The sequence below is a fragment of the Sandaracinaceae bacterium genome (assembly GCA_020633055.1).
Taxonomy (GTDB): Bacteria; Myxococcota_A; Polyangia; order Polyangiales; family Houyiibacteriaceae; genus JADJJE01.
Window position 1 is genome coordinate 1 of record JACKEJ010000016.1, and the last position, 115343, is coordinate 115343.

The 115343-nt window shown below is 70.1% G+C and carries 97 protein-coding genes (1 of these 97 running past the window's edge); 52 read left to right on the top strand and 45 right to left on the bottom strand.

Translation table 11 applies throughout. The features are described 5' to 3' along the window. Positions 1-1661 (bottom strand): hypothetical protein (locus H6726_30780; protein ID MCB9662066.1); only part of this gene is annotated, 1661 nt, incomplete at its 3' end. A gap of 160 nt (positions 1662-1821) precedes the next feature. Between H6726_30780 and H6726_30785 the strand changes: the two genes are divergently transcribed. From H6726_30785 to H6726_30795, 3 genes are all read left to right on the top strand, one after another. Then, positions 1822-3954, top strand: a complete 2133-nt coding sequence (locus H6726_30785; protein ID MCB9662067.1) for a CRTAC1 family protein — start codon at positions 1822-1824, stop codon at positions 3952-3954. Positions 3955-4009: 55 nt separating this feature from the next. Then, on the top strand, positions 4010-4444 hold the full coding sequence (locus H6726_30790) for a hypothetical protein (protein ID MCB9662068.1): 435 nt from the start codon (positions 4010-4012) through the stop codon (positions 4442-4444). 426 nt (positions 4445-4870) lie between these two features. Continuing rightward, positions 4871-7729, top strand: a complete 2859-nt coding sequence (locus H6726_30795) for a hypothetical protein (protein MCB9662069.1) — start codon at positions 4871-4873, stop codon at positions 7727-7729. Between the two features lie 165 nt (positions 7730-7894). Here H6726_30795 and H6726_30800 read toward each other — a convergent pair whose 3' ends face one another. Both H6726_30800 and H6726_30805 read right to left on the bottom strand, forming a co-directional pair. Further along, positions 7895-9181, bottom strand: a complete 1287-nt coding sequence (locus H6726_30800) for a HipA domain-containing protein (protein MCB9662070.1) — start codon at positions 9179-9181, stop codon at positions 7895-7897. After that, entirely contained in the window at positions 9174-9395 is a 222-nt protein-coding gene (locus H6726_30805; protein ID MCB9662071.1) for a helix-turn-helix domain-containing protein, read from the bottom strand. The genes H6726_30800 and H6726_30805 overlap by 8 nt, the downstream gene beginning before the upstream one ends. 301 nt (positions 9396-9696) lie before the next feature. Between H6726_30805 and H6726_30810 the strand changes: the two genes are divergently transcribed. The 4 genes from H6726_30810 to H6726_30825 all read left to right on the top strand — a co-directional run bounded on the left by H6726_30810 (position 9697) and on the right by H6726_30825 (position 12237). Then, positions 9697-10704, top strand: a complete 1008-nt coding sequence (locus H6726_30810; protein MCB9662072.1) for an Rpn family recombination-promoting nuclease/putative transposase — start codon at positions 9697-9699, stop codon at positions 10702-10704. Between the two features lie 141 nt (positions 10705-10845). After that, positions 10846-11841, top strand: coding sequence for an Rpn family recombination-promoting nuclease/putative transposase (locus tag H6726_30815; GenBank protein ID MCB9662073.1), 996 nt, complete (start codon positions 10846-10848; stop codon positions 11839-11841). Between the two features lie 4 nt (positions 11842-11845). Beyond that, positions 11846-12106 (top strand): Rpn family recombination-promoting nuclease/putative transposase, encoded by a 261-nt coding sequence (locus H6726_30820; GenBank protein MCB9662074.1) that lies wholly within the window; start codon positions 11846-11848, stop codon positions 12104-12106. Continuing rightward, on the top strand, positions 12091-12237 hold the full coding sequence (locus H6726_30825) for a hypothetical protein (protein ID MCB9662075.1): 147 nt from the start codon (positions 12091-12093) through the stop codon (positions 12235-12237). The genes H6726_30820 and H6726_30825 overlap by 16 nt, the downstream gene beginning before the upstream one ends. A 62-nt stretch (positions 12238-12299) precedes the next feature. On the opposite strand, the gene H6726_30830 is transcribed toward H6726_30825, so the two are convergent. The 4 genes from H6726_30830 to H6726_30845 all read right to left on the bottom strand — a co-directional run bounded on the left by H6726_30830 (position 12300) and on the right by H6726_30845 (position 16076). Next, the gene (locus H6726_30830; protein MCB9662076.1) at positions 12300-12764 is read right to left on the bottom strand and encodes a TM2 domain-containing protein; all 465 of its coding nucleotides are present in this window, start codon (positions 12762-12764) and stop codon (positions 12300-12302) included. Positions 12765-12986: 222 nt separating this feature from the next. After that, positions 12987-14102: an acyl-CoA/acyl-ACP dehydrogenase gene (locus H6726_30835; GenBank protein ID MCB9662077.1), complete on the bottom strand. Its 1116-nt coding sequence runs from the start codon at positions 14100-14102 to the stop codon at positions 12987-12989. 24 nt (positions 14103-14126) lie between these two features. Beyond that, entirely contained in the window at positions 14127-15314 is a 1188-nt protein-coding gene (locus H6726_30840; GenBank protein ID MCB9662078.1) for an acyl-CoA dehydrogenase family protein, read from the bottom strand. 132 nt (positions 15315-15446) lie between these two features. Continuing rightward, on the bottom strand, positions 15447-16076 hold the full coding sequence (locus H6726_30845) for a hypothetical protein (GenBank protein ID MCB9662079.1): 630 nt from the start codon (positions 16074-16076) through the stop codon (positions 15447-15449). A 136-nt stretch (positions 16077-16212) separates the two neighbouring features. Here H6726_30845 and H6726_30850 point away from each other — a divergent pair, with 136 nt between their 5' ends. Continuing rightward, entirely contained in the window at positions 16213-16740 is a 528-nt protein-coding gene (locus H6726_30850; GenBank protein MCB9662080.1) for a VOC family protein, read from the top strand. A gap of 4 nt (positions 16741-16744) precedes the next feature. Here the strand turns inward: H6726_30850 and H6726_30855 are convergent, their stop codons facing one another. Then, entirely contained in the window at positions 16745-18304 is a 1560-nt protein-coding gene (locus H6726_30855; protein MCB9662081.1) for a 1-acyl-sn-glycerol-3-phosphate acyltransferase, read from the bottom strand. Positions 18305-18308: 4 nt separating this feature from the next. Then, a complete protein-coding gene (locus H6726_30860; protein ID MCB9662082.1) occupies positions 18309-18968 on the bottom strand; it encodes a tetratricopeptide repeat protein in 660 nt (219 codons plus the stop codon). Positions 18969-19049: 81 nt separating this feature from the next. Between H6726_30860 and H6726_30865 the strand changes: the two genes are divergently transcribed. Together H6726_30865 and H6726_30870 are read left to right on the top strand one after the other, a co-directional pair. After that, the gene (locus H6726_30865; GenBank protein MCB9662083.1) at positions 19050-19766 is read left to right on the top strand and encodes a 2TM domain-containing protein; all 717 of its coding nucleotides are present in this window, start codon (positions 19050-19052) and stop codon (positions 19764-19766) included. 2640 nt (positions 19767-22406) lie between these two features. Further along, a complete protein-coding gene (locus tag H6726_30870) occupies positions 22407-25133 on the top strand; it encodes a hypothetical protein (GenBank protein ID MCB9662084.1) in 2727 nt (908 codons plus the stop codon). A gap of 115 nt (positions 25134-25248) precedes the next feature. Here H6726_30870 and H6726_30875 read toward each other — a convergent pair whose 3' ends face one another. The 4 genes from H6726_30875 to sctR all read right to left on the bottom strand — a co-directional run bounded on the left by H6726_30875 (position 25249) and on the right by sctR (position 29699). Then, the gene (locus tag H6726_30875) at positions 25249-26403 is read right to left on the bottom strand and encodes a peptidyl-prolyl cis-trans isomerase (protein MCB9662085.1); all 1155 of its coding nucleotides are present in this window, start codon (positions 26401-26403) and stop codon (positions 25249-25251) included. 15 nt (positions 26404-26418) lie between these two features. After that, entirely contained in the window at positions 26419-27561 is a 1143-nt protein-coding gene (locus H6726_30880) for a hypothetical protein (GenBank protein ID MCB9662086.1), read from the bottom strand. Between the two features lie 74 nt (positions 27562-27635). Continuing rightward, positions 27636-28739 (bottom strand): hypothetical protein, encoded by a 1104-nt coding sequence (locus H6726_30885; protein ID MCB9662087.1) that lies wholly within the window; start codon positions 28737-28739, stop codon positions 27636-27638. A 183-nt stretch (positions 28740-28922) separates the two neighbouring features. Continuing rightward, entirely contained in the window at positions 28923-29699 is a 777-nt protein-coding gene (gene sctR / locus H6726_30890) for a type III secretion system export apparatus subunit SctR (protein MCB9662088.1), read from the bottom strand. 208 nt (positions 29700-29907) lie between these two features. Between sctR and H6726_30895 the strand changes: the two genes are divergently transcribed. Both H6726_30895 and H6726_30900 read left to right on the top strand, forming a co-directional pair. After that, complete coding sequence (locus H6726_30895) at positions 29908-30339, top strand: PaaI family thioesterase (protein MCB9662089.1); 432 nt, start codon at positions 29908-29910, stop codon at positions 30337-30339. A 9-nt stretch (positions 30340-30348) separates the two neighbouring features. Next, complete coding sequence (locus H6726_30900; protein ID MCB9662090.1) at positions 30349-32004, top strand: serine/threonine protein kinase; 1656 nt, start codon at positions 30349-30351, stop codon at positions 32002-32004. 149 nt (positions 32005-32153) lie between these two features. Here the strand turns inward: H6726_30900 and H6726_30905 are convergent, their stop codons facing one another. The 7 genes from H6726_30905 to H6726_30935 form a co-directional block, all read right to left on the bottom strand. Then, positions 32154-33158 carry a glutamine synthetase beta-grasp domain-containing protein gene (locus H6726_30905; protein MCB9662091.1) on the bottom strand — a complete coding sequence of 335 codons (1005 nt, stop codon included), beginning with the start codon at positions 33156-33158 and terminating at the stop codon, positions 32154-32156. A gap of 220 nt (positions 33159-33378) precedes the next feature. Beyond that, positions 33379-34176, bottom strand: coding sequence for a 2-oxo acid dehydrogenase subunit E2 (locus H6726_30910; protein MCB9662092.1), 798 nt, complete (start codon positions 34174-34176; stop codon positions 33379-33381). Positions 34177-34334: 158 nt separating this feature from the next. Next, positions 34335-34676 (bottom strand): hypothetical protein, encoded by a 342-nt coding sequence (locus H6726_30915; GenBank protein ID MCB9662093.1) that lies wholly within the window; start codon positions 34674-34676, stop codon positions 34335-34337. A gap of 56 nt (positions 34677-34732) precedes the next feature. Further along, entirely contained in the window at positions 34733-34936 is a 204-nt protein-coding gene (locus H6726_30920) for a hypothetical protein (protein MCB9662094.1), read from the bottom strand. A gap of 568 nt (positions 34937-35504) precedes the next feature. Beyond that, positions 35505-35648: a hypothetical protein gene (locus H6726_30925; GenBank protein MCB9662095.1), complete on the bottom strand. Its 144-nt coding sequence runs from the start codon at positions 35646-35648 to the stop codon at positions 35505-35507. Positions 35649-38001: 2353 nt separating this feature from the next. Then, entirely contained in the window at positions 38002-39147 is a 1146-nt protein-coding gene (locus tag H6726_30930) for a DNA replication/repair protein RecF (GenBank protein ID MCB9662096.1), read from the bottom strand. Further along, positions 39144-40184, bottom strand: coding sequence for a type 2 isopentenyl-diphosphate Delta-isomerase (locus H6726_30935; GenBank protein MCB9662097.1), 1041 nt, complete (start codon positions 40182-40184; stop codon positions 39144-39146). Before H6726_30935 ends, H6726_30930 begins: the two co-directional genes overlap by 4 nt. Before the next feature lie 77 nt (positions 40185-40261). Here H6726_30935 and H6726_30940 point away from each other — a divergent pair, with 77 nt between their 5' ends. The 7 genes from H6726_30940 (at position 40262) to H6726_30970 (ending at position 47810) form a co-directional block, all read left to right on the top strand. Then, positions 40262-41296, top strand: coding sequence for a polyprenyl synthetase family protein (locus tag H6726_30940; protein MCB9662098.1), 1035 nt, complete (start codon positions 40262-40264; stop codon positions 41294-41296). Next, positions 41293-42255 (top strand): mevalonate kinase, encoded by a 963-nt coding sequence (mvk, locus tag H6726_30945; GenBank protein MCB9662099.1) that lies wholly within the window; start codon positions 41293-41295, stop codon positions 42253-42255. Before H6726_30940 ends, mvk begins: the two co-directional genes overlap by 4 nt. Continuing rightward, positions 42252-43238 (top strand): diphosphomevalonate decarboxylase, encoded by a 987-nt coding sequence (gene mvaD, locus H6726_30950; protein ID MCB9662100.1) that lies wholly within the window; start codon positions 42252-42254, stop codon positions 43236-43238. Before mvk ends, mvaD begins: the two co-directional genes overlap by 4 nt. Beyond that, complete coding sequence (locus H6726_30955; protein MCB9662101.1) at positions 43229-44236, top strand: hypothetical protein; 1008 nt, start codon at positions 43229-43231, stop codon at positions 44234-44236. The genes mvaD and H6726_30955 overlap by 10 nt, the downstream gene beginning before the upstream one ends. Positions 44237-44359: 123 nt before the next feature. Beyond that, positions 44360-45016, top strand: a complete 657-nt coding sequence (locus H6726_30960) for an NfeD family protein (protein ID MCB9662102.1) — start codon at positions 44360-44362, stop codon at positions 45014-45016. 56 nt (positions 45017-45072) lie between these two features. Continuing rightward, the gene (locus tag H6726_30965) at positions 45073-46425 is read left to right on the top strand and encodes a flotillin family protein (GenBank protein ID MCB9662103.1); all 1353 of its coding nucleotides are present in this window, start codon (positions 45073-45075) and stop codon (positions 46423-46425) included. Positions 46426-46475: 50 nt separating this feature from the next. Then, positions 46476-47810: a flotillin family protein gene (locus H6726_30970; GenBank protein ID MCB9662104.1), complete on the top strand. Its 1335-nt coding sequence runs from the start codon at positions 46476-46478 to the stop codon at positions 47808-47810. 90 nt (positions 47811-47900) lie between these two features. Here H6726_30970 and H6726_30975 read toward each other — a convergent pair whose 3' ends face one another. Both H6726_30975 and H6726_30980 read right to left on the bottom strand, forming a co-directional pair. Beyond that, a complete protein-coding gene (locus H6726_30975; GenBank protein ID MCB9662105.1) occupies positions 47901-48962 on the bottom strand; it encodes a hypothetical protein in 1062 nt (353 codons plus the stop codon). Continuing rightward, entirely contained in the window at positions 48955-49629 is a 675-nt protein-coding gene (locus H6726_30980; GenBank protein MCB9662106.1) for a hypothetical protein, read from the bottom strand. Before H6726_30980 ends, H6726_30975 begins: the two co-directional genes overlap by 8 nt. 231 nt (positions 49630-49860) lie before the next feature. Between H6726_30980 and H6726_30985 the strand changes: the two genes are divergently transcribed. Together H6726_30985 and H6726_30990 are read left to right on the top strand one after the other, a co-directional pair. Continuing rightward, positions 49861-51270: a glycosyltransferase gene (locus tag H6726_30985; GenBank protein MCB9662107.1), complete on the top strand. Its 1410-nt coding sequence runs from the start codon at positions 49861-49863 to the stop codon at positions 51268-51270. Positions 51271-51466: 196 nt separating this feature from the next. Beyond that, complete coding sequence (locus H6726_30990; GenBank protein ID MCB9662108.1) at positions 51467-51967, top strand: hypothetical protein; 501 nt, start codon at positions 51467-51469, stop codon at positions 51965-51967. A gap of 88 nt (positions 51968-52055) precedes the next feature. Here H6726_30990 and H6726_30995 read toward each other — a convergent pair whose 3' ends face one another. After that, positions 52056-53132 (bottom strand): UDP-N-acetylmuramate dehydrogenase, encoded by a 1077-nt coding sequence (locus H6726_30995; protein MCB9662109.1) that lies wholly within the window; start codon positions 53130-53132, stop codon positions 52056-52058. Positions 53133-53159: 27 nt separating this feature from the next. Here H6726_30995 and H6726_31000 point away from each other — a divergent pair, with 27 nt between their 5' ends. From H6726_31000 to H6726_31010, 3 genes are all read left to right on the top strand, one after another. Beyond that, positions 53160-53861 (top strand): metallophosphoesterase family protein, encoded by a 702-nt coding sequence (locus tag H6726_31000; protein MCB9662110.1) that lies wholly within the window; start codon positions 53160-53162, stop codon positions 53859-53861. 55 nt (positions 53862-53916) lie between these two features. Continuing rightward, positions 53917-55239 (top strand): serine--tRNA ligase, encoded by a 1323-nt coding sequence (serS, locus tag H6726_31005; GenBank protein MCB9662111.1) that lies wholly within the window; start codon positions 53917-53919, stop codon positions 55237-55239. 159 nt (positions 55240-55398) lie between these two features. Then, a complete protein-coding gene (locus tag H6726_31010) occupies positions 55399-56226 on the top strand; it encodes an SDR family oxidoreductase (GenBank protein MCB9662112.1) in 828 nt (275 codons plus the stop codon). Positions 56227-56282: 56 nt separating this feature from the next. On the opposite strand, the gene H6726_31015 is transcribed toward H6726_31010, so the two are convergent. Together H6726_31015 and H6726_31020 are read right to left on the bottom strand one after the other, a co-directional pair. Then, on the bottom strand, positions 56283-56726 hold the full coding sequence (locus H6726_31015) for a hypothetical protein (protein MCB9662113.1): 444 nt from the start codon (positions 56724-56726) through the stop codon (positions 56283-56285). Positions 56727-57046: 320 nt separating this feature from the next. Next, positions 57047-57814, bottom strand: coding sequence for a serine/threonine-protein phosphatase (locus tag H6726_31020; GenBank protein MCB9662114.1), 768 nt, complete (start codon positions 57812-57814; stop codon positions 57047-57049). Between the two features lie 172 nt (positions 57815-57986). Here H6726_31020 and H6726_31025 point away from each other — a divergent pair, with 172 nt between their 5' ends. From H6726_31025 to H6726_31040, 4 genes are all read left to right on the top strand, one after another. Further along, the gene (locus H6726_31025) at positions 57987-58556 is read left to right on the top strand and encodes a hypothetical protein (protein ID MCB9662115.1); all 570 of its coding nucleotides are present in this window, start codon (positions 57987-57989) and stop codon (positions 58554-58556) included. 4 nt (positions 58557-58560) lie between these two features. Continuing rightward, complete coding sequence (locus tag H6726_31030; protein MCB9662116.1) at positions 58561-59637, top strand: isocitrate/isopropylmalate dehydrogenase family protein; 1077 nt, start codon at positions 58561-58563, stop codon at positions 59635-59637. A gap of 78 nt (positions 59638-59715) precedes the next feature. Beyond that, positions 59716-63624, top strand: a complete 3909-nt coding sequence (purL, locus tag H6726_31035; protein MCB9662117.1) for a phosphoribosylformylglycinamidine synthase — start codon at positions 59716-59718, stop codon at positions 63622-63624. Positions 63625-63758: 134 nt separating this feature from the next. After that, positions 63759-64205: a tellurite resistance TerB family protein gene (locus H6726_31040; protein ID MCB9662118.1), complete on the top strand. Its 447-nt coding sequence runs from the start codon at positions 63759-63761 to the stop codon at positions 64203-64205. Between the two features lie 43 nt (positions 64206-64248). Here H6726_31040 and H6726_31045 read toward each other — a convergent pair whose 3' ends face one another. After that, complete coding sequence (locus H6726_31045) at positions 64249-64887, bottom strand: thymidine kinase (protein MCB9662119.1); 639 nt, start codon at positions 64885-64887, stop codon at positions 64249-64251. 26 nt (positions 64888-64913) lie between these two features. On the opposite strand from H6726_31045, the gene H6726_31050 reads away from it, so the two are divergent. The 3 genes from H6726_31050 to H6726_31060 all read left to right on the top strand — a co-directional run bounded on the left by H6726_31050 (position 64914) and on the right by H6726_31060 (position 69413). Then, complete coding sequence (locus H6726_31050; protein ID MCB9662120.1) at positions 64914-65642, top strand: hypothetical protein; 729 nt, start codon at positions 64914-64916, stop codon at positions 65640-65642. A 56-nt stretch (positions 65643-65698) separates the two neighbouring features. Further along, positions 65699-67702, top strand: a complete 2004-nt coding sequence (locus H6726_31055; protein MCB9662121.1) for a hypothetical protein — start codon at positions 65699-65701, stop codon at positions 67700-67702. Positions 67703-67817: 115 nt separating this feature from the next. Next, positions 67818-69413 (top strand): GMC family oxidoreductase, encoded by a 1596-nt coding sequence (locus tag H6726_31060; GenBank protein ID MCB9662122.1) that lies wholly within the window; start codon positions 67818-67820, stop codon positions 69411-69413. A 136-nt stretch (positions 69414-69549) separates the two neighbouring features. Here H6726_31060 and H6726_31065 read toward each other — a convergent pair whose 3' ends face one another. The 3 genes from H6726_31065 to H6726_31075 all read right to left on the bottom strand — a co-directional run bounded on the left by H6726_31065 (position 69550) and on the right by H6726_31075 (position 72887). Beyond that, a complete protein-coding gene (locus H6726_31065) occupies positions 69550-71256 on the bottom strand; it encodes a glutamine--tRNA ligase/YqeY domain fusion protein (GenBank protein MCB9662123.1) in 1707 nt (568 codons plus the stop codon). A 71-nt stretch (positions 71257-71327) separates the two neighbouring features. Next, positions 71328-71756: a hypothetical protein gene (locus H6726_31070; protein ID MCB9662124.1), complete on the bottom strand. Its 429-nt coding sequence runs from the start codon at positions 71754-71756 to the stop codon at positions 71328-71330. A gap of 165 nt (positions 71757-71921) precedes the next feature. Continuing rightward, positions 71922-72887 (bottom strand): hypothetical protein, encoded by a 966-nt coding sequence (locus H6726_31075; protein MCB9662125.1) that lies wholly within the window; start codon positions 72885-72887, stop codon positions 71922-71924. 116 nt (positions 72888-73003) lie between these two features. Between H6726_31075 and H6726_31080 the strand changes: the two genes are divergently transcribed. Then, positions 73004-73684, top strand: a complete 681-nt coding sequence (locus H6726_31080) for an L-2-amino-thiazoline-4-carboxylic acid hydrolase (protein MCB9662126.1) — start codon at positions 73004-73006, stop codon at positions 73682-73684. A 14-nt stretch (positions 73685-73698) separates the two neighbouring features. After that, positions 73699-74361 carry a methyltransferase domain-containing protein gene (locus tag H6726_31085; GenBank protein MCB9662127.1) on the top strand — a complete coding sequence of 221 codons (663 nt, stop codon included), beginning with the start codon at positions 73699-73701 and terminating at the stop codon, positions 74359-74361. Positions 74362-74474: 113 nt separating this feature from the next. Here H6726_31085 and H6726_31090 read toward each other — a convergent pair whose 3' ends face one another. After that, positions 74475-75461 (bottom strand): helix-turn-helix transcriptional regulator, encoded by a 987-nt coding sequence (locus tag H6726_31090; GenBank protein MCB9662128.1) that lies wholly within the window; start codon positions 75459-75461, stop codon positions 74475-74477. Positions 75462-75640: 179 nt separating this feature from the next. Between H6726_31090 and H6726_31095 the strand changes: the two genes are divergently transcribed. The 7 genes from H6726_31095 (at position 75641) to H6726_31125 (ending at position 86924) form a co-directional block, all read left to right on the top strand. Continuing rightward, entirely contained in the window at positions 75641-78295 is a 2655-nt protein-coding gene (locus tag H6726_31095) for a TonB-dependent receptor (protein MCB9662129.1), read from the top strand. 42 nt (positions 78296-78337) lie between these two features. Then, the gene (locus tag H6726_31100; GenBank protein ID MCB9662130.1) at positions 78338-79657 is read left to right on the top strand and encodes a hypothetical protein; all 1320 of its coding nucleotides are present in this window, start codon (positions 78338-78340) and stop codon (positions 79655-79657) included. A 66-nt stretch (positions 79658-79723) separates the two neighbouring features. Then, a complete protein-coding gene (locus H6726_31105; protein MCB9662131.1) occupies positions 79724-81844 on the top strand; it encodes a PepSY domain-containing protein in 2121 nt (706 codons plus the stop codon). Between the two features lie 57 nt (positions 81845-81901). Beyond that, entirely contained in the window at positions 81902-82477 is a 576-nt protein-coding gene (locus tag H6726_31110; protein MCB9662132.1) for a thioredoxin family protein, read from the top strand. Between the two features lie 58 nt (positions 82478-82535). Further along, positions 82536-84581, top strand: a complete 2046-nt coding sequence (gene htpG / locus H6726_31115) for a molecular chaperone HtpG (protein MCB9662133.1) — start codon at positions 82536-82538, stop codon at positions 84579-84581. Positions 84582-84642: 61 nt separating this feature from the next. Continuing rightward, positions 84643-85368 carry a hypothetical protein gene (locus H6726_31120; protein MCB9662134.1) on the top strand — a complete coding sequence of 242 codons (726 nt, stop codon included), beginning with the start codon at positions 84643-84645 and terminating at the stop codon, positions 85366-85368. Positions 85369-85457: 89 nt separating this feature from the next. Continuing rightward, positions 85458-86924, top strand: a complete 1467-nt coding sequence (locus H6726_31125) for a protein kinase (GenBank protein ID MCB9662135.1) — start codon at positions 85458-85460, stop codon at positions 86922-86924. An 84-nt stretch (positions 86925-87008) separates the two neighbouring features. On the opposite strand, the gene H6726_31130 is transcribed toward H6726_31125, so the two are convergent. From H6726_31130 to rplU, 12 genes are all read right to left on the bottom strand, one after another. Then, the gene (locus H6726_31130) at positions 87009-87674 is read right to left on the bottom strand and encodes a hypothetical protein (GenBank protein MCB9662136.1); all 666 of its coding nucleotides are present in this window, start codon (positions 87672-87674) and stop codon (positions 87009-87011) included. Continuing rightward, entirely contained in the window at positions 87671-88591 is a 921-nt protein-coding gene (locus tag H6726_31135; GenBank protein ID MCB9662137.1) for a hypothetical protein, read from the bottom strand. The genes H6726_31130 and H6726_31135 overlap by 4 nt, the downstream gene beginning before the upstream one ends. A 108-nt stretch (positions 88592-88699) precedes the next feature. Continuing rightward, complete coding sequence (pyk, locus tag H6726_31140) at positions 88700-90109, bottom strand: pyruvate kinase (protein MCB9662138.1); 1410 nt, start codon at positions 90107-90109, stop codon at positions 88700-88702. 50 nt (positions 90110-90159) lie between these two features. Next, entirely contained in the window at positions 90160-91077 is a 918-nt protein-coding gene (locus H6726_31145) for a hypothetical protein (GenBank protein MCB9662139.1), read from the bottom strand. A gap of 329 nt (positions 91078-91406) precedes the next feature. Then, the gene (locus tag H6726_31150; protein MCB9662140.1) at positions 91407-91913 is read right to left on the bottom strand and encodes a hypothetical protein; all 507 of its coding nucleotides are present in this window, start codon (positions 91911-91913) and stop codon (positions 91407-91409) included. Beyond that, the gene (locus H6726_31155) at positions 91910-92155 is read right to left on the bottom strand and encodes a hypothetical protein (GenBank protein ID MCB9662141.1); all 246 of its coding nucleotides are present in this window, start codon (positions 92153-92155) and stop codon (positions 91910-91912) included. The genes H6726_31150 and H6726_31155 overlap by 4 nt, the downstream gene beginning before the upstream one ends. A gap of 137 nt (positions 92156-92292) precedes the next feature. Beyond that, positions 92293-92640, bottom strand: coding sequence for a ribosome assembly RNA-binding protein YhbY (gene yhbY / locus H6726_31160; protein ID MCB9662142.1), 348 nt, complete (start codon positions 92638-92640; stop codon positions 92293-92295). Between the two features lie 115 nt (positions 92641-92755). Next, positions 92756-93649: a hypothetical protein gene (locus H6726_31165; GenBank protein MCB9662143.1), complete on the bottom strand. Its 894-nt coding sequence runs from the start codon at positions 93647-93649 to the stop codon at positions 92756-92758. A 55-nt stretch (positions 93650-93704) separates the two neighbouring features. Next, entirely contained in the window at positions 93705-94532 is an 828-nt protein-coding gene (locus tag H6726_31170; protein MCB9662144.1) for an NRDE family protein, read from the bottom strand. After that, positions 94532-95293 carry an SAM-dependent methyltransferase gene (locus tag H6726_31175; GenBank protein MCB9662145.1) on the bottom strand — a complete coding sequence of 254 codons (762 nt, stop codon included), beginning with the start codon at positions 95291-95293 and terminating at the stop codon, positions 94532-94534. Before H6726_31175 ends, H6726_31170 begins: the two co-directional genes overlap by 1 nt. A gap of 132 nt (positions 95294-95425) precedes the next feature. Next, positions 95426-95704 carry a 50S ribosomal protein L27 gene (rpmA, locus tag H6726_31180; protein ID MCB9662146.1) on the bottom strand — a complete coding sequence of 93 codons (279 nt, stop codon included), beginning with the start codon at positions 95702-95704 and terminating at the stop codon, positions 95426-95428. Between the two features lie 18 nt (positions 95705-95722). After that, positions 95723-96031: a 50S ribosomal protein L21 gene (rplU, locus tag H6726_31185; GenBank protein MCB9662147.1), complete on the bottom strand. Its 309-nt coding sequence runs from the start codon at positions 96029-96031 to the stop codon at positions 95723-95725. 124 nt (positions 96032-96155) lie between these two features. Between rplU and H6726_31190 the strand changes: the two genes are divergently transcribed. Next, positions 96156-96620 carry a cyclic nucleotide-binding domain-containing protein gene (locus H6726_31190; GenBank protein ID MCB9662148.1) on the top strand — a complete coding sequence of 155 codons (465 nt, stop codon included), beginning with the start codon at positions 96156-96158 and terminating at the stop codon, positions 96618-96620. Positions 96621-96893: 273 nt separating this feature from the next. Continuing rightward, positions 96894-99401 (top strand): hypothetical protein, encoded by a 2508-nt coding sequence (locus H6726_31195; GenBank protein MCB9662149.1) that lies wholly within the window; start codon positions 96894-96896, stop codon positions 99399-99401. Between the two features lie 176 nt (positions 99402-99577). Here H6726_31195 and H6726_31200 read toward each other — a convergent pair whose 3' ends face one another. Both H6726_31200 and H6726_31205 read right to left on the bottom strand, forming a co-directional pair. After that, complete coding sequence (locus tag H6726_31200; protein MCB9662150.1) at positions 99578-100978, bottom strand: MBOAT family protein; 1401 nt, start codon at positions 100976-100978, stop codon at positions 99578-99580. Next, positions 100968-102044, bottom strand: coding sequence for a hypothetical protein (locus tag H6726_31205; protein ID MCB9662151.1), 1077 nt, complete (start codon positions 102042-102044; stop codon positions 100968-100970). The genes H6726_31200 and H6726_31205 overlap by 11 nt, the downstream gene beginning before the upstream one ends. 82 nt (positions 102045-102126) lie before the next feature. Between H6726_31205 and H6726_31210 the strand changes: the two genes are divergently transcribed. Continuing rightward, complete coding sequence (locus tag H6726_31210) at positions 102127-102939, top strand: thioesterase family protein (GenBank protein MCB9662152.1); 813 nt, start codon at positions 102127-102129, stop codon at positions 102937-102939. Between the two features lie 118 nt (positions 102940-103057). Beyond that, entirely contained in the window at positions 103058-104158 is a 1101-nt protein-coding gene (locus tag H6726_31215; protein ID MCB9662153.1) for a mechanosensitive ion channel family protein, read from the top strand. Positions 104159-104173: 15 nt separating this feature from the next. Here H6726_31215 and H6726_31220 read toward each other — a convergent pair whose 3' ends face one another. Beyond that, positions 104174-104575: a ribonuclease E inhibitor RraB gene (locus H6726_31220; protein MCB9662154.1), complete on the bottom strand. Its 402-nt coding sequence runs from the start codon at positions 104573-104575 to the stop codon at positions 104174-104176. A gap of 102 nt (positions 104576-104677) precedes the next feature. Between H6726_31220 and H6726_31225 the strand changes: the two genes are divergently transcribed. From H6726_31225 to H6726_31260, 8 genes are all read left to right on the top strand, one after another. Beyond that, a complete protein-coding gene (locus H6726_31225) occupies positions 104678-107299 on the top strand; it encodes an AAA family ATPase (GenBank protein MCB9662155.1) in 2622 nt (873 codons plus the stop codon). Positions 107300-107311: 12 nt separating this feature from the next. Next, positions 107312-108502, top strand: a complete 1191-nt coding sequence (locus H6726_31230) for a hypothetical protein (protein ID MCB9662156.1) — start codon at positions 107312-107314, stop codon at positions 108500-108502. Positions 108503-108619: 117 nt separating this feature from the next. Continuing rightward, complete coding sequence (locus H6726_31235; protein MCB9662157.1) at positions 108620-110920, top strand: DUF3604 domain-containing protein; 2301 nt, start codon at positions 108620-108622, stop codon at positions 110918-110920. Between the two features lie 7 nt (positions 110921-110927). Continuing rightward, complete coding sequence (locus tag H6726_31240; protein ID MCB9662158.1) at positions 110928-111767, top strand: peptidyl-prolyl cis-trans isomerase; 840 nt, start codon at positions 110928-110930, stop codon at positions 111765-111767. 146 nt (positions 111768-111913) lie between these two features. Next, on the top strand, positions 111914-113062 hold the full coding sequence (locus H6726_31245; protein ID MCB9662159.1) for a HupE/UreJ family protein: 1149 nt from the start codon (positions 111914-111916) through the stop codon (positions 113060-113062). Between the two features lie 104 nt (positions 113063-113166). Then, positions 113167-114246, top strand: coding sequence for a cytochrome-c peroxidase (locus H6726_31250; protein ID MCB9662160.1), 1080 nt, complete (start codon positions 113167-113169; stop codon positions 114244-114246). Between the two features lie 220 nt (positions 114247-114466). Further along, a complete protein-coding gene (locus tag H6726_31255; GenBank protein ID MCB9662161.1) occupies positions 114467-114787 on the top strand; it encodes a peptidoglycan-binding protein in 321 nt (106 codons plus the stop codon). 159 nt (positions 114788-114946) lie between these two features. Further along, positions 114947-115343, top strand: the 5' portion of a protein-coding gene (locus tag H6726_31260) for a PrsW family intramembrane metalloprotease (protein MCB9662162.1). 680 nt of this gene lie beyond the right edge of the window; only the first 397 of its 1077 coding nucleotides appear in the window; the start codon lies at positions 114947-114949; its stop codon lies off the right edge, out of view.

Here is a 115343-nt window from a genome sequence, read left to right on the forward strand (position 1 = left end):
GAGCGCCACAGCTGGTAGGCACCGTAGTTCATCACCTCCTCGGACAGACCGAGGGAGATGTGGTTGTTGTCGCCCTCACCGCCGCGGAACGCGGACGCCTCGGTGACGGTGGGCAGCTCGGGCGGGTTCTCGAGGTCGGTGATGCAGCTGCTGGCCTGCAGGGTGTTGAAGCCACCGAACAGGTCGATGGTGTACCCGAGAGTGCCGCCGTTGACGTTGACCGCACGGGCTTCGCCGTCGACCGCCGCGATGATGTCCACCGCCGCGCGCAGACCGGGGGAGATGGCGGACAGGAAGTCACCCATGTCCAGGCGACCCTCGGCACCCAAGAGCAGCGGCACAGCCGTGTTCTCGTTCGAGTTGTTCATGCCGTCGCCGTTGGTGTCCTGGTAGCAGTACCCATCGCTCGCCTTCGCGGCGCTGCCAGCCGGGCACAGGGTGCGCTCGTTGTTGTTGGTGGGGTCGGCCAGCGCGGGCTGCTTGAGGTCCGCGAACTGCTGGATGAGATCGCCCTCGTTCACAATGCCCTCGACGGTCATCTCGATGGTCCCGTTGACGACGCCCTGGAACAGGCTCAAGAGCGCGCCAGCCAAGCCAGAGCAGGTAATGCCGTAGTCCTGCGACTCGAGCCCCTGGCCCATGAAGCGCGCCGTGAGCAACTCGAACTTGCCGTAGCCCGCGCGAGCCCCAGTCGTCTGCTCCGTAATGGCGATCTCGGCTCGGAAATCGATGGTCGGCGTGGAGCCCGGCTGCGTGTTGACGTTCGCCTCACAGCTCGGGACGACACCAAGACCGAGAATGGGGATGGCGCGGGGCTGACCATTGCGGTCGACACTGCGTGCAAAAATCCCGACGTCGACCCGCAGGCGGTCGGGCGTGGCGTCCACCGCGCTGATGTCGAGGTTTCGCAGGTCAAGGCTGACCTGGCAGCCACCATTGTCACCCAGGCGGAGGTACGACGTGAGACCCGAGAGCGTCGCGCCGACCTCCGTCCGGAGGCGGTAGAGGCGTCCGGGCACCAACGTCGCCGAGCAGATTGGAGCGCTGATCGTGCTGCCGCCATTGCTGCAAGCGTTTGACCAGTTGGAGCCACCGTCCGTGCTCTGCTGAATCCGTACCGTTCTCGAGAACGAGTCATCGATGCCCGACTGAAAAGCGACGGCAACGGTCGCCTCGCTCACACTGAACGACGAGCTGTTGGCACTCTCCCCGAAGCTTGCTCCCGACGTACTGGCGGTACGATGGTTGTTCGGCTGCATGCAGAGGCCGATGCCCCCGTTGACGATGCCGCCGATGTCGAACCGCTGAGCCTGCGGAGGCACCGTCACGCGGATGTCGTCCATCGTGGAGCCGGGTGCAAAGTCTGCGAGGAGCGGGGCGATGAGGGCCTCCGCGTTGTCTTCGATGAACTGGATGCCGTCGGGCGACAGGCGCACCTGCGTGGCGTTCGGGATGCGCTCCGAAGCTGGGAATCCGCCAGGAATGGGAAGGATGGAGCACCCTTCACAGTCGCACGCACAATCGCAAGCGCCGCAGCTGTCGCAGTCGGCGAGACAGTCGTCCAAGCAGCCGTCGAGGCAGCCCGACAGGTCGAAGCCGTTGCAGCCGGTAGCCAACAACGAAAACGACACGACGAAAACTAGGCGAACCAGTCGGTCCATCATCATCTCCACAATCCAGTCCAGGGGAGGAAAAAAGCACACACGCGGAGCCCGCGTTCGAACTATACGTATATCAGAGCCTCAGGCCATGGATCCAGAACGGAAAGGAAAATATCTACGCCGCCGAATGTGGGTGTTGTGCGGGTTTGTGGTTCTATGTGTGCCGCAGAGCGCGACGGTTGCGGATGCGCAGGGGTTTGTGGAGGTCGGCGCAGCGAGCGGCCTCACGTTGGCGCAGCGTGAGAACGTGGGTCCGCGGATCTGCAACGCGATCCCATACGCCTGTTTGGTGGACTACACGGGTGGCGTGGCGGTGGGGGACGTGGATCGTGACGGCCTCGCAGACATCGTCTTGTCGAGGCCGGACGCGTCAATGCTGGTATACCGCGGCCGGCCGGACACCACGTTCGAAGACATCAGCGACGACATGGGGCTCGGGACGATCCCTGGAGCCAGTGGCGTCGTGCTCACGGACATCGACGGGGACGGTGCGCTCGACCTCGTAGTGACCACCATTGGCGACGAGAGCAGTCGACTGTTCCTCAACCGGTACCCGCTCCCTTTCGCCGACCAGACGGAGAGCGAGGCGCTCTTCGACATGGATACGCCGCACGCGAGCAGCGGCTTCGGAGTCGCGGTCGGCGACTATGACCGTGACGGGGTCGTCGACCTGTTCGTGTCCCACTGGGGCGGTCGCTTCAAGGAGTGCGGTGAGTCGCGGTCGCGCTTGTATCGAGGCGAACGTTCTGTCGCAGCTTGGCTCGAGGACGTGACGGAAGCCGCAGCGCCACAGGTATTGGACTTGCAGCGGGTGACGTGGGTGTCCTACGGCGCAGGGTTTGCGGACTTCGACGAAGACGGGTGGTCCGACCTCCTCGTCACGGGCGACTTCGGCATGAGCCAGTTCTTCTGGAACGAAGGGGGGTCGTTCTCGCGCTACGAGCCAGCGTTCGGCACCGGCCGCTTTGGTATGGGATCCACCGTCGCGGACTTCGACGGCGACGGGCATCTCGACTTCTTCATGACTGGCATCTCCCCCGACATCCTGCGGACACGCGGCCACGGCCTCTACCTGTACCGTGGTGCCAGGACGTTCGTCGATGCCACCGACGATGCCGGCGTGGCGAGCGGCGGCTGGGGGTGGGGAACGGCCGCGATGGACTACGACCATGACGGGGACATGGACATCATCGCAACGACGGGCGACAACTTCGACGGGAACCTGAACGACCCCATGGTCTTCTACCGCAACAACGGAGACGGGACATTCACGGAGGTCGCAGCGGCGCTGGGGCTCTCGGACACCATGCCTGGACGCGGTCTCGCGCTGATCGACTTTGACCGCGACGGCGACCAAGACGTAGTCGTCGTGCGCAACGGCGACACCCCGCTGCTGTACCGAAACGACGCTGGGGTGTCACTGGGTGACTACCTGCGAGTGCGCGCGCGCGGTACGCACGGGAATACGGAGGCGCTCGGCGCTCGCGTGGAGGTCAGCGTCGAGGGCCGGACGTGGGTGAGCGAGATTGGGTCGATTACACACTTCGTCGGACAATCCGAGCGGGTGGCCCACATCGGGCTCGGGACAAGCGCCGCCGCGCGCACGGCCACCGTGCGGGTGCGCTTCCTCGGCGGCCACGAGGTTGTCCTGAGCGACGTCGCGCTGAACCAAGAGCTCTTGGTGACGGAGCCGGTCGAGGACGTCCCCGACCCACCCGCGCCACCCCCAGGGCCGGCACCCGACTGCGATGGCAACGGGACACCAGACTACTGCGCGCCTGACTGCGATGAGAGCGGTAGCCCCGATGCCTGTGACGTGGCCGAGGGACGGGCGGCGGATTGCAACGGCAACGGTGCGATCGACGCATGCGAGATCTCGAGTGGTCTGGAACGGGACTGCAACGCAGACGCCGTCCCGGATTCATGTGAAATCGCGGATGACGCAGCGCTTGACTGCAACCTGGATGGTTGGCTGGACAGCTGCATTGCAGCCGCTTGCGGAATGCAGGATGCGGGCACGGTTCAGGACGCTGGGGTCGAAGCAGATGCAGGAGGCCACACCCTCGACGGTGGCGTCTCAGTGCCGGAAGCGGGGACGTCGCCGCAGGACGCGGGACGTGCGCCCGATGCTGCGGGTGGGGACGCGGGGCAACACGACCAACGCGTGCCAAGTAGCCGCGGCGCTGGTTGCGCGGTGGGCCGCGCCCGATTCGAAGACAGGGCTGTCACAGCCTGGGGCGCTTGCAGCATCCTGCTACTCGTCGCGCGTCTGCGGCGTCGCTGGACGCGATAGGCCCCGCTCCTCCACGCGATTGCCACGCTGCTGACATCGACGCTACGCTGGTCGGATGAAGAACCAAGCCCGTGTCTGGATGGCGCTGATGACTGGGTTGTTGAGCCTCGCGGCGTGCGGAGGGTCGGAGACCAACCTCTATGCACAGTTGAGCGACGCGGAGGACGACGCCGTCGCCGTATTGTGTGAATGTTTCGCGGCCACCGGCGCCAACTCCGAGCAAGAGTGCGTCAGCAACTTCGGAGGCGACACTACGCCGACCGAAGAGGCCTGCGCAGCCAGCGTGTACGAGACGTTCCGTGCGGAAGCCCTCGAGAACACACGCTGCCGAGTCCGAGTGTACGACGAGGCGATCGACTGCCTGAACGACGTCGCCGCGTGCGACCAGCCTGCGGTAGAGGCCTGCTTCGACGCCGCCGGCGCAGGCATCGAGGCCTGCCCGTCGCTGCCGGACACGATCGAGCAAGCGTACGACGCCTGCTTCGATTGAGGCTGAATCCGACTGCGGACCGTACCCAGCTGGAATCATCGGTCCACATCGTCCGCGGCCCACGGCGCAAGATTGCGTGATAGCCTGATGGCGGATGCGCCGGGGGGGTGTGTCCGGGGATGGAGGTTGCGATGGCTCGTTGGATGTTGGGTGGCCTGTGTCGGAAGAGCCGTCGTGGGCTGGGGCTGGGCTGTGTGGGGATGCTGTGGGCGTGCGCCTTCGCCGCCGGCTGCGGGGACGCCGGAACCACCGTGGACCCGAACGACCTCCTGCCCGAGCAGTGTGCGTCCAACGACGCGTGCGACGACGGGAACTTCTGCAACGGGCCCGAGACCTGCGACCCCACCAGCGCCCGCGCCAGCACGCGCGGGTGCGTTCCGGGGCTGCCCCCCCTGCGGGGGGACGCAGTTCTGCGACAACGAGGCGATGCAGTGCACCGTGACCTGCGGGGACGCCGACGGCGACGGGCACGACGCGGTGGCCTGCGGCGGGGACGACTGCGACGACACGGACCCGAACCGCTTCCCCGGCAATGTGGAGGTGTGTGACGAGTTCGACGTGGACGAGGACTGCAACCCGGTCACGTTCGGCACGCGCGACGAGGACGGCGACGGCTTCGTGGACGCCGCCTGCTGCAACGTGACGGCGACGGGCATGCGCCTCTGTGGACAAGACTGCGCGGACCAGCGGCGCGACGCGCGACCGGGCAACACCGAGGCCTGCGACGGCATCGACAACGACTGCGACGAGACCGTGGACGAGGGCGTGGCGGTGATGGCGTGGGCCGACGCGGACCACGACCTGCACGGCGACGAGGGCGGCAGCCCGCAGGCGGTGTGCGCCGACGCACCCGGCTTCTCGGTGGTGCAGGACGACTGCGACGACGGGGCCGCGCGCGTGCACTCGGCGCAGCTGGAGATCTGCGACGGGGTGGACAACGACTGTGATGGCAGGACCGACGAGTCGTCCGCGCCGATCGCCTGGTACCTGGACGCGGACATCGACGGGTTCGGCGACCCGGACTCGACGCCCGTGATCTCGTGCGCCGTGGTCCCCGGCTACGCCGTGCGCCCCGGCGACTGCGACGACAACGACCAGAGCATGAGCCCGTCGGCCCCCGAGCGCTGCGACGGCATGGACAACAACTGCGACGGGTTGGCCAACTTCCTCATCCGCCCGGGGGACACCGAGGACGACGACCAAGACGGCTTCCCCGACCACCGCTGCGGGGGCAACGACTGCAACGACGCGAACCCCAGCGTGTACCCGGGCGCGCCCGAGCTGTGCGACGGCATCGACAACGACTGCGACGGCGTGGTGGACGGGGCCAGCGCCGACGCCATCTGGTACGTGGACCTGGACGGGGATGGCTTCGGCGACAGCAACGGGCCGACGGTGATGTCGTGCACCCCCGTGCCCATGCGCGTGACGCGCGGCGGCGACTGCAACGACGCCAGCGCGAGCATCCGCCCGGGCGCCAACGACGACTGCGACGGGATCGACACCGACTGCGACGGGCGCATCGACGAGAGCGGGCTGCGCAACGCGTACTATCAGGACACGGACAACGACGGCGTGGGGGACGCGCGCCTGGGCATCGTGTTCGCGTGCCCGAACCGCGTGCCGGTGGGCGCCGTCGAAGGCGGGGGCGACTGCAACGACGACAACCCCACCATCTTCGCGAACGCTCCCGAGCTGTGCGACGGGCTGGACAACGACTGCGACGGCATGATGGACGAGGACGCGCCGCAGAGCTGGTACCCCGACGGCGACTCGGACGGGCACGGAAGCCCCGTCGGCGGCATGGTCACGTGCAACCCTCCGCAGGGCTACGTGCTGAGCAACGACGACTGCGACGACCTCGACGCCGGGAACTTCCCGGGGAACGTGGAGTCTTGCGACGGGTTCAACAACGACTGCGACATGCAGGTGGACGAGGACGGCGCCGCGGCGTGCATGCTGGCCAACGGCACGGGCGTGTGCATGAACGGCGCGTGTCAGGTGGCCAGCTGCGTGAGCGGGCGGGACAGCTGCGACGGAACCTTCAGCACGGGCTGCGAGGTCAGCACGGACCGCGACCCGGCGCACTGCGGTGGGTGCCTGCAGCCTTGCGGCTTGGGCGACAGCTGCGGCGTGGGCACGCTGGGCACGTGCGACGAGGCGCCCTTCACGCAGCTGGCAGCGACGTGGGAGGGCGTGTTCGCGCTGCGCAGCACGGGCGGGTCTGCCGCGTGGGGGCGCGGGCTCTCGGGGGACCTGGGCAACGGCGCGGCCATCACCCTGTTCGAACCCGGCGAGGGGCCCCGGGGCTTCGTGGAGCTGGACGGGGGCAACACCTTCGGGTGTGCCCGCAACGCGGCGGGTCGGGTGTTCTGCTTTGGCAACGGCGGCAGCGGCCGGCTGGGGCAAGGGACCAGCGACACCAGCCAGCGCCCGACGCCCGTGCAGGCGGTGGGCATCACCAACGCGACGGGCGTGTCGGCGGGGCACGACCACGCGTGCGCGGTCCTGGCCACCGGGCAGGTGCTGTGCTGGGGCGGGAACACCCGCGGACAGCTGGGGCAAGGCACGCTGGGCGGGACGCTGAGCACGCCCACGGCCACCGCCGTGGACGACGCGCTCCAGGTGTACGCCGGGCTGCGCTTCACCTGCGCGCTGCGCCCCAACCCGAGCGGCGGCAACCGCGTGACGTGCTTCGGCGAGAACGACAACGGCGAGCTGGGGCGCGGCTTCGCGAGCACCGCCGAGACGGACGCCGACGTGGACGTCATCGGGCTCCCGAGCGACGTGGTGGCGTTCGGGCGCGGCGCGGGTGGCGCGCTCACCTGCGCGCGCACGTCGGGCGGGGCGGTGTACTGCTGGGGCTTCTCGTCGCTGCAGGCCGTGGGTCAGGGCAGCGACTCGTCGGTGGCCAACCGCATCCTGTCCACGTCGGGTGCCATCGCGGACGCCGTGCAGCTGGTCACGGGCGTGGACACGGCCTGCGCGCTGCGGCCGGGCGCGGGGCCGGGACAGTACTCCCCCTGGTGCTGGGGCGACGACCGAGCGGCGGCTCAAGGCGTGAACACGGTGGACAGCGCGACGGCACGCCAGGTGTTGGACACCACGATGATGCCCATCCTGGACGCCACGCACATTGCCGCGGGCCAGGGCTGGGCGTGCGTTTCGCGGGCGGACCAGTCCGTGTGGTGCTGGGGTGCGGACATCCAGGGCGTGCAGGGCAACGGCACGGGCACGGCGGCGGTGCAGCTGTTGGCGCAGCGCGTGCCGAACGTCGGGCCGTAGGTCTGGGTCCGAGGGTGCGTCGGAGGGCCGGCGCGCCAGTGGCGGCAGCTCTCAGCGCAGCGGGCGTGGACTCACGCGCGCGGCCCGAGGGATCCAAGCAGCGGATTGCGCGTGACGAGCCCCGCCATCCCGGCTGACGCCCGACGCGTGGACATCGGCGCGGCGTTACGCGGACGCGAGAGCGATCGCCGGCGGGAGCGGCCTGGTCCAAGCGCGGTCACCACGACGCAGGTTGGCGGTCTGCTCGAGGAGGAACACGGGGAGTGCGGCCGAGACCCCATGGCGCTGACCGAGCGTCAGAACGGCGCCTGCGATGCTCCGCAGCGCGTCTTCCACCACCGTCGTCGCCCGGGAGCGCGGCATGCCCCAGCGCTCTGCTTCGCGCACCAGGTGCCCCACCGTGATCACGCCCGGCGCGAACTCACCATTCACCGCCATGGCGAGGGGGTCGCTTTCCCCGCGTGTGAAGAGGACCTGGGGGACGATGTCGTAGGCCTCCGCCAGGCGCGCCTCCCCGGGCGCTCCAAACGCATCCGCGAGCGTGGGCAGCAGCACGGAGAAGTTCTTCGCGTGCGCGTCGGTGTTGCCAGCCACGACGTTGAGCGTGGTGAGCGCGAGCAGGCGGTCGCGCCCAGTGGCGCGGGGCGAGAGCGCGGAGCCCCCGACCAGTCGCGCGATGGAAGCCAGGCTGGCGCGCGCGTTCACGGTCTCGTACTTGGCGTTGCCGCCCCAGGGCAGGCCCAGCGCTTGGGCCGCGTCCTCTTGGTGGATGCGCTCGATGCCGTCGACCGTGCGTCGGCGGTCGTAGCGCTCCACCACCAACACGGTGCGCTCGCCAGCTTGCTCGATGCGAGCGTCGTGCGTGGAGAGCCCGAGCGCCTTGGCCACGTCGTTGAGATAGGCCTCCGCGCGTAGACGTGCCGCGTGCTCATTGGGGACGGGCTTGAGCAGGTGCGTGGACGGCGTGCTCCCGCGCCCGATGAGCCAGTGCTCGGCGCGTGCGTCCCAGGTGAGCGCGACCTTTGGCTGAACCCCCGCAGCGGAGGACCCGCCGCCACCCACGGTGCTGCCGCGGATGTAGCCCGCGGCGCGCTCGAGGACGCGGTCGTACTCGGTTTCGTCGATGACGATGGGCTCGAGGGGGGGTCGCGGCTCCCCGATGGTGACGCTGCCGCCGACGTCGGCGCCCACCTCGGCCAGTAGTCCGACCAAGTCATTGGAGGCCCGCCGCGTCTCCTGCGCGAGGCGCTCGAGGCCGGCTCCTTCCGGCAAGAGCCCGCCGAAGAAGGGGCCGGCCGGGAGGCCCGCGGCGCCAAAGGGCAGCGAGTGGGACAGCACCCGTGCGTTCAGAGGCGCGAGCCGTGCCCAGTGGTCCACCCAGCGGAGGGTGCCGTCTGGGAGCAGCTCACCAATCTCCACCCCGGAGAGGCGCACGACCAACGGCTCAGTCACTGGACACCGTGGCCCGCAGGTGGATGCCCAGCGCCGCGAGCACGGCGAAGTAGCGTTCGTTGATGTGCTTGCCCTTCCCGGCTTCGAGCTCGGACAGCCACCGCTGGCTGACGCCGAGCCGCGCGGCGAGGTCGCGTTGGGTGATGCCGTGGGACTCGCGGGTGTGACGCACCAGCCGGCCGAGGTCGGCTGGGGACGCGATGATGGCCTCCATGGGTGCTCCGATGACGAAAGGGTAATGCGTGCGCAGCGATTACCTTAGCGTAATCGAGTGTGCGTGACTACGAAATCGTCATCGGCGTGACCCGATGGCACACGAGCGCCGTGGGTATGACCATGCGCCTGCTGCGGGAGGACCGGCACGCCCGGGCCGATGGACGCCGAGCTTGGTTGCGCTGTAAGCGGGGACGGCTGCGTCGGGGTGTGGGCGCAGCTGCGTCTCCAGCCACCCGTTACCAACGGCCCGAGCCCATGAGCGCACAACTCGTGCCCGTTGCGGCCGAAGACGGCCGGGCATGGCGAAGCACGACGCGTTGTTCAAGAGGATCTTCTCCGCCCCGGAGCACGCGGCCGGCGAGCTGCGCACCATGCTCCCGGGCTCGCTCGTGGCGCAGCTGGACCTCGACAGCCTGGAGGTGGTCGAGGGCAGCTTCGTGTCGAAGGAGCTGCGCCTGCGGCACACCGACCTGCTGTTCCGGGTGCCCTTCCGCGAGCCTCGTCACGGGCAACGGTACGTGTACGTCTACGTGCTGCTCGAGCACCAGAGCCGCGCCGACCCGGACATGCCCTTCCGCATCCTCGAGTACGTGGTGCGCATCTGGGCCAAGCTCCGCGCCGACGAGCCGCGCCGGGGGACGCTGCCGCTGGTGCTCCCACTGGTGGTGCACCACGGCGCCCGCGCGTGGAGCGCGCCTACCTCCGTACATGCCATGGTGGAGGGCCTGGCCGAGTACCCTGAGCTGCGGCGCTTCGTGCCCAACCTCGACCTGCTCATCGACGACCTCGCCGTGGCCAGCAACGCGGAGCTGATGGACCGGCCGCTGGCGCCCGTAGCCCGCGTGGCCTCTTGGCTGCTGCGCGATGGCCGCGATGTCCGTGCCGTCCTCGCCCACCTGGAGTTCTGGGCCGCGCTGCTCACCCTCGTAGCGGAGCAGCACGCGGATGATTTCGAGGCGCTGCTGCGCTACATATTGCTGGCTGGCGGTGAGCAATCCCTCGAAGATGTCCGCCGCGCCATCCTGATACACGTCCCCACCGCGGAGGGTCCCTTGGCGTCAGCCGGTGAACAACTCATTCAGCAAGGCCGCGAGCAGGGCCTGCAGCAAGGCCTACAGCAGGGCCTACAGCAGGGCTCTCTCGCCGCGCTGCGCGCTACGTTGCGAAACCTCCTGCGCGCGCGCTTTGGATCGCTGGACGCTGCGCTCGATGCGCGTGTCGATGCCGCGGCCGGGCCCGAGCTGGAGCAGATGCTCGTCCGCGTGCTGACCGCCGCGAGTCCCGCGGAGGTCTTGGGCGACGGTTGACGTCCGGGTGAACGCTCCTGAGCCGGTCGGCGTCGCGTGACGTGGTGCCGGCTGGCACCGTCCCGCAGGAAGCTTGGGCCCGTAGTCGCGCGAACACATGAGCGCGCAACTCGTGCCCGTGGCGGCCGAAGACGGCCGGGCATGGCGAAGCACGACGCGCTGTTCAAGAGGATCTTCTCCGCCCCCGAGCACGCGGCCGGCGAGCTGCGCACCATGCTCCCGGGCTCGCTCGTGGCGCAGCTGGACCTCGACAAGCTGGAGGTGGTGGAGGGGAGCTTCGTGTCCAAGGAACTCCGCCTGCGCCACACCGACCTGCTGTTCCGGGTGCCCTTCCGCAAGCCTCGTCACGGGCAACGGTACGTGTACGTCTACGTGCTGCTGGAGCACCAGAGCAGGGCCGACCCGGACATGCCCTTCCGCATCCTCGAGTACGTGGTGCGCATCTGGGCCAAACTCCGCGCCGACGAGCCCCACCGGGGGACGCTGCCCCTCGTGGTCCCGCTGGTGGTCCACCACGGCGCCCGGGCGTGGAGCGCGCCCAGGTCCGTGCACGGCATGGTGGAAGGACTCGCCGAGCACCCTGAACTGCGACGCTTCGTTCCCAACCTCGACCTGCTGATCGACGACCTCGCCGTGGCCAGCAACGCGGAGCTGATGGGCCGCCCGCTCGCACCCGTGGCCCGGGTGGCCTCCTGGCTGCTGCGCGATGGCCGCGACGTTCATGCCGTCCTCGCCCACCTGGAGTTCTGGGCCGCGCTGCTCACCGTCGTGGCGGAACAGCACCCGGATGAACTCGAAGCGCTGCTGCGCTACATTCTGTTGGCGGCGGGCGAGCAATCTGTTGAAGATGTCCGCCGCGCGATCCTGATACACGTCCCCACCGCGGAGGGTCCCTTGGCATCAGCCGGTGAACAACTCATTCAGCAAGGCCGCGAGCAGGGCCTACAGCAGGGCCTCGAGCGGGGCTCTCTGGCCGCGCTGCGCGCCACGTTGCGCAAACAGCTGAGCGCGCGCTTTGGGTCGCTGCACGTAGCGCTCGAAGCACGTATCGACGCCGCGACCGCGCCCCAACTGGACCAGATGCTCGTCCGCGTGCTGACCGCCACGAGCGCAGACGAGGTCCTGGGCGACGGCTGACTGCGTGAGCCAAGCTCCGCACCGGCGGGACCACCGGGGGACGCTGCCCCTGGTGGTCCCGCCGGTGGTGCACCACGGCGCCCGCGCTTGGAGCGCGCCTACCTCCGTACATGCCATGGTGGAGGGCCTGGCCGAGCACCCGGCCCTGCGACGCTTCGTGCCCAACCTCGACGTACTGATCGACGACCTCGCCGCTGCCAGCAACGCGGAGCTGATGGGCCGCCCGCCCTGGCTGCCCTGCGGGGCACGTTGCGCAACCTGCTGAGCGCGCGGATCGGTTCGCTCGACGCTGCGCTCGACGCGCGTGTGGACGCTGCGACCGGGTCCGAGCTGGAGCAGATGCTCATCCGCGTGCTGACCGCCACGAGCGCTGTGGAGGTCTTGGGCGACGGCTGACCCGCGAGGTCGTCACAGCACGTTCGAGCGGCCGTCCGAGCTGCCGCGGGTCGCTCGGTGCTCTAAAACGTGACAGGCCGCTCCACGCGCGGGGCCGGCCTCGCCGCAGGCCGCACCAACTCCGTGTTGCGCTCGCTGCACTGCTCGTTGAGGAACCAGAAGTCCCACACGATGCCCAGCAGGAAGAGGCCCCCCGTGCACAGATACAACAACCCCGTGAACCACGCGCCGCGGTAGAAGCGGTGGATGCCGAACGCGCCGAGGAAGGTCAGCAGCAGCCAGCTGATGTCGTAGTCCACCGGTCCGTCGACGTACTTCGCGCGGGCCTTGCGCGCCATTCCGGGGATGAGGAAGAGGTCGATGATCCAGCCGACGCCCAGCAGGCCGAGCGTGAAGAAGTAGAGCGTGCCCGTGAGCTTCTTGCCGAAGTAGAAGCGGTGGGCGCCCAGGAAGCCGAAGATCCACAAGAGGTAGCCGAGCAGCGCGCTGTGCGTCTCGGAGGTCGCGGGGCTGGCGGTGCGGTTCATGGCGAGGGCCTCCTGGCTGGTGAGTCGCGGCACACCCCCGGGTGCGCTCAGCTCGTGGAACGCACGAGGCCCGCAATCTGTTCACGAATCCCCACATGGCAAGGGGCGCGGCCCGGCGACCCCCGGACGGGGGCTCTCGGACGACGCCCCTCGCGGAGCCGCTCAGATGCGCTTTGTGTGGCGGGCCAGCGGCGCACCGGCCGTGTCGGTCGACGGGTGCGCTCAGCTCGCTGCCAGCAGCGCGCCCAGGCGCTCGACGGTCTCGTTGGCCCCGCCCAGCGTGAACTCGAGGTGCTTGCCGGTCAGGAAGTAGCGGAAGAGCGGGTAGTCGCGGTCGAAGCCCATGCCGCCGTGCACGTGCTGCGCGGCGAAGAGCACGCGCTGGCCGCCCTCGGCTGCCCAGAACTTGGCGGTGAGGATGTCGGCCGCCGCGTCACGCTCGGCGTCCAGCTTGAAGGCCGCCTGCAGCATGGTGACCTCCATGCAACCCACGTCGATGTACGCGTCGGCCAGGCGCTGCTTCACCGCCTGGAACATGCCGATGGGCATGCCGAACTGCTTGCGCTCCGAGGCATAGCGGGCGGTCATGATGAGCGCCTCGCGCGCCACGCCGTACTGCAGCGCGGCCATGCCCACCAGCGTGCGCTGAATGGCGAAGTCGAGCACGCTCGCGCCCGTCTGCTCCGTGCCCAGCACGTCGTCCGCGGCCACCGAGACGCCCTCCAGCGTGAGGCGCGACAGCGGCTGCGTGTTGGTGCCGCGCTGCGTGTCCACCGCGACGCCAGCGGCCTTCGGGTCCACGAGGCACACCAAAACGCCCACGTCGGTCTTGGCCGCCAACAGCACGCGCGCGGCCTGCGCCACGTAGGCCACGTTGGTGAACGTCCCCGTCACCTTGAAGCCGGCCCCATCGCGCACCGCGGTGGCGGCCGGGGAGCGCGGGTCACGCGTGCCACCGTCCACCAACGCGGCCGTCAGCATGAGCTCACCCTTGGCGATGCCCGGCAGGAAGCGCGCGCGCTGCGCGTCCGTGCCGAACTGCGCGATGGGGAGCGCGGTGCTCACCAGCGTCTCGAGCGCCGGGATGGGCGCCACGGTGCGGCCCACCTGCTCGAGCAGCAGGCACAGCTCCAGCATGCCGAAGCCGGCGCCGCCGTGCGCCTCGGGGATGGCCAGGCCCAGCATCTCGGCCTCGGCCAGGGTCTGCCAGGCACGCTCGTGGAACCACGCGCCCTCCTTGGCCAGCGCCTTGAGCGACTCGTCCGTGACGAGCCCCTTCAACATCTGCTTCAGGCCGTCGGCGATGCCCTGCTGATCTTCACTCAGTTGGAACTTCATGGCGGTCTCCTGCCTCTCTCAATCTCAGCTACGGCGGCCCATGGCCGGCAGGTGGAGCCCGAACTGGGCGATCAGGTCGCGCTGCACCTCGTTGGTGCCGCCGCCGAAGGTGAGCACCAGGCTCATGCGGTAGAACTTCTCGAGCCGCCCGCGCAGCACGGCACCTGCGCTGCTGTGGTGCAGGCAGCCCGCGGCCCCGTGCACCTCCATCAGCAGGCGCGAGCACTCCACGTACAGCTCCGAACCGTAGACCTTGATGGCCGAGGCCTCGGCCGGGCCCAGCTTGTCCTCGGCGATGTTGAACGCCTGGCGCCAGTTGAGCAGCTTCAGCGCGTCCAGCTTGGCGTGCACACGCGCGAGGTTACTGCGCACGAAGGGCAGGTCGATGAGCGTGCCGCCCTGGCCGTTGGGTGTCTCCTTGGCCCACGCGAGGGTCTCGGTGAGGATGCGCTCGAGCGGACCCACGCCCACCAGCGCCACGCGCTCGTGGTTGAGCTGGCTGGTGATGAGCTTCCAGCCGCCGCCCTCGCGGTCCACCAGGTTGCCGGCGGGCACGCGCACGTTCTCGTAGTAGGTGACGTGCACGTTGTTCTCGCCCAGCGCGTGGATGGGCGTATGGCTGAAGCCGGGCGCGTCGGTCGGCACGATGAACATGCTGATGGACTTGTGCGGGGGCGCGGCCGGGTCCGGGTTGGTGCGCGCCGCGAGCCACACGTAGTCCGCGTGGTCGGCCAGGCTGGTCCAGATCTTCTGTCCGTTGATGACCCACTCGTCGCCGTCGCGCACCGCGGTGGTCTTGAGCGACGCCAGGTCCGTGCCCGAGTCCGGCTCGGTGTAGCCGATGGAGAAGTGGCACTTGCCCTGCAAGATGCGCGGCGCGTACGCGGCGATCTGCTCGGGCGTGCCGTACTTCAGCAGCGTGGGCCCCACGGTGTTGAGCGTGAGGATGGGCACCGGGAAGCCCGCGCGCTGCACCTCGTCGAAGAAGATGAACTGCTCGATGGGGCCGCGCTCCTGGCCGCCGTGCTCCTTGGGCCAGCCGATGCCGAGCCAGTTGTCGGCGCCCAGCTGCTGGATGGCCTTGTGGTAGAGCGGGCCACCGCCTTCGGACGCGTCGAGCTCGGCGATGAGCTCGTCCGTGATGAGGTCGGCCAGATACGCGCGCAGCTCGTCACGGAGGGCGCGTTGAGAGGGGGTGTAGTCGAGGTGCATGCGGTCCTACCGAGCGAGCGTCGCAAAGACCCGGCGACGCGCGAGGGCGACGCCGGGCTCGAAGTAGAACACGTTCTAGTTTATCGCGTGGGGCTTGGCAAGCGGGGCCGTACGCGCGTTGCTTCGAGGCGGCTAAGGGCAGGAGCCGATGACGGGGTTCCCGCCGAAGACGCAGGCGCCGTTGCAGCAGACGCCGCCGCCGAGGCTCGAGCAGGTCTCGCCCGTGCCGAGGCACGTGCCACCGTCGGGCAGCAATGTCTGACAGCGACCGTTGTTGGCCACCAAGGGGACGCAGACCGTGCCCTCGCAGCACGCGTCGGCGTTCACGTCGCACACCATGTTGCCCGAGAGGCACACGCCCGAGTCGGCGCTGAAGTCCGGCGCGCAGAAGTGGTTCTGCCCGAACATGGAGCACACGAGGCCAGCGCAGCAGTTCGAGTTGCCGGGCGTACACGCAGACGCCTCGCCGCCGCACATGCCGCCGTCGGGCAGGTTGGTGTCGCTCACGCACACGTTGGCCTGTTGGCTGCACAGCAGGCCTTGGCAGCAGCCGCTGGGGTTGGCCTGACAGTTCGCGAAGCGCACGAGGCATTGACCTGCATCCGTCGCGCTGCCCTGGTCCGTGCCGCTTCCGCCGTCCGTTCCGCTACCGCCGTCGGTGGTCCCGCCGTCCGTGCCATCGCCCCCGTCCGTTCCGTTCCCTCCGTCGGTCCCATTCCCCCCGTCGGTCCCGCCTCCACCCAGGTCCACCTCTTGACCCATGTCCGGCGAGCCACCACCGCCGCTGGAGCAACCGAATGACCCCAACCCGAGGACAGCAGCGCTTCCCCACACCAACCAACCAAGCTTCGTCATATCCATCCTACGATCTCCGTGCCAACGTGGTACGCAAGGTCACATGGGCGTCACGTTCGACCATGTCCATGTCTACGCACAAGACCTGCCGCACACGCTGGATTTCTACATGACTGTCCTCGGGGCGGAGCCCATGGGGAAGATCCCGAAGGACAACGGCGCGACGGGGGACGACGCGTTCAACCACATTCTGCTCCTGGGCGGGCAGTTCATGGCCGTGTCCGCGTTCCCGCCGGGCATCGCGCCGCGCACGCCCCCGGAAGCAGACGACGGGGCGCTCCGAGTGGGCTTCGGCGTGGCGCACATCGGGCTCAACGTGGCGAACCTCGAGGCGCTCATCCCCGCCATCGAGCGCGCGGGCTATGTGCCACACTCCGAGCCGCGCGGTGGCGACCCGGTGCGCTACGTGTACTTCACCGGGCCCGACGGGGTGGTGTTCGAGCTCACGCAGTATCAGGTGAGCCCGCAGCTCGAGCCCGCCATCAAGGCGCTGGCCCTGTTCGACCGGGCGGTGCACGCCGCGAAGCGCGCCATCGGCAAGCGCCTGCTCGCGGCGGCCACGGGGCGGTAGCGGCTCACGACGGAGGCTGCGCACGGTGCGCCAGCGCGCGCTGGTACGCCACGCGCACGGCGTCGAGCTCCACCAGCAGCTGCTCCCGCTCCAGCAGCAGCCCGCGATACAGCTTGGGGCGCGTGCGGAAGAGCGTGCGCGCCACGATGCGGTGCGCGTAGATGCCCAGCCGCCGCCGGTAGCGAAAAAACCAGAAGCCCGCGAAGGGCAGCGTACTGACGTAGAGCGTCGCGCCCAGCAGCGACGCGCTGCCGTGCCAGGCGAGCCACCCGAAGAGCGCGTAGGCCAGCCCGAACGCGAAGAGCCCCGCCGCGAGCGCGCTGATGGCCTGGATCGGCTCGTCGGGCGCTCGCCGCGCGGCGATGCGCGTGAGCCGGTACGGCACGAAGTTGTGCGCCAGCCCGTAGGCCGCCACGGGCCCCAGCAGGACGGCGTAGAGCGCGAGCTTGACCGCCTCCGCGCGCGACGATAGCTGCTTGCCCGGTCGCGCCGCGAAGTCGCCGCGCAGGCGCAGCTGGTCGAGGTGGCGCTTGTGGGCGTGCACGCGCTTGGCGAGGGCTGCGGCGCGCTCCGGCTCGGTCTGCTCGAACCAGTCGAAGGCGTCCGCGATGAGCTGCTCCGCCAGGAAGCGGTCGCCCAGCTGCTCGGCGCGCGAGGCACGCGCGGTGGCCTCGTCCAGCAGCTTCTCTTGCGGCAGGCGCAGGTCCGGCATGCTGCCCAGCACATCGTCGCGCAGCTGCGCGCCGTAGAGCGCGTACAGGTCCTCGGCCAGGTCGATCTGCTCCTCGCGGGGGACGTGCACCGCCACCTCGCGCATGGCCGCTTGCACGTCGTCCGTCAGGGCGCGCACGGCCGCGCGCGGGTCTTCCTGGTAGGCCACGGCGTAGTCGCTCATGCGCAGGGCCTCGCCGAAGCGCACCAGCGCCGCCGTGTGGAACCGCTCGCGCTCGACGTAGTTCAGCCCAACGGGCACCACCACCACGCCGAGCGTGAAGTCGTGTCGCGCCTCGGCCCCGAGCGCGATGCGCGCGACGCCGGTCTTGATGGCGCGCACGTGCCGTGTGGGCGCGTTCTGCCCCTCGGGGAAGATGCCCACGGCCCTCCCGCGCTCGAGCGCATCGAAGGCTGCGGCGAAGGCCGCGTCGTTGTCGAGCCCCATCGCGCTGGTCTCGGGCCCGGCTGCCGCGCCCACGCTGGGGAGCAATGCGGGCGTGGGGCCCGGTGACGGAGGCGCCGCGTCCCCGCCTGCCCCTGTGCCCCCTTCCGCCGCAGTGCTGTGCCCCGGCTGGTCCTGCGCGCGCTGCACGGGGATGACCCCCGCCGCACGGAAGGCCGCGGCCGCCAGCGGGTGGGCGAACAGCCCGCTGCGCGCCAGGTAGTGCACGTCGCGCTCCACCTGCGATCCCAAGAGCACGGTGTCCATCAGCGAGTTGGGGTGGTTCGCGGCGAAGACGACGGGCCCCTCGCGCGGCACGTTGTCGGCCCCCTCCACCTGCACGTCGACGAAGTACAGGCTCGCCGCTCGGCGGAAGAGGCGCCGTGCCACGCTGTAGAGCGCCGGCACCGCCCTACCCCGCGAACATCCCGCGCACGCGCCAGGTCCACTGCTTGCGGCGCAGGTAGGCGGGCAGCGTGCGCCACGTGTCGCGCAGCTCGGCCAGGGCGCGCGCGGCGTCGTCGGCCTTGCCCTGCTTGGCCCGGGCGCGCGACAGCTTGTACCAGCCGTCGATGGCCGAGCTGTTGGTGTCGACGTAGTGCTCGTAGGCGTCCTCGGCGTCGGCGTAGCGCTCGAGCTTCATGAGCACGTCACCCGCCGCGCGATAGGGCTCGCCGAAGCCCGTGCGCGGGTCGATGCCCACCGCGTCGATGAGGGACGAAAGCGCCTCCTCGTGACGGCGCAGGCGCGCCTGGGCGAGCCCCGTGAGGAACAGCAGCTCGGCGTCGTCGGGGTGCCGCTTGCGCGCCTCGTCCAGCAGCGTGAGGGCGCGCTTGGGCCGGGAGCGCTCGAGGTACACGCGCGCCAGATCGCGGCGCGCTGTGGTGTTGGCGGGGTTCGCGGCGATCTGCGAGCGCAGGGCCCGCACGCGCCCGGCGGTGCGCATCAGCACGTACGGGTCCGGGATGAAGTCGCGCAGCAGGAAGATGACGACGACGCCCGCCAGCACGGCGGGGTGGTCCACCAGATACCAGAGCGCCATCATGAGCAGGTAGTACGTCCAGTAGCCCATCGGCCCGGACCTTCTAGCCTGCTCGCGCCCGTCGCGGCAACCGCTCTCGACGCGCGCGCGACTTGGGCCAATACTCGTGCGGTGAGCGGACGTACCTACGATCGCGACGAAGTCGAAGCCATCCTCAAGGTCGCGCTCGAGCGCGCCGACACCGTCGAGGGGCTGACGCGGGCCGAGCTGAGCGAGGTGGCCGCCGAGGTCGGTATCCCCGTGACCGACCTGGACGGCGCCATCGAGCTGATCGAGCGCGAGCGCGAGGTGCAGGCCAGCATGACGCAGATCGTCGCCGAGCGACGCCGCGGCTTCTACTGGGCGCTGGGCAACGCCACCATCGTCACCAGCTTCTTGGCGGTGATCGACTTCGTTCAGGGCCCCGGCTGGTGGGTCCCCTACGTGGCCGCTGCGTGGGGCATGGCGCTCACGTTCCGCGGGCGTCGCGCGTTCTTTGCTCCGTCGGAGGACATCGAGAAGCTGGCGCGCAAACGGCTCGCGAAGGAGTGGCGCAAGCGCGACTGGAAGAAGCGCGAGCGCGAGCTGCCGAAGGCGGTGGAGGCCGGGGCCGCGGCGCTCATCGAGGCCGCCGCGCGCAAGATCGCGGAGCGCATCGAGCAGGCGGGCACACGTCCCCCCCAGGGTGCGCAGCAGCGCGTACGCGTGGACCCAGCGCCGAAGGCGGGCCGGCAGGTGCGGGTAGACGCGAGCGGTGCGCCTACGGAAGCCGGAGCGAAGGAGGCCGAGCTCGAGCGCGACACATCCTTCCGCGCGCACGTCGCGCGGCAGCGTGAGCAGGAACGCTGAGGGCCTGCGGCAAAGTCCCGCCGCGGGGCGGACTGTCCTGCTCGGCGCCACCGCAAATAGAAGAATGCGGCCGTCCCGCCGAACACCCGACCGCAGTCCACGAGAGGCAGTCCGCCTCCGAAGCGGGCGGACTTCGAGCACGCGATCACCTTCGGTTGCTGCCCCGGACTTTCAGTACTTTCAGTCCGGGGTGCCCCTATTCGCGGACAGCTACCCTTTCTGAGACACCCTCTCAGTCCAGGGTGCCCCAAGACATGGATATGCCCAGGGCCACCCGGTAGCGCTGGCCCCCCCTTGCCGCCGCGAGCGGAATTCGCCAAATTAGGGACTCGGTGGTGCGTTCTTTGGCGCCGCGGGTGGAGCCTGCGGCGTGGTGTGCGGGTCGAGAGGTCGTGGGGCATGTCCGTCAAGAGCGGGTTCGTGTTCGTGTGGGTGGCGCTGTTCGTCGGCGCGACGGTCGCGAACCGGCGGCGATGGGTCCATGGGGCAGTGCGACACCGCCGACGACTGCACGGTCAACGCATGCTCGGTGGCGACATGCGAGGCCTCGCGCTGTGTGGTGACACCCGTCGCGGACGGCCCGCCACCGGCCATCGACCAGATCGGCGGGGACGGCCAGCGCATCTGGTGCGTGGCCGGGCAGGTGCGCAACCAGAACGACGACAGCGACACCCCCTCCGGGAACAGCTGCGCGACGGGCTCGTGCTCGGGTGGCGTGCCCATCGTCACGCCGGCGCCCCTCGGGACCGCCTGCGACGAGGTCGCTTCTGGCGTGTGCAACGGCGACAGTCAGGCCCCCGCGTGTGTGGGGTGCAACGCCCCGGCGGACTGCACGGCCCTGCCCGCCGATGACGAGTGCCAGACTCGCACCTGCGTGGATCACGTGTGTGGGCAGTCCTTCACGGCGGCCGGGACGCCCGTCGCGCTCCAGACGCCGCGCGACTGTCAGGAGCTGCAGTGCGATGGCGCGGGTGGTGTGACCGCGACCGTCGACGACGCGGACCTCCCGGACGACCACAACGACTGCACCGATGACGTTTGCACGGACGGAACGCCCTCGCACCCCAACCTGGACAACGGCACGACATGCGGCGACGGGACGTTGACCTGCGATGGCACGGGGCAGTGCATCGGCTGTGTGGACCCCGCGCAGTGCGGTGACGAGACCTTCTGCGCGACGAACACCTGCACGCTGAGCGTGTGTGGACGCGCCCTCACGATGGCGGGCATGCTGGCGCCCCCGGCCGTTCAGGAGCCGGGCGACTGTCAGACACTGGTGTGCGATGGCGAGGGCGGGCTCGCTCCGATCCCCGAGGACACGGACCTGCCGCTGGACGACGGCGACGAGTGCACCACGCAGGTGTGCGTGGACGGGGCGCCCATGTTCCCGCCCGCGCCCATCGACACGCCGTGCGCGTCCGGCGGCTCCTACTGCGATGGGAGCGGCACGTGCGTGGGGTGCACCACGGGCGCGCACTGCGGCGCCGACACCGCCTGTGTGCGCTACGTGTGCGTGAACAACGGGTGCTCCGTGCTGGTGTCGCTGCCTGGCACGGCCATCCCGGGCAGCAGCCAGGTGGCGGGCGACTGCCAGGTGCTCTCGTGCGGCGCGGCGGGCGGCGTGCAGTCCACGCCCGACGACAACGACGTGCCCGTGGACGACAACGACTGCACGGACGACGAGTGCAACGGCGGCGTGCCCAGCCACCCCCCGGTGAACGCAGGTGGAGCCTGCGGGGACGGGTCGCAGATGTGCACCGACGACGGGCGCTGCGTGAGCTGCTTCGACGCGTCCGACTGCACGGGCGGCACGTTCTGCGGGCCGCGCGCGTGCGTGGCCGGGAGCTGCGTGACGGCGCCGCTCCCGCCAGGCACCCCGCTGGACGACGAGGTGCAGACCCCTGGCGACTGTCAGCGGATGCAGTGCGACGGCTCGGGTGGTGAAGAGGTGGTGGTGGACAACTCGGACGTGCCGAGCGACACGAACAACGAGTGCACCTCGGCGTCGTGCGACGAGGGTGTCCCCGGGTCGTTCCCGCTGCCGACGGGCACGGGCTGCAGTGTCGGCGGCGACGTGTGCGACGGCAACGGCACGTGCGTGGAGTGCAACGCCAACGCCGAGTGCGGCACGAGCACGGACTGTCGCGTCCACACATGCGTGAACCACGTCTGCCAGGTGCAGGACGTGGCGGCGGGCACCCCCGTGGCCAGCCAGACCGCGGGCGACTGTCAGGAGGTGCGCTGCGACGGGAACGGCGGCACCACCAGCGTGGCGCTGAACAGCGACACCCCGAACGATCAGAACGAGTGCACGGCCGACACCTGCAACGCGGGCACGCCCCAGTCGACCCCGACACCCAACGCGTCGTGCGGCACCTCGGGCATCTGCAACGCGGGTGGCCAGTGCGTCGGATGCAACACGGCCGCGGACTGCGGGACGGACTCGTTCTGTCGATCGTACGCCTGCGTCGCGAACACGTGCGAGGTGACCAACACCGCGCCGAACACGCCGCTGCCCGCGGGCAGCCAGGTGGCTGCGGACTGCAACACGCTCGTGTGCGACGGCGCGGGGGGCACCACCACCACGCCGGACCCGGTGGACGTGCCCGTGGACGACGGGAACGAGTGCACGGTGAGCGCGTGCTCGAACGGGACCCGTGCGGCACCAACACGTTCTGCGCGCAGTTCTCCTGCAACGCCGGCGCATGTCAACAGACCAACACCGGCGCTGGCGTGGACCTCCCCTCGGGCAACCAGTCGCCCGGCGACTGCCAGGTGCTGGAGTGTGACGGAAACGGCGCCGTTCGTTCCGTGGCGCTGAACACCGACGTGCCGAGCGATGGCAACGCATGCACGGAGGACCGCTGCACCGCTGGCGTGCCGAGCAACCCGAACCGCCCACTGAACTACGTCTGCCGCAGCAACGACTACTGCGATGGCGCCGGCAACTGCGTGGACTGCAACACCGCGAGCCAGTGCGGCACGGACACGTTCTGCCAGACCTTCACGTGCAACGCGCAGACGTGCGGGACGATCAACACCGCGGCGGGCACGGACCTGCCGGCAGGTAACCAGACCACGGGCGACTGCCAGGTGGTGGAGTGCGACGGGCTCGGCGCGCCACGCAGCGTCGCGCTGGACACGGACGTCTTCGTGGACGGAAACGACTGCACGGACGACCTGTGTACGGCGGGCACGCCCAGCAACCCTGCCTCGGCGATGGGCGCCGCGTGCATGATGGGCGGCGACTACTGCGACGGCGCGGGCAGCTGCCTCGAATGCCTGACCAACGAGCACTGCGGCACCAGCACGTTCTGCCACACCTACACCTGCAACGCGGGGGTGTGTAGCGAGAGCTTCGCCACGATGGGCGCGACGCTGCCAACGGGACAGACGGTGGGCGATTGCCAGTCGCTGGTGTGCAACGGGACCGGCGGTGTGACCAGCGTCGCGCTGAACTCGGACCTGCCCAACGACATGAACGCCTGCACGAGCGACTCGTGCGTGGCGGGCGCGCCCACGTACACCAACGTGACCAATGGACAGGCGTGCGGCGGGAGCGGCATGTGCCTGAACGGCAACTGCGTGGGCTGCGTGGTCGCTTCCGACTGCGGCGTGAGCGACTTCTGCGTGACGTACACGTGCAGCGCGATGAACACCTGCGAGGTGAGCTACACGAGCAACGGCACCGCGCTGCCGGGCCAGACCGCGGGCGACTGTCAGCGCCTCGAGTGTGACGGCGCGGGTTCGACGGTGTCGCGGGCGTTCAACAGCGACCTGCCGGTGGACGGCAACGCCTGCACCAGCGACGTGTGCAACGCTGGCGTACCCAGCAACCCGAACCTGCCGCTGAACACGGCGTGTGGGACGGGGGACTTCTGCAACGGCTCTGGCGCCTGCGTGGACTGCAACAGCGCGGCCCAGTGCGGCACCAGCTCCTTCTGTCAGACCTTCACCTGCAACAGCAACACCTGCGGCGTGACCAACACCGCCAACGGCACGGCGCTCCCCAGCGGGAGCCAGACCGCCGGGGACTGCCGTGAGCTCCGCTGCAACGGAGCCGGCGGAACGACGAACGCGGTGCTCAACACGGACCTCCCGAACGACAACAACCAGTGCACCAGCGACAGCTGCTCGGCCGGGACCCCCACGTTCACCAACTTGGCCATCAACACGGCGTGTGGGACGGGGGACTTCTGCAACGGCTCTGGCGCCTGCGTGGACTGCAACAGCGCGGCCCAGTGCGGCACCAGCTCCTTCTGTCAGACCTTCACCTGCAACAGCAACACCTGCGGCGTGACCAACACCGCCAACGGCACGGCGCTCCCCAGCGGGAGCCAGACCGCCGGGGACTGCCACGAGCTGCGCTGCAACGGGGTCGGTGGAACCACCAACGCCATCCTGAACACGGACACGCCCGTGGACGGCAACCCGTGCACGAACGACGTGTGTACCTCGGGCACTCCCAGCAACCCGAACAGCACCATCAACACGCCTTGCGGGAGCGGTGACTACTGCAACGGCTCCGGAGCCTGCGTAGACTGCACCACCGCGACGCAGTGCCCGAACGGCAACCAGTGCCAGTCACGCACCTGCACCGGCAACACGTGTGGGCTGACGGGCCTGGCCAACGGCACGCCGTGCAACGACGGGCTCTTCTGCACTCAGACGGACACCTGCAACGGTTCGGGCACCTGCAACGGCTCGGGCAACCCGTGCAACTCGCAGTGCCAGACGTGCAACGACACCACCAACGTGTGCAACAACCGCACGAACGGGACCGCGTGCAACGACGGTCTGTTCTGCACGCAGACGGACACATGCTCGAACGGCAGCTGTTCCGGCTCGGGCAACCCCTGTGACTCGCAGTGCGAGACGTGCAACGACGTGTCCAACACGTGCCCCGATCGCTCCGCGGGCACCGCGTGCGCCACGCCCGCGTCGGGGCGAAACAACGTGTGCTGGCAGGCCCAGTGCGACGGCTCGGGCACGTGCGGCTACCGCACCAACCGCTTCGGCGGGTCCATGACCGCCAACAGCTCGGCTTATGCCTACAGCAACATCCCCAACTTCAACACATGCACCGGCTGCCACGCGGACTACTCGGGGACACCAGGCAACTTCAGCTTCAGCGAGAGCTGGTCGGAGAGCTCGAGCTACTCGATCTTCGACACGTACTGCGACAACTGGGGCTCCAACAGCGACCGCATCTACTACGGCAACCGACGCGCGGGCTGCGTGCTCTACGTGCTCGACAACGGCATCATGCCGGACGGGTCACCGCGTGGCGCGTGGGACTACGACGACGAGTACCTGCGGTGGTACTGCAGCAGCAGCGGTCCGGGTGGCGGCGTGTTCGGCTGGTGAACGAGGCGCGGGCGGGAGCCGCTGCGGCGCGCCCACGCGCGAACCTCACGACAGCGCGTACGAACACGGGCGCTGGGGGGCTCGCCGCCAGCCGAGCGAAGGCCCGCAGACGAGCTCAGGGCGCCATGTGCGCGGCGCCCTCGGCGGCCATCTGTTCTTCCGTCTCGGGCTCGGCGCCGCGGTGGTTGTGAGCAGGCATGGGCGGAGGCGGCAGGCTGATGTCGCGCAGCACCTCGAGGGGCTGCATCTCGACCCGATGCGACTCGCGCAGGTGCGCGATGTAGGCGCGGTAGGCCCCGTCGCGGGACTCCACGGCCACACGGCGACGCACCGTGGGGAGCACGTCCTCGAAGCTGGGGTGGGCGCCCTCGCGGATGCCGGTGAGCCGCACGATGCTGTAGCGTGGACCAGCGCTGGTGGTCACCTCCAGCGGCGCGCTCGCGATGGGCTCCTCCCGCGTGAGCGTGAAGGCCAGCCGCACGATGTCGGCGTCCACCGGCGCATCGGTGCTCCCCGCGGCGGTCCCGTCCGCAGCGAAGTAGCCGAGGTCGCCGCCTCGCTGGTTGGTCTCGGTGTCGAGGCTGTCGGACTGGGCCAGGCGGCGGAAGGCGCGCAGGTCTCCCGCGCGCACCTGCGCCAGTAGCTCGGCCGCCCGCTCCTCGGTCTCTACGAGGATGTGCGAGACGCGGCGCTGCTCGGCGCGTACGAAGAGCTCCTGGTGGGCATCGAAGTACGCGCGCGCATCTTCGTCGGTGACGTGACTCGGTCCGTTGGGCTCGTCGATCTGGCGGCGCACCACGGTGGCGACGAGGTGGCGGTCTACCAGGGTGCGCACCGCCGGTCGCTCGGCGTAGCCCCGGGCCTCCGCTGCGTGCGCCAGCAGCTTGGCGCGGAAGAGCTCGCGGGCGTGCTCCACCAACCGCTCTCGGTCGGCGAACTGGCGGCGCGCGAAGGGGGAGCGACGCTGCACGTCGTCCTCGATCTCTCCGAGCGTGAGCGTGACGTCGCCGAGGCGCGCAAAGACCTGGTCACGGCGCGCCTGCTCTTCGGTGGCATCCGGAGCGCTTGCGGGGGACGCAGAGGGCCCGAGGGCCCCCTGCCCTGCGCCAGACCCAGCGGGCGCAGCCGTCGCCGTCGGGTGGCCTTGTGCCCTGCGACGCGCGGGCGCAGGCTGCCCCTGGGCGGCGGGGCCCAGGAGGGAGGCTCCACCGAGCGAGAGCAGCAGGGCGAGCGCCGTGAGCGCTCGACGGGTGGGGGTGCGTGGCCGCATGGCCGGGAGCCTATCTCAGTTGAGGCCGATGGCGAGCCCACCGCCGACGTAGATGCCGCTGAAGATGTCGAAGCCGACGTCGGCGCGGATCACGAGTTGATGGATGGGCTTGATGCGCAGCGAGATCTGCGGGGCCAGCCGGAACCACAGGTTGGGCACGCTGCCGCCGTCGAACCACTTGCGGGCGACGACCCCATAGTGGGCGCCGCGCTCGCCGTCTTCGTTGGAGATGGGCTCCATGCCGGGTTCGCCACTCGCGCCCTGACAGTATTGTTCGATGCCGAGGCCGTTCGACCGGGACGCGTCGATGTCGTCGCCCGGCTGCGCCCCACCGGGGCCCCCTCCGATGATGGGCGTGGTGCACGGCTGGAAGCCGCCATGCTGTTCGCTCGGGTACGCCTCGGTGCGCACGAGGTCCCCGAACACGTACCCCACGCCAAGCCCCAATCCGTACTCGAGCCCGATGTAGTCGTTGAACATCGTGCTCCACATGAAGGTCGCGCCGACCATGACCGAGCGCAGGTTGCTGTCGATGATCTCGACGTCGTCCGGGGGATCACCGTTGGCCAGGAACGGACCTTCAGTGGTGAAGTCCGCGTACCACGCGCTGGCGATGATCTCGAACGAGTCGCGGCGGATGGTCAGCTCCAGACCTGCCTGCGGGTTCGAGATGGACGGCGAATGCTGCACGAAGATCTCGACCATGCCGGAGGGGATGAAGTGGTGGTGGTAGAAGCCACCGAGGAAGAAGTACCGCTTGTTCGGGTCTTCGTAGGGATCCGTGCCTCGCCGGACCGTCTCCACGCCGTAGGCCTGCTCGGTGAGCACTTGCTCGTCGGAGAGGATTCCGCTCTGCGTGACGTCGGCGGTGTCGACGCTTCCGTCCGGGCGACGACGAGCGTCGGGGGACGAGGGGGCGGGTGCGCCGCTGTCACCGCTCGCCCCTTCGTCCGTCGCTGGGGGCGGAGGCGGCGGACTGGGCTGGTCTGCCGCAGCAGGGCCGCTCGAAGCAGGCGGTGGCTGGTCCGCCGGTGCGGCCTCCGACGATGGCGGCGTATCGGCCTGGGCGGCGGCGCGCGTGGGCGCCGATGTGGCAACCACGCCTGTGGCGATCGAGAGCAGAAGCGTGAGCGAAGTCCAAGAGCGAGGGTGCGACATGAGTCCTCCGTGCCCTGCTGCGCGGCAGGAGCGCGTGTAGTCAAGTGAGTCGGCGACCCGCCGAGTGTAGCGTGTCACGACGAAATCATCACCTGACGTGCGATATCGAGCCACCAATCGGTGCCCCCGCCGAGCTCGACCACCAGGATGGCCTCGGCGGCAGCCTGGTCTTCGCGCAGGCCATCGGCCACCAGCCAGCCGTGTACGCGCGCGTAAATCAGCACGCGGGTCGCCAGCTCGGCGCGGAAGTGCTCGAAGGGGAACTCGTCGTACCAGTGCATGGCCCACAGCTGATCGAGGACGAAGTCCTGCAGCATGAAGAGCGCGCTCCGGGGCTCCGCGCTGCGGGCCACTCCCCGCTCGAACGCATCACGCCACGGGGGCGGCGCGGTACCGCGCAAGGACGGCCCATCCGCGCTCGCGTCGCCGCGCTCCGAAGTGCAGGCGACGACGGCGTCGGCGAACCACCGCATCACGTGCTCCAGCCGGGTGCTCCCGCGCAGATCGCGTAGCTGCCCGACGAGGGTCCCCCAGTCGCCACCGTCGAGCGGCGGGAAGGCCGTGGGGTACAGCGCCCGCGCAACTTCGTCGACGCTCTGGGCCGCCCGCACGCTCGCCATCAGCGCCCGCTCCGTGTCCCGATACTCGGCGAAGGACGCGCTACGTGAGCGGGTGAGGGGCACGCGCTTGCCCACGCGCATGACCGGCGCGAGCTTGCCCCGCTCCGTGATGGCGGGCAGCGCGTCCTCGACGGTCATGGCCGGGCGCTCTCCCAGCGTGCGGCACGGACACTTGTGCTCGGTGGTGATGCGCCCCCCTTCGGGTGTGGCGGTCAGACTGACGGGGAACTGCTTGCACGCCTGGGGCTTGAGCAGACCCCCCAGCGGCGTGTGGACAGCGCAGCGCCCCTCCTCGAGGAAGATGCAGCTGCCCGACTCGGCGCGCATCACCAGCACGTGCACGTCGTCGCGGGGGTCGTGCGCCACGATGCCGTCGTGCAACACGCGCAGCCGCGCGCGCTCGCCCAGCCGGATGGGGCCGATGGCGTGGATGTCCGTGCAGCACAGGCCATCGCCGAAGCACGCGTAGCGCGCACCGTCGCGCACCACCAGGGGCTCACAGCGAGCGCCGTCCAAGCTGGGTAGGCTCGGCAGGCTCGGCAGGCTCGGCAACTTCACGAGCGCCTCGGGGCGGAGATCGGCGCGGACGGAGAAGGAGGCACACGGGTCACGATGGGTCTCTGCTGGGTTGGGGTGTCGGGGCACGCAGCGCGGCGGCGGACCTTCCGGCGCGAGCCACGCCGGCAGGCAGGCGCCACGGTCGAGGCGTGGGCCGCCGCGGCGCGAAGTAGGGCGCGCTGCTCAGGCAGCGTACCCCAGGACCAGCGCGCGCGAGAGCAGATAGAAGCCGTCGATCATGACGAACAGCAGCAGCTTGAACGGGAGCGACACGGTGGTCGGCGACATCATGTGCATGCCGAGCGCGAGCAAGATGTTGGCGACGACCATGTCGACGACCAGGAATGGGAGGAAGATGAGGAAGCCGATCTGGAACGCCTCGGCGAGCTCGGTCACGACGAACGCCGGGAGCACCACGAGGAAGTCGTCTGGCTGCACGGAGTCACGCTGATCGGCGGGGCGTGCGCGCCGGGCGAGGTCCAAGAACAGGACCCGCTCGCGCTCCCCTGCGTTGTGGGCGAGGAACGCCGCGAGAGGCGCAGCGCCCAGGCTGACGGCCTCGAACACCGCGTCCAGGCTTTCCCCCTCGAAGGGCGCGGCCCGGTCGACGCGGGCGACGGCGGGGGCAGCGGCGTCTTGGACGCGAGCGAAGACGGGCGCCATGACGTAGAGCGACAAGACCGCGGCGAGCGCCGAGATGATGAGGCCGGACGGGACCTGCCCTGCCCCGAGCGCGTTGCGCAGGAGCGAGAAGACCACGGACATCTTGGTGAAGCTCGTCATGGTCATGAACGCGAACGGCAGCAGCGAGAGCGCGACGAGCGCGACCATCGACACGATGGGCTGCCCGGCGAACGACTCGCTCCCTCTGCTGGCGGACTGTGCGGACGCGGTGTGCGGCAGGAGCACCACCGCCGAGGCGAGGCACGCAGCTAGCGCCGTGACGAGTCGATGTCGCATGATGTGCGATGATGAAGGCGCCCTGCGCACAGTCAACTCGAGGCCTGGGTGTCGTCGTCGTCGAACGGCAGCGCATGGCCGAGATCGGCGAGCAACGACCCACGCGGTAGGATCCCGCGCAGACCCGTGATACGGATCGGCCGTGACTGAAGACAGCAAGGACTACGCCCCTGGGCTCAACGAGCGCTTGGGTGGGTACGACTCGGCCATGGGCCTGCGCTTCGTATCGGCCACGCTCGACGAGATCGTCGCCGAGCTGCCCGTCGCGCCCAAACACCACCAGCCGTACGGGCTGGTACATGGCGGCGTGTACGCGGGGATCGTGGAGACCGTGTGCAGCGTCGGGGCGGCGCTCAATGCGTTGCAGCACGGACGCTCGGCCGTCGGTCTCGAGAATGCCACGTCGTTCGTGCGCGCCGCGAGGAGCGGGACGTTGCGTGCGCGAGCCGTGCCGCTGGTGCGGGGTCGGCGCACCCAAGTCTGGGAGGCTCGCATCGAAGACGAGGAAGGCAACCTCCTCGCGCACGGCAAGGTGCGGCTGCTGTGCCTCGAGTCGGGGGCCGCGATGGCCGGTGAGGTCGTTCACGCCAAGAAGCCGGCGCTCAGCTCGCCTTCGGACGACGCGGGCGGCGAGGGCTGAGCGGGCGCGATGACCAGCCCGCCCCAGCCTACCCCGGCACCCGACGAGCTCGTCGGGACGTTGCTCGACGGGCGCTTCGAGATCGAGAAGTTGCTCGGGTCGGGGGGGATGGCGCACGTCTACCGCGCGCGAGACACGCAGCTGGGGACGTTGGTGGCGCTCAAGCTGCTCAAGGACGCCATCGCCGACAACGCGGAGGCAGCGGCGCGACTGCGACGGGAGGCGGAGCTGCTGTCGCGCTTCGCCCACCCTGCCATCGTGGGCATCGAGCACGTGGGGCGCCTGGCCGACGGGCGCATCTACCTCGCGATGGAGTACCTGCTGGGAGAGACGCTGGGGCAGCGCATGCGGGCCCGCAAGCGCCTGTCGCAGGTCGAACTGACGCCCATCTTGGCTGGGGCGGTGGCCGGGCTGAGCGTGGCCCACGCCGGCGGCGTGGTGCATCGCGACCTCAAGCCCGACAACATCTTCCTGCAGGCCCTCCCCGATGGGAGCACACAGGTCAAGCTGCTGGACTTCGGCATCTCCAAGCACGTGGGCCACGAGCGCCTCACGCGTACGGGCCAAGTGCTGGGGACGCCCCGCTACATGGCGCCCGAGCAGCTGGCCGCGGAGAAAAACCTCGACGCACGCGTCGACACCTACGCGCTGGGCGTGATCCTGTACGAAGCGCTGTCTGGCAACCCTCCGTTCCTGGGCGTGTCCCCGAGCGAGCTGGTCCAGGCCATCCTGCACGGTCGCGTGACCCCCATCCGGCACCACGCGCCCGACCTGGCTCCCGGCCTCGAGGTGGTGGTGCACCGCGCGATGGCGCGCGCAAAGGACGCCCGCTACGAGTCGGCCCGCGACCTGTTCGAGGCGTGGTTGGAGGCGCTGGGTGAAGAGCCCATGCGCGCTGCCGCGGACCCCTTGGATCAGACTGACGTCCTGGGGCCCATGGGCCAGCTCCCCGAGCGCAGCGAGGGTGCGACGGTGTCGGAGCCCCCCGCGTCGTTCAGCGACTTCAACGCCAAGGCGGCTGGTACGCCCATCGACGTCCCCGCGCTGCCGGTAGAGCGCGTGAGCGCGGCCGAGACGGCGTACGCATCACCCCGCGCGCGCCGTGCGCAGGCAGCCGCGGCGCCGACGAGCCGCCCACGCACGAGCAACAGGGCACGGGCCGCGGCGAGCCCAGAGCAACGGCGGCTCATGGTGGTGCTGTTGCTGGGCAGCGCGCTCCTCGCAGGGATGTGTCTGGCGGGGGTCTTCGTGCTGGGATGGCGCCAGCTGCACGCCAGCGCGGCGCCGACTCTCGACGGGGGCGCGCGGCCGGCCAGCCCCGAGAGCGCGACCGACGCCCCGGGTGCGGCTCCCGACCCGCACCTCCCTTCCTCGTCGGGTGCAGCGGCCGCTCCTGCAGGTTCCGCGGAAGCGCTGTACGCGCAGGCGGTGGCCGCGCAGGCACGTGGCGACGCGCTGGCCTGCACGCAGCTCGCGGCGGCGGCCCTCCGCGCAGGAGGCCCCGGCACGTACCACCGGACCGAGGGCGAATGCTACGAGGCCATGGGCGACATGCTGAACGCGCTCAAGGCCTACGAACGCTTCTGCGCTGCGGCGCCCGCGAGCGACCCCGACAGGGCCCGCGTGCAAGTCACCGTGCGGGCACACAACGGTCGCTGCGACTGAGCGCGGGCGTCCACCGCGCAGGCCACGCCGCGAAGTTCGGCGCCTCGTCACGGCGGACGCCCAATGACAAACGCCACGAGCCGAAGCCCGTGGCGTTCATCAGGTGGCCTGCGCCGTCGTCGCGAACACGACGCCGCGGTGACCGAGCATCAGTCGCAGGTGGTCTCGAGGAGGAGACGCGCGACGGTGTACGGGTCCATGTTGGCGTTCGGGCGACGATCCTCGAGGTAGCCGTAGCCCTGCAGCTTGGTGGCGAGAGGGATGCGGATGGAGGCGCCGCGGTCGGACACGCCGTACTTGAACTCCTTGTAGGAGCAGGTCTCGTGCTTGCCGGTGAGGCGGCTCTCGATGTCGTGGCCGTAGTTGGCGATGTGCAGCTTGATCTTCTCGGGCTGACCGAGCTTCTCGCAGGCCGCGATGATGACGTCCCAGCCGCCGGGCTCACGCATGGCCTTGGTGGAGAAGTTGGTGTGGCAGCCGGCGCCGTTCCAGTCACCGCGGGCGGGCTTGGCGTCGAAGCTGGCGTCGACCCCGTAGTTCTCGGCCATGCGGCAGAGCAGGTAGCGCGCGACGGTCATGTGGTCGCCCACCTCGGTCGGACCGGCGGGCCCGATCTGGAACTCCCACTGACCCGGCATGACCTCGGCGTTGATGCCGCTGATCTTGAGGCCGGCCATGATGCACGCCTCGAGGTGCTCCTCGATGAGCTCGCGACCCATGACGTTGCTCGCACCGGTGCCGCAGTAGTACGGGCCCTGGGGACCAGGGTAGCCGTTCTCCGGGAAGCCGTAGGGCCGCCCGTTCTTCATGAGCGTGTACTCCTGCTCCATGCCGTACCAGGCCTCCTGGGCCTTGTGCTTCTCTTCGGCGGCGGCGCAGGCGGCGCGGGTGTTGGACGGGTGGACGGATCCGTCGGCCGAGTAGACGTCGCACACGACCAGGATGTCGCCCTCGGCGCGGAGGGGGTCCGGGCACGTGAAGACGGGACGCAGGATGCAGTCGGAGCGGTCGCCCGTCGCCTGGTTCGTGCTGGAGCCGTCGAAACCCCACTCGGGCGGGGTGTCGCCCTCGTCCATGACCTTGGTCTTGGAACGGAGGAGGGGGGTCGGCTCGGTGCCGTCGATCCAAATGTACTCAGCCCTGATCTTAGCCATCGAAATTCTCCGATTCGAAGAGCGGGGGAATCCCGCCCGGTGCGCGTGATGTGTCCTCGCGAGGCGTCGGCTGGAAGCCCGACGTGGGGTCTCGCTCGATGTCCGCTGGGGTTATAGCTGGATCATTGTTTCGGGAGTGTTTCGTCTCGCTTTCGGCGAGGGGAAAACGCACGGACCGTGAAAAACAAGGCTGAATCCGCTGCGCGAAGGAGCGCAGGGGTCAGCCCGCCGGGTAGAGCAACGTCGGGTCTGCGAAGATCTCACGCACCTTGCGCGCCAGCACCCCGCCCTGGAAGCCGTCCATGAAGCGATGGTCGATGGTGGCGGTGATGGTGAGCATGGGACGCACGACGATCTGTCCGTCCTCGACGACCGGCTGATCGCGGATGGCCCCGAGCAGTACGTACACAGGGACGCGCGCGAAGGGCGTAGGCGGCACGAAACCCTCGTCGAGGCCGAGCATGCCGACGCTCGTGATAATGCACGCCCCGAATGGGAAGGCCTCGAGCCCCGCGCTGGGCAGCGACAGCCCGATGGAGCCCGTGAGCCACCCGATGAAGCGCAGCAAGGGGCGGATGACCCACGTGGGCAGCAGGCGCGCGAGGTTGTTGCTCTTCTTGAACTGCTGGTCTTTGCCGGCCCGCAGCTTTGCCGCCGCGGCCCCGAACTCTCGCGCCAAGTCCTCGAGGCGCTTCTCGTCCGCTCGCTCCACCTTGACCTTGCCGAGGTCGCTGCCCTCCTCGAGCGCAACCAGAAACGCGAGGTCGACCGTGTCGTGCGGATGGAACGCCCCGAAGCGCAGGTAGCCGTTGAGCCCTGGGGCCTCGCGCAGCGCTGCCGCCACGACCTTGCCGACGAAGTGCGTGATGGTGACCTTCTCACCGGTCTCCTCACGCACCTTGTCGAGGTAGGCGAGCGCGCGCGTCGCGTCCACCGACAGCTTGCCGTAGATGTTGCCCTCGTTGGGGGCCGACCACGTGGCGATCGCGAGCTTGCGGCGCGTGCTCATCTTGGGCATCGGCCTCTCGGTCTATCACGGCGAGGCTCGGAACACGATTCCCGCGTACGGTACCTGCCGTCCGGTGCAGCAGTCGCCGTCCACGAGTCCCCGGATACGAGCTCCAGAAACCCGGGGCACGAGTCCCGGACCACGCAGCGGACCACGTGCCGTGGGGCTCACATGACGCGGAGCTTCTTCTTCGCCCTGGCGCGCGCCGAGGGTGCGCGGGGCTCCGGGCGCTCCACGCCGGGTGGCGCCACCCAGTTCCCATCGCGGTCCAGGAGGTCGGCCATCAGGTCGTAGTCGCCCGCCTCGCGCACCAAGGCGCGGCGGATCTCACCCGGTTGGGCTTCGCCGTTGGCCAGGTAGATCTTGCCGTCCACGTCGGGGGCCTGCCCCCACCAGCGCCCCTCGAGCAAGAACTCGCTCTCGTCGCTCTCACCGTCGACCAGCACCTCGAGCTCGGTCCCCACGCGCGCCTCGAGCTTGTCGTGGCTGATGGGGCGCTGCAGGTCCATCAGCTCCTCGTGCGGCGCTCACCGATCACCTCAGGCTCCACCAGGTCGGTCATGAATTACCGCGTGCGTGTCCTCTCGTGCGAGTAGCGGAACACGCCCGTGATCGAGGCTCGGCATGCTGCACGAACTTCTTCCAGCTCGGCGAAGTCCGCCGCAGTCTCGCCAGGTGGCCCGATGAACGTGGTGCGGAAGACCATGTCCGGGATGTTCTCGCGCAGCGTGTCCACCTTGCAGGCGCTCCCGCCGTGCCCGCGACGCATGCGCATAGGCATGGCGTCGGCCGCGTGTTGGGCATGTCGATGTGGGGAGCACCTTAAGTTGCTGCTCTGCAAACAGAGCACTGACGGAAACCGGTCGAGACTCGGGGTACAGGTAGTGGACGCGCACCCACTCGATGCCGACACCTCGGCCGCGCTTCGATCAGCTGCGCCAGGGTGGCCTTCTGCGTGAGTCGCGGCAGAAAGGCGATGGTGTCTTGGCTGACGAGGGTTGAGCTCCACCACGCCGCGCTCGGCGAGCTCTTTGTGGCCTCCATGACGACGTCCTCCACGGTGCGCGAGCGCTGCTTGGATGCCCGGAATGGCGCAAACTGCGCGGCAGGTTTGCAGCCCTCAGCGATTTTCACGTACGCGCTGTACGCGCTGGGTAAGCGATGCGTGGGTCGGTGGCGCGCACGGTCCACTCAGCAGGGGTTGCCCACCAACATGCGCGCCGCCGCCGCGCGTGTCAGCACGTGCCCAGCAGGCATATCGCTCGAGCCCGAAGTGATCTCGGGCATCTCGGTCGTTCGCCCGCATGCGCTCTACGAGCAGCCCGCGACCACCCAGCCTAACACGCCCGTGCGCAGGCTCCGCCATCTCGGATGGTGTCCACCGACTCTTCCTTGGCTGCGTCGATGAAGCCGCAGGTGTTAGCGGCGATGACCTCGGCCGCCTCGGGTCGTCCACCGGCGCAGCCAGACAAGCCGGACACGCGAGCATCACCTCGGTGTCCACGCAGTTCTTCAACGCAGCCAGGCGAGATGAAGTGGATGTGGTCTTGGGGGCGGACATGCGCGGAGAGGTAGCGCCGGACGGGGGTTGGAGCCAGTGGAGCGGGGGGCAGGGTCCTGGTTCCAATTCCCTGCATCCGGTTCCGTGTCCCGTTTCCGTTCCAGTGGCCCTTCCGGTTCCCCATGTCCGTGGCCTGGCGTCCCGATTCCCTGATTCCTGGTTCCCGTGTCCAGTTACCCCGTGTCCCAGTGCCCGTGTCGTTCCGTTTCCCGGTGTCCCTTCCTGGTTCCACGTCCCAGGCCCGCAGGCGCATATGCAGGGGTGACGAGGCGCGCCAGTAGTATCGGCAGCCATGCGCTCGCCCGTCTCCTGTCTCTTCGCCTTGGTCCCTCTTCGCGCTGGGCGCGCCTGTCCTTCAGCGGGCTCGCGCGTGGAGGAAGCGCGCGCCGGTGGTGCGGCCCTCCGCGGCCCCCCGCCGCTCCACCGTCCGCCGAGCCATTCACCGTGGTGCTCGACACCACGAAGGCCATCCACATCGACGTGCATCCAGTGGGCGCCGCGCTGGGCACCAGCGCTTCCGCAAACTGGTCGAGGCCGGCTACTACACCGGACGTCACGCGTTCTTCGCGTCATCGAGGGCTTCGGCGCGAATCATCCACGGGTTGGCGGCGAACTCGCGCTGGCGCGACAGCAACATCCGGGACAACCCCATCGCAAGAGCAACGCGCGCGGCATGCTGAGCTTCCGCCCGCGCAGCTGGCACTACGTACGACTTTGGTTCTTCATCAGCTTCGGCGACAACCGCAAGCCCTGGACGGCATGGGCTTCTCGCCCTTCGCGCAGGTGCGGGCCGCGAACATGGCCGTGGTGGACAGCCTCTACAACGGCTGCGGCGAGGCGCCCCGCGCGGCCCGCGGCCCGACCAGGGTCGCATGCGCGCGGAAGGCAACACCTACCTGCGAGCCGAGTTCCCCGAGCTGGTTACGTGCGCTCGGCGCATCGAAGCGAACTGACAGCCCCGCAGGGGGGACCGCCGCGCACCTCGCTCGGCGGCGCTCCCGGCTTCACGCCACCACGCCCTCCCTGCATCTCCGAGAATGAGAAGACCGCGGAACACAGTCACCGGCCCACGGGAAACAGCCAGAAACTGGGACACCGGGACACACCGGGCGCAGGGAAACAGGACACCAGGAAACCAGCACCGGGAAACAGGTTACCAGGGGCCGGGACACCAGGCACCGGAAACGGGACACCAGGGAAACCGGCACCAGGCGCAGGGAACGGGACGCAGGACACTGGGAACCGGGCACTGGACACCAGGACACCAGGAACACTGGGAACCAGGCACAGTCAGGCCCACCGTGGCAGCCGGACTCGACCCAGCGTGCCAGCGCGGCCCGCGTGCTTCAGGTGCAACACCGCCGCGACGTGGTCAGCCCGTCCAGCGTGCTCCGCGCCCTCGGCAATGAGCGCCCACAATACAGCCACCCACGGCAGCCATGGCCTCCTTGGCACTCGCATTACGCCCTGCAGCAGGGAGCACGGACCAGGACCGGCAGGCCAGCAATCGAAGAGCCCGCATGCGGCGTTGCTCCTCCTCGCCGATGCGGTATCGACTCGTCATCAACGCCTTGCCTGCGAGGCTTCGTCCGGCGCTGGACCCATCCGGCGATCCTGGTCCGTGCTCCAGCGTCCCGGTTGCCGCCCCGAGCGTACGTCCCCTCGGCGTACTGGAGAGCAACCGAGTGCAGAGCCCGCTCGGTCTGCCGAGCCAGATCCGGAGCTCGCCGCGCCATCACGCGAATCACTGGCGTCGCCTCCCGGATGGTGGACAAGATGAGGTCTTCCGTACGTGTCATGCCAAGGCCCTTCTGCGGCGTTGGGCCGCGCTGAGACCCCGCCCCCCGCACGGAGTCGCAGCCCTGTCCCGCCGACCTTTTCGGCAGGAAAAGCGACCCGCAGGGTCGGGCGTGACAGGGCGAGCACCGTGCTACCTCGACCTCTCCGCGCGGCCCGCCCCAAAGCGTCCCAAACCTCACCCCGAGCCAAAGCGCCACCAACCCAAGAGCGCTCAGCCGAGCAACTCGAGCCACGGGAAACGGGACACGGGAAATGGGAACCGGGAACCACGGAACGGGAAATGGGAACCGGGAACCACGGAACGGGAAATGGGAACCGGGAACCGGGAACCGGGAACCGGGAACCACGGAACGGGAAATGGGAACCGGGAACCACGGAACGGGAAATGGGAACCGGGAACCGGGACTCGGGAACCGGGACTCGGGAACCGGGCCCCGGAAACCGCGACCCCCGCCCCCAAGCCCGTCCGCGCCTCACCCCCCGCTCGGCGTGACCACCCCGCGCGCCACGTGGAAGTCCCGCCGGTGTTCCTCCAGCAGAATGAACTCGGGGTGCGTGGTGGACAGGAACACTTGCCCGCCGAGGCGCGACAGCAGCTCGAACAAGCGCCGGTTGCGCCCGCGGTCGAGCTCGCTGCTCACGTCGTCCAGCAGCAGCACCGGGACCTTGCCGGTGCGCGCGCTGAGCTCGTCCAGCTCCGCCACCTTGAGCGCCAAGACGATGGCACGCTGCTGCCCCTGGGATGCGTGGTGCTTCGCGGCGATCGCGCGCACCGTCAGCGCCAAGTCGTCGGCGTGCGGACCATCGGCGGTGAAGCCCCGCGCGCAGTCCTTCTCGAACGCCTGCTCCAGTGTGCGCAGCAGCGTCTCCCGCTCGGGCGCGACGCGCGGTCGATAGCTCACGTCGAGGGGCAGCTCCACCCCTGCCACGTCGTGGAAGGCCTGCGCCACACGGGGCGCCAGGCTGGTCACCAACGAGGCCCGCGCCCGGCCAATCACCGCCCCGGCATCCGCCAAGATGGCGTCGTAGCTGCGCACCGAACGCGGGTCGATGGGGTCTTGCTTCAGCAGCCTGTTCCGGCTGCGCAGCGCCTTGGTGTAGGTCGCGAGCGCGCTGCCGTAGGCGGGATCCAGCTGCTCGAGCATGCGGTCGAGGAAGGCGCGCCGCAGCTCGGGCGAGCCACCCGCCAGCTCCACGTCGCCGGGATGGAACAGCACCATCGGGAACGTGCCGTGCCAGGCCGCGAGCGAGCGCGGGCGCTTGTCGTCCAGCTGCAGCTTGCGCGCCTTGCCGCGCTCCAGCCCCACCGTGTACGTGCGCGGCGCGAGCTCGCCGCCCACCCGCGCGCGCAGCACGGCGTTGGGCTCGTCCAAGCGCACGATGTCTTCGGTCTTGGCACCGCGGAAGCTCCTCAGCGCACCCATGTAGTGAATGGCCTCGAGCAGGTTGCTCTTGCCTGCGCCGTTGTCCCCATGCACCACGTTGAAGCGCGGGCCAGGCTCGAAGTCGAGGCGCGCGAGGTTGCGAAAACCGCGCAAGAACAAGCGCTCCACGCGCAGGGCCGCGTGGGCGCATCCAGACAGCCCGTCGTCGTCGCGGCTCTCGGGAGGCGAGCTCACTCCGTCCACTCGCGTAGCGCGGCCCCCACGCGCCGCTCGGCGCGACGCAGGTCCGCGACGCAACGACTCCCCGTCAGCAGCATGATGGCGCGCAGCTCGCGCTCCACGCCGTCCAGGAAGGCCTCGGCCGCGGCCTCACCGCCGCTCGAGAGCGCCATGAACACCGGCCGCGCGATGCCACCGGCCTGCGCGCCCAGCGCGATGGCGCGCGCGACGTCGTGCCCGCTGGCCACGCCGCCCGTCGCGATGCTCACCAGGCCCAGCTCCTGCGCGTAGTGCACCGAAGCGGCCGTCGGCACGCCCCAGTCCCACAGGGCCTCGCCCAGCTCGCGCTGGCCGCCCTCGGCGCGCAGCGTCTCCACGCCCACCCACGACGTGCCGCCCGCGCCGCTCGTGTCCACGTGCTGCACGCCCACGTCACGCAGCTGCGTCAGCGCGCGCCGGCTGAGCCCGTTGCCGGTCTCCTTCGCCACCACGGGCACGGCGAGGTCGCGCACGAGCCGCTCGATGGCGGCGAGGCAGCCGCGGAAGTCGCGGTCGCCCTCCGGCTGGATCAGCTCCATGGCCGGGTTCAGGTGCACGCACAGCGCGTCGGCGCCCACGTCCTCGACCATGCGCGCCACGTCCGCCGTGCTCATGTCGCGTGCCTGGACCGCGCCGATGTTGCCCAGCAAGAGCACGCCCGGCGCAACGTCGCGCACGCGGTAGGTAGAGGTCGCCTCGGGCCGCAGCAACATCGCGCGCTGGCTCCCCAGCCCGAAGCCATACCCGCGCCGCTCGGCGATGCCGGCGAGCGTGCGGTTGATCTCTTCGGCCCGCTCGTGCCCGCCCGTCATGGCCGAGATCACCAACGGCGCGCGCAGCCCCTTGCCCAATAGCTCGACGCTGAGGTCCAAATCGTCCAGCGCCAGCTCGGGCAGGCTCTGGTGCACGAAGCGCACCTGCTCCAGCAGCGTGGTCCGACCGCGAAAAGCGACTTGATCCGTCGCGCAAAGGTCCAGATGGTCGGCTTTTCGTTGTCGGATCTCGTCGGTCATGCGCTGCTCTCGCTCAGCCGCGCGGGCGGCCCGCGCAACTTGCCTGAGGAATAGCCCGAGCGTAAGAGGAGCGCAGCGTGACGCAACACAGCAACCCCAGTTGGTCGACCTTCGTCCGCGAGCGCGTCGACGCTCACTTGGCCGCGTTCTTCGACAAGAAGCGCGCGCAGGCCCAGCTCCTCTCGCCGCGCGGCGTGGAGATGGTGGACGCCACGGCTGCGCTCACGTTGCGCGGAGGCAAGCGCCTGCGCCCGCTGGTGCTGGCCGCCGCCTACAGCGCGGTGAGCCCCGACGGAGACCTCGCGGACTGCGTGGCCGCGGGCGCGTCGCTGGAGCTGCTGCAGAGCTACCTGCTCATCCACGACGACTGGATGGACCGCGACGAGGAGCGCCGCGGCGGACCCGCGGTGCACACCATGTTCCGGGAGCCCGGCCGCGAACAGCACATCGCGGACTGCCTGGGCGTCCTCACGGGAGACCTGGCGGGTACCTACGCGTGGGAGCTGATGGCGGAGGCCCCCTTCCCCAAGTGGCGCCGCGACGAGGGCTTCGAGGCGTTCTCGACGCTGCAGGTCGAGGTCTACTTCGGGCAGCACCTGGACGTGGTCGCCGACCCCGACGTGGAGCGCATGCACCACCTGAAGACGGGCAGCTACACGGTGCGCGGCCCCGCGCAGCTCGGCGGGGTCCTGGCGGACGCAAACCCAGACCAGGTGCTGGCGCTGACGGGCTGGGCCGACCCCTTGGGCGAAGCGTTCCAGCTGCGCGACGACCTGCTGGGGACATTCGCCACGGCCAGCGACACCGGCAAGCCGGGCGACGACCTGCGCCACGGCAAGCGCACAGGCCTCATCGTCGAAGCCGAGCGTCGCCTGGACGCCGCTGGCAGGGACGCGCTGGCGGCCGTGTTCGGGCGCCAGGACGCAGACGATACGGACGTGGCCGCCGCGATGGAAGCGCTCGTGGCGTGTGGCGCTCAGGCCGCTCTCGAGGCCCGCTGCACGGAGCTGCGTGACGTGGCCCTCGACGCGTTGAAACAGGGAGGGCTCTCGCGCGTGGGCCGCGAGCGCCTGACCGAGCTGGCGACGAAGCTGACGGACCGCGACCGATGACCAGCGCCCCCCAGGTCGCGCCAGCCGCGCGGTCCAGCGCGGCGGGGACGGGCTGCGGCAAGGTCATCCTGCTGGGCGAGCACAGCGTGGTGCATGGCCGCCCCGCGCTCGCTGCCGGTCTCTCACGCGGGGCACGAGCCGACGCGACCACGATCAGCAAAGGTCCGAGCACAGCGCGGTTCGTGTTCGCCGACGGGCAGGTGGACGTGACGGCCGTAGAGGACGCCGAGCACCCCCTGGGGCGTGCCCTCGCGGCGCTGCTGGGGACGTACGAGACGGCGCACCCCGTGCACGTGCAGGTCACCCTGGAGCTCCCCGCCGGCGCTGGCCTCGGGGCGTCGGCCGCGATGGGCGTCGCCACGAGCGCCGCCCTGGACACGCTCTGGGGCATCGCGCGTACGCCCGGAGAGCGCGCCACGCAGACGCTGACCTGGGAGAGAGTCTTCCACGGCAACCCCTCGGGCGTGGACAACACGATGGCCGCCGTGGGCGGCGTCGCGCTGTTCACGCGGGGCGCGGCGCTGCAGGCCGTCCACACGCGCCGCCCTTTGGTGCTGGTCGTGGGGCACAGCGGGGAAGCCTCGGAGACCAAGGAGATGGTGGCGCTCGTGGCCCAGCAGCTCGAGCGCGAGCCGGCGCGCATCGGCGAGCTGTTCGACGCCATCGCGGCGCTGGTGCGCAACGCCCGCCTGGCGGTCGAGGCCGGTGACGTGCGCGCGCTCGGCCAGCTGATGGACATGAACCACAGCCTGCTGAGCGCCTTGATGCTCTCCACGCCGCGGCTCGAGACGCTCTGCGCGGCGGCCCGCGGCGCGGGCGCGCTGGGGGCCAAGGTCACGGGCGCGGGCGGCGGGGGCTGCATGGTCGCGCTGGCCCCCGAGCAAGACACCGCCGCGCTCATTCTCGATGCCCTCCGCGCGTGTGGCGCCGAGGGCTTCATCACGGAGGTCGGCGGATGAGCCACTGCAAGGTCCGCGCGCGAGCGAACATCGCGCTCTCGAAATACTGGGGTAAAGCCGACGTCGCGCTGAACCTGCCCGCCGTCCCCAGCGTGAGCATGACGCTCGACCGCCTGGTCACCGAGACCGACGTGCGCTTCGACCCGCGCTTGCGCGCCGACCGCGTGTTCCTGGACGATCGCCCCGCGAGCAAGGCCGAGACCCGCCGCGTGGTCGAGATGCTCGACCAGGTGCGTGCCGCAGCGGGCCACCTGCAGCGCGCTGAGGTGCGCTCGGTGAACCGCTTCCCGACGGCCGCGGGGCTCGCCTCCAGCGCCTCGGGGTTCGCCGCGCTGGCGGCCGCCGCCACGCGCGCGGGGGGGCTCACATGGGACGACAAGCGCGTCAGCGCCATGGCGCGGCAAGCCAGCGCCTCGGCCGCACGCAGCATCTACGGCGGCTTCGTGGAGCTCCCTGCGGGCAAGCCGGGCCAGGCCAAGCTGGCGGCGCGACCGCTGCACGACGAGCATCACTGGGACCTGCGCATCGTCGTCGCGGAGACCGCGAAGGGCCCCAAGAAGGTCGGTTCGACGGTCGGGATGGAGCGCTCGCGCCGCACGTCGCCGTACTACGAGGCCTGGGTCGCGGCCGCGCCGAAGCTGTCGCGAAAGGTCAAGAAGGGGCTCGACGCGCGCGACCTGACGCTCCTGGGCGAGGCGATGGAGCAGAGCACGCTGGCCTTCCACGCCTGCGCGATGGCATCCGCACCGGGCATCCTCTACTTCCAGCCGGGCACCCTCGCAGCGCTCGCGACCGTGCGAGAGCTGCGCTCGCGGCGTGAGGTGGCCGTCTACGCCACGATGGACGCGGGTCCGCACGTGAAGGCCCTCTGCCACGCCGCAGACGCCGAGCGGGTGCGCCGTGCGCTCGGGCGCACCGAAGGGGTCATCGCCACCAGCGTGAACGCCCCTGGACCCGGCGTGGAGGTCCTCGAGTGGGACTGAGCGCGTCGGCGCCCGGCAAGCTCATGCTCTCGGGGGAGTACGCCGTGCTCGACGGCGCGCCCGCGATCGTGGTCGCCGTCGATGCACGCGCCATCGTGTCGCTCCATCCCGCGACAGACGACGCGCCGATGAACGACGCGCCCAGCGCAGGATCCACGAAGACCGCAGGCGCGTCCCCCACGCCCCCCGAGGTGCGCGCCACCTGGGACCTCGCGCGCGAACGCTTTCCCGAGCTACCGAGCACTCCTCCGGTAGTGGACGTGAGCGCGCTGCGTGACCCGAGCGGCGCACAAAAGCTGGGGCTGGGGTCGTCGGCGGCCGCGGCAGCCGCGACGGCCGCCCTCGCGCTGTCACGGGCTGGCCTCGCCCCAGACGTGACCGCTCAGCGCGACCTCCTGTTCGAGCTGGCCTTCCGGGGGCACCGCGTGATCGCGCCCGAAGGCAGCGGGGCCGACGTGGCCGCGTCTTCGTTGGGTGGCTACCTGCGCTTCGAACCTGCGGTGAACGGCCCGTCAGGCTTGCCTCGCTGCGCCTCGCTCACGCCTCCCCACGGGCTGGTGACGCGCGTGGTGTGGACGGGCCACGCCGCACGGACCAGCGATCTGGTGGGCCAGGTGAAGCGCTTCCAAGCACGCGCGAGCGGCGCCTACGCCACGCTGGCACGCGACCTGGCCGACACCGCGCGCTCGTTCGCGGATGCGTTCGAGTCCAGCGACGTACCCGCCGTGCTGTCACTGGCCGAGCGCTACCACGAGGCCATGGCTGCTCTCGGTGACGCGGCGCAGGCGCCCATCGTGGAACGGCACCTGACGGTGGTGGCCCAGCTGGCCCGCGAGGCCGGAGGTCGCGCCAAGCCGAGCGGTGCAGGGGGTGGCGACGTCGCGATCGCGTTCTTCGGCAGCGAAGCGGACGCGCAGCGCTTCGAGGCGCTCGTCGAACGCGCTGGCTTCGAGCTGCTGGCCCTTGCGCTCGGCGCCCCCGGGCCCCAGATGAGCTGAATACGCGGCGCGCGCCCAAACGGGGCAATCGGCGCGGTTCATGGAAGGGTCACACGCGCGGGGCGTTGCCATGGTACGCTCGCTGACCAAAGCCAACACCTTGGGGGTCACGGGGTCGTTTCGATGTTGCTCTCGGTCTACATGTTCTCGCTCGCGCTCGGCGGCGTCCTCTTGGGCGCGTCTCTCCTGCTGGGTGGGAAAGACGGGTTCGAGGGCGCGAGCGGCGGGCCCGACCTGGACGCGAGCGCGGATGTGGACGCCAGCGCAGATGTGGACGCAGGCGCAGATGCCGATGGCGGCGCAGATGCCGATGGCGGCCCCGAGGCCACGAAGGACCTGGAGCTGGGTGGAGGCGCTGACTTCCTGCTGTGGTCACTGACTTCGGTGCGCTTCTGGACGTTCTTCCTGGCCTTCTTCGGGCTCACTGGGCTCATCTTCGACGGCTTCTCCCTGGTCTCGCACGAGGCCATCACCGCCGCGCTCGCCGTCGGCATGGGCTCTGCCGCGGGCTTCGGCATCTCCAAGGCCGTGCGCGTGCTCAGCTCGGACCAGTCGGGCCGCGTCGCCGAGTCGCGCGACTTCGTGGGAAAGAGCGCGCGCGTGCTGGTCGCCCCGCAGGTGGGCGGCGTGGGGAAGGTCCGCGTGGAGATCGGCGGTAACCTGGTGGACGTCCTGGCCACCACCGACGAGGGCGACGTCCACAACCAGGACGAGGTCATGATCATCGAGATGGACGGCACCACGGCACGCGTCGCGAAGGTCATGTCCGCAGACAGCTGACTGACAGAGTTCCGCTCCGTTTCGAGGAGCACCACCACAGAGAGCTGGGGTTTCACATGACGCAACCGTATACGGGCTACACGCCACCGGCGTACCCACCGCCGCCCATCCCGGAGGAGCCGGCGAGCGCAGGCATGGAAGTGCTGGAGATGGTCATCAAGGCCGGCATGGCAGGGCTCTTCTTCGCCTTCTTGCTGCTCATGTTCATCGTGCTCTTGAGGCAGTTCCTGCTGATCTCGCGCCCCAACGAGGCCCTGGTGTTCAGCGGCAAGAAGTCGCGCGGGCCTGGGGGGGAGATCCTGCCGTACGCCATCGTGAAGCAAGGCGCGCGTGGCATCCGCATCCCCATCCTGCACCGGGTAGACCGCATGGACATGCGCCTCCTGCCGGTGGACATCCGCATCCAGAACGCCTACTCGGCGGGCAACATCCCGCTCCAGATCCACGCCATCGCGACGGTCAAGATCCACTCGGACGACCGTGTCATCCGCAACGCGGTCGAGCGCTTCCTGGGGCGCTCCCAAGGCGAGATCCAACAGGTCGCCCAACAGACCCTGGAGGGTGCCGTGCGTGAAGTCGTGGCCTCGCTCACGCCCGAAGAGGTCAACGAAGACCGCCTGAAGTTCGCGGAGAAGCTCATCCACGCGGCGGAGGACGACCTGCACAAGCTGGGCCTCATGCTGGACACGCTCAAGATCCAGAACGTGCACGACGACACGGGCTACCTGGACTCCCTCGGGCGCCCGCGCATCGCCGCCGTGTTGCGCGACGCCGAGAACGCCGAGAACGAGGCGCAGGAGAAGATCACCAGCGCTCAGGCCGGCTCGCACCAGAAGGCCGAGGTCTCGCGCGCCATGGCCGAGACGATGATCATCGAGAAGCAGAACGAGCTGCGCCGCGTGCGCGCCGAGCTGGACGGTGGCGCGCTGGCCATCGAGCGTGAGGCCGAGATGGCCGCCCGCACGGCGCGAGCCCAGGCCGAGCGCGAGCTGCAGACGCTGCGCGCAGCCGTGGAGGAGCGGCGCCTGCAGGCCGACGTGGTCGTGCCCGCCAACATCAACCGCGAGGCCCGCGCCATCCTGGCCGTGGGTGAGGCCGCGCCGACCGCCGAGAACGGCCGCGCCGCGGTCGAGGTGCTGCGCTTGCTGAGCGAGGCCTGGCAGACCATGGGGCCCCACGCGAAGGAGCTCTACGTCATCCAGCACCTCGAAGAGCTGGTGGGCACCGTCGTCGGCAACCTGAGCGACGTGTCCGTCGGCGAGGTCACCGTGCTCGACCAGGGCGACGGCGGTGGGCTCGCGGCCTACGCGTCGGCCTACCCGATGATGGTGGGCCGGGTCATGGAGGCCCTGGCCGTCAGCACCGGGGTCAACATCCCCGAGATCCTGAACGAGCGAGGTGCCTCATGAACCCGTTGGTCGCGCTGCTGGCGCTCTTGGCCGTCGCCTTCGTGGCGTTCATGGTCATCGTCTTCGTCATCCGGAACCTGCTCTACGTGTGTCAGCCCAACGAGGTGCTCGTCTTCTCGGGCACCACACGGCAGTCCAGCGTGGGCGAGGTGGGCTACCGCATCATCAAGGGCGGCCGCGCCATCCGGAAGCCCATCATCGAGACGGTCGACCGCATCGATCTGACCAACATGATCATCGAGGTGGCGGTCACGAACGCGTACTCGAAAGGCGGCATCCCGCTCAGCGTGAACGGTGTGGCCAACATCAAGATCCCGGGTGAGCTCCCGCTGCTGCACAACGCGCTCGAACGCTTTCTTGGGCGCAGCCGCCAGGAGATCATGCAGATCGCGCGGGAGACCCTGGAGGGCAACCTGCGCGGCGTGCTCGCGACGCTCACGCCCGAGCAGGTGAACCAAGACAAGGAGGCCTTCGCGAGCAAGCTCACGGAAGAGGCCGAGCACGACCTCAACCGCATCGGGCTCGTGCTGGACACCCTCAAAATCCAGAACGTGTCCGACGAGGTGGGCTACCTCGACGCCATCGGCCGCATGCGCAGCGCGCACATCCGCCGGGACGCCGCCATCGCCGAGGCCCAGGCTCAGGCCCAGGCCGCCGAGGTGAAGTGGACCAGCCAAATGCGCGGTGAGGTCTCCAAGATCGAGACCGCCATCGAGATCGCCCGCAAGGAGAACGAGCGCCGCATCGCGGACGCCCGTACTCGCCGCCAGGCGGTCATCGCCGAGCAGCTCGCGGCCGTGCAGGCCGACGTCGCTACGGCGCAGGCCGAGGTGCAGATGCAGGACGCGCGCATCGCGCAGGTGCAGCTGCGGCTGCAGGCGGACATCATCCAGCCCGCCATGGCCCAGCGCTCCGAGGCGGTCGCGGCGGCGCAGGCCAACGCCGTGACGACCATCGAGCAGGGCAAGGCCACCGCCAAGGTGCTCACCGACCTGGCGCGCACCTACTCCGGCAGCGCGGGCTCCGGCCGGGACGTGTTGCTCATGCAGAAGCTCCTGCCCGTGCTGCAGCAGGTCAGCGGCACCATCGGTCAGATCAAGGTCGACCGCCTGACGGTCATCGGCCAGGACGGCAACACCAGCAACGGCGGAAGCTCACTGGCGGGTCAGCTCGTGGCCGCCAACGAGCAGGTGAAGGCCGCCGTGGGTGTGGACCTGGGCGAGGCGCTGCGCACCAAGCTGGGGCAGCCGAGCACGCCGCGCCCGTCCACACCGACACCGCGGCACATCCCGGCAGCCCCGCCCCCAAGGACGCCAACGGACCGGCCGCGGTCGAACACGCCGCCGCAGAACTTCGGCGAAGTGACGCGCCGGACGCCGGGCTGAGATCGGGTCCGTCCAGATACGCCCCGCCCCGCGCGCTCCGAGCCCGCGGGGCGGTTTGCGTTGGCGCTCACGGGCGCGCCGTCTTGGCGCTCAGGCGGGCGCCATCGCGGCCTGCTCGCCCGCGTTCGTCGCTTCCGTCGGGCGGAAACGTAGGGGCGCGAACCACGGCCTGTCCGGCAAACGCGCCAGCAGCGCGGGGTTCACCCAACACAGGTAGAGCGCGAGCATGCCCGTGGTGAAGATGCCGATGTTCATCAAGACGAGCAGCGTGGTGTGCAGCCCCACGCCGATCAGGATCCAGAGGCGCTTGTAGGCCCACCACGCGCGTGTGCTGCGCTTGGTGCGGCTGACATCGCGCCGCGTGCGCCAACAAGCGATGACCATCAGGGGCGCGAGAGCCTCGAACCAGTACGTCGTGAAGCAGCCGAACTGGGTCACCCACGCCGGTAACCAGGTCATGTCCCAGCGGACGAAGTGCTGGTAGCGGAGGATGTAGAACAGCGCCATGTAGTCGCCGCGCGCCGACCAGAGGTAGTGGTCCTTGCTGATGGCGGCCGACGTGTAGAGCCACAGCAGCTGCAGGATGACCATGTAGCGGGGCCACGCGGGCACCAGCACCGAGGGGCGTGCCCAGCGGCCATGACGCAAGCGCGCATCGACGGAGAGCGTCTCGTGACTGCGGCTGAAGACGAGGGCGACGACCACGAGGCGCAGCAGCTGATCGATGCCGCGGTTGCCCTCCATGTAGAGCGCCATGATCTGCACCTGCGTGACCAACACGAGGACCCCGGACAGGCGCGTGAGGAACCCCGCCGCGAACATGAGCGCCGCGGCGATGCCGCCATAGACCGCCACCCAGATCGCCAACGGCCCCGGGCCGAGCAGCCGACGTATCCAGGGCTGGCTGCTCAGCTGGCTGCTGAACCCCAGGTTGTAGGCCATCGCGTCGTCGAAGATGGGGAGGGCGAGGTCGAGGCAGACCAGGTAGATGAGGTCGTAGGCCATCACGCAGCCGATGGCGATGCGCAGCAGCGCCAAGGCCGTGGCGGGCTCCCGCTCGTCCCACAGCGCCACGTAGCGGCTCCAACGGGTGGGGCCGGAGGCCGACCCGGGCAGGTCGATGGCGGCGGGGGTCATGGGGGACTCAGTCATGCAGGGCTCGCATGTCTTCCTCGAACTGGGCGCGCGTCAGGCGCATGCCGTTCCCCCAGCGGGTGCGCTCGGAGCGTGCGATGCGCTCGTCGCGGTCGCGGTAGTCGAGGCGACGCATCCGGACGCGCACCTCCTCGGCATCGCTGAAAGTGTAGAAGACACGCTTCGCGATCCACCTGCAGAACGGATAGTAGGGGCCGGGGGTGCCGTGGTCGAAGGCGATGTACGCCGCGCGGATGCGACGGTATTCGAGCCGCTCCGCCTCGAAGTCCGCGTCCGGGTCGTGCACCGTGTAGAGGGTCTCCCAGGTGTCACTGCCGGCGCGACGCATCTCGACGTACAGCTGGAACGACCGCTTCTCCGACCCGCTGAACATGTTCCAGGTCTGCCCGGCGAGCAGCAACCCGTACGCCCACTGGAGCGGCATCGTCACACGCCCCTTCACGTCGGCGAGGGTCGCGCTGTAGGCCGCGACGCGCGCGCGGCTCTCGGCTTCCGTATCGTCCGTGAGCGTCTGCACACGGGCGATCAGGGGCTGCCAGTACGGGTGCTCGAGCCGCGCCTCGCTCAGCACGGGGGTCTGGATGCCATAGATGATGGCGTGGACGACCACGACCGTCAGCAACACGGCCCGCACGGCTGGCCAACGTTCTCTCAGGCGGTTCATCGCACGCCAAGCATGAACGCTCCCTGGCCCGATGTCTTGACCAAGGTCAACGCCTGACGGGGGTCGCGCGCATTTCGCAGCCAGCCACGACCCCAGACCACATGGACACACAACGAATTACAAGTTGGTGACAATTGCGAGGTCGTCCCGATCCGCAGCTGGAAGCATCGTTAGGGCACGGAGAATCACGTGCAAATTGCCATCATCGTCCTCTACCTGATCACGCTCACCATGCTGGGCGTCTACGGCTTCCACCGCGGTCACCTGCTGATGCTCTACTGGAAGCACCGCAAGAACATCCGCAAGCCGGCCACGCCGTTCCCCGAGGAGGACCTGCCCCTCGTGACCGTGCAGCTGCCCATGTTCAACGAGATGTACGTGGCGGAGCGCCTGCTCGAGAGCGTGACCCTGATCGACTACCCGAAGGACAAGCTGGAGATCCAGGTGCTGGACGACAGCACGGACGAGACCGTCCAGATCGCGTCCGCCAAGGTCGAGGAGCTGCGCACCCGCGGCTTCGACGCGGTCTACCTGCACCGCACCGACCGCACGGGCTACAAGGCCGGCGCGCTGGCCGAGGCCACCAAGGTGGCCAAGGGCGAGTTTCTGATGGTGTTCGACGCGGACTTCGTGCCCACCCCCAACATCATCCGCAACCTCATCCACCACTTCACGGACGAGAAGGTCGGCATGGTCCAGGCGCGCTGGGGGCACATCAACCGCGAGTACTCCACGCTCACGCAGTGCCAGTCGATGATGCTCGACGGTCACTTCTGCATCGAGCACATCGCGCGCAACCGCTCCGGCCGCTTCTTCAACTTCAACGGCACGGCAGGCATCTGGCGTCGCGCGGCCATCGCGGACGCGGGCGGCTGGGAGCACGACACCGTCACCGAGGACATGGACCTCAGCTTCCGCGCCCAGCTCAAGGGCTGGGAGTTCGTGTACGTGCCCGAGGCCGTGGCCCCCGCCGAGGTCCCCTGCGAGATGAACAGCTTCAAGACGCAGCAGTTCCGCTGGGCCAAGGGCTCGGCGCAGACCACGCGCAAGCTGCTCTGGACGGTTCTCAAGGCGGACATCCCCCTCAAGGTGAAGATCGAGTGCGTCTTCCACCTCACGAACAACTTCGCCTACCTGTTCCTGGTGGTGCTCGCCGCGCTGCAGCTCCCCAACATGTTGATGCGTCAGGACATGCAGCACCCCGAGCTGCTGCTCTTGGACGTGCCCCTCTTCCTCAGCACCTGCGGCTCCATCTGCGTGTTCTACCTGGTCACGCACAAGGAGCTCTACGGCGGCTGGTGGGCGGCCGTGAAGCGCCTGCCCATGATGATGGCCATCGGCATCGGCCTCAGCATCAACAACGCGCGCGCCGTCCTCGAGGGGTTGTTCGGCAAGGACATCACGTTCGTCCGGACGCCCAAGCACGGCATCGAGAGCAGCAAGCGCCCCACGTGGAAGAAGGCGGCCTACCGCGGCAACTGGTCGATGCACTCGCTGCTGGAGGTCGGGTTCGGGATCTACTTCGTCATCACGATCGGCCTGGCCTTCGTGACCGGGAACTTCGTGAGCATCCCGTTCCTGTTCCTCTTCATGGTGGGCTTCCTCTACGTCGGCGGCCTCAGCCTGTATCAGAAGCGCTGACGGCGTCGCGGGCGTAGGCCCCGAGGCCGACCGCCCCCGCCCCGCTCCCATGTCCTCAGCAGGCGTCGCCATCCTCGGGTTGGCGGCGCCTTGTGCGTACTGCTACCGTCCCGCCGTGCCGCGCTCTGCCGACCCCGCCGCTCGCTCTGCGAGCCGACGCCCCAGCCCCCCCCCTCGCCCGCGAGCGCGGGGTGCCGTGGGGGGCATCGTCCGCGTCCTGAGCAACGCCCTGGGCGTGGTCCCCGCCGCTGTCGTGGGGGTGGTCGCGGGGCTGTGGCTCGCCGGGTGCTCGCCCGAGATCGGGGACAAGTGCTCCATCTCGACGGACTGCTCCTTCAACGGTGACCGCATCTGCGACACGGCGCAGCCGGGCGGCTACTGCACCGTCCAGGGGTGTGACCCGGACTCGTGTCCGAACGGCGCGGTGTGCGTGGAGTGGCGCTTCGAACCCAGCCGCACCACGGCCACCTACTGCATGGAGCGCTGCCGCAGCAGCTGCGGTCGGCGCGGCTACGAGTGTGTCGCGGACGACGACCCGCGGCTCGAGAGCAACGGGGGACCGCTGGCGCGGGTGACGGACCTCGGATCACGTCGGGACGCCAAGTTCTGCGCGGCGGTCAGCGACACCGCTGCGACCAGCATGTCGCTCGCGCCCACCCAGAGCGTGATGCCCGACGCAGCGGTTCCGTCTCCCTGAGCTCGTCCGTCGGCACATCACGCACGACGCAGCGAGACGACACACCGCGTTCGATCGTGGGCCGCAGCGCGCGTCCCACGCAGTGCCCTCAGGCGACCACACCCGTCAGCAGCTGAGGCTCGCGGGTGAGGGCCACCCCGAACGCTCCGTGCACGGCACCAGCGATCTCGTCTGCGAGGGCCAGGAGCTCTCGCATGGTGCCGTCACCGTGGTGCACCAGGGCGAGCGCGTGCTTGCTGCTGACGCCTACCGGCCCGCGCCGCAGCCCTCTCCGTACCCCTGCGCACTCGATCAGCCAGCCCGCCGCGAGCTTGACGCTTCCGTCGGCCTGCTCCCAGCGCGGCACGGCCTCGGCCGTTTGGACCAGCCCCTCGGACAGCGCGCGTTCGACGACCCGTGCGGCCTCGCTCGCGGTGACGATCGGGTTCGTGAAGAACGAGCCCGCGCTGCGGCTGTCGACGTCGTCAGGGTCCAACACCATGCCCTTGGCGCGTCGCAGGGCGATGACGGTGTCGTGTACCTGCTGCAGCGTGGGCCGCACGGTCCCGGCCAGGGCCCGCTCGAGCTCCGCATAGCGCAGGGAGGGCGCACCGCCCGGGCGCAGCGCGAAGGCCACCTCGAGCACGATGAAGGCGTGCGGGTCCTGTTTGAAGCGGCTGTCGCGATAGCGGAACCCGCAGTCCTCGCCGCCGACCACGACCTCGTCGAGCGTGCGACGGTCCAACGCCCGTACGGACACGATCGTCTCGGACACCTCCTGCCCGTACGCGCCGACGTTCTGGACAGGGGTGGCTCCCGCGCTCCCGGGGATGCCGGCCAGGCACTCGAGGCCCGCGAGGTCGGCGCCGACGGCATGCCGGACGACCTCGGGCCACGGCGTGCCCGCCTTGACGCGCAGCAGCGCCCGACCGTCGGGGAGCGTGTCGGTGTGGATCCCCTCGGTCTCCATCGACAACACGAGGCCACGGAAGCCTTCGTCGGGCACCAACGTGTTCGACCCTCCGGCCAAGAGCGCGAGCGGCATCCCGCGGTCACTTGCGTGCCGCACCGCCTGCAGCACGTGGTCGTCGCTGGTGGCCCTCGCCAGATACTGGGCCCGGCCGCCGAGACCGAGCGTCGTACGCTCCGAAAGGGACACATCCTTGTCGATCCGCACTCGGCTCATGCGCCTTCATAGCGTAGAGTGCGGGCGATGTCCGCCGAGCCCACAGCCCCCTATGCACGCCTGCTCGTGCTGGGGGACGTGCACGCCGAGGCTGACGCAGTGCGTCACGTGATGTCCTACGCACGGGAGCACCTCACCGTCGACGCGAGCTTGTGTGTGGGGGACATCGTCGACGGGATGGGCGACGCCGACGACACGCTGGTCGCGCTACGCGAGCACGGCGTGGTGTGTGTCGCGGGCAACCACGAGCGCTGGTTCCTGCACGACGAGATGCGGCACCTGAAGAACGTGACCCCATCCCTGACCGCCGAGAACCGGGCCATGCTGGAACAGCTGCCCCGCACGCTACGGCTGCCAACCGTCGCAGGCGGGGCCCTGCTGTGCCACGCGGTGGGCGACGACGACGAGACCTTCCTGCGCTCGACGACGCGGGGCTACGACCTCCAGATCAACGCGCTGCGTGAGCTCATGCTGGACCCGGACGTGGACTTCATGCTCGCCGGACACACGCACGAGCGCATGGTGCGCCGCTTTCAGGGGCTGGTGGTGGTCAACGCGGGGACGCTGCGACGCGACGACGACCCAGGCTTCGTCGTCGTCGACTTCGAGCGCATGCTGGTGCGCTGCTTCGACATCGCCGACCTGGGCGCGGACATCCGCGAGGTGGACTCGGTGCCGCTCCCTCGCCCGCTGCCGGTCCCCAGCTTGCGAGACGACGACCTGTACTGACGATGTCGGCGCTGAGCGCTGGATCGCACGGCGACGTCGGGGTACACCCGCCCCCATGCTGGACCCTCGCTTCGTCACCGACAACCTCCCCGAGGTCAAGGCCGGGCTCGCCCGCCGCGGCTTCAAGGACGAGGCCACGCTCGACCGCCTGGCCGAGTTGGCCCAAGCGCGCCGCGCGGCCATCGCCGAGACGGACGCCCTGCGCGAAGAGCTCAACCGCGAGAGCGCCGCCATGTCGCGCGTCGCGGACAAGCGCTCCGCGGAGTTCGCCGAGAAGCGTGAAGTGCTGCGCGCGCTGGGGGACCGCATCAAGGCTTCGGAGGCCGCGGCGGCGACCGGCTCGGACGAGCTGGACGCGCTGCTGCTGACGCTCCCCAACCTCCCCGCGGCCAGCACGCCCGACGGCGCGAGCGAACATGACAACGTCGAGCAGCGCGTGTACGGCACACGCCCCGAGCTGGGCTTCGAGCCGCGTGATCACGTGGACCTGGGGGAGCGGCTCGGCATCCTCGACTTCGAGCGCGGGGCCAAGCTGAGCGGGGCACGCTTCGTCGTGCTGCGGGGCATGGGCGCGCGCCTCGAGCGGGCGTTGATGCAGTTCATGATGGACATCCACGCGGACGAGCACGGCTACGAAGAGGTGTGGGTGCCAGCGCTGGTGAAGGACAGCGCCATGCGCGGCACGGGCCAGCTGCCGAAGTTCGCCCAGGACTCGTTCCGCATCGCGAAGGACGCGGCGTGGGAGGCCGAGAGCGACACGGTCGGGCACGAGCTGTACCTGATCCCCACGGCGGAGGTGCCCGTCACCAACCTCCACGCGGACGAGATCCTGGAGGGCGATAGCCTCCCCCGCGGCTACTGCGCATACACGCCGTGCTTCCGCAGCGAGGCTGGAAGCCATGGGCGCGACACCCGTGGGATGATCCGCCAGCACCAGTTTGACAAGGTCGAGCTCGTGCGCTTCGTGGCGCCAGAGCAAGCCGAGGAAGAGCTGGAGAAGCTGACGGGCCACGCCGAAGCCATCCTGCAGCGCCTCGGGCTGCACTACCGCGTGGTGCAGCTGTGTGCAGGAGACATCGGCTTCTCCTCGCAGAAGACCTACGACCTCGAGGTCTGGCTCCCTTCGCAAAACACCTTCCGTGAGATCTCCAGCTGCTCCTGGTTCGGTGACTTCCAGGCGCGCCGCCTGAAGGCCCGCTACCGGCCAGCGCCGAAGCAGAAGCCGCGCTTGCTGCACACCCTGAACGGCTCGGGGCTGGCCATCGGGCGCACGCTGGTGGCGATCCTCGAGCAGAACCAACAGGCAGACGGCTCCGTGGTCATCCCGCCCGCGCTGCGCCCCTACCTCGGCGGCCGCGAGCGGCTCACGCGCACCTGAGACGCGAGCGCTGCGGGTGGCCGTTCGTGACTCGGCCCCCGGCGACCGCACGGAGGAGCGTACCGCGGGTCGCTCACCCCACCCGGCACCGGCGCTTGCGGCGGCGGCCACTTGCCCGTACCCTACACATGAATGAATCGTCATTCATTGTGAGGTGTCATGGAGAGTATCTTTCGGCCCGGTCTGTTCGAAGGTGAAGTCGCGATCATCACAGGTGGTGGGACGGGCATCGGCCTGCTCACGGCCGAGGAGCTGGGGCGCCTGGGCGCCAAGGTGGCCATCTGCGGCCGCCGCCCCGAGCCGCTCGCCGCGGCGGCCGCCCAGCTGGAGGTGCTGGGCATCGAGGTGCACCAGGGCACGTGCGACATCCGCGAACCCGAGTCCATCGACGCGATGATGACGGCCATCAAGGAGCGCTTCGGGCGCGTGGACATCCTGGTGAACAACGCCGGAGGCCAGTTCCCGAGCCCGGCGCAGATGATCTCCCCAAAGGGGTTCGGCGCCGTGGTGCGCAACAACCTGCTGGGCACCTGGAACATGACCCACGCCGTGGCCAACCGCTTCTTCATCCCGCAGAAGCGCGGCCGCATCGTGAACATCATCGCGCAGATCGCGCGCGGGTTCCCGGGCATGGTGCACACGGGCGCCGCGCGGGCGGGCGTCGAGAACATGACCAAGACCCTGGCGGTCGAGTGGGCCATGCACGGCGTGCGGGTGAACGCCGTGGCGCCGGGCGTCATCAAGACCAGCGGCACACGGCAGTACCCACCATCGCTGCTGGAGAACGCCATCAAGGCCTGCCCCGTGAAGCGCCTGGGCACGGGCGAGGAGGTCACGCACCTCATCACCTATCTGTGCTCCACCTACGCGGACTTCATCACGGGTCAGACGATGTACATCGACGGCGGTGCCAGCATCTGGGGCGAGCAGTGGTTCATCCCGGAGGACGTCCCGCAGTACCCGCCTTACCCCGTCCCCGAGGACTGACCCCGACAGGCCTCGAGCGGTGACGCTCGCGGGCCCGTCCGCGTGCTGGGCGTCGCTCAGCGCACCACGACCCGCCGCGCCAACCAGCGGTCCTCGTGGCGGTTCATGTACAGGGCCACGTCGTGCAGCGCGCTGCCGGCGCGCAGGCGCAGAGCCACGACGGCCTCGTCCCCGTCGCGGGACACGGACTCTTGCACGACGCTCACCCCACGCTGCTCGAGGAAACCGAGGGCGGTCCGCAGTTGGTCGGAGAGCTCGACCTCTTGGCCCTCGCCGAAGTGCCGCGGGCGCCCCGACACGGTCAGCTCGACGGGCTCGCGACCTGGCACCACGTAGCGCAGTAGCTGGTCCACCCGACGGCCCGGGTCTTCCTCCGTCAGCGAGTCCGCGAGCGCGGAGAGGCGCTCTCCCTCGGTGACGACGAGCGCGTCGGCGACGGCCGAGATGGCGCTCACACAGGCGAAGACGACGAGGAAGGGGAGGAGGTAGCGGCGTAGCACGCTCGGAGGCTGTGCAGTCCGCGTGCCAGCTGCGCGGCCCGCCGTGGCACCCGCCCGAGCGGCCACAAATGCCTGCGGATCGCGGGTGATCCCGGGGTTCTCGTGAGGCTGGATCGCCGCAGGCGGGACAATTTGTCACGCCCTGGACACAGCGCGCTGACAGGGCGTCACACGGGCAACCCGGCCGGCGCCGACCCCACGCTCGGCGACGGGTCGATGGAGCAGCTCACGCGCGGGCTGCCCAACCTGCCCCGGGACGGCCAGTCCGTAGCGAGGTCGGTCAGTCCGTGATGAGGACGACCAGTCCGTGACGAGGACGGTCAGTCCGTGATGAGGACGGCCACGACGGTGATGTTGTCATCCCCACCGTTCGCGTTCGCCTCGCGCACCAGGTCCGCGACGAGCTTCTCCATGTCATCGCCCGCCTGGTTGGCGAGCTCGTTGATGACGTGGTCGTCGATCATGCCGTTCAGCCCGTCGGAGCACAGCACGTAGACGTCTCCCGGCTGGGGGGCGTCGGGGAGCAGGTCCACCGCCACCGAGTCCTGCATCCCCAGCGCGCGGGTGATGACGTTCTTGGGCAGCTCGGCCAGCTGCTCGGCGGTCATGTCGGGCATGACCATGAGGTAGTCGTTCACCAGGCTGTGGTCGCGGGTCATCAGCTCGATGACCCCGCCGCGCACGCGATACGCGCGGCTGTCGCCGACGTGCGCGATGAAGGTCTGGCTGCGATCCCGGCTGAGCAGGATGCTGACGACGGTGGTGCCCATCCCGTGCACTTCGCGGTGCTTCACCGACGCGTCGAAGATCTTGCGATTGGCGATCTTGATGCCGGTGAGCAGGCGGTTCTCATCCACCGAGAGGTGCGGGTCGAAGCTGAACGGCCAGGTGGCGTCGTCCGAGCTGGTCGCCTCGAAGAACGACGCGATCGCGTGCGTCGCCATCTTGCTGGCGACGTCCCCCGCGCGGTGGCCGCCCATTCCGTCCGCAACGATGAAGAGGCGATGCTCCGGAAGGATGCAAAAGCTATCCTCGTTGTGCTCTCGGTGCCTACCGACGTCCGAGAGTCCTGCCGCGATGAAGTTCATGAAGGGTGCGGAACCTAAAGTGGAATTGGCGCTAAAAGTCTCTCGCATGGAGCGATGTGTCAAGCTGCGCCGGGTGAAGACTCGGATTTTGCATTACGCGCTTCTCGCGCTTTTTTTGATACCCACCCTCACAGCGTGCACCGGCGAGCCCGACCCCCGCACGCTGCCGGGAATGCTGGAGTATGCGGCGCGCGCCATCGAGCGCAACGACGCGCGGGCATTGTTTCGCGTCATCGACGCCCGGTCCCGCCACGCGATGGCCTCGATCGTCGAGGATCGGCGCACCGCCGCGGAGCTGATCCGCACCACCTACCCCGAGGATCAGCGGGCCGACGCCCTACGTGAGCTGGGCTCCGCCGCCGAGATGGAAGACGCCGCGGCACTGTTCGAGGACCGCTGCGGGCGGGCCTGCATGGCCGATCTGGGGAGCCGCATCGGCGCCCCCCTGAGCCAGACCCAGGACGGGGACGAGCTGGTGGTGGAGACCCCGCGCGGGGGCACGCTGCGTGTGACCGGTGGGGGCGACGACTGGTTCGGCATCGTGTGGCACTACGACGAGCTGGACGCCGAGCGTCAGCGCGCCAACCAGGACCGCCTGCTGGTGGAGGCCAACGCGCGCACGTATCAACGACGGCTCGAGCAGTCTGCCGCGCTGGACGGGGAGGCTCCCGTGGGCGAGGAGCACCCCGTGCCCCCGCACGGCGACGACCCCGCCCCTCCCGAGCCCTCCCAGGAGCCCTGAGCCCATGACCGAGCACCAAGTCGCGCTGATCGGCGGCGATGGCGTGGGCCCCGAGGTGGTCGCGGTGGGCGCGCGTGTGCTGGACGCGCTGCGCGAGACCCGTGGGCGACCGCTGCGCTGCGAGTCGTTCGAGCTGGGCGCGGAACGCTACCTGCGCGACGGGGCGACGTTCCCCGACGACGTCCGCGACCGCCTGCGCACCGAGTTCGCCGCCGTGCTGCTCGGCGCGGTCGGTGACCGGCGCGTGCCCGACAACCGCCACGCCCACGACATCCTGTTCGGGATGCGCTTCGGCTTCGACCTGTACGCGAACATCCGGCCCGTGCAGTGCCTGGTGGACCGCCTGATGCCCCTCGCGCGGCGCACGGCCGGAGACTGCGACTTCGTCGTGTTCCGCGAGAACACCGAGGGGCTCTACGCGGGCATCGGCGGCACCCTCAAACAGGGCAGCCCGCAGGAGGTGGCCATCACCGAGGCCGTGTACACGCGGCACGGTGTGGAGCGCATCGTGCGCGCGGCCTTCGACTTCGCGCGCGCCGCCAGGCGCCGGAAGGTGACGCTGGCCGACAAGCACAACGCCATGCCGCACGCGCACGGGCTGTGGCTGCGGGTGTTCCGCGAGGTGGCTGCGGACTACCCGGACATCGAGGCCGAGCACCTGTTCGTGGACGCGCTGTGCTTCTTCGTCGTGCAAGACCCGGCGCGCTTCGACGTCATCGTGGCCTGCAACCTGTTCGGGGACATCATCACGGACCTCGCCGCCGCGCTCCAAGGCGGGATGGGCATGGCCGCCAGCGCCAACCTGCGGCCGGGTGAGCCCGGGCACGTCGCGCTCTTCGAGCCCGTCCACGGGAGCGCGCCCGACATCGCGGGGAAGGACCGCGCGAACCCCTTCGCCACCGTCCTGTCCGTGGGGATGATGATGGCGCACCTGGGATACCCCGAGGACGAGCGGCTGCTGCGGGAGATCGTGCGCGAGGCGCTCGGCTCCGGAAACTGCACGGTGGACGTCGGGGGAGCGCTCGGCACGCGCGCCGTGGGCGACTGGGTCGTCGCGCAGGTGCGACGCGCGGGCGGCTGACTTCTGACTGGGTGCGCGGGCGGGCTCGGGGCGGGCGCCGCCGTGCTTGATCGCGTCGAGGCTGCTATGCCCGGGCCCATGCTGACGCTTCGTGGCGCGCCTGCGCTCTCCGACCACCAGACGCAGAAGCTGTTCGAGCGGGTTCGGGCCGTCGCCAAGGGCGTGCGCGGGGTCTACGCCGAGTACGTGCACTTCGTGGATGTGAGCGCGCCACTCGACGACGGTGAGCGCGCGTTGCTGGACCGGCTCCTGGTGTACGGACCCAGCGTGCCTCGACGCAAGCTCGATGGCGTGCAGCTGCTGGTGGTGCCACGGCTCGGGACGCGCTCGCCCTGGTCCAGCAAAGCGACGGACATCGCGCACATCACGGGGCTCGCGTCCGTGCGGCACCTCGAGCGCGGCATCCGCTACGTGCTCAAGGGCGAGCTCGGCGAGCCGGGTAGCGCCGAGCTGGACACCACGCTCACGACCGTCGCCGCGCTGGTGCACGACCGCATGACACAGTCCGTGCTGCGCGACGAAGCGCAGGCCGAGGCGCTGTTCCGCACCGACGCGCCCACGCCGCTGCAGTCCGTGGACGTGCTGGGCCAAGGGCGCGCCGCGCTCGAGGCAGCGAACACCGAGCTCGGGCTGGCGCTGGCCGAAGACGAGCTCGACTACCTGCTCGACGCCTTCCGCAACCTGGGGCGCAACCCGAACGACGTGGAGCTCATGATGTTCGCGCAGGCGAACTCGGAGCACTGTCGTCACAAGATCTTCAACGCCGACTGGATCGTCGACGGCAAGAAGCAGACGCGCTCCCTGTTCGGAATGATCCGCTACACGCACGAGCGCTCGCCCGACGGCGTGCTCTCCGCGTACAAGGACAACGCCGCCGTGTTCGCGGGCAACGAGGCCGCGCGCTTCTTCCCCGAGCCCGAGGGGCGCGTCTACCAGTCCACCACCGAGCCCGTGCACGTGCTCATCAAGGTGGAGACGCACAACCACCCCACCGCCATCGCCCCCTTCGCGGGCGCGGCCACAGGCGCAGGCGGCGAGATCCGCGACGAGGGCGCCACGGGCCGCGGCGGCAAGCCCAAGGCGGGCCTGGCGGGCTTCTCCGTGAGCAACCTGCGTCTGCCGGACGCGGTGCAGCCCTGGGAGCGGGAGTACGGCAAGCCCGACCGCATCGCATCGGCGCTGGACATCATGCTGGAGGGCCCGCTCGGGAGCGCGGCGTTCAGCAACGAGTTCGGGCGGCCCAACTTGGCGGGCTACTTCCGCACGTTCGAGCAGCGCTGCGCCGGCCCCGCAGGCGTCGAGGTGCGCGGCTACCACAAGCCCATCATGATCGCGGGCGGCTACGGCAACATCCGCGCGCAGCACGTGGGCAAGGAGCGCATCGCGCCGGGCGCACACATCATCGTGCTGGGCGGGCCCGCCATGCTGATCGGCCTCGGCGGCGGCGCCGCGTCGTCCATGGCCAGCGGCCAGAGCGCGGCCGACCTCGACTTCGCTTCGGTGCAGCGCGACAACGCCGAGATGGAGCGGCGCTGCCAGGAGGTCATCGACCGCTGCTGGGCGCTGGGCGAGCAGAACCCCATCGTGTCCATCCACGACGTGGGCGCGGGCGGGCTCAGCAACGCGCTGCCGGAGCTGGTGCACGACGCCGCGCGCGGGGCCACATTCGAGCTGCGCGAGGTGCCCAACGAGGAGCCGGGCATGAGCCCGCTGGCCATCTGGTGCAACGAGAGCCAAGAGCGCTACGTGCTCGCCGTTTCGCCCGAGTCGCTGCCGACGTTCGAGGCGCTCTGCAAGCGGGAGCGCGCGCCCTACGCCGTGCTGGGGCAGGCCACCGAGGCCGAGCACCTGACGGTCACCGACGCGCACTTCGGCAACACGCCGATCGACCTGCCCTTGTCCGTGCTGCTGGGCAAGCCGCCCAAGATGACGCGCGACGTGCGCAGCATCGCCACGCTGCCGAAGCCGCTCGACATGAGCGACATGGACCTGCGTGAGGCCGCCCTGCGCGTCCTGCGTCTGCCCACGGTGGCGGACAAGACCTTCCTGATCACCATCGGGGACCGCACCGTGACGGGCCTCGTCGCGCGCGATCAGATGGTGGGCCCCTACCAGGTGCCCGTCGCGGACTGCGCCGTCACCACCGCCGGCTTCGACACCTACGTGGGCGAGGCCATGGCCATCGGCGAGCGCACGCCCGTCGCGCTGCTGGAGCCCGCCGCGTCGGCGCGCATGGCCATCGGTGAGGCCATCACGAACCTGATGGCCGCCCCCATCGAGCAGCTCTCGCAGGTGCGCCTGAGCGCGAACTGGATGGCGCCCGCGGGCCACCCCGGCCAGGACGCCGGCCTGTTCGACATGGTCAAGGCCGTGGGCATGGAGCTGTGCCCCGCGCTCGGCATCGCCATCCCGGTGGGCAAGGACAGCATGTCCATGCGCACCACGTGGCAAGACGGCGACGAGGCCAAGAGCGTCACCGCGCCCCTCTCGCTGATCGTCACGGCGTTCGCGCCCGTGTTCGACGCGCGCAAGGCGCTCACACCCCAGCTGCGCCGCGACCGCGGCGACACCGTGCTGGTGCTGATCGACCTCGGCATGGAGCAGAACCGGCTGGGCGCGACGGCGCTCGCGCAGGTGTACGAGCAGCTCGGAGACGAGCCGGCCGACCTGGACGACCCGGAGCTGCTGATCGGCTTCTTCGACGCGATCCAGCGGCTGAACCGCGAGCGCCGCGTGTTGGCCTACCACGACCGCGCCGACGGTGGCCTCTTCGCCACGCTGGCCGAGATGGCGTTCGCGGGCGGCTGCGGGCTCGACATCCGGCTGGACGGGCTCGGCGGCGAGGCCATCCCGATCCTCTTCAACGAGGAGCTGGGCGCGGTCATCCAGGTGCGCAGCGACGACCTCGAGGAGGTCCTGCTCACCTTCGCGTCTCACGGCCTGAACGGCTGCGCCCACGCCATCGGCAAGCTGCGCGACGACGACCAGCTGCACTTCCGCCTGAACGGCAAGACGGTGCTCGACGAGTCGCGCGTGTTCCTGCGCGACATCTGGAGCGACACCACACACCGCATGCAGGCGCTGCGCGACAACCCGGACTGCGCCGACGAGGAGCAGGAGGCGCGCACGGACCCGACCGACCCGGGCATGACGGTCAGCGTGCCGTTCGCGCCCGGCGAAGACGTCGCGGCCCCGTTCATCAACACCGGCGTACGCCCCCCCATGGCCATCCTGCGCGAGCAGGGCGTCAACGGGCAGGTCGAGATGGCCGCGGCCTTCCACCGCGCAGGCTTCGAGTGCGTGGACGTGCACATGAGCGACCTGCTCTCGGGCGAGGTCTCACTCTCGCGCTTCCGTGGGCTCGCGGCCTGCGGCGGGTTCAGCTACGGCGACGTGCTGGGGGCCGGCGAGGGCTGGGCCAAGAGCATCCTCTACAACAGCCGCGTGCGCGACGAGTTCGAGGCGTTCTTCCAGCGCCGCGACACCTTCGCGCTGGGCGTGTGCAACGGCTGCCAGATGATGGCCACGCTGCGCGAGATCGTGCCCGGCGCCGACCTCTGGCCGCGCTTCGTCCAGAACCGCTCGCAGCGCTTCGAGGCGCGCCTGAGCCTGGTGGAGATCCGCCGCTCGCCGAGCCTCTTCTTCGAGGGCATGGAGGGCGCCCGTCTCCCGGTCGCCGTGGCTCACGGTGAGGGCCGCGCCGAGCTCGAGGGGCACGATCACCAGCTGCGCCTGGAAGACGAGGCGCTGATCGCCATGCGCTTCGTGGACAACCGCGGCAACGTCGCCCACACGTACCCCGCGAACCCGAACGGCTCGCCCGGGGGCATCGCCAGCGTGACCACGCCCGACGGGCGCGTGACCATCATGATGCCGCACCCCGAGCGCGTGTTCCGCAGCGTCCAGCACAGCTGGCGCCCAGACGGCTGGGGCGAGGCCGCGCCGTTCCTGCGCATGTTCCGCAACGCGCGCGTCTGGGTGGGCTGAGCGGGCCACTGCCCAGCCGGCCCGGCCAGCCGCCGCCGGGCCTGCAGCGAGGGAGCGCCGTGGGTCGCCGCGTCACGCGAGGCCACCGCGAAGCGCGGGAGCCGAGCTGCGGTCGATGGTGGTATGGTCTCCGCATGGAGATCGACAAGAGCCAAGCCGTCGCCATCGCCGCCTTCAACCGCTTCGACGAGGACGTGAGCGACCCCGTCCTGCGCGCCGTCAGCGCCGCCTACTGCCTGATCGCCTGCGCCGACGGGCAGCTCGAGGACAGCGAGCTAGCCGAGTACGTGCGCGTGGCGCAGGGCGACGCCCGCTTCGAGCGCCTGGACAAGAGCAAGCTCGAGCACGCGCTGCGCTCGTTCGGAGAGGCGCTCCAGACGGACGTGGCCGCGGGTCGCGCGCGCGCGCTCGCGATGGCGGCCGAGGCCGCCTCCGACGAGGCCACCTGCGACCTGGTGCTGCAAGCCGCCAAGCTGGCCATGCAGGCCAACGACAAGGTCTCGAAGAGCGAGGTCGACGCGCTCCGCAGCCTGTGCACCGCGCTGGGGGTCAACCCGCGCCAGCACGTCCCCGAGGATTGAGCGGAGCCGTCTTGGGCGTCGGCGGGCGCCACAGACTCGAGGGTCAGTGCTCGTCAGCGCGTCCACGTGCGCTGGGCGGCGCGCCTCCGAGCTCACGTGGCACCGCGTAGCCCTGCACCTCGGCCAGCCCGAACTCGCCGCGGCTGAGCGCCTCGTAGTGGTGGCCCACGTCGATCTGCGCGCCCGACACGACGCGCGTTCCGTCGGCCTCGAGGCGCGCGTTGAAGGTGGCCTTGCGCCCCGAGCGACAGATGGTCTTGATCTCCTCGAGACGGTCGGCCCACGCCAGCAGGTACTGGCTGCCCTCGAAGGGCTCGCCGCGGAAGTCGGTGCGGAGCCCGTAACACAGCACGGGGATGTCCAGCTCGTCCGCGACGACGCACAGCTGGAGCACCTGTGCCTTGGTGAGGAACTGGGCCTCGTCCACGAGGACGCAGTGCAACGGCCCACGCGCCGCGTCGTCACGCACGGCCACGAAGAGGTCTTCGTCGTGCTCGAAGATGCGCGCGTCCGCCTGCAGCCCGATGCGCGACGTGATCTTGCCCTCGCCGTAGCGCCCGTCGATGCGAGGGGCGAACAGCAGGCAGCGCATGCCCCGCTCCTGGTAGTTGTAGGCAGACTGCAAGAGTGTGGTGCTCTTCCCGGCATTCATCGCCGAGTAGTAGAAGTAGAGGCTGGCCATGGAGGCGAGAGGGTACACTCAGAGCCATGCGCTGCCGAACCGCCCCCACCTCGTTCGTGTCTCGTCCTGTGCTGGCCGTGTGGCTCAGCGTCGCTGCCGCCCTCGGGAGCGGGTGCGGCGGCGGAGGCAGCGGAGGGAGTGGAAACGCCGACCAGGGTCCACGCCCGGACACGGGGTTGCCAGCCGAGTGTGAGTACGTGCACATGGCGTCGCTCTCCGCGGACGAGCCCAGCGACTTCGCCGGCACCACCGAGGCCCACAACGTGTGGCGCCACCGCGTGGGCATCGACCCGCTGCGCTGGGACGAGGACATCGCGGACCACGCGCAGGAGTGGGCCGACCACCTGGCCAGCACCAACAACTGCGGCCTGCAGCACAGCAGCAACGAGGACCGCCGCGATGTGGCCGGCTTCAGCTCGTTGGGCCAGAACCTGGCGGGCGGGGGCGGCGGGTTGAACGGCGTGAGCTCGACGAACCTGTGGGCCAGCGAGCGCAGCGACTACGACTTTGGCACCGCCATCTCCGGCTCGAACTTCCAGGCCTTCGGGCACTACACGCAGATCGTGTGGGAGAACACGACGGCGCTGGGCTGCGGCATGGCCACATGCGGAGGGTCGACCGTCGTCGTGTGCGAGTACGGTACCGCTGGGAACTTCCTCGGCCAGACCCCCTACGGCGAATCCACGGGCGACTGCCTGGACCTCGACAACGACGACATCCTGCAGCGCGACGACCCGGACGACACCGAACGCTGACGATTGCTCGTAGACGTGTCCGCTGCTACCGTCGCCCCCGAGCAAGGAGTGCGGCGATGAGCAGGAACGTGTGGTGGGTTGTGTGCGGGGTGCTGTTGGGAGTTACGGGCTGCGGTGACGAGCCAACCACGCCCTTCGTCGACAGTGGCATGACAGGCGGTGGCCGAGACCAGGGGCACATGGACGCGGGGCACGCCGACTTGGGGTCGACCGATGCCGACGTCGACCAGGGTCAGTCCGGGCCGTGTTCCTCGGCGGGACGCCCGATGCCAGCCTTCATCAACACGCTCGGGGGGAGTGGCCCGTTCATCTTCGCAGAGAACTTCCTGGCCGAGTGTCAGCTCACCCCGGGTACTGCGGCCATCAGCGTCGGCACCCTGGCGATGGTCATCACGAACGAAGCTGGTGTGCGGGTCCAGGACATCTCGCCCGTGTCGAGTCCGTCGCTCCCGAGCACCTTCGAGGGGATGGTCGGTGCTGGGGGGTTCCCGGCCGGCATGTATTCCATTCGCTGCTACGTCGAGGACGCTGACGGTGAGTGCGGCCGAAGCGACGTGACATTCCACGTCGACGGGGGCCCCGAGGTCTCCATCCAGACCCCGGAGCGCGACCAAGCGTTCTCGGGCGGCATGACAGCACGCTTCCGGGTGTTGCCAGACGAGATCTTCGCAGGGGACAGCGGCGCAACCATCGCTTCCCTGACCCTGACCGTCGCCGGAGCAGAGATACCCTCGAGTGCGATCAGTGACCTGGGCGACGGCTCCTACCTGGCCAACATCGACTTCGCTGACACCTCGCTCTACCCCATCGCGCTGAGCGGCAGCTACCTCATGGAGGTCGAAGCGACGAACGAGCGAGGTGCTACGGCGCGCCAGGTGGTCTCGTTCGTCGTTGATGCCACGGGTCCGACCATCACGTTCCTCGCTCCGGGCGATGGCCAGCTGGTAGGCGGAACGTTCACGGTGCGTGTACGCATCGTGGACCCTCTCGGCGTGGTACCGGGCTCGACCGTGACGGTCGGTACCGACATGTACACGCTCATCCCCATCCCGGGTGCGGCCAACGAATACTTGCAGACCATCGACGCCAACGGCTTCGGCATCACGGTCCGTGAGCTCACCATCAACGTCGTGGCGCAGGACCTTGCCCTCAATGGGCGCGTGGCGTCGCGCACCGTCAAGCTCGACAGTCAGCCACCGATCGCGTCCCTCGACCCGGGCCCCGTGCGCTATCGACGCGGAAACCCACCCACGCAGTGCAGCTATCCGCTCGACCCGGTGGGGGACGACGCGGCGAACGATCTCCAAGTCCTCGGCACAGCGGCGGAATTCCGCGCCCGCGTCGAGGACCGCGCCAACGTCGCATTCGGAAGCTCGCCAACCGCGTCGTTCCTCGCCGGCATCTCCAACACCGCGGGCGTCTCCGTCTACGTGCTGGACGACTCGTCGCAGGCGCTGCTGGTCGACTCGGACGGCGATGGCTACTGCGACCGCATCAACCCGCTGGTCGACCCGGAGGAGGGTGTCACCAGTGGAGCGGCCGTCGTCATCGACCTCAACGCGATCACCCCGGCGCGGTACCCGACCAGCGGCCAGAACAACGGGACGTACTGGCCGGCCAATCCTGAACCCACACTCGACCCACCCGACCCCATGTGTGTCCAAGGCGGAGGATCCGCCAGCCTGGCTCCGCAGGTGTGCGAGTCGAGCGACCTCACGTGGGTGATGCGCGTTGGTACGACGGGCAACACGCCCGCCATCTTCGGCAAACCCCCCATCGGCACGCTCACCTGCCACGGTGACGCCTGGGATTTCCAGTCCAGCATCCAAGAGGGTTGGGCCTGCGTCGCGCTTCGCGCTCGCGATCAGGTGGGCAACGTCGGTGTCTCACCCGTATTGCGCAACTGCTTCGTGTCCTCCGCCATGTCAGTCGCCTGCGACGGAGTGCCGGTTGGAACCTACATGCCCGACGACGAGAACGTGCCGTCGTGCACGGACGGCTGCATGCCCCCCCCGGACTTCGATACTGCCTCTGGGGCCAACCTCATCCTCGCTTTGTAGTGACGTCCAGGGACACGCCGTCCGGCGGGGCCGCCACGCCCGCTCGGTCGCTTGTCTGACGACCATCGTCCCCTTGGCGAACGGGAGCTATTGACCTACAGTCAATAAGCTCTCCATGACCTACGACTACATCATCATCGGCTCAGGCTTCGGCGGCAGCGTCTCGGCGCATCGGCTCACGCAGAAGGGCTATCGCGTGCTCGTCCTCGAGAAGGGCAAGCGCTTCACCAAGGCGGACTTCCCCAAGGACAACCGCGACCTCAAGCGCTGGATGTGGAAGCCCTCACTGGGGTTGCACGGCATCTTCCAGATGTCGTTCTTCGACCACGTGACCGTCATGCACGGCGTGGGCGTGGGCGGCGGGTCCTTGACCTACGCCAACACGCTGCCGACACCGCAGGACGCGTTCTTCACGTCGTCCTCGTGGTCGCACCTGGCCGACTGGAAGGCGGAGCTGACGCCCCACTACGCGACGGCCAAGCGCATGCTGGGGGCGACGCCCTACCCCGGCGTGACCCACCCCGACAAGGTCATGCTGGAGATCGCGCAGGACCTCGGCCGCGAGGCGCACTACGGCCCTACCGAGGTGGCGGTGTTCTTCGGGGAGCCCGGCAAGAAGGTGCCGGACCCGTTCTTCGACGGCGACGGGCCCGAGCGCGTGGGCTGCACGGAGTGCGGCGCCTGCATGACGGGCTGCCGCGTGGGGGCGAAGAACACCCTGGACCAGAACTACCTGTACCTGGCAGAGAAGCACGGCGCGGTGGTGCGCCCGGAGCGCGAAGTGCTGGCCGTGCGCCCCAAGGCGGGCGGTGGCTACCGGGTCGAGACCATCCCCTCGATCGAGAAGGGCCCGGCCGAGGTGTTCGAAGCGCCGAACGTCATCTTCTCGGGCGGCGTGATGGGCACCATCCCGCTCCTGCTGGCCATGCAGGAGGACCCGAAGGGCCTCCCCAAGCTCTCCAAGCGCCTGGGGTCCGCCGTGCGCACCAACAGCGAGGCGCTGTTCGGGGTGGTCGCCCCAGACCTGGACGAGAACCTGGCGGCGGGTGTCGCTATCACGTCCATCCTGCACACCGACGACCACAGCCACATCGAGCCGGTGCGCTATGGCCACGGCAGCGACTTCTTCCGCTGGATGGTGCTGCCGCACGCGCCGGGCAAGAACTTCGTCACGCGGCTGGCCGGCGCGCTCAAGCAGTTCGCCGAGCGTCCCGGCTTCGCCCGCCGCGCCTACACGCTGCCGCGCGAGGAGTTCGCCGAGAAGACCGCCACGCTGCTGTTCATGCGCACCCTCGACGGAACACTCTCGCTCAAGTTCGGGCGCAGCATGATCAACGGCTTCCAGCGCGCGCTGGTGAGCGTGCTGGACGACCCGGCCGACGCTCCGCAGGCGTTCATGGACGACGCGACCGACCTGGCGCGGCGCTTCGCGGAGAAGGTGCAGGGCATCGCCGTCAGCATGTTCAGCGAGACCGTGCTGGGCTCGCCCTCCACGGCGCACATCCTCGGGGGCGCGTGCATGGGGCGCGACGCCAGCGAGGGGGTCATCGACGCGCAGCACCGCGTGTTCGGCTACGAGGGGCTGTACGTCATCGATGGGTCCGCCGTGTCGGCCAATCCCGGCGTGAACCCGTCGCTGACCATCACGGCGCTGGCCGAGCGGGCGATGAGCTTCATCCCAGCTCGCGCGGAGGTGGCGGCCGCCGAGTGATCGCCTCGCGCAGCGCGAGACCCTGCTGGCGCCCTGCGTGAGACGCTGCTGGCGCGCTGCGCGCGGACGTTCGCCTCGGCGCCCGTTGGATGAGCACACGGGCGGGCCCCGAGCCCGCCCGTGCCAAGGCGAGAGGTCAGCTCTTGGCGGCGACCTTGGCCCAGGAGTCCTTCAGCGCGATGGTGCGGTTCAGCACGAGCCCGGCGCCCTCCGAGGAAGGGTCCACGCAGAAGTACCCCATCCGCTCGAGCTGGATCCGCGAGAGCCCCCCGAACTGGGCGATGGCGGGCTCGATCATGCAGCCCTCCAGCACCTCGAGCGACTCGGGGTTGAGGAACTCGAGGAAGTCGCGGTCTTCGTGGCCGAGGGGGTTCTCCTCCGTGAACAGGCGGTCGTAGAGGCGCACCTCGGCGGGCACGGCATGCCGCGCGCTGACCCAGTGCACGGTGCCCTTCACCTTGCGTCCGTCGGGCGCGTTGCCACCGCGTGACTCCGGGTCCCACGTGGCGCGCAGCTCCATCACCTCGCCGGCGTCGTCCTTGACGACGCGCGTGACGGTGAGCAGGCACGCGCCGCGCAGGCGCACCTCGTTGCCGGGGAAGATGCGCCAGAACTTCGGCGCCGGGACCTCCATGAAGTCCTCGCGGTCGACGTAGACCTCGCGGCAAAAGGGCACCGCGCGCGAGCCGGCCGCGTCGTCACCCGGGTTGAGCGGGAGCTCGAAGCTCTCCTCGGCGTCCTCCGGGTAGTTCTCGATGACCACGCGCAGGGGCCGCAGCACGCCCATCAGGCGCGGGCTGCTCGCGTTGAGGTCCTCGCGGATGGCGTGCTCGAAGAGGGTCACGTCCACGAAGCTGTCGCGCTTGGACACGCCCACGCGCTCACAGAAGGCACGGATGGAGGCGGGCGACACCCCGCGGCGACGCAGGCCGGCGACAGTGGGCATGCGCGGATCGTCCCAGCCGCTGACGTGCCCGGCCGCGACCAGCTTCTGCAGGCTGCGCTTGCTGAGCACGGTGTAGGTGAGGTTCAGCCGCGCGAACTCGATCTGCCGCGGCGGGTCCTCGAAGCCGAGCTGCTCGAGGAACCACTCGTAGAGGCCCCGGTGGTTCTGGAACTCGAGCGTGCAGATGCTGTGCGTGACGCCCTCGATGGCGTCCGACTGCCCGTGGGCCCAGTCGTACATGGGGTAGATGGACCAGTCCGTGCCGGTGCGGTGATGCGCCACCTTGAGGATGCGGTACATGACCGGGTCGCGCAGCTTGAGGTCCTTGCTGGCCATGTCGATCTTGGCGCGCAGCACGTGGGCGCCTTCGTCGAACTCCCCCTTGCGCATGCGTTCGAAGAGGTCGAGGTTCTCGTCGACGCTGCGGTTGCGGAAGGGGCTCTCGGTGCCGGGGTTGTGGAAGTTTCCGCGCCCCTCGCGGATCTGCTCGAGGGACTGGCTGTCCACGTAGGCCTTGCCGTCGCGGATCAGGCGCACGGCCATGTCGTACAGCTGCTGGAAGTAGTCCGAGGCGAAGTAGCCGTGCTCCCCCCACTCGAAGCCCAGCCAGCGCACATCCTCCTGGATGCTCTCGACGAACTCGGTCTCCTCCTTGGCGGGGTTGGTGTCGTCGAAGCGCAGGTTGCAGTGCGCGCCCGGCAGCTTCTTGGCCAGGCTGAAGTTGGTCACGATGGACTTGGCGTGGCCGATGTGGAGGTAGCCGTTGGGCTCCGGCGGGAAGCGCGTGACGAGGCGCGTGCGACCCGCGTCGATCTCGGCCTGGACCAGCTCGTCGACGAAGTTGGGGGCGTGGTCTTCGGGCTTGCCGGCCGGGGGGCTTTTCGGGGAGTCACTCACGGCGCGCACGCTAACACCCGGTGTGGACCAAGGGTAGTTGTGGGGGGCGTTTTGCGAGGGCCGGGGCGCGCTCAGACCTTCTCCCAGCCACCCCCGCGCTGGCGGCGCCGGTGCTCGGGGCGCAGCTCGCTGCGCGCGTCGGGCACCAGCAGCTCGCAGGGGTCGAAGTAGTGCAGTGTGCGCGACAGCCCCACGATGGGCGGAAGCGGGAGCGCCGCGAACTCGGGCTCCGTCGGGCAGCGGTGGTGCCAGAGGGCCTCGGCGCTGGGCACGGCCTCGAACACCAGCACCTCCTTGATGCCGCCGTTGCAGTTGGTGGACACCACCAAGACGTCTCCGGGGAGGGCACGGCGCTGGGGCACGCGCAGGATGACGTCGTGGTGGAACTCACCCTGGGTGTGGTGGCCGAGCAGCTCGTAGCCGCCGTGCTCCACGGTGAGTCGTTCGAGTAGCGCCCCCAGGACCAGGGTCGCTGCGAGGTCATCGACGAGCGTGGTCATCTCCACAAGGTACCGGCCGCGACGGGACCGGCAAGAGTGGTGTGGTAGGACGCCGCCCGCGACGTCCGCGACGTACCGCACTACCCGTGCAGCGCCCCGTACTGTGCGAGCGAGCGGGTTGACCGATGGCCGCGACATGCGCGTGGACGCGACCGAAGGACGAGTTCAGTCGACCGAGGCGCTCTGAACGAGCCGCAGCGCGTTCGCGAGCAGCTCGCGCACCTGGGCGTCGGTTACGCTCAGCGTGACGCGGAAGGTGGTGTCCTCCTCGTGCAGCGTGACCTGCTGGAGCACCGTGGTGGCCCCCAGCGCAACGAGCACGGGGTTCTCTTCGGCCTCGGTCAGTGCTTCGCGCAGCGCATGCGCAAGAACGGGGACTGCCGCGGCTTCGTTGGTGGTGATGAAGGCCTCCAGCTGCAGTCCGTCGCGCAGGCTGAACCAGCCACCCGCGCTCACGCCGTTCTCGTGCAGCACGTGCTCGACGTGGCCCTCGCCCAGCTCGGCGCGCATCTCGTCCGTGAAGACCCACACCATGCTGCAGTCGCGTTCCCCTAGCTGGGCGAGCGCGGCGGCCTCGGCGAAGCCGGGGCGCGTGGGGCCGGTGCCCGGGAACACCCCGTCCAGGCGGTCGAGCGCGTCGTGCACCTCCTGTAGCTGCCCGAGGAGCGCCGTGTCGGCCGTGGGCACGCTCATCCAGTCCGAGCCGGATCCACGCAGCTCGTGCGTACGGTAGGTGGCTGCCTCATGGAAGCCCGAGATGGCCTCGAGGTGCCGTGGCTCGAACGCGCCGCGCATGGCCACGAGGGTCTCGTCGGGGCCGCCGCCGAACGGCTCGAAGCCGACCACCACGTGGTCCGTGTGATCGAGCACCCGGAAGAAACCTTCGACCTGCTCCCGTTGGCCCTGCGTGCCCGCGTCCACGAGCTCACGCATGCTGTCGTAGTACGGGGAGCGACGCAGACCGTCGAAGTCGTAGTGGGCCACGATGGGCGTGTTGGGATGCAGCAGGTGCAGCAGCGGCATCGCGGCGGGGGCCGTGGCGGTCCCGGCCCCCGACCGCCCGCACGAGGCGAGCCCGACGAGCACGGAGAGGAGGAGCAGCGGAGAGGCGGAGCGCAGCGTGCGTGACATGGCGTCTACGGTAGAGCACGGATCCGACGCGCCGCAACGACCTGCGAGACGAGTGCGCGAGCGCGAACGCGACGACTGGCAGGCGCGCCAACGGCCGACGGGTATACTCCCGACCCATGAGCAGCCTACCCACTCCACGGCGCGCGACGCTGGCCGAGCTGCGGCGCTTCGACACGCGCCATGGCCTGCCGGCCGCGCTGGGTGTGCTGCGCCGCGCGCTGCGCCCACTGGAGCTCGCGCGCGTGCTCGGCGCCATGGCACTCGGCGCGCCGCGGGATCCGCTCGCCGGGCTCGGCACCTCGGCCCACTTCGGACCGGCCGAAGAGGCGCTCGTGCGCCACCAGCTCCGCGCCGCGGTGCGCCTCGACGACGCCACGCGTCGTGCCCTCGGCGGCCCGCGTTGGCCCGAGGACCGGCGCCGCGCGCTGCTGCTCGACGTGATCGCCACCACGGGCTCCCACTTCATCGAGCACAACGTGCCCTTCCCCACCCGCGAGGCGTGGCGTGGGAGCACGGCCCAGGCGCGACAGGCGTTCATCGAGGCCCTGCGTGGGAGGCTCTTCAACGCGCAGCTGGTGCCCGCGGGCATCGAGAGCGACGCGGTGGGCTTCGACGTGAGCGCGTGTCGCTTCGTCGAGCTGTGTGCGGCGCTCGATCGCCCGTACCTCGCCGCGATGTTCTGCGAGGCCGACTCGCGCTTCTTCGCGCAGCACACCAAGCTCATCACCCTCCGCCGCAGCCGCACCCAGGCGCGCGACGGGCAGCCTTGCGACTTCCGCTTCACGCTCGAAGGCTGAGCCGGCATCCGACCATGACCGCTTTCCACGAAGGTAGCCGTTCGCGCCTGACGCGGCGCGACCTGGGGCGCTTTGCCGGCGAGACGCTCTTCGACCGCGTGGGCCGCGTGGTGTGCGAGGCCGAGTGCCTGCCACGCAAGGAGCTGTACGAGAGCTGGGAGGTCGCCAAGCGCGCGCGTCGGCGCCTGCGTGGCGGCGTCGTGTACGACCTCGCCGCGGGGCACGGGCTCCTGGCACACCTCCTGCTGATCTTGGACGACAGCTCCCCCCGCGCGTTCGCGGTGGACCTCCGCCAGCCCGCCAGCGCGCCCACGCTGCATGCCGCGCTGTGCGACGCGTGGCCGCGTCTTCGTGGGCGAGTCGAGTTCGTGCAGACGGAGCTCCAGGCGGTTCGCGCGCAGGTCGGCGACGTGGTGGTGTCCGCGCATGCTTGTGGCGCGCTGACCGACGCCACGCTGGACGTCGCGCTCGCCGGCCGCGCGGGCGTGGCGGTCCTGCCCTGCTGCCACGCGGACCGCACCGGCGACACGGGCGGCCTGTTGGGATGGATGGACGCCGCCCTCGCCATGGACGCGACCCGCGCGGGCCGGCTGCGCGCGGCGGGCTATCACGTGTTGGCGCAGACCATCCCGGAGTCGATCACACCCAAGAACCGACTGCTGCTGGGCTGGCCGTAGCGAGTCGTGGACGATCACGAGCGAACGGACGCGGGCCACGTCAGCTGAACTGTGCCCGCCGGACCTACCGCACCGCGCTCACTGTCCTGTGAGCGGCCACGCGCTACCCCTGACTACACCTTCGCGCGACACTGACGTGGGGACACCCCGAAGTGCCGCCGGAACGCCGTGGCGAAGTTGGCCGGACTACCGTACCCCGCGATCGCAGCGGCCTCCCCCACGCGCACCCCACGCGTCTCGAGCGCCGCGCGCGCTAGCTCCAGGCGTCGCTCCCGCCCGTAGGCCATCACTGACGTCCCCGTGGCCGCGCGAAACTGGCTCTCCAGCGTGCTCGCGTTCACCCCGAAGCGCCGCGCGAGCTGCGCCACGCTGGTGTCGGCCTCACCCCGGTCCAGCAGAGCCCGCACGAGGCGCACCCGATCGTGCTCGTCTGGAGCGAGCGGCATCGGGTCTGGGACGGCGTTCGACGCGTGCGCTTCGTCCAGCCGCGCGAGCGCCTCGATGACGAGGTCGAGGGCGCGGCTCTCGAGGTAGAGCGAGCGCGCGGCCTCGGCGTAGCGAGGGATGCGCAGCATCTGCTCGGCGAGCGCGACCATCCGCGATGATGGCTCGAAGCGGTGCATCGCCAAGTGGGTGCGCACCAGCCGCGCCACCGCGGCGCTGCCCTCGAGCGCGAAGCCGCTGTCCTCGATCCAGCGCGGCTCCATGTTGACGGAGACCTTGCGCTCGGTGGCGTCCCGCATGGAGCGCCGCGTGAAGAGCTCGGGACGCGTGAGCGAGAACAACAGCGCTTCGGGGCGCCTCCCGCCACGACCGCCTATTCCGACCGAGCGGCCGCCGAGCGTCACCTCGGCGCTCCCCTCCAGCAAGACCACCACCCCGAGCGCCGGTCGCAGCTCTACCTCCGTGGTCATGGCGCGCAGGTCGCGCAGGTGCGTACGCTGGAGCACCAGGCCCGGCCGCAGCTCGGTCACTTCGAACATCCCGCTGAGGAGGGGCTCCTCGTCCGGCGCGTCGAGGCGCACGAAGCGATAGTCGTCCCCCAGACGCTGGGTTCGGCTGACGAGGTCATCCCGACATACGGCGCCCTTGCGGGTCACTCGGAGCTCCTCATCGGGAGCAAACGTTTTCCGGGGACTTGCAAAGAAACTCGCGCTCGGCGCTGCCCATACTCTCGGGGTCCCCCCTTGCCATGACGACTTGCGCGACCGTTTCGGGGTCGCTCGACGGTCGCCGGCGCAGTGCATCGCTTGGGGGTCACCACGCCCGTATAATGAATATGAAAGTCAATATCAAGCCATGGCCACGGAGCGCGCTGAGCGTCTTGCTCGCCGTGGGCGCCGTGGGCGGGGATGGTGTGGTGCTCGCGCAGCCGCCGGACCACACGGGGGATGACCCACCGCAGCGAGCCCCGGACACGACCCGGGCGGCAGCGGGCGCGGTGGAGCCCCCCGTGCTTCTGACCGTGCCATCCGCGCAGCGGCCCGCGGGAGGGCACGGCGACGAGGTGCGCGTGCGCCTGCAGGTGACCATCGACGCGGACGGGGCCGTCACGCTCGCGGAGGTCGAGTCCGGACACGACCCGGCCTTCGACGCGGCGGCCGTCGCGGCCATGCAGCAGGCGCGATTCTCACCTGCCCTGCGCGACGGGGTCGCCATCCCGGTGCGCTTCTTGTTCGACTACGTGTTTCCTCCGCTGGAGATCGCGGACGCCACGGCCGAAGCGGCCGGCGACGAACACGACGACGCCCAGCCCGCCGAGCGGGTCGGCGCGGCGGTTCCCGAAGGCCAGCCGTTTGACGATACAGCCCCTGCTCTCGAAGGCCGGGAGCACGCCCAGGCATCCCCTGGGCTCGAAGGCCAGCCACGCGACGACGCCTCCCCTGCTCTCGAAGGGCAGCCGCGCAACGACGAGTTCGGAGCGGACGCCGTCGTGCGCTCCCCTGCGAACGTGCGACGCCACTCCGTCGAAGCGGTGGACGTCGTGGAGCTAGGCGACGCACACACGCGTACCGCGGACCTCGGCGAAGTCTTGGCCCGCGCGGAGGGCGTCTCGGTGCGCCGCTCGGGGGGCCTCGGGAGCGCCGAGCGCATCTCGCTGGCTGGCCTCGAGGGTCAGCAGCTGCGGTACTTTTTGGACGGCGTCCCGCTGCGCTACATGGGCTTCGCCACGGGCCTCGCCAACATCCCCGTCGGGCTCGTGGAGCGCGTCGAGATCTACCGCGGCGTGGTGCCGATTCGCTATGGCGCGGACGCGATCGGAGGCGCCATCGATCTGGTGACAGACCGGACGAGCGCGCACGACCATGCGACGCTGTCGTACCAGGGCGGGTCCTTCGACACGCACCGCCTCTCTGCCAACGCACACGTGCGGAGCGCGCGGACAGGTCTGTTCGCGCGCGGGGCCGCCTACCTCGACAGCGCACGCAACGACTACGACGTCGACGTCCAGGTCGCGGGGCCGTCAGGTCGGCGCGAGCCGCGCTCCGTCTCCGTGTGGAACGCGAACTACCGCGCGCAGGGGGCCGCTCTCGAGCTAGGCGTCGCAGACCGCCCGCGCGCGGGTCGCGCGTCGCTCCGCGCGTTCGTCACCGACCACAGGCGGGGCATCCCGCACAACCTCGGCATGACCGTCCCGTATGGTGACGTGCGCTACGGTCAGACCGACACCGGCGCGCTCGCGCGTTACGAGCACACCTTCGTCGACGAGCGCCTGAGCGTCGACCTCGCGCTGGGCTACGTCGCGCACCGCGTCCGCTTCGTGGACGAGGGGAGCTGCCGCTACAACTGGCTCGGCACCTGCGTGCGCACGCTGGACCCTCCCGGCGAGCTGGTGACCGGCGGCCGCAACCTGGCCACGCTGGAGCGCAGCGTCTACGCCCGCGCGAACGTCGCGTTCCAGCTGGCCGACGGTCACACGGTCCAGCTGTCGGCCAGCCCCGAGTTCGACCAGCGTCAGACGGATCGCGACTCGGTGGGTGCGAGCACGCTCACGGGACGCGGAAGCCGCCGCATGATCGTGCTGGGCGCGGCCTACGACGCCAGCTGGGGCGAGCGCCTCGCCCACTCGGTCTTCGCCAAGGTCTACACGCAGCGCCTCACCGCAGACGAGCACGTCTTCGGTGAGGTCCAGACGCACGAGGTCGACGAGCGTGCCTTGGGGGTAGGTGACTCGCTGCGCGTCGAGCTGAGCGACGCCCTCACGCTGAAGGCGTCGTACGAGTGGGCCACGCGCATGCCGTCGAGCAACGAATACTTCGGGGACGGGACGCTGACCCTCTACAACTACGGCCTCACCCCGGAGCGCAGCCACAACGTCAACCTGGCGCTGCGAGCGGACCTACGCAGCGACCGGCTCGGAGGGCTGACCGGGGAGCTCGCGCTGTTCGCGCGCGTCGTCCACGACCTCATCTGGCAGTCCGCGTCCGCCGACAGCTTCCAGTACCAGAACATCGGTGAGTCCCGCTCGCTGGGCGCCACGCTGAACGTCTCCTACCGCTCTCCCCGCGACTGGGTGGCCATCCGAGGTACCGCCTCGTACCTGGACGCGCGGAACCTCTCACGCTCGGGCGCATTCGCCGACGTGCGCGGTGACCGACTCCCCAACCGACCGTACCTCGAAGGCGCCGGGGAGGTGGAGCTGGGCGTGAACGGCCTGGTGCGTGACCGCGACCGCCTCACGGCTCTGTGGGGCTTCCGATACACGCACGCGTTCTACCTCGCGTACGAGAGCCGCGGCACATCGGGCGCGCAGCTCACCATCCCCGCGCAGCTCGTGATGCACGCCGCGCTCCGCTACGTCGCGTCGTACGGCGCACGGACGCTCTCGACGGTGATCGAGGCGCAGAACCTCACCGACACCGCCGTCTACGACTTCTTCGGCGTACAGCGCCCAGGGCGCGCCGTCTACGCGAAGTTGGTCATCGATTTCTGAGGCCGCGAAGAGGCCCTCACTCGACAAGAACAGGACAACACCATGACCACGCTGAGACACCTGGATCGCATGCTCGCCATTGCGAGCGCCCTCACCATCGCCGCCTGTGGAGGTGGTTCCGGAACGGACACGCCCGACAACGGCGCGCCACCTACCGACAACGGCACCCCGCCCGCCGACAACGGCGTGGACGACGACCAGGGCGCGGCGGGCGAGGTGAGCCACGTGGTCATGGCGTACGACGACGCCACGCAGGTGACCTACATGGTGCAGGTCCCGGACCTGGCGGCGGAGACCATGTCGTCGTTCACGGGCACGTCGGTGCCAAAGCTCGCCGTCGCCGTCGCGTTCGGTGACGACCCCTACTTCTACGTGGGCAGCTCGGACGGCCCCGCCGTCACGCGCTACGAAGTGACCGCCGACGGCATCGTCGAGGACGACGAGGTGTCGTTCGAGAACGAGGGCACGACGGCGACGGGTGGCTATCAGTCGAACCTGATCCTCGTGAGCCGCACGAAGGCGTACTACATCGACCAAGGCAACTCGCAGCTCGTGATCTGGAACCCGACGACCATGACCGTGTCCGGAACGTCGTCGTTCGACTCCATCAACGAGGTCGGCGCGCGCAGCGGCATCTCGGGTTTCCCGATCCGGGTGGGCACCAAGTACTTCTACGGCGTGGGCTGGTTCACCATGGCGACGCTCGACGTGTTGCACGGCGCGGCGGTGCTCGTGATCGACTCGGCGGACGACTCGGCGACGCTGGTGCGCGACGAGGACGAGCGCTGTGGCTACAGCTTCTCGGTGGTCGAGGGCACGGACGGCCTCTACGTCGGGACCGAGGCCTTCGGCGCCGCGCAGCACGCCCTGTCCATGGGCACCGCCGCGCCGTGCATGCTGCGCTTCGACCCGGACACGCTGACCTTCGATGACACGTACCAAGTGGCGCTCGAGTCCCTGGTGGGGGATGTCCCCGCGGGCACGCTCGTCCCCGGCCCCACGGCCGGCACGGCCTACCTGCGCGCGCTCGACTTCGCCACGCTCGGGGTCACGCTCGACGAGTGGAAGACGGGCGGCCCGAGCGGCACGTCCATGGGCAACGCGCGCGTCTTGAGCACGCAGCCAGCGTGGGCGTGGTACGAGCTGACCCTCGGCGACACCCCCACCGCCACGCTGCTGACCCACGCCCGCAGCTCCGCCGCCACCTTGGGCATCGAGCTGGGCGCGGGGCAGCGTGTCATCCCGGAGTACGCCGGCCCCCGCACGCACCTGCGGTCCTTCACGGGCAACACGTACGGCAGCGTCGGGCTCGACGCGCAGGGCAACGTGCGCTCCGCAGTGCGCGTCGTCGTCACCCCCTGAGCCTCCCGACCGGCGCGGGGTGCGCGTCCGCAGCCCCCGCGTCGGTCCGTTCTTCGAGGACCACGCATGAGCGTCCGCAGCGTCATCTTCTGGATCCACCTCGTGGCGGGGGTGCTGGTCGCCGTCCCCGTGGTGATCATGTCCGCCACCGGCGTCGCCATCGCGTTCGAGGAGGAGATCCTGAATGCGTTCGACCGCGAGCAGCGCGTGGTCTCTCGCACGTCAGGCGCAGCGCGACGCAGCATCGCCGTCTTGCGCGCGGACGTGGCCCGTCAGCAGCCGGACTTCGCCGCCTCGAGGGTGGTGGTGCCGCGCGCCGCGGACGCCGCGTTCGTGTTCTTCGCTGGCCGCGAGGGGATGCTGTACGTGAACCCGTACACGGGCTCAGCAACGGTGCCAGCGTCGACGGGCGCGCACGCCGTGCTGCACGAGGTCGAAGCGTGGCACAGGTTCCTCGGGCGCGAGGGGGACACGCTGATCGTGGGCAAGGTCATCAACGGCGTCGCGAACGCCGTGCTCTTGTTGTTGTGCGTGACGGGGCTTTACCTGTGGGTTCCGCGCCGCTGGAACCGCGCCGCGCTGCGACGCAGTCTGCTGTTCGTGCGCACTAGGGGCAGCAAGGCGCGCGACTTCAACTGGCACCACGTGGTCGGCTTCTGGGGGTTGCCCGTGCTGAGCGTGCTGGTCGCGAGCGCCGTCGTCATCTCGTTTCCGTTCGCGCATGCCCTGGTGTTCACGCTGGCGGGCGAGGATGTCCCTCCAGGACGTGGCCCCGCCATCCTCGCGGTGCCCGAGGCGCGCGTCCCGACACCGGCGGCGGGTAGCGCCCCGCTCGACCTCGACACCCTGGTGGCGCGCGTGGCCGCGCGCTTCCCTGAGCGCGACGCCATCGTCGTCGACCTGAGCGCCGCAGAACCCGAGAGCCCCGGCGAGCATGCACCGCCGACGAGCGTCGACGAGCGGGCCGCGATCCAGCCACGCGTCGAGCTGGCCGTGATGCTGCCCGCGCTGTTCTCGACGCACGGGCGTGTGCCGGTGCAGATGGACCCCTACACGGGCGACATCCTGTCGGAGACCCACTTCCGCGACTACAGCCCAGGCGTGCGGGCGCGCGTCTGGTTGCGCTTCCTGCACACCGGCGCGGCGTTCGGCCTGTTCGGCAAGATCCTGGCCGCGCTGGCGACCTTGGGGTCGCTGCTGCTGGTCTACACGGGCCTCGCGCTGAGCTATCGCCGGTTCTTCGGTGGGCGCTCGAGGAAGCGTGGGGCGAGCTCGGTCGCGCTCACACTGCTGACGCTGCTGCTGCTGTCGTCGTGCGACACCAGCGCGATCGGGACTGCAGTCGCGCACGAGGAGCAGACCGAACTTCTGGCGCACGAGGAGGCGCGCCCCGAATCGGCGCTACGCGAAGCTCACATGGATCTGGTCGCACCCGACACGGGACATGTTCACAGCATCGATCTGTTCTGGCCCTCGGGCGCCGCCCCAGAACGCGGCTTCCCCGTGGTGGTCCTGCTGGACGGCCACCGCGTGAGTCCCATCATCCGCGAGGCCCTCGAGGCCGGCGTGAGGCTCGAGGCCGCGTACCTGTGCCTTGGGTACCAGGGGTTGCCCAGCGACGCGCAACGCTTTCGGGCCCGCGACTACACGCCCGCCGTGACGCCTGGCGAGCCCGAGGCAGACCCGCTCGACGCGAGCCGTCAGAACGGCGGCGCGCTCGGCTTTCGCCATTTCCTCGCCAGCGTGGTGCGCGAGCAAGCGTCTCGCCGCGCGTCGCTCGCGTGGGACGAAGCGACGTTGGTCGGCCACTCGTACGGTGGCCTCTTCGTGCTCAGCACCCTGCTCGACGCCCCTGACAGCTACGCGCGCTACGTGGCGGTGGACCCCTCGCTGTGGTGGCGGTCGGCGCACATGTTCGAGCGTATCATGCGCGCGCAGCCGGTCGCTCCCGGCGTGCTGACGCTGCTCGAGGCCAACCACGCGCTCGAGCCCGAGGCCCCGCGGGGCGCCCCGACGAGGGACCCCGCGCGCCTCGCCCTCCGGCAGCGGCTCCAGGCCGTGCTCCCTGCCGACGCCTTCACCCGTGTCGCGACGCACCTGGGCGCCACGCACCGATACTACCCCGCGCACCACCACGGCAGCCTGCTGGAGCACAGCGTGCGCGAGCTGCTCGGGGTCGCGCGCTGAGCGGCTCCCACCCTCGCGGGTTTACGCAGACGCCCCGACCGCGTAGCTTCCCCCGCGATGTCGCGCCCTGCCGTCCTCGCCCTCGCCACTTGTGTCGCCCTGCTCGGCGCGGCCTGCGCCACCCGGCGCGCGGACCTGGACCCTGCCGCGGCCCAAGACCCTGCTGGGGGGGGTCGCGGGGGTGCTGGACCGCAAGCCCCCGAGGGACTCCCGAGCGGCCCGTTCGCGCCCTTCGACTTCGGCAGCGCCACCCCGGACTGGAACCGCGCTGCCATCACGTGGCGCTCCACCGAAGAGGGCCTGGCCGAGGCGCGCACCTCGGACAAGCCGGTCATGATGGTCATCCACGCCGAGTGGTGCGGGCCCTGCCACGAGTACGCCCGGGTGTTCCACGACGCCGAGGTCGCGGCCCTCGCCCAGCACTTCGTGATGATCCTGGTGGACGCCGACCGTGAAGCCGCCGTGAACCAGCGCTACGCCACGGACGGCACCTACCTGCCCCGCACGTACTTCCTGAGCCCCACTGGGCAGCACCAGACCGAGAACGTCAGCAACCACCCGCGCTTCCGGTACTTCTTCCCGCAGCGGGACCCACGCGCCATCGCCGCAGCCATGCGCCTCGCCCTGCGCTGAAGCTGAGCAGTTCCGCAGGCTTGACACCAGAACGAGCGTGGCCATGGTGCGGCCCACCATGACGGAACAGAAGCAGACTCATGCCTTCCAAGCCGAGGTCACCCGCGTCCTCGGCCTGGTGATCAACTCCCTGTACTCCAACAAGGAGGTCTTCCTGCGCGAGCTGGTGTCCAACGCCTCGGACGCCATCGACAAGCGCCGCTTCTTGGCCATCTCGGAGCCCGCCCTCCTGGGCGAGAGCCCGCTCGCCATCCGCCTCACGCCCGACCGCGAGAAGAAGACCCTGACCTTCTCGGACGACGGCATCGGCATGAGCAGCGAGGAGCTGGTGCAGAACCTGGGCACCGTGGCCCACTCGGGCAGCACCGACTTCATGGACAAGCTGAAGGCCGCGCTGGACCAGAAGTCCGAAGGCAAGGACGGTGATGACGTGTCGCTCATCGGCCAGTTCGGCGTGGGCTTCTACAGCGCCTACCTGGTGGCGGATCGCGTGGACGTGCTCACCCGCCGGGCGGGCAGCGAGCAGGCCCACCTGTGGAGCTCGGACGCGGGCGAGACCTACAGCATCGAGCCGGCCGAGCGCGAGGCGCCGGGCACCGACGTGGTGCTGCACCTCAAGGAGGACCAGCTGAGCCTGCTGGACAGCTACGAGCTCACGCGCCTGGTCAAGAAGTACAGCGACTTCGTGGCGCACCCCATCCTGGTGGCGCAGCCCAAGGACGAGGACGAAGAGGGCGAGGACGAGGAGGGCGCCGACAAGAGCGAGACGGACGCAGACGCCACGGCCAAGGGCGACGACGAGCCCTCGTACGAGCAGGCCAACTCCAGCAACGCCCTGTGGCGCCGCCGGCCGAGCGAGATCACGGACGAGCAGTACGGCGAGTTCTACCGCCACCTGACCCACGACTGGGAGGCACCGCTCGCGCGCAAGCACTTCCACGTGGAGGGCACGCAGATGTTCTCGGGGCTGCTGTTCATCCCCAAGCGCCCGCCCTTCGACCTGTTCTCGCCAGACCAGCAGCACGGCGTGCGCCTGCACGTGAAGCGCGTCTTCATCATGGACGACTGCGAGGAGCTGCTGCCCAAGTGGCTGCGCTTCGTCCGCGGTGTGGTGGACTCCGAGGATCTTCCGCTGAACGTGTCGCGTGAGCTGCTGCAGGACTCGCGCGTGGTGCGCACCATCCGCAAGCAGGTGGTGCGCCGCTGCCTCGACATGATCGAGGAGCTGGCCAGGCCCGCTGAGACCTCCGCGGACGACGCAGCGGGCGAGGGCGAGGACAAGGGCGACGCCAGCGCCAAGCCCGCCGCGAACGAGGCCTACAACACCTTCTGGGCGGCCTACGGGGCCGTGCTCAAGGAGGGCCTGCACTTCGAGCCCGAGTACGCCGACCGCCTGGCCAAGCTGGTGCGCTACGAGACCACGGCGCAGCCCGGGCTGACCTCCCTCGCGGACTACGTCAGCCGCATGAAGGAAGGCCAGGACGCCATCTACTACGTGGTCGGCGCGTCGCGCGCGACGGTGGAGAACGCCCCACACCTCGAGGCGCTGAAGTCGCGTGGCTACGAGGTCCTGCTGATGGTCGACGGCGTGGACCAGTGGGCGCTCGACGGCCTGCGCGAGTTCGACGGCAAGAAGCTGCTGTCGGCTACGGACGCGGCGCTCGACCTGGGCGAGACGAAGCCCACCGAGGCCGAGAAGGAGGAGCTGGACGCCCTGGTCACGCGCTTCCGCGACACGTTGAAGGAGCACGTCTCCGAGGTGCGGCTGACCAGCCGCCTGACCGACTCCGCCGCGTGCCTGGTGTCCCCTGCGGGGGGGCTGCCTCCGTACATGGAGCGGCTGCTGCGCCTGCAGAACCCGGACATGCCCGTGCAGAAGCGCGTGCTGGAGCTGAACCCCACGCACCCCATCGTCACTGGCCTGCGTGACCTGCTGCGCGGTGAGGCCGACGAGGCGCGCGACGCGCAGGTGCGCGAGTGGGTGGAGCTGGTGCACGACCAAGCGCTCCTGGCAGAGGGCAGCCCCGTGCACGACCCCGCCAAGCTGGTGCAGCGCATGAGCGCGCTCTTGAGCGACGCGGTGCGACGGGCGGCCACGGCCTGAGAGCGTCCCCAGCGGCCCGGCCCATGCGCCGAGCCGCCAGGTACGGTAGGCTCCCGGCTCCGTGCGACCCTCCCCCTCACCGCGCTCGAGCGCCCTCCCCCGCTGCGTGGCGTCGGCGCGCAGCCGGGCGGTCGTCCGGGCGTGTGCGGTGGCGCTGCTGCTGGGGCTCGGCCCCCTCGGGGTCAGCTCCGCGCGGGCCGACAACGGCGTGGGCGACGGGCTCTACGGCCGACTCCGCCACGACTTCTTCCTCCAGCTGGGCGTGGGTGCTGGCGCCCAGCTCTTCCCCGAGGCCCAGCCCGGCTTCGCGGACGAGCCCAGCTGGGCCTTCATGGTGGACGTCCGGGCGCGCATGACCGGCGTCGCGGGCATCATCCTCGCGACCAGCACGAGCCGCACGCACACCACGCTGTTCCTCGGCGCCGAGGTACGCCCGCTGTACCCGGCGCTGGTGCTCAAGGGCATCATCACCGGGCGGGCACGCGCCGACCTCACCATCCAGTCGCTCTACATCGAGCTGGGGAGCGCGCTGCGCTTTCAGGGCACCCTGCGCACCAGCCTCGGCTGGGGCCTGGGCTTCGAGGTGCCGTTGGTGCTCCCGCGTCAGTTCTCCCAGGGCGTCTGGCTGCGCTTTGGGGTGCGCCACTTCCGGGAAGCGCGCCAGATGCGCGACCTGGGTGTCCCCGCGGCACCCGCCGAGTGGCTGCCGCACGTGTCGCTGGCCATGACGCTGGGGGTGTCCGAGGGGCGCTTCGCCGGCTGGGAGCCGCCGCGCACGCGCCCGTGAGGGGACGCGGGCGCCATGTGGCGGGGGCTCGGGGGCGTCCCGTGATCGTAGCCATTCGCGCCAGAATGAAGTAGACCGCCGTGGTCAGCATGGACTCCTCCATCCCGAAGCAGATCGGGCGGTACAGCGTCGACCGACTGCTCGGCTCGGGCGCCATGGGCTACGTGTTCCTCGGTCGCGACCCCGAGCTGGACCGGCCCGTGGCCATCAAGACCGTGCGCGACCTGGGCATGAGCCCGGACGCGCTGGCCACGTTCCTCGAGCGCTTCCGCAACGAGGCGCGAGCCGCGGCCCGGCTGCACCACCCTCACATCGTGCAGGTCTACGACGTGGGTGAGGACCCCACCTCGGGGCCGTTCCTGGTGTTCGAGTACGTCGCGGGCGCCACGCTGAAGCAGACTCTGCGCGCCCACGGCCCGCTCGAGCCCGAGGTGGTCTGCCGCATCTCCGACGAGCTGGGCTCCGCCATCGCGATGGCGCACCAGAACGGCATCATCCACCGCGACATCAAGCCCGACAACGTGCTGCTGACCCCCGACGGGGGCGCCAAGCTGGCGGACTTCGGCATCGCCCGCATCCCGAACGCCACGCTGACGCGCGAGGGGCAGTTCCTGGGCACGCCGTGCTACGCCGCGCCCGAGACCCTCGACCGCGGGAACTACGGCGCGCACAGCGACCTCTTCTCGTTCGCAGCCATGTTGTACGAGCTGATCTCGGGCGAGCGCGCGTTCCCGGGGACCGACGCGGTCGCCGTGGCGCACAAGGTGCTGCACGACAAGCCCCTGCCGCTGCGCCAAGCCGGGCGCAACGTGAACATTCCAGCCGGGGTCGAGGCGGTCATCATGCGCGCGCTGGAGAAGGACCCCAAGGCGCGCTTCCCGCACGTGCCCGCCTTCGCGGACGCGCTGCGCGACGCCTATTGCGCCGCGAACCTGGTACGCGAGCCCTCACGCAGCTTCATCCCCGGCGCGACGCCTGGTGGGGCGGGGTTCGACCCTGGCGCTGGCGAACCTTCGGGGGGAGGGACCTGGGCGTTCGTGGCGGTCCTGGTGGGCACACTGGTCGTGGGCCTCTCACTGGTGTTCGCCTTCACGCGGAGCACGGACGTGGCAGCGCCCCCCGACGCGGGCCCCGTCGATGCGGGGCTCCCGCTGGACGCGGGCGCGCCCCCCGCGTTGGTCGTGACGCCGCCGGACCTGGGCCCCGGAACGCACGCCGAAAGCGGCGGCGCGACCACCAGCGACAGCGGCCCTACGACGCTGACGGTGCCGGATGCCGGCGTGCCCCCTGTGGGGCCCGAGGCCGCAGACGCCGGGTCTCCCGCGCCAGCGCCGGGGAGCGACATGACGCCGCACGAGCGCGAGGAGGCGGCCAAGGACGCCATCGACGACGCGCGCGATGCGCTCGAAGCGGGCGATGTGGCGGCCGCGCGCGCGGCGTTGGGGCTCGCGCAACAGCTCGACCCGGGCAACTCGGACATCGCCCGGTTGCGGGCGCAGCTCGCCCGACTGTCCGCGCAGGCGGGGACGACCGCGACACCGCCACCCCCCCCGTGACCGCGTGACGCGTCTGACGCCCTCTTCGCCCGTGACATGGGGCCGCTGCTGCGCGCCTCCGACTCAGCCACGCGTGGCGACGCGTCAGCGCGAGAACATGCCCCAGATGGCCCGACGGTGAACGTCACGCATGAGCTTCGCGAGCCCCTCGTGGGTGATGCCCGCGTAGTCGTCGACCAGAGAGAACTCCCCCCCAGCGCGCATCTGCAGCACGATGGCGCGTCGCTCCGGGGCGTAGCAGACCTGCTCCACATCGTCCCAGGGCACGAGCGTGAAGTGGGTGTCGACCTGACGCACGAGGCCATCGGCGCGTAGCAGAATGAAGCGCTCGATGGCGAGATTGCGACGCAAAGCGCGCACCAGGACCAGGTTGCTGAGCACCACGAGCAGCACGCCGCCGACCATGAGCGCCTGCTCCCACGGCAGCACGTGACCGCTCGCGCCCTCCGCCAGCTGGAAGGTCGCGCGACCGGCGAACTGGCGCGCAGGCTCGCGGAGCTGCAGATGACGCAGGCCGACACCCAGAAGCGCCACGCCCACGCTCATGAGCGGCAGCGAGAGCGCCACGGAGCGCAGCAGCGCACGCCGCGTGTCGAAGCGGAAGGCCGCGAGGGCCCTACCAGCCAAGGGGTCGAGCGCTGCGGCGACGCCCGGCGGGCTCAGGTGCGCGTCACACACCTCGTCGGTCGCTTGTGCGGGATCACGCGGCGGCTCGTCGGCTGGCTGCTCGGGGTCGCGAGGCGCGCTCATGGGATCACGTCCGGCTCGATCGGGGCTGCGGGGGGCTCGGGAGGTCGCGGGCGAGGCACCCGCTCACGCCGGCGTGCGGCGTCCGCCATGTCCGAGTAGAGCGAGGTGGCCTCGCGCACCGCGTCCTCGCGTCGCACGCCATAGCGCTCCACGACGTGCTCGAACATGCTCCCCGCAGCGAGCGCATCAGCCGCCGCAGCGGCGGCCGCGTCCGCATGGAGGTCGCTCACGCCATGGCGTGCTGCGTAGGCTTCGGCGTACTCGGCCAACGCCTCCGCGTACTCGGCTTCGGCAGCGGGGTCCACCACATCGGCCGCGGCGTAGTCGAACGCGTCGGGCACCTCACCGGCAGCGACCTGGGGGGCGGTCTCGCGGGCGGCTGGAGGCTCTTCGGTGGGCAGCCCGCGCAGCGGGACACGCTCGGCCGCGAGCCCGGCCTCCACCCTGCGGAGAGCGCGCATGGCCTCGCGCACGATCGGGAGCACGGCCAGGTCGACGTCGCGGTTCAGGATGGGGGGCAACGCGCGCAAGCGACGAGCGTGCTCGTCGAGGACCACGTCGTGCTGCGCCTCGAGCGCCAGGGGCAGCAGCACGCGCACGACGCGATCGGCGGCCATGTAGCGAAGGCGCTCGGCATCCCCGTGCTGAGTGTCACGTAGCGAGACGTTGTCGAGCTCGGGCAACGCCCCCTCACCCAAGAACCTGGTCAGGCCCGCGCGGTACGCGGCCATCACGGGGTGCGGCTCAGCCCCCGCGTCGGCACGCGCGTCGGTGGGATGGGCGACGCGGGGGCGCGACGCGGCGTGCTGCGGCGCCCCCACGCGCCCACCCCGGCCGTGCAGCGTCGCTGGCGAGTCGCAAGCGCTCGACGCCCACAGCGGACCGACCAACAGGAGCACGAACCACGACTCACGCACCGGATCAGACTATCCGCGGTCCGGCGCAGCGTCGATACCCCCCCCGTGGGTCTGGTCATCTCGCTCCGGAGCGTGGTGTGGCGCGCCACTCCCAGCGCCGCGCCACGCTCAGAGGGTGTGCAGCTTCAGGGTGTTGGTGTTGCCGGACAGCGGCCAGCCGGTGAGCATGAGGAACGCCTCGCCTCGTGCACAGAGCTTCTCTCGCACCAGCAGGGACGTGGCGATGCGCAGTGTCTCGTCCAGCGACTCCGGTCGTACCTCCAGGCGCGGGATGACGCCCCACTCGAGCGCAAGGCGCTGCGCCACCTGCTCCTTGTGCGTCACTGCGACGATGGGGGCACGCGGCCTGTGCTCCGAGAGGAGGCTCGCGGAGAGTCCGTTCTGGGTGAATGTGACGATGGCCCGCAGCGCGAGGTGTGTGCTCATCACCGCCGCCGCGCGCGCCGCCGCCGTGGGGAAGTTCCAGTCCTCGTGAGGCACCACCTTCAGCTCGCGATAGGCGCGCGACAGATCCTCCACCACGTCGCGCTCCACCTCGCGCGCGATGGCGTCCATCATGCGAACGGCCTCCACGGGGTACTTCCCCGCGGCCGTCTCGCCGCTCAGCATGACCGCGTCCGTTCCGTCCATGACCGCGTTGGCCACGTCCGCCGCCTCGGCGCGGGTTGGCCGCGGGTTGCGGATCATCGAGTCCAGCATCTGGGTGGCGGTGATGACGATCTTCCCGCGCCGGTTGGTCTCTCGGATGATGCGCTTCTGCAGCAGCGGCACCTTCTCGGCGCCCATCTCCACGCCCAGGTCTCCGCGCGCGACCATCACCCCGTCCGCCGCGTCCAGCACCGCGTCGAGGTTCTCGATGGCCTCGGGCTTCTCGATCTTCGCGATGACGGGCGTGCCGTTCGCCAGCGCCTGCGCCTGACGCAGGTCGGCTGCGGTCCGCACGAAGGACAGGGCCAGGTAGTCCACGTGCAGCGTGTCCACCGCGAAGCGCAGGTCTGCCTCGTCTTTCGCGGTGAGCGCGGGCGTGCTCAACGCCACGCCCGGTAGATTGACGCCCTTGCGGTCGCTGAGCTCGCCCCCGACCTCGACGACCGTCTCGACGCTGTCGTCGGTCAGCGCTGTCACGCGCAGCCGGAACAGGCCGTCGTCGAGCAGGATGGCGTCACCCACCTTGGCGTCGCGCGGGAGGGGCTCGTAGCTGATGGACACCTCGCGCTCGGTCCCGATCACGTCGCGCGTGGTCAGCGTGAACGGCGCGCCCTCCACCAGCTCGACCTTGCCGTGCTCGAAGCGCCCGAGGCGCATCTTGGGGCCACACAGGTCGGCGAGGATCGCAAGGGGACGGCGGGCCCGCGAGGAGGCGGCCCTCACCTTCTGCACCATCGCGGCGTGGCTCTCGTGATCCCCGTGCGAGAAGTTCAGCCGCGCGCAGTCCATGCCGGCAGCGACCAGGGCGTCAAGGACCTCCGGGGAGCTGCTCGCCGGTCCCAGCGTGCAAACGATCTTGGTGCGTCTCACGCCGATGTTGTACCGCGCACGCGGCTGGCTCGGGGGACTTTCGCTGCGCGTCAGTCGGCGTCGCTCGCGGCGTCGTCCGCGTACCCTTCGTCTTCCTCGTCTTCTTCGAGCTCGTCGGGGTCGCCGCCGCGCACCTTCATGCGGATCATCAGGGCGGGCACAACCACAGCCTGCGCCAAGTCGACCTCGACGCCCATCATGAACGCGATGTTGCGGGGCTCGGTGATGTCCATACGCACCTGCGCGTACAGCTGCAGGCTGGTCTGCCACCAGTGGTGGAAGTTGAAGCTGCGGTAGCCCCCGGCGATGGTCCCCACGAAGATGGGCGCGCTGCCGCCGAAGCGCTGCCCACGACGCACCGCGTACCCCACCTGAGCGGAGACGTCGATGGGGTAGCCACGCGCGACGGGGAGCAGCACCGACAGACCTGCGGCGACCTCGAACGTGTCGAAGTCGGCGCCACGCAGCTCGAGCGAGGGGCCGATGGAGAAGTGCTCGTCGCCACGGTGGGTGAACATGAGCTCCGCCCGCAGGTGGCTGTCCCACACGAACTCGCGCGGCAGATCGCCCAGCGTGGTCCCGAAGCCGAGGCCGGTGCGGGCCGCCGCCTGCATGACCCACGGGTCGTCCACCTCGGGCAGCGTGTCGAAGTCCTCGTCCTCTTCCGTGTACACGCGCTCAGGGCGGGGGCGCGGCGCCTCGTCGGGGTCGTCCCAGCCCTCGTCCTCGCTCTCGTCTGCCGCTGAAGCAGAAGGCGCAGGCTCTCGGCTCGCGTCGGTGGTCTCCTCGTCGGTCGGCTCGGCGTCGTTCGCGGGAGCCTGAGCGTGCGCGTCGGCGCCCGTCATGGCGATGGCGATGGCGACCCAGACCGTGACCGAGAGCAGTGCCCACGAACGCCGGGGACGAGCGGGGTCACGCTCACCGGAGAGGGCGCAGCGCGATGGGGAGCGCGGAGAGGGAGATGCCACGAGGGTCGTGTCCAAGAGCGAAGAGGGGCCCCTCGGGGCCCGCGAGCGAGCGCGAGGGTACCCGTTCCCCGCGCATGTTGCAGGAGAAAATGGGCCGCGCGCAGGGTCCGTCCGTTCCGCGCGCGTCCCGACTCGTCGCCTCGCCCCGTCGCTCCGCGTTCACGGGGCCCCGATTCCGGTCCTGGCGCGTCAGACCGCGACCGCCGTACGAGACGCGGAGGGGGCGCGCCCACAGCCCGTCCGCGTAGCGTGTGTTCGTGTCGGGATGGCGCGCAGCGTGTCTCGCGCTCGCCGCATCGTCGTGGTTCCGGGGACGACCGACCGCGGTGTCAGCGCGAACCGTCCGCCACCGTGTGCACCCAGATGCACGCCCGGGTGAGCGTCGCGCCGCATGACGGGCACGGGAGAGAGGGCTCGCGCATGGCCGCCTGCACGCGGTCGAGCGGGTCGGGGCAGCCCTCGTAGAGCGCCAAGTCCCGCGCGTTTCCGGTCATCCCTCGCCACCCACACGCGAAGCAGGTCTGGCCTTCGAGGACCACCCGTCGGGGTGCGCCTTGCACCGTCACGACATGGCTGAGGATGAACGGCTTGCCGGGCTCGCCTGCGTCGCCGAAGGCCACACGAACGCCTGGCGTCTGACGCGCTACGGCGACGAACTGCGAAAACAAGCGGCCCACACCGAGAGGCCGCCCCGCCAGGACGGGCTCGTCCAAGAGTGCGTCGACCAGCAGATCGCTGGGCAGATACAGCCGCTGACCGTCGAGGTGCAGCGTGCTGAGCTCGGGGTGTGCAGGCGCCTCGTCACGCGCCCCTCGTTCGGACCCACGCGCGCTCACGCGGCGGGCGCCGACAGCTGGACCTCGACCACGCGATGCGGGTCCTTGCGGTCGCTGCGGACCGTCAGGGACGCTTCCCCATCGCTGTGACGGAACGTCACGTCGAGCTGCTGCGAGCCCTCGGGCCAGTGAACCAAGCACAGACCGCTCGCCGTGCGCTTGCGGCTCCTGAGGCGCGCACGCCGATCGAACACGCCTTCGACCTCCACCTCGTCCACGAGCTTGCCCTTTGGGTTACGCACCCGAAACATGACGGGGGTGAGTGCGTCTCGTTGGCGGCGTAACCACGACCACATGAACGGGATTATGTCACACGCGCGACATAAAATTCAACCGGTCGGCGCATGGCCGTATCGGTCAGTCAGGCGCTCGTGGGGCCTCACTTCGCGGCAGCGCGTCGCGGCAGACGGATGACGGGATCGGTGTCGTGGGCGCGGTAGAGAATGACCACCCGGCCGAGCTGACCCACCTCGTGAGCACCGCACAGCTGGGAGAGCTTCGGCGTGGCTTCTCGGCGCTCGTCGGGTGAGGACTCGAGCACGCGCACTTTGATCAGCTCGTGATCGCGCAATGCACGCGTGACGGCGTCCACCACCCCGTCGGTGATCCCTTCCCGTCCGACCTGGACCACCGGCTGAATGTGGTGCGCGAGCCCTCGGAGGTAGCTTCGCTGTTTGCCCGTGAGGTCGTCCTTGGGACGACGGGGCGGCGCCTTGGGCTCGCTCATGCCCCTTCATACCACGTGGCCTACCCACGCGCTCAACGCGCCCTGCGAGTTGCTCGGCGTCATGCCACCGTCGACGGGCGGGAGGTGACTCGGGAGCTGCGCGACGGAGCGGTGATCAGCGCAAGATGAAGGCGGGCACCACGTCGATGTCGATGCCCACGGAGATGCGGTCGCAGCCGCCGATGTCATTCGGCGCGAGGTCACCGAGACCGCGCAGGAGGATCTCGACCGCGCCCAGGGTGGGCATCAACACCTCGTCGTTGGCCACGATGTCGCGCACCATGAAGCGGTCGACCGCGGCCCCGAGCACACCCGACCCGGACTCGTCCTCGTGGAGGTCGAGCACGATTCGGGCGTCCAGCAGCGTCAGCTGGAACATGGCCTGGAGGATGTCGACGTTGACGTTGATGTCGAACGGGCGGATGTCGATGCGTCCATCGACGATCTGCACGTTGCGAACCTCGATGTCCTGGCTCATCGCCGAGATGTCGAAGCTCTGTCCGGGCTCGGGGCGTCCGTCCGTCCCGACATCGACCGGACCACTGCCAATGTGGATGCGCACCGTCACGTCGTCGTCATTCTCGAGGTCGTCGACGTTCGTGAGCTCCAGCAGCACCAGCAGGCGACCATCGTTGATGGAGGTCTGGATCAGCGCGTCCGCATTGCCCCCGAGCTGAGAAACCACTGCGGCGCCCAGGATGCTGAACTGATTGTCGACCCCCGGCGTCCCGTCGGGAGCGGTTCCGTCGACCTTCCCACACGTCTCGGGCGAGGGCGTGTCGTCCACGCGATCGTCCAGGTCGATGCCCCGCAGTGAGCCGTCGGGCTCCGGGCCGAGGACCATGCGCATCTCCGAGATCAGCAGGACGTGCGTCTGTCCTGGAGCGGGGTCCGAACAGGACACGAGCCCCGCCAGACACAGGGCCAAGAGCAGACTCGAGCCAAGCGTACGGGTGGCGCGAGAAGAGCGGGGGAAGCGTAGGTCATGCATGGGGAGCCTCGAAGACACGTCGCGAATATAACACGACCAACTGGTCATGCATTGAAAGCGCGGGGATCGCGTATCAGCGTATCAGAAGGTCCGCCACGGGGACGGCCCGAAAGTGGGTTCGGCAGGGTGGTCCGTCCGCGAACCAGTAGCGGGGGAGAGCTCCAGGGACCAACTCGAGCAGCGCAGACGACACCGTTCCGTATTGGGAGGTGTGGATGCACGTGGCCTCTAGCGCCCGCAGCAGCTCGGGCGGGAACGGGCTGTCCACGGAGACGCGCACCTCGGAGAGCGGCGGCTGCGTGTGGTCCGCCAGCAGCGTGCGCAGCGGATCCAGCTGTTCGTCCAGCGGGGCGTGCGGGTAGCGTGCGGAGTGCTGCGCAGCGGCGCGGGCGATTCGCTCCGCTTTGGGGAAGGTCGGGGACTCGAGGCGATCATTGCCGAGCACGTGGATGCCGGGGGGGAGCGCCTCCACCTCGAGCGCCGCCCGGTCGGGTCGGGCGTAGGCAACGAACAGCTCTCGTCCGTCACCCACCAGGAGGTTGAAGCCGTTGTACTCGCGTCCGTCGAGGGACCGGAGGTGGGTGAGGGCGCCGCCGAGCGTGCCGTCTGCGAGGGCGCCCGTCACGACCTCGCCGCGCGTCCGCTTGCTGGGGTCGCGCGGACCGAAGCTGCGTTGGTTGGTCAGCCCCGCGAAGAGACCGGCCGCGTGCATGCCCAGCCAGGTTCCTCCTTGCGACACGTCGACGCCGGCCACGACGGAGGGGGCGATCCGCTCGGGAGGGCGTGAGGGTCGTGCATAGAGTTCGTCACGGTTGGCCGCGACCCAGGTTCCGTGCCGCGAGGTCGCCTCCGCGTGAGTGGCTGAGCCGGCGCCATGGTGGAACGCGATCAGCGTGCACATCAGGGGCGACGCCGCGCGACGACCAGACGCTCGCCGCGCATGACGACCGTCTGCCAAGCACTCACGTCGGCCGCGGCAGCCCAGTCGGTGCTGTTGCTGTCGGTCAGCACCGTGAACCCGTGCTGGTCGAGCAGCTGCTTCATGTCAGCCCGCTCGTAGCTCGCGCGGAGCCCCTCGCCGATGGCATCGAACGTCCGACGAACCACGTGGGCACCCACCACGCCGAACGGCACCGCATCGGGCACCATATACGTCGCGATGAGTCGGCTTCCGGGCGCAGACAACTGCTCGAGCCGGGCCAGCGGGGCGAGGTACATGGTGACCCCTTCCCACACCCACGTCGTCACGCGGCCGACGTCGAACCCCGCCGACGCGAGCCGCTCGCCGAGGTCGTCGCGCTCGAAGTCCACCGCCACGTAGGAGAGGCCCTCGTGCTCGCCCATCTTCTTGCGCTTGTAGCGCTGGGTGGCCGGATGATCGACCTCGAACACCGGGCGCCCGGTGAGTGCCGGGAGTCGCCGCGCGCGAGCGTCCAGCCCAGCACCCAGCAGCACCACCTGCTCGGCCCCGTCCGCCAACGCCCCCCCGACCGCGCGATCGATGGCCGAGGTCCGCAAGGAGACGTGATCCACCATCCCGAGCGACACGACACGGTAGGCCGAGCGCACGGGTTCACGCAGCACGTCGCTCGCCTGGTAGACCTTCAGCAACGGACGGAACGGAAACGGGCAGAGCTCGACCGCGAAGGGGTCGGTGCTCATGCCCGGTCTGCTGACCCCCCGTCCGAAGCTGACGAGGGCTGCCGTGAGGCTGGGTCGGTGATCGCGCATCGGCGGACTATGCCACCTTTGGGGGCACCGGGCGACCGAGGACGGCCGACCAGCGCCGCCGGATCACTCCGCGGCGGCCTGCTCGGTCAGCGGGTAGACGCTGACCTTCTTGCCGGCCGTGCGACCGCGACGCTCGAACTTCACCACGCCGTCGATGCGCGCCCACAGCGTGTAGTCCTTGCCCACGCCGACGTTGTTGCCCGCGTGCACGGTGCTGCCGACCTGGCGCACCAGGATGGAGCCCGCGTTGACGGTCTCGCCACCGAAGACCTTGACCCCGCGGTACTGCGCCTTGGAGTCACGACCGTTGCGAGAAGAACCCTGTCCCTTTTTATGAGCCATTTCTCAGTTCCTCCTGCTTCAGCCTTGGACGCTCTGGATGCGCAGCTCGGTGAAGGGCTGGCGGTGACCGTACTTGCGGCGGTAGTTCTTGCGGCGGCGCATCTTGAAGACGATGACCTTCTTGGCGCGGTCCTGGCCGATGATCTTGGCGACGACCTTGGCGCCACCGACCGTCGGCGTGCCGACGCGCGGGGACTCGCCACCCAGCATCAGGACCTCGCCGAATTCGACCTGGCCACCGATCTCACCGTCGAGCTTCTCGACGCGGACCGTGTCGCCTTCTTGGACGCGGTACTGTTTTCCGCCCGTTTTGATGACTGCGTACATCTTTAAAATCCGTTCTGGGCCGCCGCGTCCTAGACGGGCAGGGCGGGGATTATGAGGGTGTCGCGTACGTCTGCAAGCGAAAAGAGGAGAAATCTGGCCAGCACGGTATGCTGACGCAACCGCCATGTCCGCCGACATCCTCAATACCATCGACCTCTTCGCCGGTCTCGGCCCCCTCCACCTGGCCCACCTGCGCTCGATCGCCCAAGAGCGGCACCTCAAGCACGGGGAGGTCCTGTTCGAGGAGGGGGACGACGGCAGCGAGATCTTCGTGGTGGCCGAAGGCTCCGTGCGGATCTCCAAGATGGTCCCGGGCATCGGGGAAGAGGCGCTCGCCATCCTGCGGCCCGGAGCCTACTTCGGGGAGATGGAGTTCATCGACCGGGAGCTGAACCGCGCCGCCCGGGCCATGGCCCACGAGGCGTCCGTGCTGTACGCCATCTCGTACGCGGACCTCGACATGCTGCTGGGGACCGACCGGGACCTGGCGCTCGCGATCCAGGCCAACATGCTGCGCACCCTGGCGCGGCGCCTGCGGGCCACCAACGACAAGGTGACGGCCATGTTCGCGATGGCCCAGTTCGGCTGAGCCTCGGGGGCCCCTCAGGCTTCCGGGTCCTTCGAGCGCACGGCAGAGAGCCACAGGGCGGCCAGCGTGAGGAGATCGCGAGCACGGACACTTGCGGCGGGATCCATCCAGGTCTCCCGCGTGAGGGTGGCCCCCAACGCCAGCTGGCGGGCCTCGTCGAGCCCAGGGTGCGCAGATGGGCCAAGAATTCGTCGCGTTCCATCGGTGGCGATAGTCGCATCGGGGGGGGCGACACGGAGGGTTCGAGCGTGTAGTATTCGCGCAGGAGTACTCTTGATGCGTCCTACACTCACTTTCCTCGACCTCCATCGCCCCACGCTTCGCGGGGCCCTCTTCACCGTCTCGTTCGGCGCCTGCGTGTCAGCCTTTGGCTGCGGCGGCGGTGACAACACCGTGGAGGGAGATCCGCCGATCATCCCCAGCGTGACGGCGATCGCCCCCGGCGATCCCACCTGCCCCACCGGCGGTGTGCGGGTCTCCACTGGCGTCGATGACGACCGTGACGGAGTCTTGAGCGACTCCGAGATCGACCGGACCAGCTCCATCTGCAACGGCAACAACCTGGGTGTCGAGGACGACGTTCTCGTCCGCACCGTCAGCCTGGACCCCGGCGTCGAGTGCCCCGACGGCGGCCGGCGGCTGGACATCGGACTCGACAATGGCGACGGCTCGGGTACGGCGGGCAACGCCACGCTCGAGGACGGCGAGGTGGACACCAGCTTCCTCGACTGCAACGACGCCCCGATGGTGGTGGGCGTGCAGCCCCCGACAGGCCCCGCTGGCAGCTTCGTGCTGGACACGCACGGCGGCAGCGGCGGCACGGGCGGCGGCGGCGAAGGCGGCGGGGTGTCGGAGCGCAGCAGCAACGCGACGATCGACGCGTACCTCATGCTGTCGGCCACCGGCGCCGCAGATGCCTCGTGCTCGGCGCCGACGGTGACCACGGACCTGGGCTCGAACGGGCTCGAGGTGACGTCGGACCTCGTGGTCCCCGTGGTGGACACGGACGGCGAGTCCTCCCAGGCGGACGGCGCGGTCTACACGCGCCCCGGGTTCGATGGGCTGCTGCGCTGGGACGCGACCAACCTCGTTGGCGTCCGCATCACGGGCGTGCGCGTGGCCGTGGGCGCGACGCTGACGCTGACCGAGAACAGCGGAACGACGGCGCGGGTCGTCACCGACGCGGACTTCGAGGTGCTGGGGACGCTGACGACTGGCGTGGGTGGCTCCGGGCGCTCGGGGCTCTCCGTGTTGGCCGGGCGTCTCCTGCTGCAGAACGGGTCGGTCGTGGTCACGTCGGGCTCGGGCGCAGGCGCGGGTGGCGGGGACATCTACCTCGAAGGTAGCAACCTGCTGGTAGCCCTCGGCAGCATCGACTCGCGCGGGAGCGACGGCGCGACGGGCGGAGACGGTGGAGACGTGGTGCTCGTGTCCGGCACGCAGACGTTCACCGCGGGGACCATCCAGACGCAGGGCGGCACCGCGAGCGCGGGTGATGGCGGCGACGGCGGCGGCGTGTTCATGCGGGCCGACTCCCGGCTCGTCTGCAACGGCGCAGCCATCACGGCGGATGGCGGCAACGCCACGGCCATCGCGGGCGACGGCGGCGAGGTGCGCCTGGGCGCTGACTGTGTGTACGGCACGCCCCTCGAAGTGCGCAGCAGCGGCGCCGTCCGCACCCGCGGCGGCGTCCAGACGGGCACGTGCGACCCCATGTCGTGCCGCGGTGGTGACGGCGGTGACGTGTACCTCGTCGCTGGCTTCGGGGGCTCGATCGCGACGAGTGGTGGGATCGACACGCGTGGCGGCAACTCGGCGGGCGCTGGCGGCGGCACCGGCGGCGACGTGTACCTCGACGAGGGCTACGCGTTCGAGAGCCTCGCCGTCGTGCGCCACTACGACCTGTCGGGCAACATCACGACCTTCGGCGGCGACGGCGCGACGAGCGGCGGCAGCGGCGGCGACATCGAGACCTACAACCAGGGCACGCTGGGCTCGGCGAGCCGCTACCTCGGATACGCTTCGGCGTTGCTGAGCGGCGGCGCGGGTGGGGACGGCGGCGGTCACGCGGGTGACCTGCAGTCCGTCCCGGACGGCGGTACCACCAACGGCGGCCTCGGCCTCTACGTGTTCGACACGGACGTGACCGCGGTCGGCGGCAACGGCGGGACCGGGAGCGCAGGTGACGGTGGGGTGATCGTCTTCGCTCCTTCGCTGGGGCAGCCCATCCCGGGCGGATTCTCGGAGGGCCCCTTGGAGAACTTCGTGTTCCTCGCGGACGCGACCCTGCACGGCGGCGACGGCGCGATCGGCGGTGACGGTGGTGCCATCATCGCACCTTCGGGCTGCAGCCCCAGCCTGGTCACCACGGGCATCCGTGTGGATGGCGCGATCGACATCGACGGCGGCGACGGGACGACGGGGCACGGCGGCGACGCGGGCGAGTTCAACCTCGCCACGCTGCGCGGGGCGGCATCGCTCGCGGGGAGCGTCACGGCCAACGGCGGCGCGTCCACCTCGGGCACCGGTGGTGGCTTCTACGGCTCGGTCCTGATGGGCACGCCCGCGACCCTGAGCGCATCGGTCACCGCCAGCGGTGGGTCGAGCGGCGCGGACGGCGGCTCGGCCGACGACGTGGTGGTGACGTCGTTCGGCGGCAGCTCCACGGTGACCGGCACCGTGACCGTGACGGGCGGAGCGGGCGGGACCACCCCGCAGAACGGCTCCGCGGGCGCGCTGCGCGTCGACTTCGGGTCGACCTGCATCGGCTCGGACCGCTGAGCGCGGCGGCGCGCGTTGCGCGCGCCCGATGAACGACGCCACGGGCCTCCAGATTGGGGGCCCGTCGTCGTTCGAGCACGCCACGGGCCTCCGGACTGGGGGCCCGTCGTCGTTTGAGCACGCCACGAGCTGGGCACCAGCCCTGGAGACCCGCGACGCGGCCAGACTGCCATGCCTCAGAATTGGAAGTAGTAGAAGGGGGCGCCGGAGCCCGCCCCGAGCGACAGCGCAGACACCATGAACGAAACGAACGCGACGCGGGCGGGCCAACCGACGCGCGCGAGCGCGCCCTCCGTCTGGTACCGACGGTTGAGCCAATGAATGCCATAGAGGACCGCGAGGGCGGCGAGCCAGAGCGGGCTGATGCTGACGTCGCCGTCGGCCCAGGTCAGGATGCGCTGGTACATCGAGAACGCGCCGCGCACGTCCTGCGCCCGGAAGGCGATGGTGGAGAGGCTCAGGAACACGGGCATGGCGACCAACCCTGCGCCCGTGGCGAGGGGCCCCTTGGGCAGCAGCAGGCCCCGCATCTTGAGCAGGCGGTACGCGACCAGCAGCAGCCCGTTCAGCGCGCCCCAGAGCACGAAGGTCCAGCTGGCGCCGTGCCACAGGCCGAACGCCATCCACGTGATCATGGAATTGCGCGCCGTCTTCCACTCACCGCCGCGGTCGCCGCCGAGGGGCCGGTAGAGGTAGTCGCGGAACCAGTTGCCCATGGTCACGTGCCAGCCACGGCGATAGTCCAGCGGGTTGGTGGCCAGCAGGGGGAAGTCGAAGTTGCGTGGGATCTCGTAGCCGAGCAGCCGCGCGAGGCCGCGCGCCATGGTGGAGTAGCCCGAGAAGTCGCAGTAGATCTGGCAGTTGAAACAGAAGGAGCCCACGAGCAGTGACCAGCCCGAGAAGTGTTCCGGGTTCGCGAAGACCACGTCGACGACGTTCGCGAAGCTGTCGGCGATGACGGCCTTCTTGAACAGCCCCACGAGACACAGCTCGACGCCCTCGAGCACCGCCTTGCGGTCGGGCAGTCGCGCATCGTGGATCTGTGGCACGAACTCCTCGGAGCGCAGGATGGGGCCCGCCACGAGCTGCGGGAAGAAGCTCACGAAGAGCAGGAAGTCGCCCACGCTGCGCACGGGGCGCGCGCGCCCGCGGTACACGTCGATGCTGTAGCTGAGGGTCTGGAACGTGTAGAACGAGATGCCGAGGGGTAGCACCGCATGCACCCGCAGGGACGCCACCTGGGTCTCGGCCACGAGCCCGATGGCGACGAGGTTGTCGAGCGCGAAGTCGACGTACTTGAAGTAGGCGAGCACGCCCAGGTTCCCGAGGACGCTCAGGCCCAGCAGCGCGCGGCGCCGACGGTGTGTGCTGGGCTCGATCGGGAGCGCGCCGAGCGCGCGGCCGACCATGAAGTCGAGCGCGCTCGAGAACAAGAGCAACAACACGAACGGCGGGTTCCAAGACGCGTAGAACGCATAGCTCGCGAGCACGAGCAGCCATCGCCGCGGCGGGAGCAGGCGGTGCAGCACCAGCACCACCGCGAAGAACACCAGGAACTCGATCGAGTCAAAGCGCACGGCGCCACCTGTGGCCACGTCGCCGGCGATCGCCCGCGGCGTCTTCGTCGCGACCGTCGGCGTCACCAGACGTTGCCCCCGGCCGCTGCGCACCGCCGCCGACCGCCCATTCGGTGAAACGCTCGGCCGCGGCACGCCCCAGGTGGATCAGGTCACGGAAGTCACGGCGACCGAAGGGGGGGCGGTCCTGGGCGAGACGCAGCACGGCCCCCGACAAGGGGAGTGATTTCAGGCACGCGTCGAGGCGCTGCGCCAGCGCGGGGCTGCCTGCCACGCTGCGCTCCGCGATGGGCGCGCTGGCGAGGACGAGTTGGGCGCCTGCCGCGCGTACCTCCGCGGCGAACACCACCAGGGCGCGTGCGTGGACGGTGTCGCAGCGGAAGTCGGCGAGCGTGGCGCCCTCGAGGGTGTGGATCTGCTCACCGATGCGGGGACGTTCCACCACGGGAGGCATGGCCGTCACGTCGCGCAGTGAGCCGAGCAGCACACGCCGCAGCTCGGCTCGGCGTCGCACGACGACGTTGGCCGACGCGAAGGCGCGCGACGCATGCTCGGCGCGGTCCGCGAGCAGCTCCGCCGGCGAGAAGAGGCGGAGCGCGATGGACGGGTCGTAGGCTCGGGTGCGGTCCCAGCGTAGGCCATCGAGCATGACGAATGGCGTCACGGGCACGAACACGCGGGCCGGGCGCAGCGCCCGCACCTGCGGGGAGAGCATGGCGAGCTCCACGTCCGACATGGCGGGCATCCACAGCTTCGCCACGCGAGCGCGTGGCACGGACAGACGCTCGGCCAGCAGCGAATGCGAAAAATCGGCGTCGGCGACGCTGCTTCCCATCACCAGCGCCTCGAGGCGGGACTCCCGCGCGAGCGCGAAGGCGCGGGCCTCGAGCACCACCCCCGCGTCCTCGCTACCGCTCGCCCCCCGCTCCACCCACTGCCAGAACGTGTCCGAGCGGGACGCGACCACGTCGGTAGCGATGAACACGGCGAGGCCGATGGACACGCACACCAGCAAGGTCGTGTTCCCGCTGCGGGCCTGCGCGGCCGTGGGTGCTGCCGGATCCATGGCGCGTACTACCACAGGCCACCCAACGCGACGACAGCGCGCGCGACCTGCGTCGAGGCGGGCTTCGGTCCAGGCTGCGCAGATGCGCTTCACCGACCTCCTCGCCTCCGCCGACCGCACCGAAGGTCACCTCACCCTGGACATCCCCGAGGACTGGCGCCAAGGCCGCGCGGTGTTCGGGGGCCTCCAAGCCGCGCTCGGCGCGAGCGCCATGCGGGATCTCGTCCCCGTGGAGCTCCCCCTGCGCTCCCTGCAGACCACGTTCCTGGCGCCACCCTCGGGCACCCGTGTCATCGCGCGCGCCAGGGTGCTGCGCCGCGGGAAGAGCGCCGTGCACGTCATGGCCTGGCTACGCGACGCGGACGCCGACCCGTCGTCCGCGGGAGACGAGGACGCGCTGGCCCTGCTCGTAGGGGTGTTCGGTGCGCCCCGGACCTCGGCGGTGCGCGTGACGCCTACACAGCCACGCGTGCCGTCGGACAAGCCCACCCCGTTCCGCTTCGTGCCCGGGGTCACGCCGACCTTCACGCAACACTTCGACGCCACGTGGCTGGCGGGAGCCCTCCCCTTCAGCGGCACCGAGACCACCACGGCCAGCGTGCGGCTGGGGATGCCCGAGGAGTCGACCTGCAGCGAAGCGCTCCTCGTCGCGCTGTCCGACTTCATCCCCCCACTGGGCCTCTCCATGCTGCGCACCCCCGCACCCGGCAGCTCGCTCACCTGGATGCTCGAGCTGCTCGACCACGACCTCGAGCGCCTCCCGATGACCGGCTTCCGCGTCGACGCCGAGCTGGTCGCCGGACGCGACGGCTACCACAACCAGTCCTCCACCATCTGGGCCCCCGACGGCGCCCCCCTAGCCCTCAGCCGCCAGACCATGGTCGTCTTCGGCTGAGCGCCCTCACACGCCCAGCGAGTCGAGTCGAGAAGCCACCGATTGGACCCGGTCGCGCTCAGGAGGGCTGCGAGCTCCGCGCCCCACGGAAGTTCGTGATAAAAGCCTGCCGAGCATCATGATGGAAGAACTCAGCAACTGGTTGAACACGTCCGTCGACGAAGCGACGCTGCAGCGCGTCGGCGCGTTCTTCGGCGCGATGCTGGTGACGGTCCTCATCGCCAAAGCGTCGGAGTGGGTGGTCTCGGTCAAGCTCAAGGCGCTGGCCGACAAGTCGGACACGCAGCTCGACGACGTGCTGGTGGACACCCTCGGTCGCCCCATCTACCTGGGCGTGCTGCTGTTCGGTCTGCGCTACTCGGTCGAGCTGCTGCAGGTTCCCCCGACCATCGAGCAGACCATCGGCAACGCCCTGGTGGTGGCGCTCACGATGCTCAGCGCCTGGACCATCAACAGGCTGATCAGCGAGATCTACAAGCGCATGGTGGTGCCCTGGGTCGAGGCCAGCGAGTCCAAGCTGGACGACCAGATCGTCCCGGTGGTGGAGAAGACGCTCCGCATCGCCGTGTGGACCTTCGCGCTGCTGATCTGCTTCTCGAACCTGGGCGTCGACGTCGTCTCTTTACTGACCGGTCTCGGCCTCGGCGGCCTGGCGGTGGCGATGGCGGCGCAAGACACGCTCGCCAACATCTTCGGGTCCATCACCATCTTCACGGACCAGCCGTTCCAGGTGGACGACCTGATCGAGATCGACGGGCACAAGGGGGTCGTCATCGACGTGGGCATTCGTACCTGTCGCATCCGCACCATGACGGGTGAGCGCATCCGCATCCCGAACAAGGACATCGCCGCGAAGCCCGTCGTGAACCACAGCTTCGAAGGGGCTTGGCGCTACCAAGGGGGCGTCGGCATGACCTACGGCACCACCACGGAAGAGCTCGAGCAGGCGCTGGCCGCCATCAAGGAGATCATCGACGAGCACCCCGCGACGACCGAGACGGGCCGCGTGTACTTCCGCAAGTTCGGGGACTCGTCACTCGACATCTCGTTCGCCCTGTTCGTGACGAACCCCAACGGGCACCGCTACCTGGCGACGATCAGTGACGTGAACGTCGCCATCAAGAAGCGCTTCGACCGGGAGGGCTGGCAGATGGCCTTCCCGTCCGTGTCCCTCTACGTGGAGCGGACCGGCGCGCTGCAGGAGCTGCGCCCGTCGTAGCGAGCCGACGAGGACTCAGTCCTCGTCGTGGCCCTCGTCGCCCTCGTCCTCGAGGTTCCCGACGGTGCCCCAGCCGTTGGCCTCACCTCCGAAGGGCGCGACCAGCTCCTGCAGCTCGCGCTGGAGCCGCGCGAGCTCGGCCGCGGTGGGCACCATCTCGACGCTGACGGCCACCTCCCAGATGGGGTCGTGCTCGTGGTCGACCTCCTCGTCGTCCTCGTGGTCGTGACCGCCGTGCTCGTCGTACTCGATCTCCGTCTCGTACCCCGCCTTGCGGAGCACCTCGGCCATCTCGTGCGCGGCGGGCTCGTCCGAGGCGAGCATGAAGAAGTCGATGACCATGGGGCTCTCGAGGTCGTGTCCGTCGGCAGCGAGCGCGTTCAGGACCTCTTGATCGTCGGCGAAGGTGTCGTCCATCGGCGCGATCATGGGAGCTGCACGGCGCACGAGCAACCAGCCACGGCGAGGTCCACGTTGCGCCCTTGACCGGACCCCCCTCGGCGACCGAACCTCGGGCGCATGTCCATCCTGACGCTCCGCCTCGAAGCCTACGATCCCGAGGCGCGCAAGCTCATCGCGGCCGCCCAGTCCCTCGCGGACGAGCGCCGTCACTCCGAGGTGGAGCCCCTGCACCTCCTGTTCATCCTGCTCGAGCAGAGCCCGGTCGTGCAGCAGGCCATCGAGCGCCTGAACGTGGACCCCACGGACCTCATCGTCGAGGCCGAGCTGCTGATTCGGCGCCGGCGCACGGTGGACGGGGGCACGTCGTACATGTCCCCGCGCGTGCTGGACCTGCTCGGGCGGGCGGAGGGCGAAGCCGCTCGCGATGGTGGCGTCCCCGTGTCGGTGCTGCACCTGATGCTGGCGTGCGCCCAGGAGACCACGGGAGCCGTGCGCGACGTGTTCCAAGCCGTGGGGGTCAGCGCGCCCGTGCTGCGTGCGGGGCTGACCGCCAGCAAGACGGCCCCCGCGGCGGCGGCCTCGGGAGGCGCGGGGAGCGGCGCCGGACGCGGTGGCGCGACGAGCACGACGAGCGCGGCACCGCTCGAGGAGTTCGGGCGCGACCTCACCCGGCTGGCCGCACAGGGCAAGTTCGACCCCACCGTGGGGCGTGATGCGGAGATCCGCCGCATGCTCCAGGTGCTCGCGCGGCGGCGCGAGAACAACCCGCTCCTCGTGGGCGAGGCCGGCATCGGCAAGACCTCCATCGTGCAGGCCCTCTCGATGCGCATCGCGACGCACGACGTGCCCACCATGCTCAAGGAGAAGCGCATCGTCGCGCTGGACATGGGCGCCATGATGGCCGGGGCGAAGATGCGCGGGCAGCTCGAGGAGCGCATGCGGGGGGTGCTCGACACGGTGCGCGACTCGGGCGGCGAGATTCTCCTGTTCATCCCCGACCTGGGCGCGCTGCTGGGTCCGCAGGAGGCCGGCGCTGGCGCGATGCTGGCGACCGCGCTGGCGCGTGGAGAGCTGCGGGCCATCGCCGTGGCCACCCCGGCCACGGTGCGCAAGGCTCACGACGAGGGCGCTGCCCTGCTGCAGCGGTTCGTGGCCATCGCCGTGGAGCCGCCCACCATCGAGGAGGCCATCGCCGTGCTACGCGGCGTCGTCGGGCGCTTCGAGGCAGATCACGGGGTGCGCATCCAGGACCCCGCGCTGGTGGCCGCGGCCCAGTTCGCGCGCCGCTACGTGACTGGGGTGCAGCTGCCGAAGAGCGCCGTGGACCTGATCGACGAGGCCGCCGCCCAGGTACGGGTCGAGATGGAGAGCGTCCCCAGCGCGGTGGATGCGCTGCTCCGCCGGCTCGAGGCGCTCGAGATCCAGCATGCGTCCCTCGCCAATGACGAGGACGCCGAGAGCGTCCGCACCCGCGATGCGCTGGCGGCCGAGATCGCCACCTTGCGCCCCAAGGTGGAGGCTATGCGCGAGCAATGGCGCCGCGAGCTCTCGTCCGTGTCCGAGGTGCGACGCATCAAGCAAGAGCTACAGGCGGCGGAGCGCGAGCTGGAGCAGGTGCGCGCGAGCGAGGACCACGCGCGGGCTGGCGAGCTGCGCTTCGGCACCATCCCGCTCTTGGAGCGGCAGCTCGCGGAGGCCTCCGCGGCGGGGGCGGACAACCCGGACGCCGGTGTCGTACACGACGTGGTGCACGCCGAGGACGTGGCCAACGTCGTCGCGGCCTGGACCGGTGTCCCGGTGGCCAAGATGCTCGAGGGGGAGACCGAGAAGCTGCTGCAGATGGAGGCCCGGCTGGGCGAGCGTGTCATCGGGCAAAGCCACGCCGTGGTCGCCATCGCGAAAGCCGTGCGCCGCGGTCGCATCGGCATGCGTGACCCCAAGCGCCCCATCGGCTCGTTCTTGTTCCTGGGCCCCACGGGCGTGGGCAAGACCGAGCTGGCCAAGGCGCTGGCCGAGTTCCTGTTCGACGACGAGGCGTCGCTCACCCGCCTCGACATGAGCGAGTTCATGGAGAAGCAGAACGTGGCCCGCCTGCTGGGTGCGCCGGTGGGCTACAAGGACTCGGACGCGGGCGGACAGCTGACCGAGGCCGTGCGCCAGCGCCCCTACAGCGTGGTGCTGTTCGACGAGATGGAGAAGGCCCACCCCGATGTGTTCAACGTGCTCCTGCAGGTGTTGGACGACGGGCGCCTGACGGACAGCCGGGGGCGGCTGGCGCACTTCTCGGACACGGTCGTCATCATGACCAGCAACATCGGCAGCCACCTCATCCTGGACCACGAGGGGGACGACGCCTCGCTCAACGAGAAGATGGAGGAGGAGCTGCACCGGCAATTCAAGCCCGAGTTCCTGAACCGCATCGACGAGGTGATCATCTTCAACCCGCTCAGCGAAGAAGACCTCTTGGGCATCGCCAAGATCCAGCTGCGCAGCATCGGCAAGATGCTGGGGCACCGGCGCATCGGGCTGGAGGTGGCCGAGGACGCCCAGCGCTACCTGGTGGAGCTGGGCTACGACCGGGCCTTTGGCGCGCGCCCACTCAAGCGGGTGCTGCTCAAGGAGCTGCAGGACCCGCTTGCCGAAGCCATGCTGCGCGGCGGCTACGACGCGGGTGACCGGGTGCAGGTGGGGCTGGAGGGTGAGGGGGCGCAGCGCGCTCTCACCTTCCAAAAGGTGTGATACAAGGCGTCCATGCGCTCGCCCCTCCGCCCCTCCGCCCCTCACGGCGCGACTCGTCGTGTCCGACTCTCGCGTCCCACCTTGGCCCTCTCGCTGCTCTTGCTGCTTGGCTTGGCGCACGCCATCCCCGGCTGCGGTGGAAGCAATGGCGCGCCACCCGACGACGCCGGAACCAACGGCGACGCGGGCGACCCAGGGGTGCCCGTCAACATGGGCGCACCGGACATCCTGACCGACGCGGAGCCAGTGGCGGGCTTCCAGTTCCTCGAGACCAGCTACACGGTGCCGGGGACGGGCGAGGAGCGCACGATCCGGCTCAACGTCTGGTACGCCACGAACGACACCGAGGGCACCTCGACGCGCTTCAACGCACTGTCGGTAGACGCCAACTCCTACTTGGACGCGAGCGTGCGCGTTCCCAGCGGCCAGGCTCCCCTGATGGTCTACTCACACGGCGACCGCGCCTGGGGCGGCAGCAACTTCCGGCTGGCGCGACAGTTCGTGCGCAACGGCTGGATCGTCGTCGCGCCCGACCACACGGGCAACACGGCCCTCGACAACATCCTCCCTCGCGCCTTCGAGTACGACATGGTGCGCGCCTACGACATGCGCGCCACGATCGACGCCATCGAGAACCTGCCCAGCACCCACCCGCTCGCCGGACACGTCGCCACGTCGCGCGTCCTCGTCGCAGGGCACAGCTACGGCGGTCACACCGCGTGGCTCGTGGATGGGGCCGGGCTCGACCTCACAACCATCGAGGCGAGCTGCGCCCCCGACTGTGTGGAGGCCGAGCTGGACGCGTTCCGCATGTTCGTGCCCGACACACGCATCGTCGGTGCCATCGCGCTCGACGGCGGTGTCGGGACGGACCGCGTGGCCGACGCGGGCTTCGCCGACATGACCGGGCCGATGCTGTTCATGACCCCCACCAACGACGCGGGCGACATGGCACTGTACGACCGCTCCGCGCTCGCAGACGTGACCTGGGTGCAGCTCGACGGCGCGTGCCACGAGTCGTTCACGGGGACCTTCAGCTGCCAGACGCTGCCGCTGACCACGAGCCTCCCGATCACGCACACCTACGCGGTCGCGTTCGGCATCAGGACGGTGCTGCAGTCCGACGACGCGGCGCTGCTGGCCATCCTGGACGGAACCACCGAGGTGGACCCGGTGGTGACCTTCTCGCGCCACATCCCGTGATCGTCCCATCTCGCTGACGACGGTTCGGCGAGGAGTCCGGCGTGCCGCGAAGCCGCCGGGCACCACGGCGACGCCGTCCCCGTTGAGGTGAGCGTCGAATCCGGGCATCGTCGCGGGATGACCCGTCGCACATGGAAGCGCCGTGCCGGGATCGCGCTCGGTGCGGTCGTCCTCACGCTGCTGGCCCTGTACGTCGTCTTCGGCGGCGGCAGGGCGCCCACGGCGGGCGACATCGTCGGCCCGCGGCTGCCCGTCGAGGTGGTGAGCGCGCGCGACACGCGCAACGCCGAGGCGCTGCCCGAGGGGGCCGACCCGGATCAGACGCGCATCCTGTTCGGCGACCTGCACGTGCACACCACGTTCTCGGCCGACGCGTTCATGCGATCCCTGCCGCTGATGGGGGGCGAAGGCGCGCACCCACCCGCCGACGCGTGCGACTTCGCGCGCCACTGCTCGCAGCTCGACTTCTTCGCGCTGACCGATCACGCCGAGATGCTCACGCCGCGCCTGTGGCGCGAGTCCAAGCAGTCCGTGCGCGACTGCAACGCGCTGGCCGAGGCCGGGGGCACCGAGCCGGACCTGGTCGCCTTCACGGGCTTCGAGTGGACGCAGGTGGGCACGACGCCCGAGGAGCACTACGGGCACAAGAACGTCATCTTCCACGGGACGGCCGAGGAAGAGCTCCCGGCGCGCGCCATCGCGTCGAGCGGCCTGCTGCAGCGGGCCTTCTCGGCGCCCGGGGGCATCGCCACGTTGGTCAGCATCCCCATCACCGAGTTCAGCGAGCGGCAGGCCTACCTCGACATCGGCGAGTTCTTCCGCGAGAACATGGCGCTCGACACGTGTCCGACCGGTCCGTCACCCGGCCTGCCGGCCGAGTGCCGCGAGTACGCGGAGACGCCCGCCGTGCTGTTCCGCAAGCTGGACGAGTGGGGGCTCGACGCGCTGGTCATCCCGCACGGCACCACCTGGGGCTTCTACACGCCCCCGGGCTACACGTGGGACAAGCAGCTGGACCCAGCACAAGACAGCCCCCGGCAGGGCCTGGTCGAGGTCTACAGCGGGCACGGCAACTCGGAGGAGTACCGCCCCACCCCGCACGTGCTGCGCAACGACGATGGAACCCACGGCTGCCCGGCGCCCACCGACGCGTTCGAGCCGTGCTGCCATCGGGCGGGCGAGCTGATCCGCGCCCGCTGCGCAGCGGCCGGCGAGAGTGAGACCGAGTGCGAAACGCGGGCCGCGACGGCGCGCTCGAACTACGCCAACGCAGGCGTCGCCGGGCACCACACGGTGCCGGGCGCCACCGTCGAGGAGTGGGGCAACTGCGGGCAGTGCACGGACTGCTTCGAGCCGTCGTTCATGTCGCGCTTCGGGGGGTCGGTGCAGTACGCGCTCGCGCGCGGGCACTTCGAAGAGGGGCAAACGGCGCGGCACGCGACGTGGGGCTTCATCGCGTCCAGCGACAACCACGGCGCACGCCCCGGCACCGGCTACAAGCCCTACGACCGGCGGCAGATGACGGAGGCCTCGGGCTTCGTGGACCAGTCCTACCGTGACCGCATCTTCGGCGCGGCCCCGGAGCGCGTGGCGCGCTCGCGCGCGGTCGACGACACCCTGCTCAGCGAGATCCCCGCGTTCGCAGTGGTCGACCTCGAGCGCCAGGCGTCGTTCTTCATGACAGGCGGCCTGGTCGCCGTGCACGCCACGGCGAGGTCGCGCGACGCCATCTGGGAGGCGCTGCGCGCGCGCAGGGTGTACGGCACCAGCGGCGACCGCATCCTGCTGTGGTTCGACATCGTCGATGGCGACGGGACGCTGCCGATGGGGTCGGTGGTGAGCCGCGGCGCGGCGCCCACGTTCCGCGTCCGTGCCGCGGGGAGCTTCGAACAGATCGCGGGCTGCCCACCCGACCGCATCGAGGCGCTCGGCAGCGCGCGCTTCGAGCGGGTGTGCCGCGGGGAGTGCTACCACCCGGGCGACCGCCGGCGACGCATCGAGCGCATCGAGGTGGTGCGCATCCGGCCGCAAGAGCGTGAGGACGAGCCCATCGCGGGCTTGATCGACGACCCCTTCCTGGTGCTGCCCTGCCCCCCGGGCCGCGCCGTGTGCGAGCAGACCTTCAGCGACCCGGGCTACGGCGAGCGTGATGCCGTGTACTACGTGCGCGCCATCCAGGAGACCACGAGCGAGATCAACGCCGGGGGCCTGCGCTGCGAGGGCGGTGTATGCCGCCCGTGCCACGGCGACTACCGCACCGACGTCGAAGACGACTGCGCGGGCCCCTCCAACGAGCGCGCGTGGGCCTCTCCCATCTACGTGCGCTGGGACGCGTCTCTGGTGCCGCCCCCCACCGCCGTGACCGGCGACGAAGGCGCGAACGCGGGTGGGACCGCCCGCGCGCCCTCCGATGAGTAGCCCGCGCGTGGACGACACCCGACGTCCCCCGTGGCCCACGCTGGCCTTGACCGGCGGGATGGCCCTCGCCCTCGCCCTCGCTGCTGGCGAGACCGTGCGGGTGAGTGACGCGCCCACAGACCTGCCCGCGCATGCGGCCGCGCGCGTGGGCGACGTCGTCATCACCCAGGACGAGCTCGACCGCGCCACCGCCGCGCTCGCCAGCGACCGGCGTGGCGGCCAGCGCCCCGACGACCGCGCCCACGTGCTCGAGCGGTTGGTGGACGAGGCGCTGTTGGTGGAGCTCGCGCTGTCGCACGGGCTCCCTCACCGCGACCCGCGCACCCGCGCGGACCTGAGCGCGGCTGCGCTCGCGTTGCTGGCCAGCGAGGCCGAGCTGAGCGAGCCGAGCGAGCCGGAGCTGGAGCGGTTCTACGGGGAGCGCCGCGGCGAGCTGAGGGGCGCGCCGCAGCTGCGCGTGGAGCTGCGCTTTGCTCGTGGCCCCGACGCGGTCGCACGCGTGATGGCCGAGGGCGAACTGCTGGACGACGCGCCGCTGCCGGTCCCGGGAGGCTGGGTCAGCGAGCGCGACCTACGCGAGCTGGTCGGACCGTCTCTGGCGAGCGCGCTGTCGGCGGCCGAGGTGGGCGTGTGGCTCCCGCCGCACCCGCTGGACGACGGCCTCGTGAGGCTGCGCGTGGCGGACCGTCGTGCCCCGGAGGCGCCGCCGCTCCGCGAGGTGCGCGACGAGGTGAGGGCCCTTTACCGCCGCCAGCGCGGTGACGACGCCGTACGCGCCTACTTGGAGCGCGCACGCCGCGATACCCCGATCGTCCGACGCGTGGCTCCGGGCTCGGCCGTGGAATGAGCTCGCGAGCGCCGCATCGTCGTGGGCCAACGCCCGAACGCGCGACGGGTCTCTCGAGGGCGTTCGTGTCGCTGACCGCGCGCGCGTCGCTGACCGCGCTCGTGTCGCTGACCGCGCCTCTCTCGGCACACGCCCACGATCGCAGCGTGTCCCAGTCCGTCGTCCACGTCGCAGGTCGGGAGGTGTCCGTGCGTGTCCGTTCACGCACCGTGGACCTGAGCTCCCTGTCGCCCGAGCTCGCCATCTGGGCGCATCGGTTCGCGTCGGGCAGCGCCCCCGACGCAGAGCTGCCGCCCACGCTCGTGGCGGCGTTCCATACACACTTTCGCGTGGTGGACGCGAGCGGCCGCACCTGCGCTGGGGCGCCGCCGCTGCGCACGACGAGCCCACCCGCCGAGCTCCGGGTGCTGCTGCGCTTCACGTGCACAGCACGACCCACGCGCTACGTCGTCACGCCCTGGCCCGTCCCTGGACACCATCACATGGCGCACCTCGAGGGTGGACGCGACGACCAGAGCGTGCTCGTCGTGGGGGAGAAAGGGGAGCTACCACTCGGCCCGCCCGGCGAAGAAACTGGGCCTCGCCCCGGGAGCGCTTCCATCCTGTATGCCTATCTGGTGCACGGCGCACGGCACGCCGCGACGGGCTGGGACCACGCGGCGTTCGTCCTCCTCCTGCTCGTGCTGGTGCGGCGCGCGCGTGAGGCCATGGTCTTGGTCACGGGCTTCACGGTCGGGCACGCGCTGACCCTCTCGCTCGCCGCGCTGTCGGTGCTGGAGAGCGACGCGCGGGCGGTCGAGTCACTCATCGCAGCGTCGGTGCTGCTCGTGGCCGCCGAGAACGTCGGGCTCGCCGAACCCGAGGGAGCACGGCGCGCGCTCCCCATCGTCATGGTCGCCGTAGTGGCGGGTGCCCTGGGAGCCGCCGCTGGGGTCGCGGCCCTAGGCTACTTCGCGCTCGCGGCAGCGTGCCTGGGAGGGCTACAGGTCACGCGAGCCGAAGCGACGCCCCGGCAAAGCGCACGCATGGCGCTCGCAGTGGGCTTCGGCTTGGTGCATGGGCTCGGCTTCGCGTCGGGCTTCGACGCCACGGGGCCGTCCCGCGTGGGGAGACTCGTCGCGTTCAACGTGGGCGTCGAGCTGGCACAGCTGGGCTGGGTCGCCCTGGGGTGGGTCGCGCTGTCCCTGCTCGGTCGCCCAGGAGCGGTGTGGCGACGCCGCGCCGTGCTGGCGGTCTCGGTCGTCGCTGGGAGCGGCGCGACGTACGCATGTGTGCTGCGCGCGCTGTCCCCCTGACCTGTTCCGCGGTCACTACGCGCCGGCGCTCGCCCTGCGCACGGAGCCTGTTACGCTCGGCCTCGGTGGGCGACCACCCCCCCAGACCCCAATCGAGGAACGTCATGTCAGGCACCTTGCGCAGATCCCTCCTCGCGACCGCCGTCGCGCTCTCGACGACCGCCCTGCTCGTGGCATGTGGCGGCAGCGAGCCCGAAGAGACCCCGACCCCGACCCCGAGCCCGGAGCCAGCGCCGGCCGCCACGGCGACCAGCCTCACCAGCCACGCGCCACTCGCCGCGCTGCCACCAGCCCCCGAGGTGCCCGCCCCCAAGCTCGAGCTCGGCCGGCGGCTCTACCACGACACGGCGCTCTCCGGTGACGGCACCGTGGCGTGCGTCACGTGCCACAGCTTCGACCACGGCGGGGCCGAGAACCGCCGCACCTCCGAGGGCATCCGAGGCCAGATCGGGCCCATCAACTCGCCCACGGTGCTGAACGCCAGCCTGGCCATCCGCCAGTTCTGGGACGGCCGCGCCGCCGACCTTGCAGAGCAAGCGGCGGGCCCGGTCGCCAACCCAGTCGAGATGGGCGCCACCTGGGACGACGTGGTCGCGCGCCTCGGCGGCGACCCGAGCTACGTCGCGGCCTTCACGGCGGCGGGCTACGACGGCGTCTCGCAGGCCAACATCACGGACGCCATCGCCGCGTTCGAGAGCACGTTGCTGACCCCGGGTCCCTTCGATCGCTTCATCGGCGGAGACCACAGCGCCTTGAACGAGCAGCAGCAGCGGGGCTACATGACCTTCCGCGAGGTGGGCTGCATCGCCTGCCACAACGGCCCCGCGCTCGGCGGGCAGTCGTTCCAGAAGATGGGCGCCGTCCAGGACTACTTCGCGCTGCGCGGCGGCGAGGTCACCGAAGCCGACCTCGGGCGCTTCAACTTCACGCACGAAGAGGGCGACCGACACTTCTTCAAGGTGCCCACGCTGCGCAACGTCGCGCAGACGGCGCCCTACTTCCACGACGGCTCGCAGGCGGAGCTGGCCGGTGCGGTGCGCATCATGGGGCAGGTGCAGCTCGGGCGTGAGCTGACCGACGCCCAGGTCGAGGACATCGTGGCGTTCTTGCGCGCCCTCGATGGTGAGCTCCCGGCCCACGCGCGCATGCCCGCTACGGCCGCGGAGGCCCCCGCCGCCGAGTGAGCGGCCACGCATGGACGCTCCGCGCGACCCGTAGGCTGCACCCCTCGATCGCAGGGTGTGACCTACGGGTCGCCGCGCGTGGGCTCCTCGCGCGCGCATCCATGACACGAGAACGTCGGAATTCAGGGGTTCCGATCATGGTCCGCTTCGTGCTTAGGTGGCCTGCGCGCCGCGGGGCACAAGGGGTGTCCGCTGCGAAGCGCGCGAAGGGTGAAGACACATGAGCAAGTTGCTGAAGAAGGGTTCCAAGGGGGAAGACGTGAGCGCGCTGCAGAAGCAGCTGGTCCAGCTGGGCTACGCCATCTCGGTGGACGGCGACTTCGGGCCCGCCACGGAGAAGGCCGTCCTCAGCCTGCAGACGGCGTTCGGCTACGATGTGGACGGCATCGTCGGCCCGGGGACGCAGAAGCTGGTGGAGGCGCAGATCGGCTACGGCTGGAACGCGACCGCGCCCGACGCCACCGAGAAGGCCCTGCGCGCTCAGGGGAAGGACCCGGCTGCCGTGGCGGCCGAGAAGGGCGCGCCCGCGAAGGGCAAGTGATGGCGCCCGGGCCGGTCAGCGTCCGCGCGACGCGACCGGCCCGCGCTCCCGCAGGCGGTTGTAGACGGACGCGCCGGCAAGCCATACGCTCGGCCAGTGTCCCTACCTGACCCCGAACGCGCTCGACGACACCTCGGCCTGGGCCTCTACATCCTGGGCATGCTGCTGGGCTTCCTGCAGCTCATCATCTGGTTCGTAGGGCTGCCGGTCCTCGCCGGTGAGGGCGCCATCCTCATGTACATGTGCATGGGCGCGGTGCTCGCGTTCCCTGCCGGCGTCATGTACTTGACGTTCCCGCGTCTGCTGGACCGCTACGACCCCGAGCCCTGGTACGCGCTGCTCGGCTGCTTGTTCTGGGGCGGCATCGCCGCGTGCGGCTTCTCGGTCACCATCAACAGCTTGGTGGGTGGGTGGTTCGGGAACGTGTACGGCGAGCAGGCCGGCGAGATCGTCGGCGCCGTCATCTGCGCACCCATCGTCGAGGAGTTCTGGAAGGGCATGGCCGTGTTCGGCATGTTCGTCTTCCTGAAGCGCGAGTTCGACGGCATCGTCGACG

Excerpts from the sequence above, each read along its gene's own strand:
- H6726_30790 (MCB9662068.1), top strand. The coding sequence starts at position 4,010 with ATGAAGAACCAAGCCCGTGTCTGGATGGCGCTGATGACTGGGTTGTTG.
- H6726_30795 (MCB9662069.1), top strand. The coding sequence starts at position 4,871 with ATGCAGTGCACCGTGACCTGCGGGGACGCCGACGGCGACGGGCACGAC.
- H6726_30805 (MCB9662071.1), bottom strand. The coding sequence starts at position 9,395 with ATGGAGGCCATCATCGCGTCCCCAGCCGACCTCGGCCGGCTGGTGCGT.
- H6726_30810 (MCB9662072.1), top strand. The coding sequence starts at position 9,697 with ATGGCGAAGCACGACGCGTTGTTCAAGAGGATCTTCTCCGCCCCGGAG.
- H6726_30815 (MCB9662073.1), top strand. The coding sequence starts at position 10,846 with ATGGCGAAGCACGACGCGCTGTTCAAGAGGATCTTCTCCGCCCCCGAG.
- H6726_30830 (MCB9662076.1), bottom strand. The coding sequence starts at position 12,764 with ATGAACCGCACCGCCAGCCCCGCGACCTCCGAGACGCACAGCGCGCTG.
- H6726_30835 (MCB9662077.1), bottom strand. The coding sequence starts at position 14,102 with ATGAAGTTCCAACTGAGTGAAGATCAGCAGGGCATCGCCGACGGCCTG.
- H6726_30840 (MCB9662078.1), bottom strand. The coding sequence starts at position 15,314 with ATGCACCTCGACTACACCCCCTCTCAACGCGCCCTCCGTGACGAGCTG.
- H6726_30845 (MCB9662079.1), bottom strand. The coding sequence starts at position 16,076 with ATGGGTCAAGAGGTGGACCTGGGTGGAGGCGGGACCGACGGGGGGAAT.
- H6726_30850 (MCB9662080.1), top strand. The coding sequence starts at position 16,213 with ATGGGCGTCACGTTCGACCATGTCCATGTCTACGCACAAGACCTGCCG.
- H6726_30860 (MCB9662082.1), bottom strand. The coding sequence starts at position 18,968 with ATGGGCTACTGGACGTACTACCTGCTCATGATGGCGCTCTGGTATCTG.
- H6726_30875 (MCB9662085.1), bottom strand. The coding sequence starts at position 26,403 with ATGCGGCCACGCACCCCCACCCGTCGAGCGCTCACGGCGCTCGCCCTG.
- H6726_30880 (MCB9662086.1), bottom strand. The coding sequence starts at position 27,561 with ATGTCGCACCCTCGCTCTTGGACTTCGCTCACGCTTCTGCTCTCGATC.
- sctR (MCB9662088.1), bottom strand. The coding sequence starts at position 29,699 with ATGCGACATCGACTCGTCACGGCGCTAGCTGCGTGCCTCGCCTCGGCG.
- H6726_30895 (MCB9662089.1), top strand. The coding sequence starts at position 29,908 with ATGGGCCTGCGCTTCGTATCGGCCACGCTCGACGAGATCGTCGCCGAG.
- H6726_30900 (MCB9662090.1), top strand. The coding sequence starts at position 30,349 with ATGACCAGCCCGCCCCAGCCTACCCCGGCACCCGACGAGCTCGTCGGG.
- H6726_30905 (MCB9662091.1), bottom strand. The coding sequence starts at position 33,158 with ATGGCTAAGATCAGGGCTGAGTACATTTGGATCGACGGCACCGAGCCG.
- H6726_30910 (MCB9662092.1), bottom strand. The coding sequence starts at position 34,176 with ATGCCCAAGATGAGCACGCGCCGCAAGCTCGCGATCGCCACGTGGTCG.
- H6726_30915 (MCB9662093.1), bottom strand. The coding sequence starts at position 34,676 with ATGGACCTGCAGCGCCCCATCAGCCACGACAAGCTCGAGGCGCGCGTG.
- H6726_30920 (MCB9662094.1), bottom strand. The coding sequence starts at position 34,936 with ATGCGTCGCGGGCACGGCGGGAGCGCCTGCAAGGTGGACACGCTGCGC.
- H6726_30935 (MCB9662097.1), bottom strand. The coding sequence starts at position 40,184 with ATGACCGACGAGATCCGACAACGAAAAGCCGACCATCTGGACCTTTGC.
- mvk (MCB9662099.1), top strand. The coding sequence starts at position 41,293 with ATGACCAGCGCCCCCCAGGTCGCGCCAGCCGCGCGGTCCAGCGCGGCG.
- mvaD (MCB9662100.1), top strand. The coding sequence starts at position 42,252 with ATGAGCCACTGCAAGGTCCGCGCGCGAGCGAACATCGCGCTCTCGAAA.
- H6726_30960 (MCB9662102.1), top strand. The coding sequence starts at position 44,360 with ATGTTGCTCTCGGTCTACATGTTCTCGCTCGCGCTCGGCGGCGTCCTC.
- H6726_30965 (MCB9662103.1), top strand. The coding sequence starts at position 45,073 with ATGACGCAACCGTATACGGGCTACACGCCACCGGCGTACCCACCGCCG.
- H6726_30970 (MCB9662104.1), top strand. The coding sequence starts at position 46,476 with ATGGTCATCGTCTTCGTCATCCGGAACCTGCTCTACGTGTGTCAGCCC.
- H6726_30975 (MCB9662105.1), bottom strand. The coding sequence starts at position 48,962 with ATGACTGAGTCCCCCATGACCCCCGCCGCCATCGACCTGCCCGGGTCG.
- H6726_30980 (MCB9662106.1), bottom strand. The coding sequence starts at position 49,629 with ATGAACCGCCTGAGAGAACGTTGGCCAGCCGTGCGGGCCGTGTTGCTG.
- H6726_30985 (MCB9662107.1), top strand. The coding sequence starts at position 49,861 with ATGCTGGGCGTCTACGGCTTCCACCGCGGTCACCTGCTGATGCTCTAC.
- H6726_30995 (MCB9662109.1), bottom strand. The coding sequence starts at position 53,132 with ATGAGCCGAGTGCGGATCGACAAGGATGTGTCCCTTTCGGAGCGTACG.
- H6726_31000 (MCB9662110.1), top strand. The coding sequence starts at position 53,160 with ATGTCCGCCGAGCCCACAGCCCCCTATGCACGCCTGCTCGTGCTGGGG.
- serS (MCB9662111.1), top strand. The coding sequence starts at position 53,917 with ATGCTGGACCCTCGCTTCGTCACCGACAACCTCCCCGAGGTCAAGGCC.
- H6726_31010 (MCB9662112.1), top strand. The coding sequence starts at position 55,399 with ATGGAGAGTATCTTTCGGCCCGGTCTGTTCGAAGGTGAAGTCGCGATC.
- H6726_31020 (MCB9662114.1), bottom strand. The coding sequence starts at position 57,814 with ATGAACTTCATCGCGGCAGGACTCTCGGACGTCGGTAGGCACCGAGAG.
- H6726_31025 (MCB9662115.1), top strand. The coding sequence starts at position 57,987 with ATGCTGGAGTATGCGGCGCGCGCCATCGAGCGCAACGACGCGCGGGCA.
- H6726_31030 (MCB9662116.1), top strand. The coding sequence starts at position 58,561 with ATGACCGAGCACCAAGTCGCGCTGATCGGCGGCGATGGCGTGGGCCCC.
- purL (MCB9662117.1), top strand. The coding sequence starts at position 59,716 with ATGCTGACGCTTCGTGGCGCGCCTGCGCTCTCCGACCACCAGACGCAG.
- H6726_31040 (MCB9662118.1), top strand. The coding sequence starts at position 63,759 with ATGGAGATCGACAAGAGCCAAGCCGTCGCCATCGCCGCCTTCAACCGC.
- H6726_31045 (MCB9662119.1), bottom strand. The coding sequence starts at position 64,887 with ATGGCCAGCCTCTACTTCTACTACTCGGCGATGAATGCCGGGAAGAGC.
- H6726_31050 (MCB9662120.1), top strand. The coding sequence starts at position 64,914 with ATGCGCTGCCGAACCGCCCCCACCTCGTTCGTGTCTCGTCCTGTGCTG.
- H6726_31055 (MCB9662121.1), top strand. The coding sequence starts at position 65,699 with ATGAGCAGGAACGTGTGGTGGGTTGTGTGCGGGGTGCTGTTGGGAGTT.
- H6726_31060 (MCB9662122.1), top strand. The coding sequence starts at position 67,818 with ATGACCTACGACTACATCATCATCGGCTCAGGCTTCGGCGGCAGCGTC.
- H6726_31070 (MCB9662124.1), bottom strand. The coding sequence starts at position 71,756 with ATGACCACGCTCGTCGATGACCTCGCAGCGACCCTGGTCCTGGGGGCG.
- H6726_31075 (MCB9662125.1), bottom strand. The coding sequence starts at position 72,887 with ATGTCACGCACGCTGCGCTCCGCCTCTCCGCTGCTCCTCCTCTCCGTG.
- H6726_31080 (MCB9662126.1), top strand. The coding sequence starts at position 73,004 with ATGAGCAGCCTACCCACTCCACGGCGCGCGACGCTGGCCGAGCTGCGG.
- H6726_31085 (MCB9662127.1), top strand. The coding sequence starts at position 73,699 with ATGACCGCTTTCCACGAAGGTAGCCGTTCGCGCCTGACGCGGCGCGAC.
- H6726_31095 (MCB9662129.1), top strand. The coding sequence starts at position 75,641 with ATGAAAGTCAATATCAAGCCATGGCCACGGAGCGCGCTGAGCGTCTTG.
- H6726_31100 (MCB9662130.1), top strand. The coding sequence starts at position 78,338 with ATGACCACGCTGAGACACCTGGATCGCATGCTCGCCATTGCGAGCGCC.
- H6726_31105 (MCB9662131.1), top strand. The coding sequence starts at position 79,724 with ATGAGCGTCCGCAGCGTCATCTTCTGGATCCACCTCGTGGCGGGGGTG.
- H6726_31110 (MCB9662132.1), top strand. The coding sequence starts at position 81,902 with ATGTCGCGCCCTGCCGTCCTCGCCCTCGCCACTTGTGTCGCCCTGCTC.
- htpG (MCB9662133.1), top strand. The coding sequence starts at position 82,536 with ATGACGGAACAGAAGCAGACTCATGCCTTCCAAGCCGAGGTCACCCGC.
- H6726_31125 (MCB9662135.1), top strand. The coding sequence starts at position 85,458 with ATGGACTCCTCCATCCCGAAGCAGATCGGGCGGTACAGCGTCGACCGA.
- H6726_31130 (MCB9662136.1), bottom strand. The coding sequence starts at position 87,674 with ATGAGCGCGCCTCGCGACCCCGAGCAGCCAGCCGACGAGCCGCCGCGT.
- yhbY (MCB9662142.1), bottom strand. The coding sequence starts at position 92,640 with ATGAGCGAGCCCAAGGCGCCGCCCCGTCGTCCCAAGGACGACCTCACG.
- H6726_31170 (MCB9662144.1), bottom strand. The coding sequence starts at position 94,532 with ATGTGCACGCTGATCGCGTTCCACCATGGCGCCGGCTCAGCCACTCAC.
- H6726_31175 (MCB9662145.1), bottom strand. The coding sequence starts at position 95,293 with ATGAGCACCGACCCCTTCGCGGTCGAGCTCTGCCCGTTTCCGTTCCGT.
- rpmA (MCB9662146.1), bottom strand. The coding sequence starts at position 95,704 with ATGGCTCATAAAAAGGGACAGGGTTCTTCTCGCAACGGTCGTGACTCC.
- rplU (MCB9662147.1), bottom strand. The coding sequence starts at position 96,031 with ATGTACGCAGTCATCAAAACGGGCGGAAAACAGTACCGCGTCCAAGAA.
- H6726_31190 (MCB9662148.1), top strand. The coding sequence starts at position 96,156 with ATGTCCGCCGACATCCTCAATACCATCGACCTCTTCGCCGGTCTCGGC.
- H6726_31205 (MCB9662151.1), bottom strand. The coding sequence starts at position 102,044 with ATGGATCCGGCAGCACCCACGGCCGCGCAGGCCCGCAGCGGGAACACG.
- H6726_31210 (MCB9662152.1), top strand. The coding sequence starts at position 102,127 with ATGCGCTTCACCGACCTCCTCGCCTCCGCCGACCGCACCGAAGGTCAC.
- H6726_31215 (MCB9662153.1), top strand. The coding sequence starts at position 103,058 with ATGATGGAAGAACTCAGCAACTGGTTGAACACGTCCGTCGACGAAGCG.
- H6726_31220 (MCB9662154.1), bottom strand. The coding sequence starts at position 104,575 with ATGGACGACACCTTCGCCGACGATCAAGAGGTCCTGAACGCGCTCGCT.
- H6726_31225 (MCB9662155.1), top strand. The coding sequence starts at position 104,678 with ATGTCCATCCTGACGCTCCGCCTCGAAGCCTACGATCCCGAGGCGCGC.
- H6726_31230 (MCB9662156.1), top strand. The coding sequence starts at position 107,312 with ATGCGCTCGCCCCTCCGCCCCTCCGCCCCTCACGGCGCGACTCGTCGT.
- H6726_31235 (MCB9662157.1), top strand. The coding sequence starts at position 108,620 with ATGACCCGTCGCACATGGAAGCGCCGTGCCGGGATCGCGCTCGGTGCG.
- H6726_31250 (MCB9662160.1), top strand. The coding sequence starts at position 113,167 with ATGTCAGGCACCTTGCGCAGATCCCTCCTCGCGACCGCCGTCGCGCTC.
- H6726_31255 (MCB9662161.1), top strand. The coding sequence starts at position 114,467 with ATGAGCAAGTTGCTGAAGAAGGGTTCCAAGGGGGAAGACGTGAGCGCG.